Source organism: Pedobacter sp. BG31 (assembly GCF_042464845.1).
Classification (GTDB): Bacteria; Bacteroidota; Bacteroidia; order Sphingobacteriales; family Sphingobacteriaceae; genus Pedobacter; species Pedobacter suwonensis.
This window is the reverse complement of sequence record NZ_JBHNZK010000001.1, coordinates 403,699-519,041: the sequence shown is the minus strand read 5'-3', so window position 1 is coordinate 519,041 and position 115,343 is coordinate 403,699. Positions and strand designations below refer to the sequence as shown.

Annotated in this window: 112 protein-coding genes (2 of these 112 only partly in view); 59 read left to right on the top strand and 53 right to left on the bottom strand. The window is 38.8% G+C overall.

Annotated features, from left to right (window positions below; genetic code table 11):
* On the bottom strand, positions 1-530 hold the 5' portion of the coding sequence (gene nadA / locus ACFE6N_RS02310; protein WP_378933430.1) for a quinolinate synthase NadA. Its footprint begins 469 nt before the window's first position; only the first 530 of its 999 coding nucleotides appear in the window; its start codon is at positions 528-530; its stop codon lies beyond the left edge, outside the window.
* 450 nt (positions 531-980) lie between these two features.
* Between nadA and nadB the strand changes: the two genes are divergently transcribed.
* Together nadB and ACFE6N_RS02300 are read left to right on the top strand one after the other, a co-directional pair.
* A complete protein-coding gene (nadB, locus tag ACFE6N_RS02305; protein WP_145858119.1) occupies positions 981-2,567 on the top strand; it encodes an L-aspartate oxidase in 1,587 nt (528 codons plus the stop codon).
* 117 nt (positions 2,568-2,684) lie between these two features.
* The gene (locus tag ACFE6N_RS02300; protein ID WP_378933427.1) at positions 2,685-3,197 is read left to right on the top strand and encodes a gamma carbonic anhydrase family protein; all 513 of its coding nucleotides are present in this window, start codon (positions 2,685-2,687) and stop codon (positions 3,195-3,197) included.
* A gap of 139 nt (positions 3,198-3,336) precedes the next feature.
* Here ACFE6N_RS02300 and ACFE6N_RS02295 read toward each other — a convergent pair whose 3' ends face one another.
* From ACFE6N_RS02295 to ACFE6N_RS02275, 5 genes are all read right to left on the bottom strand, one after another.
* On the bottom strand, positions 3,337-4,977 hold the full coding sequence (locus ACFE6N_RS02295; protein WP_378933424.1) for an Ig-like domain-containing protein: 1,641 nt from the start codon (positions 4,975-4,977) through the stop codon (positions 3,337-3,339).
* Between the two features lie 121 nt (positions 4,978-5,098).
* Complete coding sequence (gene mnmG / locus ACFE6N_RS02290; RefSeq protein WP_378933421.1) at positions 5,099-6,961, bottom strand: tRNA uridine-5-carboxymethylaminomethyl(34) synthesis enzyme MnmG; 1,863 nt, start codon at positions 6,959-6,961, stop codon at positions 5,099-5,101.
* A 120-nt stretch (positions 6,962-7,081) separates the two neighbouring features.
* Entirely contained in the window at positions 7,082-8,941 is a 1,860-nt protein-coding gene (locus ACFE6N_RS02285; protein WP_378933418.1) for an ABC-F family ATP-binding cassette domain-containing protein, read from the bottom strand.
* A 659-nt stretch (positions 8,942-9,600) separates the two neighbouring features.
* The gene (gene ybeY / locus ACFE6N_RS02280) at positions 9,601-10,038 is read right to left on the bottom strand and encodes an rRNA maturation RNase YbeY (RefSeq protein ID WP_378933415.1); all 438 of its coding nucleotides are present in this window, start codon (positions 10,036-10,038) and stop codon (positions 9,601-9,603) included.
* A gap of 243 nt (positions 10,039-10,281) precedes the next feature.
* Positions 10,282-13,599 (bottom strand): DUF4175 family protein, encoded by a 3,318-nt coding sequence (locus ACFE6N_RS02275; protein WP_378933412.1) that lies wholly within the window; start codon positions 13,597-13,599, stop codon positions 10,282-10,284.
* A gap of 451 nt (positions 13,600-14,050) precedes the next feature.
* Between ACFE6N_RS02275 and ACFE6N_RS02270 the strand changes: the two genes are divergently transcribed.
* Together ACFE6N_RS02270 and ACFE6N_RS02265 are read left to right on the top strand one after the other, a co-directional pair.
* On the top strand, positions 14,051-15,556 hold the full coding sequence (locus ACFE6N_RS02270; RefSeq protein ID WP_378933409.1) for a glycerophosphodiester phosphodiesterase family protein: 1,506 nt from the start codon (positions 14,051-14,053) through the stop codon (positions 15,554-15,556).
* Between the two features lie 132 nt (positions 15,557-15,688).
* Positions 15,689-18,058, top strand: coding sequence for a phosphocholine-specific phospholipase C (locus tag ACFE6N_RS02265; protein ID WP_378933406.1), 2,370 nt, complete (start codon positions 15,689-15,691; stop codon positions 18,056-18,058).
* 152 nt (positions 18,059-18,210) lie between these two features.
* On the opposite strand, the gene ACFE6N_RS02260 is transcribed toward ACFE6N_RS02265, so the two are convergent.
* Both ACFE6N_RS02260 and ACFE6N_RS02255 read right to left on the bottom strand, forming a co-directional pair.
* Positions 18,211-18,780, bottom strand: coding sequence for a DUF2911 domain-containing protein (locus tag ACFE6N_RS02260; protein WP_378933403.1), 570 nt, complete (start codon positions 18,778-18,780; stop codon positions 18,211-18,213).
* 118 nt (positions 18,781-18,898) lie between these two features.
* On the bottom strand, positions 18,899-19,084 hold the full coding sequence (locus ACFE6N_RS02255) for a hypothetical protein (protein WP_090983371.1): 186 nt from the start codon (positions 19,082-19,084) through the stop codon (positions 18,899-18,901).
* 235 nt (positions 19,085-19,319) lie between these two features.
* Here ACFE6N_RS02255 and ACFE6N_RS02250 point away from each other — a divergent pair, with 235 nt between their 5' ends.
* The 5 genes from ACFE6N_RS02250 to ACFE6N_RS02230 all read left to right on the top strand — a co-directional run bounded on the left by ACFE6N_RS02250 (position 19,320) and on the right by ACFE6N_RS02230 (position 26,712).
* A complete protein-coding gene (locus ACFE6N_RS02250; RefSeq protein WP_090983373.1) occupies positions 19,320-19,946 on the top strand; it encodes a TetR/AcrR family transcriptional regulator in 627 nt (208 codons plus the stop codon).
* A complete protein-coding gene (locus tag ACFE6N_RS02245) occupies positions 19,943-21,262 on the top strand; it encodes a TolC family protein (protein ID WP_090983375.1) in 1,320 nt (439 codons plus the stop codon). The genes ACFE6N_RS02250 and ACFE6N_RS02245 overlap by 4 nt, the downstream gene beginning before the upstream one ends.
* A gap of 8 nt (positions 21,263-21,270) precedes the next feature.
* A complete protein-coding gene (locus ACFE6N_RS02240; protein ID WP_090983377.1) occupies positions 21,271-22,308 on the top strand; it encodes an HlyD family secretion protein in 1,038 nt (345 codons plus the stop codon).
* Positions 22,309-22,316: 8 nt separating this feature from the next.
* A complete protein-coding gene (locus ACFE6N_RS02235) occupies positions 22,317-23,864 on the top strand; it encodes a DHA2 family efflux MFS transporter permease subunit (protein ID WP_378933398.1) in 1,548 nt (515 codons plus the stop codon).
* A 262-nt stretch (positions 23,865-24,126) separates the two neighbouring features.
* Positions 24,127-26,712 (top strand): phosphoenolpyruvate carboxylase, encoded by a 2,586-nt coding sequence (locus ACFE6N_RS02230; protein WP_378933395.1) that lies wholly within the window; start codon positions 24,127-24,129, stop codon positions 26,710-26,712.
* Positions 26,713-27,124: 412 nt separating this feature from the next.
* Here the strand turns inward: ACFE6N_RS02230 and ACFE6N_RS02225 are convergent, their stop codons facing one another.
* The 6 genes from ACFE6N_RS02225 to ACFE6N_RS02200 form a co-directional block, all read right to left on the bottom strand.
* Positions 27,125-27,373, bottom strand: a complete 249-nt coding sequence (locus ACFE6N_RS02225; RefSeq protein WP_010599336.1) for a DUF6952 family protein — start codon at positions 27,371-27,373, stop codon at positions 27,125-27,127.
* Complete coding sequence (locus ACFE6N_RS02220; RefSeq protein WP_293744963.1) at positions 27,373-27,681, bottom strand: co-chaperone YbbN; 309 nt, start codon at positions 27,679-27,681, stop codon at positions 27,373-27,375. Before ACFE6N_RS02220 ends, ACFE6N_RS02225 begins: the two co-directional genes overlap by 1 nt.
* Before the next feature lie 14 nt (positions 27,682-27,695).
* A complete protein-coding gene (locus ACFE6N_RS02215; RefSeq protein ID WP_090983385.1) occupies positions 27,696-28,328 on the bottom strand; it encodes a peroxiredoxin in 633 nt (210 codons plus the stop codon).
* Between the two features lie 344 nt (positions 28,329-28,672).
* Positions 28,673-29,278: an alpha/beta hydrolase family protein gene (locus tag ACFE6N_RS02210; protein ID WP_378933390.1), complete on the bottom strand. Its 606-nt coding sequence runs from the start codon at positions 29,276-29,278 to the stop codon at positions 28,673-28,675.
* Positions 29,279-29,317: 39 nt separating this feature from the next.
* On the bottom strand, positions 29,318-31,057 hold the full coding sequence (locus tag ACFE6N_RS02205) for a DPP IV N-terminal domain-containing protein (RefSeq protein WP_378933388.1): 1,740 nt from the start codon (positions 31,055-31,057) through the stop codon (positions 29,318-29,320).
* A 154-nt stretch (positions 31,058-31,211) separates the two neighbouring features.
* Positions 31,212-32,387, bottom strand: a complete 1,176-nt coding sequence (locus tag ACFE6N_RS02200) for a hypothetical protein (protein WP_378933386.1) — start codon at positions 32,385-32,387, stop codon at positions 31,212-31,214.
* 132 nt (positions 32,388-32,519) lie between these two features.
* Between ACFE6N_RS02200 and ACFE6N_RS02195 the strand changes: the two genes are divergently transcribed.
* The 5 genes from ACFE6N_RS02195 to ACFE6N_RS02175 all read left to right on the top strand — a co-directional run bounded on the left by ACFE6N_RS02195 (position 32,520) and on the right by ACFE6N_RS02175 (position 35,785).
* The gene (locus ACFE6N_RS02195; protein WP_378933384.1) at positions 32,520-33,917 is read left to right on the top strand and encodes an aldehyde dehydrogenase family protein; all 1,398 of its coding nucleotides are present in this window, start codon (positions 32,520-32,522) and stop codon (positions 33,915-33,917) included.
* 132 nt (positions 33,918-34,049) lie between these two features.
* Positions 34,050-34,574 (top strand): YfiT family bacillithiol transferase, encoded by a 525-nt coding sequence (locus tag ACFE6N_RS02190; RefSeq protein WP_378933381.1) that lies wholly within the window; start codon positions 34,050-34,052, stop codon positions 34,572-34,574.
* On the top strand, positions 34,571-35,047 hold the full coding sequence (locus tag ACFE6N_RS02185; protein WP_378933378.1) for a DUF6265 family protein: 477 nt from the start codon (positions 34,571-34,573) through the stop codon (positions 35,045-35,047). Before ACFE6N_RS02190 ends, ACFE6N_RS02185 begins: the two co-directional genes overlap by 4 nt.
* 88 nt (positions 35,048-35,135) lie before the next feature.
* Positions 35,136-35,375 carry a DUF6364 family protein gene (locus tag ACFE6N_RS02180; protein ID WP_025141710.1) on the top strand — a complete coding sequence of 80 codons (240 nt, stop codon included), beginning with the start codon at positions 35,136-35,138 and terminating at the stop codon, positions 35,373-35,375.
* On the top strand, positions 35,372-35,785 hold the full coding sequence (locus ACFE6N_RS02175; protein WP_378933375.1) for a type II toxin-antitoxin system VapC family toxin: 414 nt from the start codon (positions 35,372-35,374) through the stop codon (positions 35,783-35,785). The genes ACFE6N_RS02180 and ACFE6N_RS02175 overlap by 4 nt, the downstream gene beginning before the upstream one ends.
* Here the strand turns inward: ACFE6N_RS02175 and ACFE6N_RS02170 are convergent, their stop codons facing one another.
* The 8 genes from ACFE6N_RS02170 to ACFE6N_RS02135 all read right to left on the bottom strand — a co-directional run bounded on the left by ACFE6N_RS02170 (position 35,786) and on the right by ACFE6N_RS02135 (position 41,558).
* Positions 35,786-36,505 (bottom strand): heavy-metal-associated domain-containing protein, encoded by a 720-nt coding sequence (locus ACFE6N_RS02170; RefSeq protein WP_378933372.1) that lies wholly within the window; start codon positions 36,503-36,505, stop codon positions 35,786-35,788. It lies immediately after the preceding gene.
* Positions 36,506-36,819: 314 nt separating this feature from the next.
* Complete coding sequence (ygiD, locus tag ACFE6N_RS02165; RefSeq protein WP_378933369.1) at positions 36,820-37,644, bottom strand: 4,5-DOPA dioxygenase extradiol; 825 nt, start codon at positions 37,642-37,644, stop codon at positions 36,820-36,822.
* A gap of 94 nt (positions 37,645-37,738) precedes the next feature.
* Complete coding sequence (locus ACFE6N_RS02160) at positions 37,739-38,311, bottom strand: YceI family protein (RefSeq protein WP_293744955.1); 573 nt, start codon at positions 38,309-38,311, stop codon at positions 37,739-37,741.
* Positions 38,312-38,535: 224 nt separating this feature from the next.
* Complete coding sequence (locus ACFE6N_RS02155; protein ID WP_378933366.1) at positions 38,536-39,096, bottom strand: helix-turn-helix domain-containing protein; 561 nt, start codon at positions 39,094-39,096, stop codon at positions 38,536-38,538.
* On the bottom strand, positions 39,096-39,599 hold the full coding sequence (locus tag ACFE6N_RS02150; RefSeq protein ID WP_378933363.1) for a DUF3347 domain-containing protein: 504 nt from the start codon (positions 39,597-39,599) through the stop codon (positions 39,096-39,098). The genes ACFE6N_RS02155 and ACFE6N_RS02150 overlap by 1 nt, the downstream gene beginning before the upstream one ends.
* An 86-nt stretch (positions 39,600-39,685) precedes the next feature.
* On the bottom strand, positions 39,686-40,498 hold the full coding sequence (locus ACFE6N_RS02145) for a hypothetical protein (RefSeq protein WP_378933360.1): 813 nt from the start codon (positions 40,496-40,498) through the stop codon (positions 39,686-39,688).
* A 1-nt stretch (position 40,499) separates the two neighbouring features.
* Positions 40,500-41,036 carry a heavy-metal-associated domain-containing protein gene (locus tag ACFE6N_RS02140; protein ID WP_378933358.1) on the bottom strand — a complete coding sequence of 179 codons (537 nt, stop codon included), beginning with the start codon at positions 41,034-41,036 and terminating at the stop codon, positions 40,500-40,502.
* A gap of 120 nt (positions 41,037-41,156) precedes the next feature.
* Positions 41,157-41,558, bottom strand: coding sequence for an HYC_CC_PP family protein (locus tag ACFE6N_RS02135; RefSeq protein WP_145858059.1), 402 nt, complete (start codon positions 41,556-41,558; stop codon positions 41,157-41,159).
* 94 nt (positions 41,559-41,652) lie between these two features.
* On the opposite strand from ACFE6N_RS02135, the gene ACFE6N_RS02130 reads away from it, so the two are divergent.
* Positions 41,653-42,375: a peptidylprolyl isomerase gene (locus tag ACFE6N_RS02130; RefSeq protein ID WP_378933355.1), complete on the top strand. Its 723-nt coding sequence runs from the start codon at positions 41,653-41,655 to the stop codon at positions 42,373-42,375.
* Here ACFE6N_RS02130 and ACFE6N_RS02125 read toward each other — a convergent pair.
* Entirely contained in the window at positions 42,368-42,655 is a 288-nt protein-coding gene (locus ACFE6N_RS02125; protein ID WP_378933352.1) for a type II toxin-antitoxin system RelE/ParE family toxin, read from the bottom strand. The two genes, ACFE6N_RS02130 and ACFE6N_RS02125, sit on opposite strands and share 8 nt — an antisense overlap.
* Positions 42,652-42,879, bottom strand: coding sequence for a hypothetical protein (locus ACFE6N_RS02120; RefSeq protein ID WP_378933349.1), 228 nt, complete (start codon positions 42,877-42,879; stop codon positions 42,652-42,654). Before ACFE6N_RS02120 ends, ACFE6N_RS02125 begins: the two co-directional genes overlap by 4 nt.
* Before the next feature lie 90 nt (positions 42,880-42,969).
* On the opposite strand from ACFE6N_RS02120, the gene ACFE6N_RS02115 reads away from it, so the two are divergent.
* The 3 genes from ACFE6N_RS02115 (at position 42,970) to ACFE6N_RS02105 (ending at position 46,033) form a co-directional block, all read left to right on the top strand.
* Positions 42,970-43,737 (top strand): exodeoxyribonuclease III, encoded by a 768-nt coding sequence (locus ACFE6N_RS02115; RefSeq protein ID WP_378933346.1) that lies wholly within the window; start codon positions 42,970-42,972, stop codon positions 43,735-43,737.
* 96 nt (positions 43,738-43,833) lie between these two features.
* Complete coding sequence (hutI, locus tag ACFE6N_RS02110; protein ID WP_378933343.1) at positions 43,834-45,075, top strand: imidazolonepropionase; 1,242 nt, start codon at positions 43,834-43,836, stop codon at positions 45,073-45,075.
* Positions 45,068-46,033 carry a formimidoylglutamase gene (locus tag ACFE6N_RS02105; RefSeq protein ID WP_378933340.1) on the top strand — a complete coding sequence of 322 codons (966 nt, stop codon included), beginning with the start codon at positions 45,068-45,070 and terminating at the stop codon, positions 46,031-46,033. Before hutI ends, ACFE6N_RS02105 begins: the two co-directional genes overlap by 8 nt.
* Positions 46,034-46,238: 205 nt before the next feature.
* Here the strand turns inward: ACFE6N_RS02105 and ACFE6N_RS02100 are convergent, their stop codons facing one another.
* The 10 genes from ACFE6N_RS02100 to ACFE6N_RS02055 form a co-directional block, all read right to left on the bottom strand.
* Positions 46,239-46,397 (bottom strand): hypothetical protein, encoded by a 159-nt coding sequence (locus tag ACFE6N_RS02100; protein ID WP_167354761.1) that lies wholly within the window; start codon positions 46,395-46,397, stop codon positions 46,239-46,241.
* A gap of 10 nt (positions 46,398-46,407) precedes the next feature.
* Positions 46,408-46,968, bottom strand: a complete 561-nt coding sequence (locus ACFE6N_RS02095; RefSeq protein WP_378933337.1) for a 5-formyltetrahydrofolate cyclo-ligase — start codon at positions 46,966-46,968, stop codon at positions 46,408-46,410.
* Positions 46,969-47,084: 116 nt separating this feature from the next.
* On the bottom strand, positions 47,085-47,645 hold the full coding sequence (efp, locus tag ACFE6N_RS02090; protein ID WP_090983422.1) for an elongation factor P: 561 nt from the start codon (positions 47,643-47,645) through the stop codon (positions 47,085-47,087).
* 130 nt (positions 47,646-47,775) lie between these two features.
* Positions 47,776-48,336 carry an elongation factor P gene (gene efp / locus ACFE6N_RS02085; protein ID WP_378933333.1) on the bottom strand — a complete coding sequence of 187 codons (561 nt, stop codon included), beginning with the start codon at positions 48,334-48,336 and terminating at the stop codon, positions 47,776-47,778.
* 502 nt (positions 48,337-48,838) lie between these two features.
* Positions 48,839-49,456: an ATP-binding cassette domain-containing protein gene (locus tag ACFE6N_RS02080; protein WP_378933330.1), complete on the bottom strand. Its 618-nt coding sequence runs from the start codon at positions 49,454-49,456 to the stop codon at positions 48,839-48,841.
* Between the two features lie 13 nt (positions 49,457-49,469).
* Positions 49,470-49,886, bottom strand: a complete 417-nt coding sequence (locus ACFE6N_RS02075; RefSeq protein ID WP_378933327.1) for a GNAT family N-acetyltransferase — start codon at positions 49,884-49,886, stop codon at positions 49,470-49,472.
* Positions 49,887-50,008: 122 nt separating this feature from the next.
* Positions 50,009-50,794 carry an acyl-ACP--UDP-N-acetylglucosamine O-acyltransferase gene (gene lpxA / locus ACFE6N_RS02070; protein WP_090983430.1) on the bottom strand — a complete coding sequence of 262 codons (786 nt, stop codon included), beginning with the start codon at positions 50,792-50,794 and terminating at the stop codon, positions 50,009-50,011.
* Complete coding sequence (locus tag ACFE6N_RS02065) at positions 50,794-52,206, bottom strand: bifunctional UDP-3-O-[3-hydroxymyristoyl] N-acetylglucosamine deacetylase/3-hydroxyacyl-ACP dehydratase (protein WP_090983432.1); 1,413 nt, start codon at positions 52,204-52,206, stop codon at positions 50,794-50,796. Before ACFE6N_RS02065 ends, lpxA begins: the two co-directional genes overlap by 1 nt.
* Entirely contained in the window at positions 52,196-53,272 is a 1,077-nt protein-coding gene (gene lpxD / locus ACFE6N_RS02060; RefSeq protein WP_378933323.1) for a UDP-3-O-(3-hydroxymyristoyl)glucosamine N-acyltransferase, read from the bottom strand. Before lpxD ends, ACFE6N_RS02065 begins: the two co-directional genes overlap by 11 nt.
* Before the next feature lie 122 nt (positions 53,273-53,394).
* Complete coding sequence (locus ACFE6N_RS02055) at positions 53,395-54,618, bottom strand: HD domain-containing protein (RefSeq protein ID WP_378933321.1); 1,224 nt, start codon at positions 54,616-54,618, stop codon at positions 53,395-53,397.
* Between the two features lie 111 nt (positions 54,619-54,729).
* Here ACFE6N_RS02055 and ACFE6N_RS02050 point away from each other — a divergent pair, with 111 nt between their 5' ends.
* The 5 genes from ACFE6N_RS02050 (at position 54,730) to ACFE6N_RS02030 (ending at position 59,375) form a co-directional block, all read left to right on the top strand.
* On the top strand, positions 54,730-56,283 hold the full coding sequence (locus ACFE6N_RS02050; protein ID WP_090983439.1) for a PglZ domain-containing protein: 1,554 nt from the start codon (positions 54,730-54,732) through the stop codon (positions 56,281-56,283).
* 186 nt (positions 56,284-56,469) lie between these two features.
* The gene (locus ACFE6N_RS02045) at positions 56,470-56,706 is read left to right on the top strand and encodes a hypothetical protein (protein ID WP_378933318.1); all 237 of its coding nucleotides are present in this window, start codon (positions 56,470-56,472) and stop codon (positions 56,704-56,706) included.
* A gap of 194 nt (positions 56,707-56,900) precedes the next feature.
* The gene (gene tsaE, locus ACFE6N_RS02040) at positions 56,901-57,317 is read left to right on the top strand and encodes a tRNA (adenosine(37)-N6)-threonylcarbamoyltransferase complex ATPase subunit type 1 TsaE (protein WP_090983441.1); all 417 of its coding nucleotides are present in this window, start codon (positions 56,901-56,903) and stop codon (positions 57,315-57,317) included.
* 73 nt (positions 57,318-57,390) lie between these two features.
* Positions 57,391-58,617 (top strand): alanine dehydrogenase, encoded by a 1,227-nt coding sequence (locus ACFE6N_RS02035; RefSeq protein ID WP_378933316.1) that lies wholly within the window; start codon positions 57,391-57,393, stop codon positions 58,615-58,617.
* 74 nt (positions 58,618-58,691) lie between these two features.
* On the top strand, positions 58,692-59,375 hold the full coding sequence (locus tag ACFE6N_RS02030; RefSeq protein WP_378933314.1) for a M15 family metallopeptidase: 684 nt from the start codon (positions 58,692-58,694) through the stop codon (positions 59,373-59,375).
* Positions 59,376-59,477: 102 nt separating this feature from the next.
* Here the strand turns inward: ACFE6N_RS02030 and ACFE6N_RS02025 are convergent, their stop codons facing one another.
* Genes ACFE6N_RS02025 through ACFE6N_RS02010 form a run of 4 tightly spaced genes read right to left on the bottom strand, consistent with a single transcriptional unit; the run spans position 59,478 to position 63,446 of the window.
* A complete protein-coding gene (locus ACFE6N_RS02025) occupies positions 59,478-59,978 on the bottom strand; it encodes a histidine phosphatase family protein (protein WP_378933311.1) in 501 nt (166 codons plus the stop codon).
* A 37-nt stretch (positions 59,979-60,015) separates the two neighbouring features.
* On the bottom strand, positions 60,016-61,158 hold the full coding sequence (locus tag ACFE6N_RS02020) for an aminotransferase class I/II-fold pyridoxal phosphate-dependent enzyme (RefSeq protein ID WP_378933308.1): 1,143 nt from the start codon (positions 61,156-61,158) through the stop codon (positions 60,016-60,018).
* Entirely contained in the window at positions 61,064-62,089 is a 1,026-nt protein-coding gene (locus ACFE6N_RS02015; protein ID WP_378933305.1) for a glycosyl hydrolase family 18 protein, read from the bottom strand. Before ACFE6N_RS02015 ends, ACFE6N_RS02020 begins: the two co-directional genes overlap by 95 nt.
* A 28-nt stretch (positions 62,090-62,117) precedes the next feature.
* A complete protein-coding gene (locus ACFE6N_RS02010; protein ID WP_378933302.1) occupies positions 62,118-63,446 on the bottom strand; it encodes a D-alanyl-D-alanine carboxypeptidase/D-alanyl-D-alanine-endopeptidase in 1,329 nt (442 codons plus the stop codon).
* 51 nt (positions 63,447-63,497) lie between these two features.
* On the opposite strand from ACFE6N_RS02010, the gene ACFE6N_RS02005 reads away from it, so the two are divergent.
* The 6 genes from ACFE6N_RS02005 to ACFE6N_RS01980 all read left to right on the top strand — a co-directional run bounded on the left by ACFE6N_RS02005 (position 63,498) and on the right by ACFE6N_RS01980 (position 70,265).
* Entirely contained in the window at positions 63,498-64,745 is a 1,248-nt protein-coding gene (locus tag ACFE6N_RS02005; RefSeq protein WP_378933299.1) for an aspartyl protease family protein, read from the top strand.
* Positions 64,746-64,836: 91 nt separating this feature from the next.
* The gene (locus ACFE6N_RS02000; RefSeq protein WP_378933297.1) at positions 64,837-67,353 is read left to right on the top strand and encodes a zinc-dependent metalloprotease; all 2,517 of its coding nucleotides are present in this window, start codon (positions 64,837-64,839) and stop codon (positions 67,351-67,353) included.
* A 125-nt stretch (positions 67,354-67,478) separates the two neighbouring features.
* Positions 67,479-68,354 carry a phosphodiester glycosidase family protein gene (locus ACFE6N_RS01995; protein WP_378933294.1) on the top strand — a complete coding sequence of 292 codons (876 nt, stop codon included), beginning with the start codon at positions 67,479-67,481 and terminating at the stop codon, positions 68,352-68,354.
* A gap of 70 nt (positions 68,355-68,424) precedes the next feature.
* Entirely contained in the window at positions 68,425-69,342 is a 918-nt protein-coding gene (locus tag ACFE6N_RS01990) for a hypothetical protein (RefSeq protein ID WP_378933291.1), read from the top strand.
* A 116-nt stretch (positions 69,343-69,458) separates the two neighbouring features.
* Positions 69,459-69,650, top strand: coding sequence for a cold-shock protein (locus ACFE6N_RS01985; RefSeq protein WP_010599196.1), 192 nt, complete (start codon positions 69,459-69,461; stop codon positions 69,648-69,650).
* 87 nt (positions 69,651-69,737) lie between these two features.
* On the top strand, positions 69,738-70,265 hold the full coding sequence (locus ACFE6N_RS01980; RefSeq protein ID WP_378933289.1) for an RBBP9/YdeN family alpha/beta hydrolase: 528 nt from the start codon (positions 69,738-69,740) through the stop codon (positions 70,263-70,265).
* Positions 70,266-70,363: 98 nt separating this feature from the next.
* Here ACFE6N_RS01980 and ACFE6N_RS01975 read toward each other — a convergent pair whose 3' ends face one another.
* The 4 genes from ACFE6N_RS01975 to ACFE6N_RS01960 all read right to left on the bottom strand — a co-directional run bounded on the left by ACFE6N_RS01975 (position 70,364) and on the right by ACFE6N_RS01960 (position 72,799).
* Entirely contained in the window at positions 70,364-70,846 is a 483-nt protein-coding gene (locus ACFE6N_RS01975) for an anti-sigma factor family protein (RefSeq protein ID WP_378933286.1), read from the bottom strand.
* On the bottom strand, positions 70,843-71,424 hold the full coding sequence (locus tag ACFE6N_RS01970; protein WP_134204420.1) for a sigma-70 family RNA polymerase sigma factor: 582 nt from the start codon (positions 71,422-71,424) through the stop codon (positions 70,843-70,845). Before ACFE6N_RS01970 ends, ACFE6N_RS01975 begins: the two co-directional genes overlap by 4 nt.
* Before the next feature lie 423 nt (positions 71,425-71,847).
* Positions 71,848-72,168 carry a DMT family transporter gene (locus ACFE6N_RS01965; protein WP_378933283.1) on the bottom strand — a complete coding sequence of 107 codons (321 nt, stop codon included), beginning with the start codon at positions 72,166-72,168 and terminating at the stop codon, positions 71,848-71,850.
* Positions 72,169-72,232: 64 nt separating this feature from the next.
* Positions 72,233-72,799, bottom strand: coding sequence for a Crp/Fnr family transcriptional regulator (locus ACFE6N_RS01960; RefSeq protein WP_378933280.1), 567 nt, complete (start codon positions 72,797-72,799; stop codon positions 72,233-72,235).
* Between the two features lie 189 nt (positions 72,800-72,988).
* Here ACFE6N_RS01960 and ACFE6N_RS01955 point away from each other — a divergent pair, with 189 nt between their 5' ends.
* Both ACFE6N_RS01955 and ACFE6N_RS01950 read left to right on the top strand, forming a co-directional pair.
* Positions 72,989-73,351 carry a DUF6249 domain-containing protein gene (locus ACFE6N_RS01955; RefSeq protein WP_378933277.1) on the top strand — a complete coding sequence of 121 codons (363 nt, stop codon included), beginning with the start codon at positions 72,989-72,991 and terminating at the stop codon, positions 73,349-73,351.
* A gap of 12 nt (positions 73,352-73,363) precedes the next feature.
* Positions 73,364-74,461, top strand: coding sequence for a serine hydrolase domain-containing protein (locus ACFE6N_RS01950; protein ID WP_378933276.1), 1,098 nt, complete (start codon positions 73,364-73,366; stop codon positions 74,459-74,461).
* Between the two features lie 47 nt (positions 74,462-74,508).
* Here the strand turns inward: ACFE6N_RS01950 and ACFE6N_RS01945 are convergent, their stop codons facing one another.
* Genes ACFE6N_RS01945 through ACFE6N_RS01935 form a run of 3 tightly spaced genes read right to left on the bottom strand, consistent with a single transcriptional unit; the run spans position 74,509 to position 76,619 of the window.
* Positions 74,509-74,931: a hotdog fold thioesterase gene (locus tag ACFE6N_RS01945; protein WP_335318767.1), complete on the bottom strand. Its 423-nt coding sequence runs from the start codon at positions 74,929-74,931 to the stop codon at positions 74,509-74,511.
* Positions 74,921-75,430: a DinB family protein gene (locus ACFE6N_RS01940; protein WP_090983480.1), complete on the bottom strand. Its 510-nt coding sequence runs from the start codon at positions 75,428-75,430 to the stop codon at positions 74,921-74,923. Before ACFE6N_RS01940 ends, ACFE6N_RS01945 begins: the two co-directional genes overlap by 11 nt.
* The gene (locus tag ACFE6N_RS01935) at positions 75,411-76,619 is read right to left on the bottom strand and encodes a HAMP domain-containing sensor histidine kinase (protein ID WP_090983482.1); all 1,209 of its coding nucleotides are present in this window, start codon (positions 76,617-76,619) and stop codon (positions 75,411-75,413) included. Before ACFE6N_RS01935 ends, ACFE6N_RS01940 begins: the two co-directional genes overlap by 20 nt.
* A gap of 138 nt (positions 76,620-76,757) precedes the next feature.
* On the opposite strand from ACFE6N_RS01935, the gene gltX reads away from it, so the two are divergent.
* From gltX to ACFE6N_RS01895, 8 genes are all read left to right on the top strand, one after another.
* Positions 76,758-78,266 (top strand): glutamate--tRNA ligase, encoded by a 1,509-nt coding sequence (gene gltX / locus ACFE6N_RS01930; RefSeq protein ID WP_378933273.1) that lies wholly within the window; start codon positions 76,758-76,760, stop codon positions 78,264-78,266.
* Positions 78,267-78,505: 239 nt separating this feature from the next.
* A complete protein-coding gene (locus ACFE6N_RS01925; protein WP_293744919.1) occupies positions 78,506-79,348 on the top strand; it encodes a neutral zinc metallopeptidase in 843 nt (280 codons plus the stop codon).
* Positions 79,349-79,451: 103 nt separating this feature from the next.
* Positions 79,452-80,585: a sensor histidine kinase gene (locus tag ACFE6N_RS01920; RefSeq protein ID WP_378933270.1), complete on the top strand. Its 1,134-nt coding sequence runs from the start codon at positions 79,452-79,454 to the stop codon at positions 80,583-80,585.
* A gap of 19 nt (positions 80,586-80,604) precedes the next feature.
* On the top strand, positions 80,605-84,189 hold the full coding sequence (locus ACFE6N_RS01915; RefSeq protein ID WP_378933267.1) for a response regulator: 3,585 nt from the start codon (positions 80,605-80,607) through the stop codon (positions 84,187-84,189).
* A gap of 12 nt (positions 84,190-84,201) precedes the next feature.
* The gene (locus tag ACFE6N_RS01910) at positions 84,202-84,573 is read left to right on the top strand and encodes a response regulator (protein ID WP_090983492.1); all 372 of its coding nucleotides are present in this window, start codon (positions 84,202-84,204) and stop codon (positions 84,571-84,573) included.
* A 6-nt stretch (positions 84,574-84,579) separates the two neighbouring features.
* Positions 84,580-85,395, top strand: coding sequence for a protein-glutamate O-methyltransferase CheR (locus tag ACFE6N_RS01905; RefSeq protein WP_244278802.1), 816 nt, complete (start codon positions 84,580-84,582; stop codon positions 85,393-85,395).
* On the top strand, positions 85,380-85,964 hold the full coding sequence (locus ACFE6N_RS01900) for a chemotaxis protein CheB (protein WP_378933264.1): 585 nt from the start codon (positions 85,380-85,382) through the stop codon (positions 85,962-85,964). Before ACFE6N_RS01905 ends, ACFE6N_RS01900 begins: the two co-directional genes overlap by 16 nt.
* 18 nt (positions 85,965-85,982) lie before the next feature.
* Complete coding sequence (locus ACFE6N_RS01895; protein WP_186462305.1) at positions 85,983-86,348, top strand: response regulator; 366 nt, start codon at positions 85,983-85,985, stop codon at positions 86,346-86,348.
* Between the two features lie 117 nt (positions 86,349-86,465).
* Here the strand turns inward: ACFE6N_RS01895 and ACFE6N_RS01890 are convergent, their stop codons facing one another.
* The 4 genes from ACFE6N_RS01890 to ACFE6N_RS01875 all read right to left on the bottom strand — a co-directional run bounded on the left by ACFE6N_RS01890 (position 86,466) and on the right by ACFE6N_RS01875 (position 91,698).
* The gene (locus ACFE6N_RS01890; protein WP_378933261.1) at positions 86,466-87,422 is read right to left on the bottom strand and encodes a DUF3137 domain-containing protein; all 957 of its coding nucleotides are present in this window, start codon (positions 87,420-87,422) and stop codon (positions 86,466-86,468) included.
* Positions 87,422-87,979: a LemA family protein gene (locus tag ACFE6N_RS01885; protein WP_378933258.1), complete on the bottom strand. Its 558-nt coding sequence runs from the start codon at positions 87,977-87,979 to the stop codon at positions 87,422-87,424. The genes ACFE6N_RS01890 and ACFE6N_RS01885 overlap by 1 nt, the downstream gene beginning before the upstream one ends.
* A gap of 50 nt (positions 87,980-88,029) precedes the next feature.
* Entirely contained in the window at positions 88,030-89,844 is a 1,815-nt protein-coding gene (locus ACFE6N_RS01880; RefSeq protein WP_378933256.1) for a hypothetical protein, read from the bottom strand.
* A 66-nt stretch (positions 89,845-89,910) separates the two neighbouring features.
* Positions 89,911-91,698, bottom strand: coding sequence for a hypothetical protein (locus ACFE6N_RS01875; protein ID WP_378933253.1), 1,788 nt, complete (start codon positions 91,696-91,698; stop codon positions 89,911-89,913).
* A 302-nt stretch (positions 91,699-92,000) separates the two neighbouring features.
* On the opposite strand from ACFE6N_RS01875, the gene ACFE6N_RS01870 reads away from it, so the two are divergent.
* From ACFE6N_RS01870 to ACFE6N_RS01825, 10 genes are all read left to right on the top strand, one after another.
* Positions 92,001-93,065, top strand: a complete 1,065-nt coding sequence (locus ACFE6N_RS01870) for a hypothetical protein (protein WP_378933251.1) — start codon at positions 92,001-92,003, stop codon at positions 93,063-93,065.
* The gene (locus ACFE6N_RS01865) at positions 93,065-93,562 is read left to right on the top strand and encodes a type II toxin-antitoxin system death-on-curing family toxin (protein WP_378933249.1); all 498 of its coding nucleotides are present in this window, start codon (positions 93,065-93,067) and stop codon (positions 93,560-93,562) included. The genes ACFE6N_RS01870 and ACFE6N_RS01865 overlap by 1 nt, the downstream gene beginning before the upstream one ends.
* Positions 93,563-93,949: 387 nt before the next feature.
* Complete coding sequence (gene miaB, locus ACFE6N_RS01860) at positions 93,950-95,365, top strand: tRNA (N6-isopentenyl adenosine(37)-C2)-methylthiotransferase MiaB (protein ID WP_090983509.1); 1,416 nt, start codon at positions 93,950-93,952, stop codon at positions 95,363-95,365.
* Positions 95,366-95,484: 119 nt separating this feature from the next.
* Positions 95,485-96,732, top strand: a complete 1,248-nt coding sequence (locus tag ACFE6N_RS01855; RefSeq protein ID WP_378933245.1) for a sigma 54-interacting transcriptional regulator — start codon at positions 95,485-95,487, stop codon at positions 96,730-96,732.
* Between the two features lie 63 nt (positions 96,733-96,795).
* Positions 96,796-97,311, top strand: a complete 516-nt coding sequence (locus tag ACFE6N_RS01850; RefSeq protein WP_378933242.1) for an LptE family protein — start codon at positions 96,796-96,798, stop codon at positions 97,309-97,311.
* 74 nt (positions 97,312-97,385) lie between these two features.
* Positions 97,386-98,447, top strand: coding sequence for a hypothetical protein (locus tag ACFE6N_RS01845; RefSeq protein WP_378933239.1), 1,062 nt, complete (start codon positions 97,386-97,388; stop codon positions 98,445-98,447).
* Positions 98,448-98,461: 14 nt separating this feature from the next.
* Entirely contained in the window at positions 98,462-98,824 is a 363-nt protein-coding gene (gene secG, locus ACFE6N_RS01840; protein ID WP_090983516.1) for a preprotein translocase subunit SecG, read from the top strand.
* Positions 98,825-99,192: 368 nt separating this feature from the next.
* Positions 99,193-100,218 carry a cell wall metabolism sensor histidine kinase WalK gene (locus ACFE6N_RS01835; RefSeq protein WP_090983518.1) on the top strand — a complete coding sequence of 342 codons (1,026 nt, stop codon included), beginning with the start codon at positions 99,193-99,195 and terminating at the stop codon, positions 100,216-100,218.
* Between the two features lie 226 nt (positions 100,219-100,444).
* A complete protein-coding gene (locus tag ACFE6N_RS01830) occupies positions 100,445-101,086 on the top strand; it encodes a DUF47 domain-containing protein (protein WP_186462304.1) in 642 nt (213 codons plus the stop codon).
* Between the two features lie 12 nt (positions 101,087-101,098).
* Complete coding sequence (locus ACFE6N_RS01825) at positions 101,099-102,109, top strand: anion permease (protein WP_378933236.1); 1,011 nt, start codon at positions 101,099-101,101, stop codon at positions 102,107-102,109.
* A gap of 415 nt (positions 102,110-102,524) precedes the next feature.
* Here ACFE6N_RS01825 and ACFE6N_RS01820 read toward each other — a convergent pair whose 3' ends face one another.
* A complete protein-coding gene (locus ACFE6N_RS01820) occupies positions 102,525-103,829 on the bottom strand; it encodes a carboxypeptidase-like regulatory domain-containing protein (protein ID WP_378933233.1) in 1,305 nt (434 codons plus the stop codon).
* Positions 103,822-104,400 (bottom strand): RNA polymerase sigma factor, encoded by a 579-nt coding sequence (locus tag ACFE6N_RS01815; protein WP_145857969.1) that lies wholly within the window; start codon positions 104,398-104,400, stop codon positions 103,822-103,824. Before ACFE6N_RS01815 ends, ACFE6N_RS01820 begins: the two co-directional genes overlap by 8 nt.
* A 102-nt stretch (positions 104,401-104,502) precedes the next feature.
* Between ACFE6N_RS01815 and ACFE6N_RS01810 the strand changes: the two genes are divergently transcribed.
* From ACFE6N_RS01810 to ACFE6N_RS01765, 10 genes are all read left to right on the top strand, one after another.
* Positions 104,503-106,404, top strand: coding sequence for a von Willebrand factor type A domain-containing protein (locus tag ACFE6N_RS01810; RefSeq protein WP_378933230.1), 1,902 nt, complete (start codon positions 104,503-104,505; stop codon positions 106,402-106,404).
* Positions 106,391-107,152: a DUF4197 domain-containing protein gene (locus ACFE6N_RS01805; protein ID WP_378933227.1), complete on the top strand. Its 762-nt coding sequence runs from the start codon at positions 106,391-106,393 to the stop codon at positions 107,150-107,152. The genes ACFE6N_RS01810 and ACFE6N_RS01805 overlap by 14 nt, the downstream gene beginning before the upstream one ends.
* Before the next feature lie 405 nt (positions 107,153-107,557).
* Positions 107,558-108,109, top strand: coding sequence for an RNA polymerase sigma factor (locus ACFE6N_RS01800; protein ID WP_090983535.1), 552 nt, complete (start codon positions 107,558-107,560; stop codon positions 108,107-108,109).
* 10 nt (positions 108,110-108,119) lie between these two features.
* Positions 108,120-108,470, top strand: a complete 351-nt coding sequence (locus ACFE6N_RS01795; RefSeq protein WP_378933224.1) for an HMG-box domain-containing protein — start codon at positions 108,120-108,122, stop codon at positions 108,468-108,470.
* Between the two features lie 470 nt (positions 108,471-108,940).
* Positions 108,941-109,207, top strand: coding sequence for a hypothetical protein (locus tag ACFE6N_RS01790; RefSeq protein ID WP_378933222.1), 267 nt, complete (start codon positions 108,941-108,943; stop codon positions 109,205-109,207).
* Between the two features lie 5 nt (positions 109,208-109,212).
* The gene (locus ACFE6N_RS01785; RefSeq protein ID WP_378933220.1) at positions 109,213-109,440 is read left to right on the top strand and encodes a hypothetical protein; all 228 of its coding nucleotides are present in this window, start codon (positions 109,213-109,215) and stop codon (positions 109,438-109,440) included.
* Between the two features lie 8 nt (positions 109,441-109,448).
* Positions 109,449-109,838, top strand: a complete 390-nt coding sequence (locus tag ACFE6N_RS01780) for a hypothetical protein (RefSeq protein WP_378933218.1) — start codon at positions 109,449-109,451, stop codon at positions 109,836-109,838.
* Positions 109,839-109,891: 53 nt separating this feature from the next.
* Complete coding sequence (locus tag ACFE6N_RS01775; protein WP_378933215.1) at positions 109,892-110,344, top strand: Hsp20/alpha crystallin family protein; 453 nt, start codon at positions 109,892-109,894, stop codon at positions 110,342-110,344.
* Positions 110,345-110,528: 184 nt separating this feature from the next.
* Positions 110,529-111,749 carry a DEAD/DEAH box helicase gene (locus tag ACFE6N_RS01770; RefSeq protein WP_145857957.1) on the top strand — a complete coding sequence of 407 codons (1,221 nt, stop codon included), beginning with the start codon at positions 110,529-110,531 and terminating at the stop codon, positions 111,747-111,749.
* A gap of 69 nt (positions 111,750-111,818) precedes the next feature.
* Complete coding sequence (locus tag ACFE6N_RS01765; RefSeq protein WP_378933212.1) at positions 111,819-112,730, top strand: AEC family transporter; 912 nt, start codon at positions 111,819-111,821, stop codon at positions 112,728-112,730.
* A gap of 343 nt (positions 112,731-113,073) precedes the next feature.
* Here ACFE6N_RS01765 and ACFE6N_RS01760 read toward each other — a convergent pair whose 3' ends face one another.
* Both ACFE6N_RS01760 and ACFE6N_RS01755 read right to left on the bottom strand, forming a co-directional pair.
* Positions 113,074-114,267: an aminopeptidase C gene (locus ACFE6N_RS01760; protein ID WP_378933210.1), complete on the bottom strand. Its 1,194-nt coding sequence runs from the start codon at positions 114,265-114,267 to the stop codon at positions 113,074-113,076.
* A gap of 111 nt (positions 114,268-114,378) precedes the next feature.
* Positions 114,379-115,343, bottom strand: partial view of an L-serine ammonia-lyase gene (locus tag ACFE6N_RS01755; protein ID WP_378933208.1) — the 3' portion only. Its footprint extends 463 nt past the window's final position; the window shows 965 of its 1,428 coding nt (coding positions 464-1,428); the start codon falls outside the window, past its right edge; its stop codon occupies positions 114,379-114,381.

Sequence of the window (115,343 nt, the reverse complement as noted above, 5' to 3'; positions counted from 1 at the left end):
GCAACATAAGCGCCTAAGTTCCGATCTGGTCCGAATATTATTTTTTGCTCTTTAGGTAAACTCTCAACAATCTGAACCGCGTTAGTACTCGTGCAAACAATGTCACTTAAAGCTTTTAATTCGGCCGTACAGTTTACATAAGTGATGACCAGGTGATCAGGATATTTTTCCTTAAACTTCTTAAACAGATGTGGTGGACAACTATCTGCCAATGAGCAACCTGCTTTTACATCCGGTAATAAAACAGTTTTTCCAGGAGATAAGATTTTTGCTGTTTCGGCCATAAAGTGTACACCAGCAAACACAATTACGTCAGCATCCGTTTTTGCAGCTTCTTGTGATAAGCCTAAACTATCACCAATATAGTCCGCAATATCCTGTATATCAGGATCTTGATAATAGTGGGCTAGGATTATGGCATTTTTTTCCTTCTTTAATTTCTCAATCTCTGCAAAAAGATCAAGCGTAGGGTCAATTTCTTCTTCTGCGAAACCTTTTTTATTGATTTCTTCTAAGACATCTATGTTCATTTTAAATTTTCCTTTTTTGAATTTTGACGTTGGTCAAAGATAAAGCTTTCCACGTCTCAATAATTAATAAGTTATTTTAAATAAATAAATCTTGTTTGTTTATTAGTGTGTTAATATTGTTGGCAAGTTTAGAAATTTCTTTCGTTTAGATAAGTTATTAATTGTTTACTAACATTTAGATTACATTTATCTAATATTATAAGTTTGATTTTCAGTGCTATCGAAAATTGCGTCAATTTTTATCAATAGTGGAATGTTAATTGTTTATAAGTGGGGAAAAAGTTAATTACTTGTATAAAGCTGCTTAAAAATTGCGCAAAAGATTGTGGCAAATTGTGTTTTTAGAGTAGCTTTAAACATTCAAATTTATTTGTTAGGATAATTTAGACACAAGGCTAACATTTATTAACTAGTTGTTAACATAGTGGATAAAGTAAATGTTTTTTATTAATGAAGAAAGTAGATTTTCTGGTAATTGGTTCAGGTATAGCAGGTTTGAGTTTTGCACTTAAAGCTGCCAGGTTCGGTAAGGTTTTAATTGTTACTAAATCGAATGAGGATGAATCGAATACAAAATACGCTCAGGGCGGTGTTGCAGTTGTGGTAGATAAAGGTGATTCTTTTGAGAAACATATTGAAGATACTTTGATTGCGGGAGATGGATTATGTGATCAAAAAATTGTGGAAATCGTTGTAAAAGAGGGTCCTCAGCGTATTCAGGAAATCATTGATTACGGTATAAACTTCGATAAGGACAATGCTGGTTTTTACGATTTGGCTAAAGAGGGGGGGCATTCTGAACACCGTGTTTTGCACTATAAAGACATCACCGGGTATGAGATTGAGCGCGTGTTGTTAAATGAAATTCATAAGAATAGCAATATAGAGATATTAACACATTACTTCGCACTAGAGTTAATTACCCAACATCACCTGGGTGAGTTTGTGGATAAACGTACTGAAGATATTAACTGTTATGGCATATATGCCTTTAACACAGAGCTTAACGATGTGGAAAAGATTGTGGCAAATGTGACTGTGATGGCTTCTGGTGGTGCCGGACATGTTTATTCGGCCACTACAAACCCGGTTATTGCAACAGGCGATGGAATGGCCATGGTTTACAGGGCAAAAGGTAAAGTAAGAAATATGGAGTTTATCCAGTTCCATCCAACTGCATTATATCATCCCGGAGAGTATCCGTCGTTCCTGATTTCTGAAGCCGTTAGGGGTTTTGGGGGTGTTTTAAGACGCAAGAATGGTGAAGAATTTATGCATGAGTATGATGAACGTAAGTCATTGGCACCACGTGATATTGTTGCGCGTGCCGTGGATAATGAAATGAAGAAATCGGGCGATGACTTTGTTTATCTTGATATTACCATGCGCAGCAAGGCTGATATATTGAAACACTTTCCCAATATTTATGCTAAATGCTTATCTATAGGAATAGATATGACTAAAGATTATATACCAGTTACACCTGCATCTCATTATATGTGTGGCGGTATCCTGGTGGATGAATATGGTCGTTCTTCCATTAAAAATTTATATGCTTGCGGTGAATGTTCTTCAACAGGTTTGCATGGAGCTAACCGATTGGCTTCCAATTCATTATTGGAAGCGACAGTTTTTGCTCACCGGATCTATCAGGATGCTATCGAAAACTTTAAAAATAATGTTATTCCTGATCATATTCCGGAATGGGATTCGCAAGGTGTTACCCAAAGTAATGAGGATGTATTGGTAACGCATAACCTGAGGGAGTTACAGAAGGTTATGGGCGATTATGTGGGTATTGTACGTTCTGATTTCCGTTTGGAACGGGCACATCGACGCTTGTTTTTAATTTACCAGGAGACGGAAGAGTTTTATAAAAAAAATAAAGTTTCAGTTAAACTGTGTGAATTGAGAAACGTAATTCAAACGGCTTATTTAGTAATTAAATCGGCCATGCAACGAAAAGAGAGTAGGGGACTACATTATACTACCGATTATCCTGAACATGCTAATGAACTGGTAGATACTGTTTTTTAATATTTCCGTCATGCTGATCCGATAGATATCGGATTTATTTCAGCATCTGAACACCATCAGATACACAATACATAAAAAGACCCTGAAATAAATTCAGGGTGACGTTAAAATTGATTTATGCCTTTAATACTGCCTGTAAAAGATAAATATCCTGAAATAGGAAAAGATAATTTCATAGCGGAGAACGCCACGATTGTGGGTGATGTAACCATTGGCAATAAATGTTCCGTATGGTTTAATGCCGTGATCAGAGGCGATGTAAATGCCATTACGATCGGAAATGAGTCAAACATCCAGGATGGTGCAGTAATTCATGCTACTTACTTAAAAGCCTCCACACATATTGGCAATAGGGTATCTGTTGGACATAATGCCATTGTGCATGGCTGTACCGTTCAGGATCATGTGTTGATCGGTATGGGTGCCATTGTAATGGATCATGCTATAATAGAAGAGTATTGCATCATAGCAGCCGGATCTGTCGTATTGGAAAATACAATTTGCGAAACGGGTTACTTATATGCAGGTACGCCTGCAAAAAAAATAAAGCCCATTACCGAAGATCAAAGGGCTTTACTTAATAAATTGCCTGATAATTATATCATGTATTCGGGCTGGTTTATGCAATAAAAGGTTGTCCTTTCAACTGAAGTTTTGCTTTATATTCGTTACCGTAATCCGATAACTATCGGATTTATTTCAGGGTCTATCATGCTATAAACATGCTGAAATGAATTCAGCATGACGATTTTTTAGAGATAAAACTACATTACTGCGTTGGCGGTGGTATTACTAATGGATCTTCACGTTCCCAGTTTGGTTTCAAGTCCATCAATGCTTTTAAATACCATACTTTTTCAGGCTGGTATCCTTCCTTAACATTTCCCGTGTCCCAGATGCCATTTTTATTTTCGTCATAAATAACCCTAAGCATATATTTACCTGCAGGATATTTAGAAAAAGTAATTTTTGAGTTTTTGCTAACCGGAAAAGATTTTATGACATCTTTTTTTTCGTTTAGGAACTGAACCACATATCTTTTAGAAGTATCCGGAACGGTTACATTTAATATTAGAGTAGTATAGGCGTCTTGACTTTCAAGCGTAAAACGTTTCGTGATATCTTTGTTTTTGGCATTAAATATCGCGGTAAATGCGCCTGCACCCAATTTTAAATCGTAGTTTCTTTTGCTTTTCCAAGGATACTTAATGTAGTATTTAAGAAAATCTGTACTATCTTTCACCAACTCAAAATTTGTTCTTTTTACAGAGTCTTCCAGAAGGGTGATTTTAGTTGGATCTGCAGCCGTAATCGGGAAAGATGAGGTTAATGTCAGCTGCTGGAAAGGATTTAATTTACCGCCTGTTAAGTTATCAGAAATGGTAATTTCGCGAGTGTAAGTATCTTTTTTACCCCTTGTAAAGTTTAAGGTTTGAAGAAGCTTTCCTTGATCCTCAACAGCCACCTTTACTGAATCAAAACTCATGTCATTCAGCCATATTTTAGCAGTATCGTTATTTTTGGTAAAGTGGACATACTTCCCTATATCTGCTGCCGGCGGATCGGTAATTGTTATTTTAGGGCGTTTCAGCTGCTGATTAAAGATGATTGAGATACTGCCATCATTATTCAGTTTTCGGTCCAGTACGCGGAACTCTGGAGGTAGCTCTTTAAATATCTGCAGGTTAATGTTTTCCAGGTTTTTATCAATTACGATGGGTTCTTTTATAAATCCAACTTCATCAGAAATCTGTTGGTATATTTTATCGCCACCTCCGGTACTTTCTTTAATGGCATAAACTTTATAGGTACCTTTTCTGAGGTTACTCAATTTGTACGTACCGGCACTATCAGTAGTGGTATATATTGATGGACGTTTTTTACCGAAAATCGTATCTCTTTCTAAAGGCAAAATAAATACGGTAACTTCCTTTTCAGGTTCGTCACTTAGTGAATTAATAACTTTACCACTGATTGATAATGAATCAATATCTGGTCCTGTTGAAAAAACATAAGATAGATTTTTAACCACATTTCCTTCATTTACATCTGCAATAGATTTCCCAAAATTCAAGGTATAGGTTGTATTTTTTTCGAGAGAATCCTTAAGAATAATTTCCAATCTCTTCTGCCTCTTTTTTAATTCCGGAACTTTTTCCTGATCAGGTGAAATCGAAAATTCTTTAAACTCATCTTTCAGATTAAAATACTCATCAAACTCTATTACTATTTTTTTTGCATTAAAATTCCTTGTCTGATTTTTCGGCGTCATGCTTAAAACTTTTGGTGGCTTGGTATCTTTTGGTCCACCCTGTGGTGTCTGCATACTGGCACAACCAAAAAGTAGGAGCAAGGTGAAAATAACCGCTAAATTTTTAAGGTTAAAATAGTGATATTTTAAATTTGGCATATTTTAATCGTTCTGACGGATTTTTGTACTTTTTGGAATATTGTGTTTAAAAAATATTTTTTATCGCTTAAATCGCTTTATTTTAAGTCTATTTTATTTTATTTAAGTATCTGATAATCAGTTATTTATTAATATAGACCATTAAAACGGAAATATCTGATGGAGAAACACCTGAAATTCTTGAAGCCTGACCTAAAGTACGGGGTTTTATTTTAAATAATTTTTCGCGTGCTTCTTTGGAGATGGACACAATTCTATTATAGTCAAAATCTGGCTTGATTTCTTTATCTTCCATTTTTAGCATTTTCGCTACAATTTCATTTTCTTTTTCGAAATAGCTTTCGTACTTAATTTTAATTTCAGCTTGCTCGATAGTTTCTTTGTCTAAAGCTTTAGTCGCTTCGGCTAAAGATTTACTAACCTTAATGATATCTTGTAAGCCGACATGAGGTCTGCCGACCAAACTGTGAATTTTTACGTTTTGGTTTAAAGCACTCGAGCCTAAACTTTCAAGCATCGGATTTGCATCGGCCATTTCAATTCCCTGGCTTTTGGTAAATTTTACCAGGGCTTCAGCATTTGCAATTTTCTGATTCACCTTGTTCAATCGCTCATCTGAAATTAATCCCAGTTCATGTCCGATAGGAGAGAGACGTATATCTGCATTATCCTGCCTTAATAACAAACGATGTTCAGCTCTGGAAGTAAACATTCGATAAGGCTCTTCTGTGCCTTTGGTAACGAGATCATCTATTAAAACACCGATGTAACTTTCAGATCTTTTCATAATCAATTCATATTTATCGGTTATTTTTTGGTGTGCATTGATCCCTGCCATGAAACCTTGGCAAGCAGCTTCTTCGTACCCGGTTGTTCCGTTTATTTGCCCGGCTAAAAATAAATTGCTGATTAACTTAGTTTCTAATGTCAAAGATAATTGGGTAGGTGGAAAGAAATCGTACTCGATAGCATAACCAGGTCTGAACATTTTAGCCTTTTCGAAACCTGGAATTAACCTCAACGCTTTAAATTGGACGTCTTCCGGAAGAGAAGTTGAAAAACCATTTACATAAATTTCACAGGTATTCCAGCCCTCAGGTTCAACGAATATTTGGTGTCTGTCACGCTCAGCAAAACGATTGATTTTATCTTCAATAGAAGGACAGTATCTCGGACCTAAACCTTTAATACGACCAGTAAACATTGGTGATTTTTCAAAGCCTTCTTTCAATGTTTCATGTACATCACTATTGGTATAGGTAATCCAGCAACAACGCTGATCGGTGGAAACAACAGTGTCAGTATAAGAGAATTTTCCTGGGTTTTCGTCTCCCCATTGCTCTTCCATTTTGGTGTAATCTAGACTTCTTCCATCAACACGGGGTGGGGTACCGGTTTTCATACGGCCTGCTTCCATACCCAATTTTACTAATTGTTCTGTAATTCCTGTTGATGATTTTTCTCCCGTTCTTCCTCCTCCGAATTTCTTTTCGCCAACGTGTATAGTACCATTTAGAAATGTACCATTAGTTAATACTACGGCAGTACTTTTGATCTCAATACCTAAAGAAGTTTTAACGCCATATACGGTATTATCTTCTACTAGTAACCCCACAACACTATCTTGCCAGATATCGAGATTTGGAGTTCTTTCCAATGCTAAGCGCCACTCTTCTGCAAATCGCATTCTGTCTATTTGCGCCCTCGGGCTCCACATAGCAGGTCCTTTCGATTTATTCAGCATGCGGAATTGTATGGTTGATTTATCAGATATTATACCCGAATAACCGCCCATGGCGTCTACCTCACGAACAATCTGGCCTTTAGCAACACCGCCCATAGCAGGGTTGCAGCTCATTTGGGCGATGGTACCCATGTTCATAGTAATTAATAAAACAGATGATCCTAAATTAGCAGCAGCAGCAGCAGCTTCACATCCTGCATGCCCTGCACCAACAACAATCAAATCGTATTTTGAAAACATCTTATTATATTTTTAATTGTTTCACGTGAAACAATGTTATTTTTTATCGTTAAAATTTAACTTTCTTTTCTGTTGATTATATGTTCCACGTGAAACATATTGTTGATCTTCACATGATTATTATTCTGAAAGCTCCAACCAGCGCAATGTATAATCGTCTAATTTCGTTTGCAGCGTTTCAATCTCAGTTGATATTTGCTGGATTTTAATATAATCAGAAGTACTGATATTATTTAAGGTATTGGTTAATTCGGTTATTTTATTTTCCGTTTCTTCCATTCCTTTCTCAGCTTCTTCTAATTCTTTCTGTTCTTTAAAGCTTAGCTTTTTTGTTGCTTTAGGCTGGACTTGGTCAGTGTTGGGAACAGAAGTTTTTTTTGTTTCTTTAGTCTTGGGCTGTTCTAAACTTAACCGGTATTCCGAATAATTACCATTGTATATTTTAACAACGCCTTCACCCTCCATAATAAAAAGCTGATCGCTCATTTTGTCGAGTAAATACCGATCGTGCGAAACTAACATCAAAATGCCCGGAAAATTTTCTAAAAATTCCTCAAGCACATTTAAGGTATCAATATCAAGGTCATTTGTTGGTTCATCCAAAATCAGAAAATTTGGATTTTGCATCAAGACCTTCATCAGGTTTAAACGTTTTTTTTCGCCGCCACTTAATTTCTCTACCATGCCATGTTGTTTCTTGGGAGGAAAAAGAAAAAGTGTTAATAGGGCAGAAGCGGTAATAACGGAACCATCCGCCATTTTAATATATTCAGCATCTGATTTTACAATATCTATGACGCGCTCTTTAGGATCAAAAGTTAAACCACCCTGTTTGTAATATCCAAATACGGTTGTTTCGCCAATATCAACTTTACCATCATCTGGCTTTAAATTGCTGGTGATGATATTTAAAAGTGTTGATTTACCTGTTCCATTTTTTCCAGCTAAACCAATACGATCACCTTTTTTAAAGGTATAACTGAAATCATTAATGATTGGCCGACCTTCAAAACTTTTTTTTATGTGATCTAACTCGATGATTTTGCCACCCTGCCTAGACATTTTCATTTTAAGGGTAACACTTTGATTTTCAGACTTTTTCTTGGTTTTTTCCTCTAAATCGTAAAAAGCATCAATCCTGGCCTGAGATTTCGTTGCACGCGCTTGTGGCATGCGTCTCATCCACTCTAATTCTTTCTTTAATAGCTGTTGGTTCTTGTGTAAAACAGTTGCGTCCAAAGCCTCCATTTCTGCTTTCTTTTCGAGGAAGTATGCATAATTTCCATTGTAGTTGAAAATTTTTCCTCTATCCAGTTCTACAATGGTATTACAAACATTATCTAAGAAGTATCTGTCATGTGTAACCAACAGAATGGTTTTTTGTCCGGTAGTTAATAACTTCTCTAACCATTCAATCGTGTCGATATCTAAATGGTTGGTAGGTTCATCGAGTACCAGGATTTCAGGATCTTCAATTAATAGTTTTGCTAAAGCCAAACGTTTCTTTTGTCCACCAGAAAGCGTATCAATTTTTTGTTGAAGATGAGTAATTCCCATCCGGTTTAGAATGGTTTTAATCTCATGTTCGTATTCCCAGGCATTATGCTCACTTAATTCTTCATATAAGCGATTGAGTGTGTTTTCATCTGGGTTCGGTTGTTCAATTAACTCTTCATATTCTTTGATGAGCTGTTGTTGCTTATTTTCGAGCGAAAAGATATGGTCGCTAATAGAAAATCCCGCTGTGAACTGAGGTTCCTGATCCAGAAAACCGATTTTAACGGATTTATTTTTTACTATTTTACCCTCAAGCGGAGGAAACCGCTCAGCCAATAATTTCAATAACGTGCTCTTACCCGCGCCATTAATACCAACCAGCGCCACGCGTTGACCGGAATTAATACCGAGGGTTAAATTTTTAAATAACCATTCATCATGATAACCATGTCCTAAGCCTTCTGCCGCAATTAATGTGCTCAATTTTTCTGTATTTCGGATTTATAAAAGAAAATTATTGCAAAGGTAAGTATAAATTATTTGCAACGCTAAACAGATATCTCAAAGCTATTGTGTATCAGCTAAAATGGCAAAAACTTGATGTATTGTGATTGTTTTAAATGTTGATCAATGGTGGTTCTAAAACAAAACAGCGGTTGGACTCGCTCCACCGCTGCTTCAATCATTAACTAAAACTAAACTTTATCTTGAATAATGGCTAAGAATAATGACTTATGTCCCTTATTATCATCGTTGCTTTTAAAATGAGACTTTAAGAATTGAGAAATGTTGCAGAGACGTTCACAGGATTATACCAGTAGTGTATAATTATCGACGAACACCAGTATCGTTTAGACGAACAGAATAATTAGAGAAGGCGTATTTTGTAAAAATGACTTATGGGTAAAGATTTTCCGCTGGGCTATCATTGACAGACCCCAATAGAAAAATCGTCATTGCGAGGAGGAACGACGAAGCAATCTTAATGCGCACGGCTAGTAGCGATCGTTGTAAGATTGCTTCGTCGGCTGAAAAAGCCTTACAGCAATGACGACGGCTCTTGGCCTTTCAATTTGCTATCTATTGCTATTGATTTTTGTACAATAAATTATTCAGCACGATATTAAAAGAGGAGTGGGAAGTTAAACTAATCCAAATTCAGTTCTATATGCCAAATATTCATCTTCCTTTTGTGTCATAAGGGTTTTTGCAGCTTTTCCTTTATCCTTATAACCCAACAGGTGCAGGGTTCCATGGATCATAATGCGGCAAACCTCATCAAATGCTGAAGTTTTATAGGTTTTAGCATTTTCTTTTACACGCTCAATACTGATGAATATATCACTTATGATCAGTTTTTCTTCTTCAGAATTATCGAAGGTAATGATATCCGTATAGGTATCGTGATTTAAATATTGTTGGTTGATGCTTAAAAGATATTCATCACTACAAAAAATGAAATTAAGTTCCTGCAATTGATACCCTTCCTTTTCTATAGTAGCTTTAATCCATTTTTTAATTTTTAATTTTTGAGGAAGGCTATAGCTAATGGATTCGCTAAAAAAAGAAATTGCAGGCATACTGTAGTGTTTAATGGCTGCAAATTTAAGAAAATATTACGGTAGCTTCATCAACCAAAAGTGATTGAACAAATGATTGAATAGAGAATTCGTCATCTCGAATGAAGTGCAACGGAATGGAGAGATCTATGATCGAAAAGATGTATACAAGGCTAAAGATTTCTCGACTTTACTGCGTTCCGCTCGAAATGACGGATCTAATTTAAATTGTTGAAATCAGCATATTGTTAAAAACATTGCTTATTAAGGAATGGTATTCAACGACTTCAAATACTCGGCAATCTTATTTTTATAATAATAATTTAAACCAGGAGGAATTTTCTGAAGCATATCACTGCCATTTTGCTGCTGTTTTTTAAATTGATCCAGCATTTTTTGATAGGATGGAGGAAACTCTTTTGCTGCCTTACTTTCCCGTTTCGAATCTTCTTCCTGATCGCGCTCTGCTTTCTCTGCTTCTAACAATTTGGTCAGGAGATCTTTTTGTCGGTTTAAGGTTTCCTGTTGTAGACGTTTGTTTACCAGATCACTCTCCGTCTGTTTCATTTCTTTAATGGCCTCATTTAGGTTGCCCAACTTACCGGTGCCGTCTTTATTTTCTTCACGGTTAAGTTTTTCTAAAGCCTGACGGATCATTTGTTGTTGCTGGGCCATTTTACCAAATTCCTGGCTCATTTGTCCTTTACCAACCGTACCTTGATTACCGCCTTGTTTTTGCAGCTGTTCACGGGCCTTTTGCATGCTCTTATTTAGTTGTTCCTGCATTTGCGACAGTTGTTTCATACCCTGCTTTTGTTTTTTCCCACTACCACCTTTGCTGTTTTTCTGCATATTTTGCAATTGACTGAGTGCTTCGCTTAACATTAAAGTTAAATTATTGATAGAAGTCATGGTAAATTGCTGGAAACGGTTAGCTTCCGCTGTTCTTCTGTCGCCTAGATTTTCTAAGCTTTTATCAAGGTTGAAATTAATTTTGTTCATTTCCTCGTTAACAGTGGATTCTATTTGCGGAACGCGTTTACTTAAACTATACAAACTGTCAGAAATGGTTTTAAGATTATCTTTAATGCTTCGTTGTTTTTGAACGTTGCTGGTGTAAGATGGGTCAGTTGCAGACATTTTCTTTAAAGCGAGCATTACTTTTTCCTGATCAAAAGAAGTCGTCAGCAGGTTTTCAAGTAGTCGTCTCAGTTCCTTAGCATTCAGGTTATTCTCCATTTCTTCGCCCTGTTGCTGCATTTCACTCATCTTTTTAGCAAGTTTTTCCATCTGCTCACCTGCTTTTTGCTGCTTCTGGCTTCCACTTTTAGCGTCTTTTTTATCCAGGGCATCTTTACTGTCTTGCTGATCTTTTTGTATATCCTGAATGTCCTTTTCCGGGTTTTCGAAAGGATTTGGCCGGTCTAAGGATTTATTTTTTTCTTCCAGTTTTTTCAGGTCATCCTTCAGGTCTTTCATCTCCTTATTTAGTGCATCCTGTTTCTGCTTTAAGGATTCATAATCTTGCTTTTTATCTTTTGTTTGCTGTGAAAGTTCTTTTTGTTGTTTTGCCAACTCATTTAACCGGTCAATGTCATTTTGCAGATTCTGCTCAAATTCCAGCTGTTTATAAAGCTCTAAAATCCTGTCAAGTTCGTTTTTAAGGGTTTTATTGTCCAATTGCATTTTTGACAGTTCATTCTGCGTCTGATCTTTATTTTTCTCATTCATCAGGTCCTGAAGTTTTTGCAAAAGTTCTTTTGTTTTGTCATCCAATACATGGTCAAACAGGTCTTTGATCTGTTTTTGTTTTTCGATAAGTTCTTCTGTCTGTTTTTGATCCTGTTGTTGCTGGATATTTTTATCATTTTGCGCTTTAATCTCCTTCATGGCCTCATCCAGTTGCTTCTGTTTATCCAGAAGGGCTTCAATCTGTTTTTTATCTTCAAAAGATATCTGTTTTTTATCAATAAGGCTTTCGGCTACTTTTTTGCTCTCTTTTTCGATCGTGTTGGCCAGGCGTATGGCCGATTGCACTTTCTGCTTTAACGCCTGATTGCTTGCATTTACCTGTTCGGCAGATTCTTTTTTAGTCGGCTGTTTAAAGGTTTTAATTTCAGATCGTGTAGCCTTTGCACCATTTACGCCATCATTATCGGCTACTTCAAAATAATATTCAATTTCCTGACCAGGTTTGGCGGCAACAGCTTTTAAATCCCAGAAATAAAAAAAATTATTTGAAGTCGCATTACTTTTAATGGCAATGTTTTTGGTAACGGTACCAACAATACGGTTATTTTCTCTGAGGTTGTATTTAAAGCTCAAGCGGCTAAATCCGTAATCATCAGTTACCTGTCCGCTAAAATATAATACTTTGTTGCTAAGAGAATCCTGCTTTTCTTCTACATTAATCTGTGGAGCCTGATCTTTGATTACCGTAACCTGATGTGAAAGAGAATCTCTTATGGTAACATATTGATTTTTTGGGATGATACTATATCTTGAATTGTTTTTGATAGTAGCCTTAAAATGTGCCACATCGTTATTGATTTTAAGCAGGTTTTCGGCTCCATTAAGCATAAACAGGACCTGGTCGCTTTTTTCAGTCTTTAAGCTCCAGGTCACTTTGGTACCTTCGGGAAGGAGCAGGTCTCCGACATTGTCAACCGATTCTGTATTTTTGCCCAAATAAGCAGGATAATTTAAGGTAGCTGTGGAATTGAGCAATTCCGGGCGGGGTTTAACGGTAACGGTAAACACGGCAGAACTAAAACCACCGCCTTTGAAAATCAATTTTTTATCATTCTGGATATTTTTGATGCTATAATTAAACTTGTTAATGCTTTCTTTTTCCAATTTGTAGGTGTTCTTGCCATCTTCTACATAAATCTCTGCCGGAAGTTCATCACCTATCAGTTTTAGGTTCAGTGTTAAATCATCACCTTGTGTAGGGGTTAAGCTTTTATTTAGAATGGTAAAGCTAAATGGCGCTTTTGTAGCAATATATTCATCGTACCGAAAGAAACTGTTTGTACCTTCACGTAAAATTGTGGGCGCTATAATGGCAATGAGCAGGATGATGGATAGGGGAACAAAAAGATATTTTAAATATTTCCGGTTATCGTTAATCTTAACTGCCGTGTAAAATGGAACGGGCCTGAGTTCAATAATCTTTTGATCAATGCTGGCCATAATGAGGCGGTTATTTTCAGGATTTTTCTCCGCTAAGTGATGAAGCTGCAGCGTATTCAATAATTTATCCTTAATATCGGAAAAGTGATTTCCGATGATAACCGATGCTTCATCCAAAGTAAGGTGTTTGCCTAATTTTAGCATGGCAAGCAGTGGCTTAACAATTAAAAAGCCGACCAGCAATACACCTGTAAGCAGATAAGCAAAAAATACAAAGGTTTTAAAGCCAGCTGTCGGGTTCAGGTAATAAAGGCTTAAAAAAACAATTAGATACAGGGCCAGAAGTATGGCCGCAGCATAAATACTGCCCCGCAAAATTTTATTCAGGTAAAACTTGCGGATAAACTCATCTATCTTCCGCAACAAATCGTTGTAATTATTGCTCACCATATCTCCGTAAATGTAAAAATTGTTCCAGTCAATTAAAAGGAAAGTATTTAAGGTAACGCGTTTATTTCAAATTGTTTATTATCCAGGTTGGCTTTAAATAAAAAAGGATATTGAATTCAGGCCTGGGTGTGAAATAGTAAATGTAAGAATGGGGTTCTTTCTTGAAGATCAAGAGTTTTAGCCCCGGACGTAGCGGCATCCCTGTAGCACCGTGAAAGGATAAGGTGTAGTACGGCAAAACCTTTAATAGCCGTACCAGCTTAGCGCTTCAAAAATACCGTTTTTATAAAGGGAAACATGCAAGTAAGGTTTCTGCAACAAATTATGATCACATTAACCACGCGTTAATTTGAAAATCTTTATCTTGTTATATTAATACAAAGGTTACATAGATTTTAAACGAGTATTCTGATAAAAATCTACTTTTGGCTTTTTGTATAATCATGCCCATATGAAACGAATTCTTATTTCTACACTAATGTTATTCTTTTTCACTGCTTCTTTCGGCCAGAAATTTAACTGGAATAAAAATCAGGTAATTGCTCACCGTGGTGCGTGGAAGAAAAACAATTTTCCTCAAAATTCCATTGCTTCATTAAATGAAGCCGTAAAACTGGGTTGTTATGGTTCGGAATTCGACGTATGGATGACGGCAGATAATATTCTGGTGGTTAACCACGATCCCGAGTTTCAGGGTTTAACCATCGAGAAGGTAAATTATGCAGATCTGTTGACCAAAACCATGAGCAATGGTGAAAAAATTCCAACATTGGAAGCTTATTTATTAGCAGGTAAAAAACAGAAAACCACCAAACTGATTTTGGAAATAAAACCCTCATTGATCAGCAAAGAACGTGGTATAGAGGTAACTAATAAATGCATAGAAATGGTTAAGAAACTAAAAGTAACTGATTGGGTTGAATACATCAGCTTTGATTACGATTACTGCAAACGCATTTTAACTTTATTGCCAAATGCAAAAGTTGCTTATTTAAAAGGTGAAATTAGTGCTGAGCAGATGAAGGCAGATAAATTAACGGGTGTTGATTACCATTATAGTGTTTACCAAAAAGATAATTGGATTGAAAATGCGCAAAAATTAGGTTTAACGGTAAATGCATGGACGGTAAATACGGTGCCTGAAATGCAGTGGTTATTGGCCCACAATGTAGAATACATTACCACCAACGAGCCTGAATTGCTTTTTGACGAAATTAAAAAAACACCGGTTGCCCAGGGATGGAAGTTAAAATGGGCAGATGAATTTGACGATGCCGGATTGCCGTTAACTAAAAACTGGGGCTACGATGTAGGTGGCAGAGGTTGGGGGAATAACGAGCTGCAATATTATACCGATGCCGATACTGCAAATGCAGTTGTTAAAAAAGGAAACCTGAATATTATAGCGCTAAAAGCTGATAAGGAAAACAGGAACTACACTTCAGCCAGGTTGGTAACCAAAAATAAATTCGATTTTAAATACGGTAGGGTTGAAGTCCGTGCAATGTTACCTAAAGGCAGAGGCTTGTGGCCTGCCATATGGGCGCTTCCAACGGATTCGAAATATGGTAGCTGGCCCAAGAGTGGCGAAATCGATATTATGGAACATGTAGGTTACGATCCTGATAGCGTTCATGGAACCGTACACACTGAAAAATTCAACCATGTAATTCATACACAGGTAGGTAAGGCCCTAAAGGTTAATAATCGGTATACCGCATACCACGTTTATGCGATAGAATGGTTTACCGATCATATCGACTTCTTTATCGACGATCAAAAATACCTCACTTTTAAAAATACCAAAAAGGGATCTGGCGACTGGCCATTTGATCAGAACTTCCATTTGATCTTAAACGTTGCGGTAGGTGGCGATTGGGGTGGAAAAAAAGGGGTGGATGATGCTGCTTTCCCTGCGACTATGAAAGTGGATTATGTAAGGGTATTTCAGAAGTAATTCGAGCATTCATTGTCTATTATTCGGTTAAATGGTTAATTGTTTAAATCGGTTAACTGATGACGAACTGTCAACTGTAAGATAGTAACTGAAAACTTCAAAAACAGTATCTAAGCTAAATCGTATCATTTTATGGATTCACGCAGAGAATTTCTAAAAAAAGCAGCTTTGTTTGCCGGAGCTACCGGCATAGCCAATACTTTGCCCAGTTCAGTATTGAAAGCGATGGCCATCAACCCTGAACCAGGCAGTACATTTTATGATGCAGAGCACATTGTTTTCCTGATGCAGGAGAACCGGTCTTTTGACCACATGTTCGGTAAAATGAAAGGTGTACGCGGATTTAACGATCCACACCCGCATATTCAGCCTGATGGCAACAAAGTTTGGTTGCAAAAAGATGGACAGGGCTATACGTATGCTCCCTTTCATGTTGATATCAACAAAACAAAAATTACCTGGCAGGGGGGCTTGCCCCATTCGTGGAACGATCAGGTAGCGGCGCGCAACGGTGGCCGTTACGATAAATGGCTGCCTGTTAAAACACCAATGACCCTGGCATATTATGACCGGAATGATATTCCTTTTTATTATGCCATGGCCGATGCTTTTACCATTTGTGATCAGCATTTTTGCTCATCATTGACCGGAACAACGCCTAACAGACTATTCTTTTTTACAGGTACTATTCGCGGGGAAAAAAGTGCCAATCGGATTGCAGTGGTGAATAACGACCAGGCGGAATCTCAGAATAATGTATTCGTAGATTGGCCAACTTTTCAGGAAACGTTAGAGGATAATGGCATCGATTGGCGCATTTACCAAAATGAACTTTGGACATCAAAACTTCCGGAGGGTGAAATAGATGATTGGTTGGGGAATTATGGTGATAATCCTGTAGAATATGTGAGCCGGCACAATGTTAAGTTATCGGCTTATTTTAGAAAAAATGGCGATAATACGGTTAAACCGGCGTTAACTGCAAAAGAGGTACAGGCTAAATACGATAAACTATCGCAAAGAGAAAAGAATTTGATTGATAAAGCCTTTACCACCAATATTTCTCAAAAAGATTATTTAGAACTCGAACCCTTCACATTCAAAAACGATCAGGGAGAATCGGAAACCATAAATATTCCAAAAGGAGATATTTTTCACCAGTTCAGAAAGGATGTGGATAGTGGAAAATTACCAACTGTTTCATGGTTGGTAGCCCCTCAACGTTTTTCTGACCACACCAGTTCGCCATTATATGGAACCTGGTATGTAAGTGAAGCACTGGATATCTTAACCAAAAACCCTGAAGTTTGGAAGAAGACAATTTTTGTTTTAACCTACGATGAAAATGACGGCTATTTTGATCACCAGCCACCTTTTGTAGTTCCGAATCCTGATGATCCAGGAAGTGGAAAAACATCCGAAGGTATAAATTATGCTACTGATTTTGAAGCGAGAAAAGGAAGTCCGATAGGCTTGGGTTATCGTGTGCCATTGATCATTGCCTCCCCATGGAGCAAAGGTGGTTTTGTAAACTCGCAGGTTTTTGATCATACGTCATCAATCATGTTTATGGAGAAATGGCTTGCGAAGAAGACAGGCAAAACCATAAAAAGCAATAACATTAGCGATTGGAGAAGAAATATCTGTGGCGATCTAACCTCCGTTTTCAGGCCGTATCACGGAGAAGAAATTAAATCTCCGGAGTCCTTAAAACGCGATGTTGTGGTGGCCAATATTGGTAACGCAAGAAACAAGCCTGCCCAGGTTGGTCCCACTGCATTGAATAAAACGGAGGTAGATAAAATCAATAAATTTGAGTCTTTTTCACCTGAAACTTCCAGTCATGCCCCCAGGCAGGAAAATGGCACCAAACATGCCTGTGCATTGCCCTATCACTTAACGGTTGATGCAAATTTAATCAATCATGAAATTGTACTTACTTTTCAATCGGTAAAAACTTTATTTGGCAGCGAATTTGAAACGGTTGGTGCACCTTTTAATATGAATACCATTGCCAGGTTTAAAGGTGTTAAGGGTAAATCATGGGCCTATGCGGTAAAAGCCGGTGATGTACTAAAAGATACTATTAATCTGGATGATTTCGATGATGAAATTTATGATCTTACCATAAATGGTCCGAATGGTTTTTACAGGAATTTTGTAGGTAGCAAAAAAAATCCTTCCATTATTGTTAAGGTATACCCGGAGCACGCTGGTTTGATAAGCAAAAAGCTTACAGGTAAATTGGTTTTGGCTGTTGAAAATACAGGTACCAGCCTGGTTACACTTCAAATTTTAGACAAAAAATATAAATCGGGAAGTCAAACAGTAAACATCAAGCCAAAATCCAATGCAAATATTTCGTTTAACCTGGCCAAAAATGCGAATTGGTACGATTTCAGTATGGTACAGAAAGGAAATCCGACATTTAAACACCGTTATGCAGGTAAAATAGAAACCGGAGAAATAACACAAACCGATCCGTACATGGGCAACGTTTAAATAAATATCGCTCAAAAGAAGGGTATTCTTTGGTAGAACTTATGTTTATTGGCCTTTACATGCTATTGGTAATCGTATGAAGATAAAAAACCGATTTAAACAAAAAGTCCCGGCTGCTATTGTCGGGACTTATATTTTTATTGCGTTTTTACTTAAAAAGTAATTGGTAATTCTACCTGGGTTCTGTCCCAGCCCATAATCAGGTTGGCTCCCCCATTAATTTCTGTAAAGGTTAAAGAAAAGTATTCAATCGGCTTAGACAAGGTTTTCACAGGAACACTTACGCGAACAATATCTTTAGCCTGGTTGTAGGTGAAAGCACCCCATTTGTCTGTTTCGCTATTCACAATAATTGTCCACGAATCTTTGTTCGGAATGGCAAACAGGCTATAGGTTCCCGGTTTAATTTTTTTGCCACCAATGTTTACTTTTTTAAAGAAACGTACTTCAGTACTTTCATTGGCTCCAAAACGCCATACCTTACCATATTGCTCCAGAACACCAAAAATATCACGGCCTTTTTTCTGTGGACGCGAGTAAACAATTTTTATCATTGGTTTTGTCGGATCTCCAGCCTTTGCTTTAGGGGCATTGAGCGGAAAATAGACAATATCTGCCGGACTTGGATCTGCAGCAGGAAATTTTACTTCAGCAGAAGCACTTTGTTGTGCCTTAGCATTAAAGCAAAAAAGAGCGAAAACAATAATGAAGATATTTCTCATTTGTAGGCTTTTGTTTTCATTCGCGATGAGTAGTTATGATTTTACTTTTGTTGTAAAATACTAAAGCTATATCGCTTAATTATTCTGGATCCCTAAGATCTGGTTAAAAGGGCTAAAACTAGTATTTTCTTCCTTTTACAATAGCGTTTAAAAATAAGCCTGCTGTTAACAAACCTAAAACACCACCTAATAAAGCAAAAATATAGTTTTGCGTAATAATTGCTCCGGTTAGCACCCCGAAGAATAAACCTAAAGCATAATATAACCAGTTGAAATTATTGCTGCTGTTCTGTTGTACACTCATGTTTTCTGTTATTTGGAGGCAAAGTTAATATTTATTTTAAATTTTAATCAATCTGGCCAAATCTAATTAATGATCAAATCCGGTAAAATTTGCTTTTATAATTACTGTTCTAATAATCCCGCTCAATAAGCATTCTTCCTAATAAATCAGGGTTTTATCAAGATAATGTAAAAGAAGTGAATAAACATTTGGAAGTTAATCAATCGTTTGATTAATTTTGTGCCGTTAAAAAGAAATGAAAACAGAAAAAGTAGATAAAAGACAGGCCATTCTGGAAGCAGCTGAAAAGCTGTTTTGCGAAACCGGGTATGAAGGTACCTCCACCCGGCAGATTGCGAAGGAATCTGGAGCAAATATGGCGATGATAAATTATTATTTCGGTTCTAAAGAAGGAGTTTTTGTTGAGATTATGAACGAGCGTATTGCTGGTTTTGCTTCTCAGCTGAAAATCATCAATGAAGATAAGATTTCGGCATTGGAAAAACTGCACAGGGTTATAGAAGGCTATGTTAACCGGATATTGAATAACACGGCATTTCATAAAATGATGCACCGTGAGCTTTCTTTAACCCAGAGACCAGCAATGTATGATAAAATTAAGGATGCCATGAGCCACAACATGCAGCTTATTGACCGCATTATTACTGGCGGAATTGAAGATGGTACCTTTAATAAAGTAGATGTAAGGATGGTAATTGCAACCATTATGGGTACGATAACCAATATTGTTATTGCGCCCCAAAAGGTGATCTCATGCTCCAACTTCGACCTGAATGACCCAAAAGATAAAAAAATGATTAAGGAGCGTGCAATCGCTCACTTACAAGATCTAACAACAGTTTATTTAACAACAAAAAAATGATACCCAGATCAATAAAATTAATGCTTGCGGCATCATTAATTCCAGCTGCTTTGTTTGCACAGAATAGCAAGGAATTAAATATCAACCAGGCAATAGAACTTGGCATAGCCAATAGTAAAAACCTAAAACTCTCCCAAAACAAAATCGACCAGGCAGCAGCCCAACTGGAGGTGGTTAAAGACAATGCCTTGCCAACGGCAAATGCGAGTTTTATGTACAATCATGCCGAAATACCAACCACAACTTTTGCTTTACCAGGTAGCGAATCAGCTTTTCGCCTGCCTAAAAGGGCCGATGCTTTTGTAGGTACGGCAGCGGTGCAGGAACTCGTTTATGGTGGTGGTAAATTAAAATACGCAAAAGAATCAACTAAGCTATTGGCCGAAGTTGCACGTCTGGACGCCGATAAGAGTAAAGAAGAAATTACCTATGCGGTGATCAATACTTACTATTCTTTATACAAGGTTTTACAAAGTAGAAAAGTAGTTGAGCAGAATTTAGAATCGATTGCCGCGCAAATTAAACAGGCGCAGCGTTTCTTTGAACAAGGCATTGTAACCAAAAATGATGTGTTGCGCTTTCAATTGCAACAGGCAAATGTTACGCTTACACAAATGGATATTGAAAGCAACCGTAAAGTAATTAACTATAACTTGGATATCCTTTTGGGTTTACCGGAAGATACTGAAGTTAAAATTGTTGACCCAACTGCCGGCATAAAAACATCAGGTTCATTAAACGAATACATCGGCTTGGCAATGGCTAACCGCCAGGAGCTAAAGCAACTTGATGTACAGAACAAAGTTGCTGATTTTAATATCAAAACCGTTAAGGCAAATACTTTACCTACTGTTGGTGTTGGCGCCAACTTATATTACATTAATCCAAGCGGTAATTTTATTCCGCCGGTAAACCAGTACCTCATGCCTATTACAGTAGGCGCAACGGTTTCGTGGAATTTTGGAAACCTATGGACAAATAAAAACAAAGTAAGCCAAGCCAAAATTGAGCAAAAGGAAATTACCATTCAGAAGGATATTTTATCAGATCAGGTAAAAACCGACATCAATAAAAACTTTCAAAATTACCAGGTGGCCATGAACAAAATACAGGTTTTGGAAACCTCAATTGCACAGGCTACTGAAAACGATAAATTATTGGCATCGAAATACAAAAACAATGTGGCTTCGGTTACCGACCGTATCGATGCTGAAACGCTATTATATCAAGCAAAAATAAACTTGGAGATAGCAAAGGCAGACGCAGGTTTGGCTTACTATACTTTATTAAAATCAACAGGAAAAATAACGCAATAAATACGGCAATGACAACTGAAAAGAAAAAAAAGAACATAGTAGTACCCATCATTTTAGGTGTTTTACTAGTAATAGGTATAATCTTCGGGATTGTAGAATGGAATTATTATAGCAAACACGTGGATACAGACGATGCACAGATTGATGGTGATATTAGTCCTGTTGTTGCGCGTGTTGGCGGTTATGTAAAAGACATTAATTTTGAAGAAAATACGCATGTAACCGAGGGGCAGGTTTTGGTTAAACTTGATGATAACGATTACAAAGTAAAATTAGAGCAGGCTCAATCCGGGCAAAAAGGTGCTACTGCAGGGGTGGGTGTGGCGCAATCTCAAATTGCTGCAACAGAAGCCAATACCAGTACTGCAAAAGCAAACGTAGCAGCAGCAAAAGTTAAATTAAATCTTGCACAAAAAGATTATGACCGTTACGCCAATCTGATTAAAGACGGATCGATCACCCAACAGGCTTTCGACCAGGCAAAAGCAGCTAAAGAATCGGCACAAGCGGCTTACCAGGCAGCGGTAGATCAGTATAATGCAGCGGTTAAACAAGTGGGTACCACCCAATCTCAACTGGCGGTTAGCAGCAATGTAATCAGCCAGCGCCAAAGTGATATCGATTTTGCAAAGCTTCAGTTATCTTATACGGATATTAAAGCCCCTGCAACCGGTATTGTTTCTAAAAAGAATGTACAAAAAGGACAATTGGTTCAGGCAGGTCAGTCTTTATTCTCTATCGTAAACGATGGAAGTATTTATGTAACGGCAAACTTTAAAGAAACCCAATTGGAAAAAATTAAAGAGGGTTCTAAAGTAGAAATTGAAGTAGATGCTTATCCTGATGAAAAAATTGAGGGTGAAGTGTATAATTTTTCACCAATTACTGGTGCAAAAGGATCTTTATTGCCACCCGATAATGCTACCGGTAACTTTGTTAAAGTTGTACAGCGTGTTCCGGTAAAAATCAAAATCCATCCATCAAAAGAGCTGTTGGCTAAATTACGTCCAGGAATGAGCGTTAAAGCTTCAGTATCTACTAAATAATATTAAAAATGGCCGAAGTAGGTTTAAAAAAGTGGATTATTACATTTACGGTAATCACAGCTTCATTGCTGGAGTTGATTGATACGACTATCGTGAATGTGGCAATTCCACAGATACAGGGAAACCTGGGCGCCACCCTTGAGGATGTGGCCTGGCTTTCCACCGGCTATGCGGTAGCAAACGTTATTGTATTGCCAATGTCGGGCTGGCTGGGTAACCGGTTCGGCAGGAAAAATTATTTTCTTACCTCCATTATCGTCTTTACACTCGTTTCCTTTTTATGCGGAAATGCCACCTCATTGAACGAGCTTATTTTATTCAGGGTTATTCAGGGATTAGCCGGCGGTGGTTTAATATCAACAGCACAAGCTATTCTTATTGAGACCTGGCCACGTGAAGATGTGGGTATCGCAACAGCTTTGTTTGGTTTGGGAGCGGTAGTTGGACCAACTGTTGGACCAACCATTGGAGGATATATTTTGGATGTCAGTTCATGGCCGTGGATTTTTTATGTGAATATTCCCGTCGGAATACTCGCGGCATACTGCACCTATTCCTTTGTACGGGCCACCCCGAAAGAAGGGCAGGGTCAACCTGTCGATTGGTGGGGTATCGCTTTACTGGCTATAGCAGTAGGTAGTTTACAAACATTGCTTGAAAAAGGAGAGAGCGAGGATTGGTTTGCTACGCCTTACATTACAGCTTTGGCGGCAACATCGGTATTTGGCTTATTGCTTTTCATCTGGAGGGAAATGAGTACCGACCACCCAATTGTGAACTTTAAGATTATGCGCCACAGAAGTTTTGCTGTGGGTATGTTTACCTCTTTTATTCTAGGCTTTGGCTTATATGGCTCTGTGTTTATCTTTCCCGTATTCTGTCAAAATTTACTGGGCTTTTCAGCACTGCAAACAGGAGAATTATTATTCCCGGGTGGTTTGTGTACCATTATCATGATGCCTTTTATTGGTATTATGCTTAAAAAAGGTATTCCTGCACAGTTCATGGCTACCTTTGGTATGCTGGCTTTCTTTATTTTTTGCTGGATGCTGAGTAAATCAACACTTCAGTCAGGTACTGGTGATTTCTTTTTACCATTGGTAATTAGGGGGATAGGTATGGCCTTATTGTTTGTTCCACTAACCACGCTGGCTATCCAGGATTTGAAAGGACCGGAAATCGGTCAGGGTTCGGGTTTAAACAATATGATGCGCCAGTTGGGTGGTTCGTTTGGTATCGCAGCTTTAACTACCCTGATCCATATCCGTTCGGGTTTCCACAGAAGTAACCTGCTAACCAATCTTAATGAATATAACCAACCATTCGTTGATCGTTTTAATGGTTTGATTAAAGGTTTTATGGCTAAAGGCCAGACTTTATTCGATGCGAAAATTATGGCAGCAAAAGCGATGGAAGGAATCGTAACCAGGCAAACCATGTTACTTACTTATGATGATGCCTATTGGATTGCAGGATTGATTATGTTATTCTCCATACCTTTACTATATCTTCAAAAGTTTAAGAAAAATGCAAACATTCCTGCGGATGTGCACTAAAGTTTGCAACAAAAAGCCAAAAATAATGGCAAAAAACAAAAACAGCCGGTGTATTTTATTACATCGGCTGTTTTAACCCAAAAAATTAACAATCAATGCAATGCCCTTAAACATTGCAAATGTTCTTACTTAACCACATAGTGGCCAAATAAGATTTTAAAAATAAAATTTATTCTACAATTTTCCAAATTGTAAGCCTTAGAATTTTAATACCTTATGCATTTTTTGTAGTATTACGGTACACAAAACTATTGCGTAAACTATGCCGAAACTTCGTTTAACTACACAACGGGAATCTATTTTCAATAATGAGGTGATCTCAAAATTTGAACTGTTCAACAGTTTATTTCTAACCTTGCCTTTTTACAAAATTAAGGATACCGGGACGTTACTTCCTTTGTTTTTTAAAAGCTGTGAAGAAGGCATTGCCAACGGGGCAAAACCTGCACAAATTATTGAAGAATTTTTCGCCAAGTATACCAGTTATACCGATCGTAAAGATATTATAGACCTTCTGTTTCGGTTTATTCAGTATATCGAAAGACAGGTGGTGCTTTTTGATGCCGTAGAAGATGCCTCGTTTACGAAGTTAAATACCACTGACGAGCAGAGTACATTGTCGTTTATTCTAAATAAGAATGCTGATAACAGACCAATGTTATCAAAAATTGAAAAATTGATTGATGAACTTTCGCTCCGCCTGGTGTTAACCGCACATCCGACGCAGTTTTACCCTGGTAGTGTTTTAGCAATTATTACCGATTTAACCAAAGCCATCAGGGATAATGATCTTACCCTGATGAACTCGTTGCTGCAGCAGCTGGGTAAAACACCATTTTTCAATAAAAAATCGCCTACGCCTGTCGATGAGGCCCTAAATCTGGCCTGGTTCTTGGAAAATACTTTTTATTTTGCTGCGGCCAATATCCAGCAGGAAATAGACCAGAACCTCGACGAATATAATCTGGAAACCAAGAAAATTTTAGAACTGGGTTTCTGGCCTGGGGGAGATCGAGATGGAAATCCAAATATCCACGCTGATACGACCTTAGAAGTTTCTAAAATGTTGCGTCAAATCCTGTTCCGCTGTTATTACCGCGATTTCAGGGTGATTAAACGCCGCATCACTTTTAGAGGTGTTGAAGAAAATATTGCCAAACTGCATGACGTGCTTTATCAGAACGCTTTCGATCAAACCTGTGAGCTTCATGATATTTCTGATGAATTAAGGGATAACCTGAATAAAATCAAAGAAACCTTATTGGCAGAACATGGAGGTCTGTTTGTTGATCTGGTTAATAATCTGATCCGCAAAATAGACTTATACGGCAATTATTTTGCATCGTTGGATATCCGTCAGGATAGCCGTATACTCAGGAAGGTACATGCTTATTGTCGTGAAAACAAACCAATTTCTTCATTGTATCCTGCCAATTATGATCAGCTTTCAGAAGCAGAAAAACTAGCTTTAATTTCATTTAAAGAAGCAACCGTTGTTTACGCCAGTGAAGCTGATGCATTAACAAATGATACAATTGAGGTAATTAAAGAAATTAAAGGTATACAAAAGCGCAATGGAGAAAAGGCTTGTCACCGTTTTATTATCAGCAATTGTCAGCAGGCGAGCGATATCCTTCAGTTGATCGAACTTTTCCTCTGGAACGGTTGGAGCAAAGATTCATTAACTATTGATTTCGTGCCACTTTTTGAAACGGTAAACGATTTAAAGGGTGCTGCGGCCATTATGGAAACGCTGTATAGCAATCCGTTTTATAAAGCACATCTGGCTAAACGCGGCAATAAACAGCACATCATGTTGGGTTATTCTGATAGTACCAAAGATGGTGGTTATTTAATGGCTAACTGGTCTATCTTTAATGGTAAAACATCCTTATCAGCGGTTGCGGCAAAGCATAACATTCAGCTGTCCTTTTTTGATGGTCGTGGTGGCCCACCTGCACGTGGTGGAGGTAAAACACACCGTTTTTATGCTTCCATGGGGAAGGAAATCGCGAACAAGAATATGCAGCTGACCGTACAGGGTCAAACCATCAGTTCTCAGTATGGCTCGGTTGAAAGTGCTGAATTCAATATTGAGCAATTAATCAATGCCGGACTAACATCCGGATTGAAAGAGAAACACAATATTCTTATTGATCCTGACAATAAAGCCCTGCTTGATGAAATGGCCGAAGATAGTTATAAAGCTTTTGTGGATCTTCGCGAACACCCGTTATTTGTAAGTTATTTAGAGAAATTATCTCCTTTAAAACTATTATCTCAGGCAAATATCAGCAGTCGGCCGGTTAAAAGAAACGGGGGCGGTGAGATGAAACTTGAAGATTTAAGGGCCATTAGTTTTGTTACCGCCTGGAGCATGCTAAAACAGAACGTACCTGGCTTTTATGGAATGGGAACAGCTTTGAAGAATCAGGAAAATGCCGGAAACTGGGATAAAGTAGCAAAGGTATATGCGGATTCTGATTACCTCAAAACCATAGTGGATAACTGTATGATGAGTATGAGTAAATCAGACTTTGTGATTACGGCTCATTTAGCCAATGATAAAGAGTTTGGTGCCTTTTGGACTCAATTACACGAGGAGTTCAAATTAACTAAAGAGATGCTCTTAAAACTATCCGGACAGCCAACTTTAATGGCAAATTATCCGGTAGATAAAAAATCAATAGCTACACGCGAAAAAATTATTTTGCCATTGGTATTGATCCAGCATTTTGCTTTAGAGAAACTGCAGCACGATCAGAACGAGAAAGACCAGCATGCTTTAGAAAAGCTTGCGGTAAGAACAGTATTTGGTATTGTGAATGCTGGAAGGAATTTAGCTTAGTTAAGCCAAACCTTACAGGTTTTATAACATATTTCCAAGGTCTGTGTCCTCACAGGCCTTTTTTTGTCCAATTTTGTTGTCTTTGTCATTCTTAGGGGTAATTAATTGTATAAAATCAATATGAATGATAGATGTTTTTGACGGAATGTGCCAGGAATCGTAATGCAAGCGCTTTAAGATTCCCGCCTGCGCGAGAATGACGCCGTACTGATAGATTCTGCCTATAATAGGCACTAAGAATCTCTGACAAAAGCTGCATAGTTGCGCGTTACCATGTGATATATAACTTTATGGTTGCTCGGTAGCAGATCTTGATTGCGTTCAGAATGAAGTCATTTATAAAAAAAAATCCTTGTAGATCAGTCTACAAGGATTTTATATTTCGAAAAAGCCAGCTTAAAGCTTAAGACGATTATCTGTCAATCGAACCCATCACTTTTTGGCCAAAAGCATTTAATGCATCTTTTTCGGCAGCACCTTCACTTACCATCTGGTGTACTTCTAATGCTCCGCAGATATTGGTAATCATTTCACCCGCCACATCAACTTCATGCTCGCTAACGCCTCTAAATTCGCAAAAAGCCTCCAAAACCTCCAAAGTGGTCTCCAGCTGAGCGGGAGTAGTGTTTTGAAATAATTGTCTTATAACCGGAATCTTCATTACTTTATCTTGTTAAATAGTTCAATCAAGCCTTCTGCTTTGTTGGTTTGTACCTGATCTACCAAAGCGCCCCCTTCAAAAGCTGCAAAAGTTGGTAAATTATCAACGTTTGCAAATTTGCGTGAGTTTGGAAGTTTTTCGGCATCAACAATCAGGAAAGCTACATCTTCATTCTCCGAAGCCAGTTTTTTAAACTTAGGTTTCATGATTCTACAGTTTCCGCACCACGATGCAGCATACTGAACCATTACCTTTGAGTGATCGGCCAGGTATTGTTGAAGATTATCTTCTGTTAATTCTAAAAACATAACGTTTTGTTTAATTAGTTAGCGGCTAAATATTCAGCTACGCCAGTTCTGTTTGCGCTCATCGCTTCTTTTCCTTCTTCCCAGTTTGCAGGACAAACTTCTCCGTGTTTCTGAACGTGAGCGTAAGCATCAATTAAACGTAAATATTCTTTAACGTTTCTACCTAGTGGCATATCATTAACACTTTCGTGGAAAACTTTACCGGTTTCGTCGATTAAGTAAGTCGCTCTGAAAGTTACGTTAGAACCAGAGAATGATTCATTTCCTTCTTCGTCGTAGTTAACTTCCTGATCTAAAATATCTAAAATGCCTGATAGTTGCCTGTGGGTATCTGCTAAGATTGGATAAGTAACACCTTCAATACCACCATTATCTTTTGGTGTATTTAACCAGGCGAAGTGAACTTCGTTGGTATCGCAAGATGCACCAATAACGATTGTATTTCTTTTTTCAAACTCAGGTAAAGCAGCTTGGAATGCGTGTAATTCTGTAGGGCAAACGAAAGTAAAATCTTTTGGATACCAGAATAATAACACTTTGCTATTTTTGTTTACAGCTTCTTCAAATACGTTGATTTTCAAGTCATCACCCATGTCTGACATTGCATCAATACTAACACTTGGGAATTTTTTACCTACTATTGCCATAATTTTTTGTCTTTAATTTTTGTTGGCACAAAGGTAAGGCTAAAACAGTTGCCTATCAACACCGTTAGGTTAATAGTTAATTGTATTTATTGATAAGGATATAGACGAAAACTATAATGTTGTTTTGAAGTATAGTATAGTTCTATTTCAAAGATTACGTCATTATAAGCGGAGTACCAGGAAGTTGGGAAATCTCTTAAGGATACTTTTATGCTTACCATTAATAAGCTCCAATAAAAAACTCGTCATAGCGACGCACGAAGCAATTTTAAAGCGCACGCTGGTAGCTATAGTAAGATTACTTCGTCGTTCCTCCTCACAATGACGACCAAAAAAATGAAAATCTACTTCTTCAACGTATTCTCATACAGTTTAAATATCCTTTTATATTCATCTGTCCAGCTGCTTGGCTCAACAAAACCATGGTCTTCTACCGGATAAACTGCAAGTTCCCAGTTATTTTTACCCAATTCGATAAAACGTTGCGTTAAGCGTACAATGTCCTGAAAGTGTACATTTACATCAACCATACCATGCGCCATTAATAAATTGCCTTTTAATTTATCGGCGAAGTAAATCGGAGAACTTCTTTTGTAGGCGATCGGGTCGTTAAATGGTTCGTTTAAAATATTCGATGTATAGCCGTGATTATAATGTGCCCAATCAGTAACTGAACGTAAAGCCGCGCCGCTGGCAAAAACATCTGGTTCGTTAAACATGGCCATCAACGTGATAAAACCGCCGTACGATCCCCCATATAAGCCTACATGCTTTGGATTAACACCGTATTTTTCGACCAAAAATTTAACTCCGTCTGCCTGATCGGTTAAATCTTTTCCACCCATATGGCGGTAAATACCGGTACGGTGATCGCGACCATAGCCCGAACTTCCGGTATAATCGATATCGATTACGGTGTAACCATTATCGGCCAGCAAATTATTGAACATAAACTCACGGAAGTAGGTACTCCAGCCAAAGTGTACATTTTATAAATAACCGGCACCGTGAACAAAAACCACAGCAGGGTGGTTAGGATGTGGATTTTCTGATTTATAGACCCTTGCATATACATCAGCGCCGTAACGGTTTTTAAAAGAAACCATATCTGGCTGGCGCCACTTGTAGGAATTAAATTCGGCAGAAGTAGACAGGGTAATTTTTACGGCTTTAGCACCAACTTTATTGGGCTGAAGGTATAATTCTCCGGGTTTATCGATAAAAGAATAATTAATGGCGAGGTACTTTTCATCAGGAGAAAGGGTAATGTCGTTTAAGCCCTTCATCGTGGTAATCTGTACAAGTTCACCGCCATTTACGCCGATTTTAAAGAAATTGGTAATACCAGGGTGCTCTTTATTCGCCTTAATATAAAACGTATTTCTATCTTTTGATAACTGTACCGATTGTACTTCCCATTTGCCAGAAGTAAGCTGTTTTTTATCTCCGGTATTTACATTGGCTACATAAAGATGTGAATATCCTGTTGCTTCGCTCTGATAATAAAAACGGTTGTTATCTATCCATCCGGTATTGCCCTGGTAAAAGCCACTAATGCCTGGTCCACCAATCCAGGCTTCGTCACGTTGACGGTCTATTAAGGAAAAAACCCCGGTTAGGGCATCCAGTTTTAAAATCCAGCGGTCTTTGTTGTCGGTTGAAGTGGCCACTACCATCGCCGTAGTTCCGTTGTCGTTCCAAAACGGCCCAAAGAAATTTACAGGACGATCAGCATTTTTCTTTTTTAAGGTATCCAGTTCTTTCGGATAATCTTTCAGGTAATCAGGTAAATCTTTTATTCCCGGAATGGTTGAAGTTTGGATGGCATATACCGTATCCCTCTGCGTATCATAAATAAACCCCTGTGAGATATTTTCGTTTTCTCCAACTTTGGTTCTTCCCGGAATATCTTCAGTATAGCCTGAGGAAGTGATATAATTTGGAACAACGGTATTGTGGTTGTTCTGTGCAGGTGTGGTTAATTTATAAGTGATAAAATGTCCATCCGGACTAATCACCACACCATTTAAAAACTTATCTTCGGTATAAAGTTCCTTTAACGGTTTTGTATCTGAAGCAGTACCTCCAAAGCGGCCTCTTCCTCCACGGGAAACATTTTTGGTTTCGGCATTTCGTTTTTTTATAATATCAAAAAGTTCTGTCTGTTGTGCTTTTAGCCACTTATCCTGTTCGGTAGTTGCTTTGCTTTCTGCTCTTCCGGCTTTTTTGCCTTTAACAAAATTAGTGAGCTGTTTAGTCTCTGCTGATTTTAAATCTAGCAGGAATAGATTATCACCCAGTTGATAAACGATGTTGCCGTTGGTTAAAAAAACCGGACTGCTTTCCCTTTCCTGCGTGCTTGTTAATCGGGTTTCCTTATTCGTCTTAAAGTTTTGTAAATAAATGTCCCCGCTTTTTTCGACCAAACCAAGAGAACGATTGGTATTATAAGTGTAATTTAAACTCAATAATTTTTCATCTTCTTTTTCTACGGCTTTAACGGGTTTGGCAGCTGTTGCTGACACCTTAAATAATTCTTCTTTGGCTTTATTTTCAGGGTTCCAGTTAAAATAAAGGGTTTTGCTGTCTGCAGACCAGCGAAAATTAGTTGGCGAAATACCCATCCATTTGGGGTCGCGCATAATTTTTTCGACAGTTAAGGGTGCCAGTTGTTGCGCAAAAGCATATTCTCCTGTGCAAAGCAAAAGGAAAAGTAAATATTTCTTCATGAATTTTAGGTTTGGATGCAATTTAGGTAAAGCACAAACTAATTTTAGAAGGAAATTGAAATGTTACAACGCCTCAGTCTTATCAGTTAACCAAAGATAAAAAAGACAAGCACAGATGAAATCTGAAATTAAATCCTTAATCTGTTGATAATCATTAACGGATTACCCTACCGGTTTTATCTATATTCACAACATCGAAAGGCTTTAAGTATTCGTTTATGATTACTGCAAATTCCCGTCTGGTTAACACCTTTTTTAGGTCGTATTTAGAACTAAACTTATAATTTTTATTCCACCTTTTTTGTAATTCCGCTTTGGTAGCTTCAACTGATTTATTGCCCACATAACAAACCAGTGAAATGGTATTTTCTAAATTGATGGGGATATGTTGATGATCGTCGAACCAGATCTGAGCTTTATAATAATAATCTTTGATCGGTTGCTTAATCTCATCATACGTCACCTGTTCTTCAGGATTAAAATAGGCTTTTTTCTGTTTTATTTCGGCTTTAATGATGCCTGTTACACCAACTTTTTGAATGGCCAACCAATTAGAGTCTACTGGTTTTATGTCTTCAAAGGGCATTAATGCATGTTTGTATGCCAATAATTCACCCTGTATGCTTTTTAAGTTTGAAAGGCTGGTTTTGGTGCTAAAAAATGCGGCATAAGCAGCAGTCGCCCCGGCTGCTCGTCCAATTTCAAACTGATCTTTATCAATGTAAAGCAAATTTTCCTGATCTGGGATCAATAAACTGTACAATGATAGGAAGCTTGCTCCTGCTGAGGCGACGCTTGTTACCGTCGTGCGGTAAATATTTTCGGTATAATTTAAAGCACTTGAAGAAGCCGGATTTAACGAAGCAATTTTCAATGCGGCCATCAACTTGTCCGGATTGTCTGCCAATACCAGGATCCTGGCTTTAATAGTTTTATCTTTGGCCAGTTTTATCTCCCAGCCATTTCCTGAACGTTTAATTTCGGTATAAGGGGTATTATTGATCACATTCAATAGCAGTGTGCTATCAACCGTTACTTTTAATGGCTTTTTTCTATCTGGTTTTGGTTTGGCAATGTTTAAGCTGTTTGCATTTTCGGTTTCGCGCTTTAAAAAGTCCTGATAAAAAGCTTTGTTGGTAAAGGTTATTTTATCTACATCCAGCTGTTCTTTTTGGCTGAGCAGGATGGTTTTTACGCCAGATTTAAAGGATTGAAAAGATGCGGTATAAGCAGCATCACCGCTGCCGATCACCAGCACATCTGTTTTTAAGGTTTGGGCATGGATAACCAGGGGAATGATGAATGCGAAAACAAAAAACAATCTTTTCATCTTTTATTATTAAAATTTGCTGCAATATGCTTTAAATGAATGAAATTTTAATGAAATGGAAGCATTTTAACTAAATTTAAATGGAAGTTTCTGTAAACCGATTTGAGGTAAAAGACAGCAACTGTCAGAATTATGGAACAAGAGATCAAATCAGTTTTCGATTTACAGCAAAAGCATAAATTCAGTTTACGTAAAACAGACGCAAGAACCCGGATCGGCAAGTTGAAATTATTAAAACAAGCTTTAGTTAACGCTGAAGAGGCCATATTTAACGCATTGGAAAAGGACCTGCGTAAAAACCGTTTCGAAACTGCAGTAACTGAACTTTATTTTACCTATGCAGAAATAGATCATGCCATCAAACAAATAAAGGCTTGGATGAGGCCTAAATCTGCTGGCAGAACCATGAGTAACCTGTTTGCCGGCAATAAAATATATTACGAACCCCGAGGTGTTTGTTTGATTATTGCCCCATGGAATTATCCTTTGCAGTTAATCATGAGTCCGTTGGTTTCGGCAATAGCAGCGGGAAATTGTGCCGTACTGAAACCGTCTGAATTAAGCGAGGCAACGGCAGGTGTAATCAGTAAATTAATTGCAGCAATCTTTGAACCAAGAGAAATCGCCTGTTTTGAAGGCGATGCTGATGTTTCTACCGCGCTGTTGAAACTCCCGTTTGACCACATCTTTTTTACCGGAAGTACGGCCATTGGCAAAGTAGTGATGGAAGCTGCAGCGAAAAACCTGACTTCGGTTACCTTGGAACTTGGGGGAAAATCGCCAGCTATTGTAGACGGAACCGCTGATATTAAAAAGGCTGCAGAAAAAATCGCCTGGGGCAAACTGGTCAATGCCGGGCAGACGTGTATTGCTCCGGATTATGTGATGATTGAAGAAAACAGGTTAAATGACTTTGTAGAACATTATAAAAATGCCGTTCAGAAATTGTTTTTTGACGACGGGAGAATCAATAAAAAAGATTATGCCAAAATCATCAATGGCAAGCAGTTTAGCCGGTTGAATAATTTAAAAGAACAGGCAATTGCTGATGGAGCACGGTTGGCTTTTGGTGGCGAAATAGACGAAAAGAGCCAGACTATGTTGCCCACGCTGTTAACTTCGGTAAACAAAAAAAGTATCATTATGCAGGAAGAGATATTCGGACCTGTTTTGCCTGTGATCACTTTTAAAAATTTGCAGGAGGCTATTGATTTAGTAAACAGCAAAAACAAACCACTGGCGCTTTATATCTTTTCGCATAAAAAACAAAATCAGGATAAGATTATTATGGAGACCAGTGCCGGCGGAACCTGTGTAAATGATGTGTTGGTGCATATCAGCAATCCGAATTTGCCTTTTGGAGGTGTTAATAGCAGTGGGATGGGAAGTTGCCATGGTATTTTCGGGTTTAAAACCTTTTCGCACGAAAGGGCAGTGGTTTTTCAATCAAAATTAGGCGTAACCAAGATGGTTTATCCTCCTTATGGCAAAAAAATGGGTTTGTTGAAATGGCTGAAGAAATTGATGTAGATTTTATATCCCGGATCTGAGAAGATGGATTTGGATTTATTGTTTAATATGCTCCCAGCTTCGTGTCTTTTGTGCCTTCGTTTCTGTGATATTTGCGGTTAAAAATTCGAAAATTCTCCTTATTTTGGTTCTATGGATTTAGAACAGCTTAAATACCCTATCCGTCAGTTTGTTATGCCTGATATCTTTGATGAAAAACAGATTGGTGCGTGGATTTCTGATATAGAGGCATTACCAGGCCAAATTAAAAAGGCTACAGAGAATCTAACTGATGAAGAACTGGATCAGACCTATCGTCCCGGAGGCTGGACATTGAGGCAGGTTGTTCATCATGTTCCGGATAGCCATATTAACGCCTATATCCGTTTTAAACAGGCCATTACGGAGGATGTGCCGGTAATCAGGCCATATTTTGAGGAACGCTGGGCAGAAACCGTGGAGGCCAGAAGTGGTGATATTAAATTGTCTATTGAGCTGTTAACGGGTTTACACCAGCGTTGGGTTGCTTTTTTAAAAACATTGAAAATTGAGGATTACCAAAGGAAATATATTCATCCTGCTCAAAATAAAGAGCTTACTTTGGCCAATATGCTGGGCATGTACGCCTGGCACGGAAAACATCACCTTGCACACCTCACCAATACCATAAACAAATGAAAAGAATCTATTTATACGCTTTTATTTTAATTCTTGCCGGTTTTTATAGCAATGTTAAAGCACAAAAAAATCCATCAAAAACCTTTTCATTTGTATTGGGCTCGTGGGAAATGCAAACGTCCAAAGGTAAAGTTGTGGAACAATGGGAGCACGGTGCCGGTAAAATACTGAAAGGAAAGAGTTACCGTGTCAAGGCAAACGGAGATAGCATACTTACTGAAACATTGCAGATCAGAAAAGTAGGAAAAGACGTTTTCTATTGTTCAACTGTTGTTAACCAGAACGAAGGTAAAGAAGTTTGTTTTAAGCTTATTTCCGCAAAGGATCAGATTTATATTTTCGAAAATGCGGCGCACGATTTTCCGCAGAGAATAGTTTACCAAAACTTAGGCAGAAATGAAATGCTCGCCTGGATTGAAGGCGAGTTGAATGGCAAAAGCCGAAAATCAGAGTTTAGGTATAAGCGGCAATAATCTAAATTTTATTAAATAGGGTTTATAACAAAGCTGCTATTTGTTCGTTTAACCAGTTATACGTATTTTTGAATAAATCACACGTGTTATGACAACTAAGTTAACATTGACTGTACAGAAATCGACCATTGAAAAAGCAAAATCTTATGCAAAGCAAACTGGGCGTAGCTTATCTGAATTGGTTGAAAAGTATTTAGAAACCATTACGCTTAACGAGGTAACTACTGTTTCGTCAAAGTTAAGAAGTATTGTGGGAGCGGTGAAACTCCCAGATGATTTTGATGATGCTGCTGAACTTCATGATTATTTTGAAAATAAGCATCTATGAAAAGGATTTTTGTTGATACGAATATCATTGTTGATTTAATCGCAGATAGAAGACCCTTCAGCAAATTTGCAATAGAACTTTTCGAAAAAGCGGAACGTAAAGAAGTTCAATTGTATACCTCTTCGCATTCAATAGCGACAACGCATTATTTATTAAGAAAATATCTTGAGGAACGGACTTTAAGGGAGGTTATTTATAATGTACTTGAATATATTCAAGTTATTGCAATAGACCAGGATATTATTAAAAAAGGATTAAAATCTAAACATAAAGACTTCGAAGATGCCTTGCAGATACTTTGTGCTTATAAGCTAGAAAAGCTGGATTACATTGTTACCAGAAATATTAAAGATTTCAAAGATTCAGAAATCCCAGCTTTTCCACCTGATGAGCTTTTGACTAAAATTTAACTACATCAAAATCAACATGGCTGCGCTCATGGCAATCATAATCGCATCTTCAACGATGGTTACTGTACTCATGGGTAGGTTAAACACTGCCCCTAGACAAGCACATTGAATTTTCTTTTTATTTAAAACGCTTTCCAGAACCCCAAGAATACTTACCGTCATGACGATCAGCGTAACCCAATTAACCACAACTGGTGAAAGGTTTAAAGCAAAGGATAAACCCAAACCTAATTCGATAAAAGCATAGATATAACCCCATACGCTGAATTTTTTAGCTATAATATCGTACATGGCATAGCTTTCGGCAAATGCTTTTAAATTGAGCATTTTAAAGAAAGAAAAGGTCAGGAAGAAACCCGCCATAAAAATGCGCATAAATACCATAAAATTGATCGCATTGTCCTGCCACGAAACCGCTAATGAAATCGCGGTAACATATCCAAAAATTAATAAAATGGGCTTGTAGGTTTCGGCCCATGATCTGGCTTCCTCAACCATTTCGTTATGTGAAACTGGCGAGATCTGGTATTTACTGTCGTTACCACCTAAAGCCTGTTGGAGCGTATCTAAGCCGATATGCTTATCCATGCTAATGGTAGCAGAATGGTTATCTTTTGAAACTTCTACAGCAGTTATTTCTGGTAAAACAAGCAGATTACTTTTAACTTTATTTTCGCAACTGCTACAGGTCATCCCTGTGAGTTGATAGGTATGTGTCATGATGAAATTCTTTATGCAAATTTACCGCTTCTTAAGGCCAAAAGCGTTACAGAATAATCATAAAGTTTTATAAAATTTTAAGTAACTGTTATGCTGGCAGAGACCGTCCTTCAAGCGCAGTCGAGAAATCTCAAAGTATCTTTAGTCCCTATAATGAACTGAATGCTGAGAATAGATTATCATAATTTATTTTAACCATTAAGGAGATAAAAAATTAAGGCTTAAACTCCATTAAAAACAGCTAAACAAAGTTCTTTGATGATCAGTTTCACCCTAAACCCTAAACCCTAAACCCTAAACCCTAAACCCTAAAATTATCCTACGACAACCGAAGTCATGGTTAAAGAACCTCCCACTGCTTTATCATTAAAGAAAGAAACATCTTCTTTCTCGTTTTTCAAGCCAAGGGTGTAAATAAGTGGCAGATAGTGTTCTGGGGTAGGAATGGCCAACATCGCATCTGTGCCGAGGTTACGGTAATTGATTAAAGGTTGATGATCGCCGTTCGCAATTAGATTTTTAAACTTATCGTTCATTTCTATTGCCCAATCGTAACCGCCGCCGTTAATCATTTCCCAACTGAGCATGCGTAGGTTATGGACCATGTTACCACTGCCGATAACCAGTATGCCTTTTTTGCGGAGGGCATAAATTTCTCTGGCAATTTCATAATGTTGCTCTGGCGATTTGGTATAATCAATACTCAATTGCAAAACAGGAATATCGGCATTTGGATACATATGCCTAACTACGGTCCAGGTACCATGATCCAAACCCCAATCGTGGTCAAGACCAACAGGTGTGGAATGAATTAATTTTGGGATTTCTGCCGCCAGTTTCGGATCTCCCGGAGCGGGATATTGCACGTCGAACAGTTTTTGCGGAAAACCGCCAAAATCGTGAATGGTACCAGGAAAATCCATTGCAGTTACAAAAGTGCCATGCGTGTACCAGTGTGCCGATACTACCAAAACTGCTTTTGGGACAGGGATATTCCTGGCCAGATTTGCCCAGTTCTCACTAAACTCATTATTTTCGATGCCGTTCATTGGTGAGCCATGGCCAATAAAAAGCGTTGGCATTAAATCCGTTTGGGGCAAGAGCTGAGTAAAGTTTCTGAATTGGGATAGTGCAGACATGTTATTTTATTTAAGTAACCGTCATCCTGAATTTGTTTCAGGATCTATTTAAAACCAAAGATTCCGGGACAAGCCCGGAATGACGATTTATCAATTATTTTCCCTGAACAAACTCCAGGTTTAATTTAATTGCAACATCTTTTGCAACACCTGCACCAGTTGGGTCATATTTAATATTATAATCTAAACGGTTAATGGTTGTAGTAGCGCCAAATCCAGCTTTGGTATTGCCTTGTTGATCTTTAGCTGTACCACCATAAACAACCGCAAATTTTACATCTTTGGTTACATCGCGAATGGTTAATTTACCACTCAACTCATAATTGTTGCCGCTTAATTTTTTGAAAGAAGTGCTTTCGAATTTCATTGTTGGAAATTTCTCAGCATTAAAAAAATCATCCGTTTTTAAGTGGCCATCTCTCATTTCTACACCAGTAGTGATGCTATTTACGTCGACCGTAAAACTGATTTTGGCGTCGGTTAAATCTGGTTTAGAAGCCGTAACCGTTCCATCGAATTTTTTAAATGAACCATCAACAAAAGAAATACCCATATGTTTAACTGAAAAGTTAACAAATGAGTGCATTGGATCGATTTTCCAACTTGTTTGCGCAAATGATGCCACGCTGATTGAGGTAGCGATCAGAAATAAGAATAATTTTTTCATATTTAGTGATTTTATTTAGACGTAAATGTAGTTGATAACTGAGCCAACAGTATTGACTTATGGTAAGAAATTGCCTGGCGGGGGTTAATCGGTTAACTGTTTGAATGGATTAATTCTTTTTGGTTCATAGACAACTGCTTTAGGGCCATTAACCATGATCTATCTAACCATTGAACATAAGCTTTATGCCCATCCTCCATCTCACCTTTTCCATTTTGCATCCTTCAAACCTCATCCAGCGTTTTCCGGCTATCTGTTGACCCGGATTTATAAACCGAAGGTGTAATTCCGGTAACTTTTTTAAACTGTGCTGACAGGTGCGCCACGCTACTATAGTTAAGCTGTGCGGCAATTTCGCTCAAAGTAAGCTCGCCATAGGTAAGCATTTCTTTTGCTTTTTCTATTTTTTGAGCAATGAAATACTTTTCAATCGTTTGGTTCTCGACCTCAGAAAAAATGCTGCTTAGGCTTGTATATTCCTGTTTCAACTGCTCGCTGAGGTAAGCGGAAAGATTGATTTTCAGTGGTTCTACGGTGTAATGAACCAGGTTAATGATGGCAGTTTTAATCTGTTCTGCAATTTGGGTCTTTTTATCTTCTAGCAGCCCGAAACCAAAATGGCTTAGTTGCTCCGCAATTTTAATTTTATCATCAGCTGTTATGTTTTCGGAAAGGGTAACCTCGCCAAGCTCAACCAATAGGGGTTTAAAGCCAAGCTTTTCCAGCTCGGCCTTAACCACCATTTTACAACGGTTGCATACCATATTTTTGATATGCAATCGCATTATTTCGATTTTATGGTCTCAGAAATATCACCGCAATCAAACATCATGCTTCCGTAATATGGGTTTTCGATGTTTTCTTTTTCATTTAACCAGCTCGCTTTTGCCATTGGGCAGTGTTGAACATACACGGTTTGGCTGTTAAATTTCAAGCTTTTCAATGTTTTGATCATGGCATAAGAAATTCCTTCAAAAGCCTTTCTTTGGGTTTTGATGTCGTTTGAGCCAGCAAGTTGAGCAGATTTACTTTTGATAACTGCAGCCTGTTCCATAAATATTTTATGCTGCTCTGCCGGCATTTCTTTATGATTAACTGCATTTACCTTCGCTGATAAAACTTTTGCTTTTTCTATGGCAACATCTTTTTTATCTTCGGCCAATGCATTTTTTACATCGTAGTATGCCGTTAATACCTGGTTTAATGCTACGTCTGTTTTGCTTTGCGCGTAAGTGAATGCTGTTGTCGCGATCGTCATGATGGCAACCAATCCTAATATTTTTTTCATCTTTTTTATATTGTTTTTAATGGTGATGAAGCAATCATGGTTTGATGTTTAGTTTAAATATGGAAACCATGATGTTTCATCTTTTTTTATTTTAAAACGTTAAAGAAATTAAATTCTGCACGAAGCAGGTACATGTTTTTGGTGTATCGGTTATCCATATTTCCAGCTGCCTGGAAACGGTAACCAAAATCGATACGGGTAGTACTGTTTAAAATTACTTGTATAGCGGGGGCAATGTCTAAATAAGACTGGCCGCTGCCTGGATCAGTTTTACCCAATAGCTCTAGATATACATTAAAGTTAGGCTGCTTATAATCTTTGTAAACAACAGGCAGAACCAAATAACCTGAGGATAAACTATAGGACAACATATTCTTTGGCTGCGGCATTCCGGTAATTTGCTTTTCACTGTTTTCGAAAGCATGGGCATAACCCAGTGTTGATGATAAGGCCAGTTTGTGCAGCAGCTGGGTAAAAACCAATCCGCCCTGTATGCCGCTATTGTCGCCCTCCAGGTTAATATCTCTTGTATATGTTGGTCGTTTGCTGGTACTCACCCGACCAAAAGCCGCTGCCCTAAAATGGCTTTGTGCCTCATCCAGAGATAAAAACCGGTATTTGGCATATAAACTACCACCCTCTAAGCGGTATTTACCATCCATATCCGACATAAAACCCTGCATATGCATCATCAGGTTTTTATTAAAACCAATCATTACCTCAGGAATGGTCCTGCTTACAAAACCCGGATTATTAAACATGCCCTCGTTGGTAAGTCTCACGCCGATCGATTTGGTTGGCATGTTACTGGCCGGCTCGGTAAATACATATAATTCTTGTGTAAAACCATTTGTATAGGCGCCAATCACCATTAGCGCCAATACGAATATTCGCCTCATCTTAAGAAAGAATTAAATGATAGATGCGTGTTTTTTTCCCATTAACCACACCAGTTCCGCTGGCATAAGCATCAGAGTTAGCGTTTGTGGCTTGCTTTTTAAATGCATTGCCTGAAATGAAATCTTTATCTACAATACTGGCTTTTACAGTTCCGTTAAGTGTTTTGCTTTTTGCGTTTACAAAACGGTATACATTTCCATCAATAATGGCCTGGCCTTTATCATCAATCTTTACATCGTTAAAATTGAAGCTTGCTGTTAAGCCACCAACTGAAAAACCAGCATCCTGAACTTTTTTGCGTACCAGATCAAGGTTGACGTTTGCGTCTTTCTTAAAGGTAAGCACAAAGATGTTTTTATTTAAATCAGGTTTTATACTGCTAATAAAGTTTAAGGTTTCTAATGACTTTTGTGTAGCATTTGAACACATAGAACAGGTTAAACCGGTTACCTGTAAATCTGCTGAGGATATTTTTTGGGCCGAAACATTAACGGCAAAGAATAGCATAATGATGCTGAATATTTTTACTGCTTTCATGATTTTTAAATTAGAATAAATGAAGCTATTGTCAGGCCGCATTATCAGCGCTTACATAGCAAATAGATGCTAAACGAATCCGATAAGCCATCGGATCAGCATAACGGGAATAATAGAATCCTAATTCCTAAAAATACAATTGAAAATATGCAGCGCAATCCGCGAGGAAAGTGGTGGCGCTTTATTTGAAATTTTACTGAAAAATTTCGGGGTAATATCTGTTAAAAATGCTAAAACTGGCGGGTGAAGAAAAAGCTGGATAGAAAATAGCTTAGGCATTTTTACTTGTGCCTCTGCCTGGTGACTATCTTTAACCTTAACTGTTACCCGGGTGTTTTTGCAGCAATCATCATCTTTCTTTTCTGCAGGGATATCCTTACAGAACTTACAGGAAACCTCATTGCTGAAAAGTTTAACATTTTCAAGTTTGCCTCCACAGAAATGGAGACTTAAAGCCAAACCCATAACACTAACTGCATAGAATACAGCCAAAGAAAGTGCTATTTTTTGTTTTAACTTCATCAATACAAAGGTAAGGGAAAAAAAATCGAATAAAGCCAATAATTATTTACTCAATTTCATTTTTTAGCTTAATTTAGCCTTAAACACCATTCAAATGAAGAAAATATTATTATTCCTCTGTACCTTTTCTATACTTTCAGCCTTTGCTGCAAAGCCAAAAAATCAATATGTTAGGATTAAAACTGAATTTGGAGAATGCATTATTAAACTATATAATCAAACCCCTTTGCATCGTGATAATTTTCTAAAACTAGTCAAATCCGGATATTATAACGGGGTGTTGTTTCACAGGGTAATTAATAATTTCATGATTCAGGGTGGCGATCCGGATTCTAAAAATGCAAAGCCAGATTCGCTTTTGGGCGAAGGTGGGCCAAAATATACCATCCCGGCAGAGTTTAATGATAGCTTATTCCACAAAAAAGGCGTTTTAGGCGCGGCCAGGGAGGGTGATGACGTTAATCCGGCCAAGGCATCGAGTGGTAGTCAGTTTTACCTTGTTCAAGGTAAGGTTTTTACCGACCAGCAATTGGATAATTTAGAAGAAAAACGGCTGAAGTTCAAAATTCCTGAATGGCAGCGGGAAATATATAAAACGATCGGCGGTACGCCACATTTAGACCGTAATTATACTGTTTACGGCGAAATTGTGATGGGTTTGGATATGGTGGATAAAATTGCCGCTTTGCCAACGAATAAAAACGACCGGCCAAAGCAAGACGTGAAAATGGAAGTAACCGTTTTGAAAAAAAGAGAAGTAAAAAAATTGGAGAAGCAGTTGCTTCAGGGAGGGTTGAAAGATAAAATGGTTATGTAATTAAAGGATCCTGTCTGTTGTCGAAAAAAAATAGAAGCCGAATTTGATCATTTTGAATTTCATAGAACACGGATGTATGATTCGTAATTCTTCCTTTCCTACATTGATTGAAAATTGATGCCTCAAAAATTTCAGGTTGTACTTTTATTATTTGAAGGATTTTATTTGCTTGTTTTAAAAACCTTTTTGCTGATTGCTCACTAAATTTCTCCAGAATGAAGAAAAAAATTGCATCAAAAGTTTCTTTTGCTTCATCGGTCCATAATATCTGTAAACTCATAAATATTTCGCATACCGTTTCATTACTTCATCATGAGGAGTTAATTTACCTTCTTCAGCCTGTTTAAGCCCTCTTTTAATTCCATCTTGGACGTGTTGAGGAAGTTCTTCTAAAACAACTGGTTCACTATGGCTTAAAAGCATGTCCAGCTCCGACAAAAGATTCTCGTCATCTGTTTCGAAAACCTTTTTTGCAATCTCTATTTTTAATTCTTCGATGCTCATAAACAAATTTAACGAAAGCAAATCTGAATTACTAAGCATTTATTCAATTAATCTCTAAATTTACCGCTCACAACAATTGAAATTCGCTGAATGAAGATTATCTCTTATAACGTTAATGGGATTAGGGCCGCGAGTACCAAAAACTTTTTTGGCTGGTTACAGGCAACCAATGCTGATATGGTCTGTTTGCAGGAAGTAAAGGCGTTACCTTCGCAAATCCCCGAAATTATTGCACTGGTTGAACAGTTGGGTTACCACCATTATTGGTTCCCGGCAGAGAAAAAAGGGTATAGCGGCGTAGCTATTTTATCTAAAATTAAGCCTAAACATGTAGAATTTGGCTGCGGTGAAGAGTGGATTGATAAAGAAGGACGCATTTTACGAGCTGATTTTGATGATTTTTCTTTAATGAGCCTTTATATGCCCTCGGGCTCTAGTGGAGATGACCGGCAGGTAAAGAAATATGAATTTATGCGGTTTTTTGATGCTTACATTGGAGAATTACGTAAAGAGATTCCAAATTTAATTGTGAGCGGCGATTATAATATCTGCCATACCGCTATTGATATCCATAACCCAAAATCCAATGCCAATTCGTCTGGTTTTTTGCCAGAAGAAAGGGAATGGATGCAGTTATTCTTAGATAACGGTTTCATTGATACCTTCCGCCATTTTAATAAAGACCCACATCATTATACCTGGTGGAGTTACCGTGCAGGATCAAGAGGGAAGAACCTGGGCTGGCGGATCGATTATCATCTTGCAACAAGGCCCATGGAAAGCCGCCTGAAAAATGTAAGGATTTTACCTGATGCCATACATTCTGATCATTGTCCGGTGCTTTTAGAGATCGAATAGGTTTTTGGGTTAATCGGTTAATTGTTTAAATCAGTTAACTGAGTCCAATTTTTGATTAACCAGTTTATACAGTTTCAACAATTAACCAGCCCATATATGCTGATCACAAACATAAAAGGCCTTGTTGGCCTGCATCCTAAAGATAGGTTGGTGCTTCGCGGTAACGAACTAAGTGATTTACCTGTTCTCGAAAATGCATGGCTTTTAATAGAGGATGGCCTTATTAAAGATTTCGGCGAAATGAGTTCAATTCCTTCTCAAATCTCAAATCTCCCATCTCAAGTCTCGGCTAAAGGCCGTTACGTTTTCCCATCCTGGTGCGATAGCCACACGCATATTGTTTTCGCAGCCTCACGTGAGGAAGAGTTTGCCATGAAAATACAGGGTAAAAGCTACGAAGAAATTGCGGCTGCGGGTGGGGGGATTTTAAACTCGGCCAATAAACTTCAAAAGGCAACAGAAGAGGAATTGTTTCAAAGTGCTGCGCTTAGGTTAAAACAGATGCTTCTTCAGGGAACAGGGGCGGTTGAAATCAAAAGCGGATATGGATTGACGACTGAAAGTGAAATCAAGATGTTGCGGGTAATCCGCAGGCTGAAAGATCAATTCCCGGTTCCGGTCAAAGCCACTTTTTTGGCCGCGCATGCTTTTCCTGCCCGGTTTAAAAACAATCATCAGGGTTACATTGATTTGATTACTAATGAAATGCTACCTCAGATCGCGGAAGAAAAACTAGCTGATTATATTGATGTTTTCTGTGAAAAAGGTTTTTTCTCTGTTGAAGAAACCGACCAGATACTCAAAGCAGGGGCAAAATATGGTTTAAAACCGAAAATACATGCCAACCAACTCTCAGTTTCAGGAGCAATAGAGGTTGCTGTTAAAAATGGGGCCATTTCAGTCGATCATTTAGAGGAAAGTAACGAAGAAACCATTGAAACATTAAAAAATGCCGACACTATTGTAACGTTGCTGCCTTCCTGTTCGTTTTACTTAGGTATTCCATTCGCCGATGCTAAGGGCTTTATTAAAGCTGGTTTGCCGTTAGCTTTGGCTACCGATTACAATCCGGGTTCGACACCTTCGGGAAATATGAATTTTGTAGTGTCATTAGCCTGCATTAAAATGAAAATGTTTCCGGAGCAGGCTATCAATGCTGCAACATTAAACGGTGCTGCGGCAATGGAGTTGAGCGGGGATTATGGAAGTATTACAGTTGGAAAAAAGGCAAACTTAATGATTACTAAACCGATGCCATCAATTGCTTATCTGCCGTATAGTTTTGGCGAAAGCCTGGTAGATCAGGTGATTTTAAATGGTAAAATTTATAATGGATAACCTTAAAATCTATGCACGGCACGACATTGATCGGTTAATTATCCGCCGTGATGGTGAAACTAAATTGGGCGAGAAAGTTGTTGTTTGGTCATCATGGGAAGAATTGCAAAACATCAATGCAAAATATGTTTTGCTGGGCATTCCTGAAGATATTGGTGTACGTGCAAACGCCGGAATTGCAGGAGCGGCATCGGCATGGCACCCGGCTTTGACGGCTTTTTTAAATATCCAAAGTAACCGGTTTTTGGATGGTAAGGAAATCATGGTTTTGGGCCATTTCGAGATTGACGAGCCGGGTGACTCTTCCATAAAAGGCCTGCGGTATAAAGTGGCTGAAATTGACGAATTGGTTTATCCTGTCATTGAAAAAATTGTAGCGGCAGGAAAAATCCCGATTGTAATTGGTGGCGGGCATAACAATGCTTATGGCATGATTAAAGGTGTTTCCTTAGCCTTTAGAGGACCAATTGATGTGCTAAATATTGACGCACATGCTGATTTAAGGGAACTAGAAGGTCGGCATAGCGGAAATGGTTTTTCTTACGCTTTAAATGAAAATTATCTCGGTAATTATTTGATGTATGGGCTGCATCAGAATTATAACAATGAGGCTATTTTAAGCCAGATCGATAACAATCCTAAATTAAAGGCCGTATTTTTTGAGGATATTTTAACCGGAGCGGATTATAACCGTTTAATTGGAGAATTAGGGCCAACAGCAGGTTTGGAAATTGACTTGGATTGTATTCAGAACGTGCTTTCGAGTGCGGAAACACCGTCTGGATTTGCGGTTAATGATATCAGAAAGCTAATCTTGAGTAAAGCCAATAAGTTTTCTTATCTACATATTTGTGAAGGAGCTACGCGGATGCTGGATGGTAGGGTAAACCGGTTAACCGCTAAGCTGATCGCGTATCTGGTGAGCGATTTTGTAAAAGTGCATCGTTCTTGGGTTTAAGCACATATGCATTGAGAACACGGATTGTTCCCGAATTGATTTATCCCGCAAAATCCATAATATCAAACGGGATGAAACGCAAATAAGAAATTTAACTCCAGGTAGATCTCTCCATTCCACTGCGTTCCAGTCGAGATGACGCGAGATACAGACTGTTTATTAAGCACCCGGACCAATAAACCAATGGTCATTGACTAATGGACCCTTACAGATGCTCTGCTTCGTATTTCTCCCCAGCCTTTAACATTAATTCTATTTGTTTCAGGTCTTCGGCCGTTAAATCTTCCTTTTCCTGAAGTTCAAATACGGCAATCATATTGTCTTCGTACTGTTTTTCGGTTTTGATAACAATTTCCTGTGGCATGCCGGTGAGCTTAAAACTTTATAATTTCTGTTGGTGTAATGCAAAAATCGAGTTTGATATCATGTTCATGTACGTCGTCGATTTTTTTGATTGCAGGAAACAAAGATAAACCTATTTTTTGAGCATTTAAACCTTTAAGAAAACGATCATAAAAACCTTTGCCGTAACCTACCCGATAACCCTGTTTATCGAAAGCTAAAAGCGGAATAATTACAAAATCTACTTCGCCCTCATGCAGGCTTCCTTTTTGAGGTTCAAGGATGTTATAAACGTTCTGTTTTAAATCGCCTACCCCTAAGTATTCGTGACTGGTCATTAATGCCGTTTCAAAATCTGCCCTGGGTACAATAATTTTAATATCCGGCAGGGTTTTGTTGAGCCATCCGATTAGCATGAAAGTATCAGGTTCTTTTCGTTCCTTAATCGGCAAAAAGATATGGATCGTTTTAATTGAGCTAAAATCCAGCGTTCTAAACTGTTTTAAGAGCGCTGTGTTTAACTCATTATATGTGGAGTCGGATAGTGATGATCGATCCTTCAGTGCTTGCTTTCTGATTTGAGATTTCAACATAATGACGAAATGAAATATTTTACAGACCCCGGAGGTTTTTGGAGCTTTCGGGGGCCTAATAAACTAAAAAGCCTCTGAAGCATTAACTTCAGAGGCTTCTATATGTGCTGATTTAATTATTTCACACGCTCAACGTACTCGCCGGTACGGGTATCAATTTTAATTTTATCGCCTTGGTTCACAAACATAGGAACTTTAACTTCAACACCATTTTCTAATGTTGCTGCTTTTAGCGCATTTGTTGAAGTATCGCCTTTTACCGCAGGCTCTGAGTAAGTAATTTCAAATTCGGCGAAGTTTGGTAATTGGGCCATAATGGCTTCATCGCTTTCCATTGATACAATGATGCTCATGCCTTCTTTTAAAAATTTTATTGCCGAACCGAACAAGGATTTTTCAACATTGAACTGTTCGTAGGTGTTGTTATCCATTACGATCAAAGAATCACCTTCCTCATATAAGTATTGGTAATCGTTGGTTTCTACGCGGCAGATTTCTACTGCCTCATCGGTATTCATGCGGGCTTCAACAATTCTGCCTGTTTTAATGTTGCGGAATTTACCGGTATAAAATGCGCCACCTTTTCCTGGTGTGCGGTGATTCCATTCGTCAACAGTAACCAGCTCATTGTTTACACGAAGAATGTTACCTGTTTTAATTTCTGATGCTTTTGCCATATTGTATGATCCTAAAATGGATTTGTATTTCAGTTTTTCGTGACGGCAAAGGTAAAATTATTTTAATAAAAAACGATAAAGGTTTAAGGCATAAGGCTTATGGTTTAAGAAAATTTAAACCATCGTTAAACTATTTTACCCGCTCCATGTATTCGCCTGTTTTGGTATCAATCTTCACCTTTTCTCCCTGATTGATAAATAGAGGAACCCTGATTTCAGCGCCGGTTTCTAAAGTGGCATATTTTAGCGCACTGGTGGAGGTGTCACCTTTAACGGCAGGTTCAGAATAGGTGATTTCCAGTTCTACACTATTAGGCAGTTGGGCAACAATCGGCTCATCACTTTCAAAAGCAATGGTAACATTCATGCCTTCTTTTAAGAATTTAATCGAGCTGCCAAAAAGTAATTTGGGGATGTTGTACTGCTCATAAGTGTTATTATCCATCACCACCAGGTAATCGCCATCCTCATAGAGGTATTGATAATCGCTGGTTTCTACCCGGCAAATGGTCACTTCTTCATCTGTACGGAAGCGGTATTCTACAATTTTACCGGTTTTTACATTGCGCATACGCGCCTGATAAAAAGCCCTTAAATTCCCTGGAGTACGGTGGATGTACTCTTCTACACTTACCAACTCTCCGCTAAAACGAAGTACATTTCCGCTTTTTACTTCTGATGCCTTTGCCATTTTGTAATCGTGAATATTGTTTTGTTAAGAATTAAAAATCAAAGTTAAAAAATGCAGACAGATTTGAAAAGCAAAACCTTCATTAATCGTAACCAAAAAGGCATACTTTCGTTTTAATCTTCTTCCAGTTTCTAAGTTGTAAAACGGGGATGGCATGAATCCAAAGTATTTTATTGCGATCTGGTTTATAAAAGGTGAGCCGTGTGATGGAAAAAAGTCCTTATAAAAGAAATGCCTTTGGGAACCACTCCAAAGGCATAATCAACCTAAACCTCAAACTAAACTATGAAAAATTCTTTGCCTTTAGGGGCTATATAATTGATTCCAAAAATGGAAAAATATAATCTTTACTTAGAGAGATAAATTAAATAATTGTTTCTCTTTTTGGTGGTGCAAAGGTAAGTATAATCTATGAATTTCAAAATATTTTTTCGAAAAAATATTTATAATACAAATGTATGACAAATCAGACTTTGCTATAATCGCTATATTGTATATTAACCTACTTGTAATCAGCTATTTGTATATGCTTAGAGCAGAAATCGTATTCTTGTATCTGATTTGAACCGATTATGGTAAGCCGCTCTTTACCAAAATTTTCAATGAGTTCGCGGTACCAACTTATACCCTGAACGTCTAAATTACTTGTTGGCTCATCTAAAAATAAAATGGGTGTATCTGCACAACAGGCCAAAGCCAGTTTGGTTCTTTGCTTCATTCCCGAAGAAAAATACTTGATTTGTTTATTTGCTGCTCTCTCTAATCCTAAAATACTGATCAGCTTTTTTGCGTCTAAATCAGTAGCAAAATCTTTAAACTTAAAATGAAAATCAATGATCTCTTTTAGCGTAAAAGTTTCAACCAGTTCCAGATAGGGGGCAGCAAGGCTGGTGTATTTATAAATATTTTCGACAGGAATCTCGGTCTTATCTATAAAAAAGGAAATTTTGCCCTCAGAAGGGGATAAGCTTCCGTTTAAAACGCTAAGCAGTGTTGATTTACCAGAACCATTAGGTCCAAGTATTGCATAACTGTTTCCTGAGGTAAATTCTGCGCTTAAATTTCTGAAAATCCACTCTTTGTTAAACCTTCTGCCAACATTTTGTAAAGTAATATTCATTTGTACCAAGCGTTTAGGGTTTAGCGATGAGCGGTTTATTCAAGCAAACGCTATTATCAATGCCGATATATTGTTGATAATTGTCCGTGATGCGATAACCTGCCTTTTGATAAAGTGCAATGGCTTCTGGCTGTTTTTTGCCTGTTTCTAAAACGCATAAGGAAAAACCGAACTCAATAGCCCAGTTTTCTAATCCGCTTAAAACTTTAGCAGCTAGGCTTTGCTTCTTATAATCTGGGCGTACAAACATCCTTTTTACTTCGGCTGCTGTGGCGGTGAAAGGTTTTATCACACCGCATGCAACCGGCAGCCTCCTCTGATAGGCGATAACAAGCTCCTTAATGCTCTCAATCTGATTAAATTGTGCATAAAAGGCATGATCATCACCATCTCGAATAACCAGATCCAGATCTAATAAAGCAGCTAACATCCTAAAATCCACATGTTCTGAATCTGTCCGGATCATCTTAAATCACTCGTGAACATTTATTTGAATTTGGTTAAGGTAATGGGGTTTGCCATCCACCTTAAAGCCTTCAGCCTTCTATTTTATTAGCTTCCCATGCCAAAGCCCTTCATTACCCCACGGTTAGAATTGCGGATAAAATCTACGATTTCATCACGTATTTCAGTAGGTTTAAATTCGGCTTCGATCATGTCTAAAGCTTTCGTTACGTTATTGTGCTTTACAAAAAGTACACGGTAGATTTCCTGAATTTCATCAATCTGCTCGTTCGTAAACCCTCTTCTACGCAACCCCACAGAGTTGATGCCGGCATAAGAAAGTGGCTCGCGAGCTGCTTTGACATATGGTGGCACGTCTTTACGTACCAGTGAACCGCCGGTTACAAAAGCATAAGAACCAACTTTAACAAATTGATGTATGGCAACCAAACCAGCTAAAACCACATTGTTTCCAATGGTGATGTGGCCCGCCAAGGTGGTACTATTGGAAAATATGCAGTTATTTCCAACCTCACAATCGTGTGCGATGTGCGAATAGGCCTGGATTAAACAGTTGCTGCCTATAGTGGTTTTCCATTTATCTTTTGTGCCACGGTTAACGGTAACACACTCCCGTATCGTGGTATTATCGCCAATTTCTGCGGTGGTAATTTCGCCGGCAAATTTTAAGTCCTGCGGCTCTCCTGAAATAACCGCACCAGGAAAGATTCTGCAGTTTTTACCGATCCGGGCGCCATCCATAATGGTTACATTTGATCCGATCCAGGTTCCCTCGCCAATTACAACGTCTTTATGTATCACTACAAAAGGTTCAATTACCACGTTTTCTGCGATTTTTGCCTGAGGGTGTATATATGCTAAAGGTTGTATCATTATTGAGCGGGTTCTGCTTGTTTAACTTTTGAAATTTGAGCCATCATTTCGGCTTCTACCACGATTTTTTCACCTACCATACCCACACCTTTCATCTGGGCAATGCCTCTTCTGATGGGTTCAAGTAAATCGCAGCGGAAAACTATGGTATCGCCCGGAAGTACCTGTGCCCTAAAGCGCACATTATCTATTTTCAGGAAATAGGTAAGGTAATTCTCAGGGTCTGGTACAGTACAAAGTACAAGAATTCCGCCAACCTGTGCCATAGCTTCTATTTGCAGTACACCCGGAAATACCGGAGCACCTGGAAAATGACCTTTGAAAAACTCTTCGTTCATGGTTACGTTTTTAACCCCAACCACGTGGTTTTTAGAAAGTTCTAATATTTTATCAACGAAGAGAAATGGCTGGCGGTGTGGCAAAATTTCCATGATCTTCACTACATCGAACAATGGTTTTGCACTCGGATCGTATACCTTCTGTACTTTTTTGTTTTTCTCTTTTTTAATCGCTGCTTTAATCTTTTTGGCAAAAGCAACGTTTGCGGCGTGGCCTGGACGGGCGGCCATGATATGGCCTTTTAAATGCATGCCAACCAGGGCCAAATCGCCGATCATATCCAAAAGTTTATGTCGTGCCGGCTCATTCTGGTAACGCAGTTCCATGTTGTTCAAAATCCCTTGTGGGGCAACATCGATATCTTTACGGTTAAATAATTTAGCCAGGTGACTTAGTTCATCCTTGGTAACTTCTTTATCTACAATCACAATGGCGTTATTTAAATCGCCGCCTTTAATTAAATTGTGCGATAGCTGGTATTCCAGTTCATGTAGAAAGCAGAAAGTACGGCATGAAGCAATTTCTTTCTTAAACTCTGCAATGGTGTTAATACCAGCGTGCTGGCTGCCCAAAACAGGAGAGTTATAGTCAATCATGCAGGTAAAACGGTAATCGTCTAACGGCATGGCCACAATTTCTACTTTTCTATCTTCCTCTGTATAGGTAATATTATGTGGAATGGTAAAGTACTCGCGATCTGCATTTTGCTCAACTGTACCCACCTCTTCCAGTAAATCAATAAACTGGATAGAACTCCCGTCCATAATCGGTGTTTCCGGACCATCTAATTTAATCAGTATGTTATCAAGATCCATACCCACCAGCGATGCCATAACATGCTCTACGGTGCTTACGCTAGCACCATTTTGGGTTATCGTAGTACCTCGCGAGGTATCCGTAACATTATCTGCATCAGCGTCGATAATAGGCTGGCCTTCTAAATCAATACGCTGAAATTTGAAGCCATGATTTTCGGGGGCGGGGCAAAATGTTAAAGTAACATTAGCACCAGTGTGTAAACCAACACCAGATGCTGATATTTCCTGTTTAATCGTTTTTTGTCTAACGTTCATTGTGTATTGTATTCTTTTCCAGTTCGGCGGTGAGCTTTTTCAACTCCTCTTCGAGCTTATTTATTCTTTTTTCCACATCGGGAAGATGTTTGAAAATGACTGAAGCCCGCATCCAGTTACGGAGTGGTTGCGCCGGACTACCATGCCATTGTTTGTTTTCTTCTGTAATATTAAAATTTATGCCGGCCTGTGCACCAATTTGCGTTCCCTTAGCTAACGTTAAATGTCCTGCTATACCTACCTGTCCGCCAATAACGCTATTTGGGCCAATTTTTGTGCTTCCGGATATGCCAGACTGTGCCGCTAAAACGGTATTTTCGCCAATTTCCACATTGTGGGCAATCTGGATCAGGTTATCGATTTTCGCACCTTTTTTCACAATTGTAGATCCCATTGTTGCGCGATCTACAGTGGTATTTGCGCCAATTTCCACGTCATCTTCAATAATAACGTTTCCGATTTGCGGAATTTTATTATAGGTGCCGTCTTTTTGTGGTGCAAAACCAAAGCCATCACTTCCGATAACGGTATTGGCATGGATAACCACACTGCTGCCGATTATAGAATTGTGGTATATTTTTACACCAGGAAAAAAGGTGCTGTTTTTGCCAATTTTTGAATTAGCACCAATAAAGGTTTGTGCATTTATTTTACAACCATCAGCAATCTCTACATTCTCGGCAACGTAAGCAAATGCATCAATAAATACGTTATTGCCGATTTTCGCGGTAGGATGAACGAATGCCAGTTGATCAATCCCGGATTTTATGGTTTGTGCATTGATCGCTTCATTATATTTATCCAGTAAAATCGTAAACGCACTATACGGATTTTCAACACGGATTAGTGTGCTGGTATAAGACTGGGTAGGCGCAAAATCTTTAGATACGATAACAACTGAAGCCTTCGTAGAATACAAAAAGTTTTCATACTTAGGGTTAGAAAGAAAAGATAGGGAGCCTTCCTTCCCGTCTTCTATTTTAGAAAGTTCGGTAACGGCTACATCGGGGTTACCATCAATGGAACCGTTTAGAAACTGACTTATCTGCGTGGCAGTAAATTGCATCGTACAAAGGTATATGTTAAATTGATATGAACAAAAAAACCTGCATGGGTTAAACGGTGTATTATTTGCACAATAATAAGAGTTAAAACGGCACCAAAAGTCAAATATTTTGTTAAAAAAACTTAAATACCTCTTGGGTAACAGAGGATATATTTCTCTACAGTTTTTTGTAGCGACTCTAAATTGGACAAATCAGAAGCCTTGGCAATATCAACAATGTCGTTATTTTTCATTAAAATCTTAATATTTCCGAGGCCTGCGTGATAGGCACGGTTTTGGATAGAATCGGTAAAAACAAAATAACGGGCCTCTTCTCGTTTAATTCCCAGTAAATTAATTGCTGCATCCTGCAAAAAGTTTACGCGATCTGTATCGGCCCTCTCGTTACCCATTTCAACTTTATAGAGGTTCCGGGTAGTAAGCATTTTACATAACGTAGACAAAATTTTATCATCATGTTTGGTCCAAACCTTTACTGCGGCATAAATATCCTGATCATCAAGGTTGGTAAAATGCTCAAGATTTTCATGCTGTTCAAAAAAATTAGCCTCGTTGATATCGTTTTTTAAAAAATAATTTAAGGATGGTGAAGCAAACAAATTCTCGCCGGCAGCAGCTAACTCCTTAGCACGTTCCAGTAATTTTACCAGGATCATCTCGCCCGATATTACTGTTTTGTGCAGATAAACCTGCCAATACATCAGCCTGCGGGCGATTAGAAATTTTTCTATAGAATAGATGCCTTTTTCTTCAATCACCAGATTATCATCGTAGACATTAAACATTTTAATGATCCGATCGAAACTGATTACGCCTTCACTCACGCCCGTAAAAAAGCTGTCGCGGTTTAAATAATCCATTCTGTCAAGATCTAACTGCCCGGAAATCAATTGATGGAGAAATTTTTTAGGGTAAGTACCATTAAAAATTTCAATGGCATGGGTTAAACGTCCGTCGAAATGTGTATTCAGGTCCTGCATCAGTTTGGCTGATATATCTTCATGCCTGATTCCGGTTACCAAAGAATGTTCAAGTGCATGCGAGAAAGGGCCATGGCCGATATCGTGTAATAAAATGGCCAAAATGGCGGCTTCCTCTTCGCCATCGGTTATGGTGTGTCCTTTACTTTTTAAAAGGTTGATGGCCAAACTCATTAAGTGCATGGCGCCTAAGGCATGGTGAAAACGCGTGTGTAAAGCCCCTGGATAAACCAAATGGGTCATCCCGAGCTGTTTAATGTAGCGTAAACGCTGGAAATAGGGATGGGAGATGACGTCGTAAACGAATTCGGACGGGATACTGATGAACCCGTAAACAGGATCATTTATTATTTTCTTCTTGTTCAATCGTTAAAAATAGTTAAATAGGTAGATACGGTACAAAAATTGCTATTTTTATTTATAGTTTGAATGACCTGCCGTAATTAAACGGCAATACTGTTCTATTTTTACAAAAACATGCAAGAAACTAAAATATTATGGGCCGATGATGAAATCGACCTGTTAAAACCACATATATTATTATTAAATGATAAGGGTTACCACGTAACTACTTTTACCAATGGAAATGATGCTTTAGAGGCATTTGGAAAATCCCATTTTGACCTGGTTTTTCTGGATGAGAATATGCCTGGAATGAGTGGTATCGAAACCTTATCGGCCATTAAGAATTTAAACCCGGATGTTCCGGTAGTGCTGATCACAAAAAGTGAAGAAGAAAACCTGATGGAAGATGCGATAGGCAGCAAAATTGATGATTATCTGATTAAACCTGTAAATCCTAAGCAGGTTTTGCTGACGATTAAAAAGTTGATCGACAACAAACGTTTGGTGAGTGAAAAAACCTCTATGGCTTATCAACAGGATTTCCGCCGTTTGGGAATGACATTAGGCGACAGGCTTAATTATGAAGAGTGGATTGATGTTTACAAAAAAATCGTTTTTTGGGAGCTCGAGTTGGAAAAACTGGACGATCCGCAGATGCATGAAATTTTGACCATGCAAAAACAGGAGGCCAATACACAGTTTACAAAATTTATTGAGGAAAATTACCTGGATTGGATAAAGAACAGGGATAAAGCGCCTTTACTTTCGAACGAATTATTAAAGAAAAAGGCCTTTCCGCTTATTAATGATAACACACCGGTATTTTTTATCCTGATAGATAATTTGAGATATGATCAATGGAAAATTATCAATCCATTAATATCAGAATATTTTAGGATAGATGAGGAAGATATGTATACAAGCATTTTGCCAACGGCAACACAATATGCCCGTAATGCAATTTTCTCTGGTTTGATGCCTTTGGATATGGAAAAACGTTTTCCTCAGCTTTGGCAAAACGATGATGATGAAGGAGGGAAGAACATGCATGAAGAAGCTTTCCTGGCGGATAATATAAAGCGTAACTTAAGAAAGGACTGTAAATTCAGTTATCATAAAATCCTGACTTTTGAGCAGGGGAAAGACCTGGTTGAGCAAACAAATAATTTATTGCATAACGATTTTAATGCCATTGTGTTCAATTTTGTTGATATGTTGAGCCACGCGCGTACCGATATGCAGATGATACGGGAGCTGGCCAATGATGATGCGGCGTACCGTTCATTAACCTTATCGTGGTTTGAGCATTCTCCGCTTTGGGATTTATTGAAGAAAATTTCGCAGAAAAAAGTTAAGGTAATCATCACTACCGACCACGGGACCATACGAGTTAAAAAACCGGTTAAAGTAATCGGTGATAGAAGCACAAACACCAATTTGAGGTATAAGCAGGGAAGAAACCTTAATTTTAATGCAAAAGAAGTGTTTTTGATCAAAAACCCTCACGATGCGTTGTTGCCGAAGATCAACATCAGCAGCAGTTATATTTTTGCGAGAGAAGATAGTTATTTCGTTTATCCGAACAATTACAACCAGTTTGTAAATTATTATAACGAAACTTTCCAGCATGGCGGTATTTCGCTTGAGGAAATGATCATTCCGATAGTCACGTATTCGCCGAGGTAGTTTGAGAGATTTGAGATGTTAGATTTGAGACATAAGATCGGTCATTTTTCAAAGAATGTCCTCTTGAATTTGTTTCAGGATTTGTTCGTTTGAATAGTAAGGCCAAAGCAATCATTGCAAGAAGAAATATGCCTATATTTTGTTAAACTGAAGCATTATTCTTAATTTTAATTAGATTTTAGACATATGAATATTTCGATAACTCAACTATATGCTCTTTTAAGCGAAAAACTTGATAAGGATACTGCAGAGCAGTTAACCAGTTATATTGAGGCGAAAGTTGATAAAGCCATAATTGATAAAACCAGCCATTTGGCTTCTAAAGAAGATTTGGCGAATGCTAAAACTGATATGATTAAATGGTTTGTTGGCTTGTTTATAGCGTTGGCTTTAATGATTATCGGCCTCTACTTTAAAGGTTAATTGTAAATTGCTCTGATGATGACTTATTCATCTACCTAAAGTTATAAGTTACATATTTAGTCGGTTGTCATCTTGAGACTGTCTCATTCAATAGAATCGTCATCCTGAACTTGTTTCAGGATCTGTTTCATTCAAATTTAATAGTAAGGCAAAAGCAATGCAATTATGTATTACTTTTGCCTTTATTTTACAAAATGGATATCGAAGTAAATAGTTTAGCCGATTTACCTGCTGTTGCTCAGCAACTTTCAGATTTTGCAGGCAGTGAGAAAGTCTTCATATTTGAAGGCGATATGGGCGCTGGAAAAACAACTTTCATCAAAACTTTTTGTGCAGCTTTAGGCATAGCCGATGTAGTTTCGAGTCCAACTTACTCTATCGTTAATGAATATGATAGCCCTAACGGACCGGTATTCCATTTCGATTTTTACCGGATAAAAGATATCCGTGAAGCCTACGATTTGGGGTATGAGGAGTATTTTTATGGTGGCGGTATTTGTTTAATTGAGTGGCCGGAGCGGGTAGAAGAATTATTGCCCGAAAATCTTATTAAGGTTGTGATCAATGTGCTGGATGAAAACCGCAGGCTATTCCGCTTTTCGAAGGTATAACAATTCGTTATCAATAAATTAACAGATTTTGCGTACCTTGAACAACCTAAAACTATCATAATTTTAATTCAACATGGCTACAGGATTACGCGAAGGAATGGCCGATATAGCTCGTCAGGGTTTATTACAAACGCAAGAAGCAACGTTAGAAACCAGAAATAAAAAAAACAATCTATACATAGGAATACCCAAAGAAATTTCTTTTCAGGAAAATAGAATTGCATTAACACCTTTATCTGTGGCCTTGCTGGTAAATAACGGGCATCAGGTTGTTTTAGAAAGCGGAGCAGGCATTGCCGCTAATTTTTCTGATACGGAATATGCAGAGCAGGGCGCAAAAATTGCCTATAACAAAAAGGAAGTTTTTGATGCTGATATCCTGGTGAAGATTGCACCCCCAATGCTGGAAGAGATCGAAATGATGCATAAGGGGCAAACGCTTATCTCCTCCTTGCAGACCGGAACGCTTAAGCAAGATTACCTGAAAGCCTTGATGCATAAAAAAATTAATGCGTTATGTTTTGAGAATCTTCGCGACGAGGGCAATACACTGAGTGTAGTGCGCGCGATGAGCGAAATTGTAGGTTCGACCTCTATTTTAATTGCCGCAGAATATCTGAGTAATGTAACCGGAGGAAAGGGCTTGATGTTGGGTGGCTTCACAGGGGTTCCTCCAACAGAAATTGTGATTTTAGGCGCCGGAACGGTGGGTGAATATGCTGCCAGAACTGCCTTGTCATTGGGTGCAGAAGTAAAAGTTTTTGACAGTTCTATTTACCGCTTACGCCGTTTGCAAAATAATCTGGGCAGCAGGGTATTTACCTCGGTTATGCAGCCTATCGTCTTAAATAAGGCTATCACAACCTGCGATGTGGTAATTGGAGCCATTAGGGCAACTCATGGGCGTAGTCCGTGTATAGTGATGGAAGAAACGGTTGCCCGGATGAAACCACATTCGGTGGTGATTGATGTTAGTATTGACCAGGGTGGTTGTTTCGAAACTTCTGAAGTAACCAACCATGCCAACCCGGTTTTCAGAAAGTATGATGTAATTCACTATTGTGTGCCTAATATAGCCTCGCGCGTTCCAAGAACGGCGTCTTATGCGCTGACCAATATCTTTGCACCGATTTTATTGGATATCGGCGAACTGGGAGGTCTGATGAATATGGTTTGGAATAACCCGGGAATCCGCGAAGCACTTTACATTTATCAAGGTAACTGCACCAACAAGGATCTGGCTGATATGTTTAATTTGCCATTTAAGGATCTTGAATTATTGGTGGTTTCGAATCAATAAAAAGTTGGATATAAAATGTATGATGTAAGACGGATGTATCCTGAAGCCACAGTCAAACATCTTGATGTTAAAGCATGAAAATCAAACTCTTTACATTATTTCTTTTCCTCTCAGTTAGCGTTTGCGCGCAAAATAAACCGTCCACCACAAACAAGCTTGTAGTGGTCAGTTCCTATAATCAGTACCTGGCATCCATAAAAACAGACCCGAATAACGAATTGGTTGAAATTAACAAAGCCATTCCCAATATCAAACTGGATATCCGCTACGCCACTAAAAATAATTTTATGCGGCAGATCATGTATAAGCAGGCGAGGGCTTTTGCGCGAAAGCCAGTGGTAGAATCTTTAAAAAAGATCCAAAGGGAGTTAAATAAAAATGGTTACGGCTTAAAAATATTTGATGGCTACCGTCCGTATGCCATTACCGTTGAGTTTTATAAAAAAGCAAGTGATAAAAATTTTGTAGCCAATCCGGCAAAGGGATCGAAACACAATAGGGGCTGTGCAGTAGATTTGACGTTGATTAATTTAAAGACGGGCAAAGAACTACCGATGCCAACACCTTACGATAGTTTTTCGGCTGCTGCTGCAGCCAAGTACGAGAATGTAACTCCGGAAGCAAAGAAAAACCGTGATTTTCTTATCGCCATCATGGCTAAATACCGCATGAATGTGCTGGAAAATGAATGGTGGCATTATGATTTCTCGGAATGGAGAAACTATGATTTAATGGATATTCCATTCGGGAAACTGTAATGTCGGTGGTGTAAGATGTTACCATCTTACACTAAATTACTTGATATTTAATTTTCAACTGTCTGGTGGTAACACCTGACAACACAATACCTGAATTAAAAACTACAAATGGTGTGGCCTGCCGTATTGGTCCATTTTTACCCGCGCTTTATCTCCTTTAACCGATAATTCAAAAATATAGTCATAATCATCGTCTGTTAATTCTTCTTTAGGTTTTTTACCGCCAAAGGCTTCAATAATCTCCAGCACGGTATTAGAGTGGCCGGCAATAATCACGTTTTTGCCAACATAATTGGTTTTAATGCTATCCACAAGCGATTTGATGTCTTTATAATCAACCACTTTCGGAATCATCAGTGAATCTAATGTTTGGTGTGTTCTTTTCGTGGGAGTGGCAAAAGCAACATCAAACTTCACCTTTTTAAGGTATATAGCTAAATCTCCCGCCCGGATTCTTCCTTCATCAGAGAGGCTTGGGTTATTATCCTGTGGATTGGATTTGTCTTTCTCGGCGTGCCTGACAACCCAAACCGTAGTCGTTTGCGCAGAAACGATATTAATGAATAGCAGTGTTAAGGCCAGTAATACGAAAAGTTTTTTCATACCATAAATATTGAAAAATTAATTGGATCAGGAAAGGCTAAAAATTTATGGCTGCCACCAGTTTTCCGATATCTTCTTTCTCATGCCAGGAAGAAAGCACTATGCGATCTAAAGGAGCATCGCAAGGGTTTGGATAAGGAAAAGATGAAATTAAGATCTGCTTTTGCAGGAGGCGTTCGGAGAAATTAATAGTCCTGGGCAAATACACCGGAAAGCCGGATGCGTGTTTCCAGGTATGGTTTAATGCTGTTTCAAACATCTGCATATTGTTTTTAAGTTTGTTTAATGCCTTGCTGTATATTTCACTTGCGTGAACAAATGCATAAAGTCCGGCCTGACCAGGCGGCGAAGCGCCTATAAATGTATTTGAATGTTTAAGTTGATCAATTATTTTATTGGAAGCTAAAACAATGCCCGCATCTATCCCCAACGCTTTGGCCATTGAGGCAACTACTACATTTTCGATGTTGCCTTGTTTGGGAAGATTTACAATAGTGCCCATACCGTCGTTGTTTACACCAATTCCGTGCGAATCGTCAACAATTAGCATGATGTTTCTATCATTACGGATTTCTTTAACAAAGTCGAAATCGTAAATTTCGGGCATCAGGTTGTTCATCGAATTGCTGATCAAAACCCAACTTTTTTCTTCAGATGCATTTATTTTGTCGATGGTTTCCTGTTTCCATACTTCAAAAGGCATTAAATTTCTGGGTTGATTTTCTGCTAACCAAAGTGCAGGGTGTGTGGATGGGGCATAAATTACCTTTCCGAGTTTCGATAAAGCCTTAATGGTAAGCTGCGCTGCTAAATATCCGCTTGAAGTAATCAAAGCGGCTTCAGCTCCAAAGCGTGCCGCAGCTACTTTCTCCGCCTTGTTGTAAATACCCAATTGAATGTTGTTGGTGCGACTTGTTCCGTTATTTAAACCAAATTTTTTAATCCCTTCAATATATAAGTCGATGAAATCCTGATTCTGTGGAATGCCCAGATAAGCCGTTCCGCCAAAGTATAAATAGGAGGTATTTCCGATGTTGATGGTGTTTGAAAAAGGTTGTTTTATCGATTTAAAGTCAAGCATCATATCAATTGTAGTTTCTGCCAAGCTCGTCATTTGCAGCACGGATAATGGACTGATCACCATTGTCATCATGGTAGAACTCCCAGAACATGATTCCATTTGCAATATCTTTGGCAAGTTTAGCTTTTTTTCTGGTGGTTATCGTTCCATTAAAATAAAATTGAATGCCATCAATTAAAGCATTATCTAAACTTATATCAGCACCAGCGGCTACAAAATCACGATAGGCCTTAGCTGAATTATTGGCATTTTTACCATAAGCAGGGATGCCTAAAACGGCTTTTTCCCTTGGCATACCACGCGTATTTAACCAATAATTTAAACTGGCAACAGCCATATTATAGGATGCATGTTGAATAGGCTCATTTTTATCCCAGCCAATTCCGTCATAAACCATAATATTAAAGAAATCTACAACAGGGAAAACCTCAGATTTTAATCCGTCACGAATACTGCCGGCGTATACGCCGGGGGTTATGGCTGCGCTTAAAAATTTATGATATTTATGAAGTGAATCTGAAAGTTCTTTCATTAGCAGCACATAATTGTCTGCCGACCCATCGCTGGTACTAGGATACTCCCAGTCCATATCTATGCCATCCAGGTTATTTGTTTTGGAAAAAGTGAGCACATTTTTTACAAACAAATTTCTGGTAGCTGCAGATGCAGCCATGGTTACAAAAATACTTTTTGTGCCAGAAATCGAAATGCCTGTTTTCACACCATTTGACTTTGCTTTTTGGATTACGGCTGTAAATCGGCCAGGTTGTGCTAATGCCGCTAAACTTCCGTCCGGATTGGGATTCAGAAAGGCATAAAAGAGGTGTGTAATCATTTTAAATTTCGAATCCGCAATACCAGCCGGATCCCGGTAACTTGGGAAATAACTTATAACCTTAAAGTTATTGTCTGGTACGTATGGCGTGCCAGGAAGAGGTGGTTCAAAAGGCGCTGTTATGGAATCATTCTTTTTGCAGGATGATACGATAAGCAGTACACAAATGCTAGTTAGCAGGTATATTTTTTTCATAGGTTAGGTGTTTTGATGTTGCGTATGCTTAAAAATGATCGTGTATATAGGTCATGATTCTCACCATTTCCGCACGTACCTCGGCAGTTGGTTTTACAAAGTTGTTGTTCATGAAAGAAAAAATATAGGTTTTTCCCTTTTTGGTGAGTACATATCCGCTTTGGTTATGAACACCCCCGAGTGAACCCGTTTTACCAAAAACAAAAGGTTCATTGGTTTTAGGATAAGCACTCTTTAAAGTGCCGCTTTTACCTCCTGCAGGAAATAGATCAAAAAGCTTTTCGTGATTATTTACCAGCCTGTAAATGGAATCAAGAAGGTATACATTGTCTCGGGGTGTAAATAAATTTTGGCGGGACAATCCAGATCCGTCAACCCATTTTACTTGATCAGGCAGAAAAGAAAGGTAATTTTTTGTAATGTATTCAATGGCTTTCGCGGTACTTAATGTATCGCCAATCTGGTTGGCACAAACCAATAAAAGGTGTTCTGCAATAAAATTATCGCTGGGTAACATCATGTACTTTAGAACCGAATCCCGCTTAGCACCAGGCAAGGTTTTAGCATCCTTAGGTATTTTTTGCTTTACGATGCCAATGGGTTTGTGTAAGGTATCTGCCAGGATCTCAACGGTTAATTGCGTTGTCGTTTTATAGGGGTTTTGTTGATTATAACCAGGCTTTACCCCAACTGCAGGGTAGTGAAAGCGGTTGCTTAAGAAGTCTCTTCTAACCTGAAAGTTGCCTGTTTTCTGGGTAGAATCTATTTCAAAACAAGGGACAAAAACCTTTGGTTTAATATTAATCTTATTGGGTGAGGCATAGGTAGAAGTAACCATGTTGTCCATGATGGGCATTTCCGTAATTTCCGGCTGGTAATAATAGTCGTAATCATCCCAGGCCCAGCCTTCGCCAAAGAAATTACCGGAATATCGACCGGGAGAAAAGAATAGCTTTTTATCTGATGCCAGGAGAAAATTGTATGCGGATTTGTCTTTTATTGCAAATTGTAAAAAAGCAGGGTCTCCGGTTCCCCAAAAAATCAACGAATCATTCTGCTCGGTATATTTTAAAGCCGGCATTAAATCGGGCAACATTTTTAGGCTTGCAAAAAAAGTATACAGTTTGGTGTTGGATGCAGGGGTAAAATACCGGTCTGCATCTTTCTGAAAAACCATTTTTTTATCTGTTGGATTATAAAGTGCGAAGCCAACCTGATATTGTTTTATCACCTGCGAATTTTTAAATTCTCTGGCTACTTTTTTAGAAATGATCTTATCGGTTGAGCATCCTGTTGACAAACAAAGCAATAGAATAAGGGCAATAAAAATAAAATTATAATTTTTTAAAGGAAACATATGCTAAATTTAGGATACATAAAGATTAACTAATTTATTAAATTTAGTTTAATGTTAGCCAAATATAACCCTGGTGTAATAATCTGTTTACGTAAACTGACCATTTGCACGCTGCTTGTATTGCTCACATTTTCCGGGCATGGCCAGGAGTTCCTCTTTAATAGAAAAAGGCAAAAACAGTCAATTTCTTTTAAGTGCATTAAGAACCTGATGGTTATTCCGGTGTTTGTAAACGGAAACGGGCCCTACGATTTTGTGCTTGATACTGGCGTTGGTCCCATGATTATTACCGATCCATCTATTATCGATTCGTTGAATTTTGGTAAACTCCGTAAAATTAAAGTTCTTGGCCTTGGTATTGAAAGCGTGGATGCTTATGTTTCTCAAAGTCTTAATGTTAAAGTAGGTAGCGCCAGCATCAAGTATATACCAGCGGCGGTGTTAAAAGAAGATTTGTTTAACCTGTCAGGACATTTAGGACTGAAAATTTATGGCTTGCTGGGGTATAGCTTTTTTAACAGTTTTATTGTTGATATCAGATACAGTGAAAACAGGCTGATCATTTACGATCGGGACACCAGGATTAAATACCGTGGAAAAAAAATCCCGATCGAAATTGAGAACCAGAAGCCTTACATATTTGCTACAATTGATTTGCCTAATGGTAAAACGGTTGAGGCGAGGTTTTTGATAGATACCGGGGCCAGCCACGCTTTATCGCTTGAAATGCTGAATGGAACAGGATTCCCTCAGCCTGAGAAGAAAATCAAAGCTAATTTAGGAATGAGTTTAAGCGGGCTGATTAAGGGATATGTTGGCCGTGTAAAGAGATTCAATATTGGAGGATATGTTTTCAAAGACGTCGTTTCGGGATTTCCTGATTTTGCGAGCATTGCAGATAAAATTGATCTATCGAAACGGAATGGCAATTTAGGCGCCGATTTACTTCGGAAATTTAACATTCAGTTTAATTATCAGGATGGTTTTATTTATGTTAAACCCAATGGATTCAGAAAAGTGCCGTTCGAACATGATATGGTGGGTATGGTGTTATATCTCGACCAGAAGACATATAAAAGAGTATTGATTGGCGAAATAGACGAAAATAGCCCGGCAGAAAAGGCTGGTTTACGGCCTAACGATGAAATTATCGGCGTAAACTTTAAAAGCATGGATGCCTATTCTTTAAATGATCTTACTGAAATGTTTAAATCGAAAGCAGACAGAGCCATTATTCTCGAAATTTTCAGGGATAATCAGACCTATTTTAAAGTAGTTAAACTCGAAAAGCGGATTTGATGAGCGTAATTTTACAGTTACAAATGGTTTGTCGTGTAACAAGGCTTTAACTTTAACCTCTTATTGCCAAGCAAACTAACTTTATATACACATGAATAAAAATCTTAAGGTATTTGCCCTTGCAGGTATCGTAGCACTTGGCATAGCCGGAACCAGTCCGGTATATGCCCAGAAAAAATCCAAAACAACTAAAGGAAGCACTCCAACAACCCCAACGGCAGCTCCGGCGGCAGCACAAAAAAAAGAAGGCATTAAGCCATTTGCTGAAGTAATTACTGCAAAGGCGAGAACAACAAACGGTTTATTTAAAACACATAAAGTTGATGATAAATGGTATTTTGAGATACCAGATTCAATGATTAACCGCGAAATGCTCGTAGTTACCCGTTTGGCAAAAGCGCCTGCAGGAGTAAAAGTGGGTAACCAGCAATATGGTGGGGAAGAATTAAACGAGCAGGTATGGAAATGGGAGCGTAGAGGTAAACAGGTTTACATTCGGGTACCTAGCTATTCAACCAAAGCTGATCAGAACAGTGATATGTACGAATCAGTGCAAAACTCTAATCTTGCGCAGATTTTAGCAAGCTTTGAAATTAAAGCCTATAACAAAGACACAACAGGCGTTGTGATTGATGTTACCGATTTTTATAACGGTGATATTATGGCCATTGGTGCTACGGATCAAATCCGCAAAGCATACAAAGTTACGATGTATGATGGATCGCGTTCTTATATTGATACGATAAAAACTTTTCCTATTAATGTGGAAGTAAAAACAGCTAAAACTTACCGTGCTGCGGAATCTCCTACTGATAGCAGTAATGGAGCTGTTACTTTCGAGTTTAATACATCGATGTTATTATTGCCGAAAACGCCTGTGAAAGCCAGGATAATGGATAGCAGGGTTGGTTATTTTGGTCAATCTCAAATCGATTACGGAAGCAATGCACAAAAAGCAGAACGTACAGCCTACATTCACCGCTGGAATTTAGTTCCAAAGGATACAAATGCCTATAAACGGGGCGAATTGGTAGAACCGGTAAAACCGATCATCATTTATATCGACCCTGCAACGCCAAAAAAATGGGTGCCGTTTTTGATCCAGGGAATTAACGATTGGCAGGTAGCGTTCGAAGCTGCTGGTTTCAAAAATGCCATTATCGGTAAAGAAGCGCCAACACCGCAACAAGACCCTCAGTTTAGTGTAGAAGACTCCAGGTACTCGGTAGTCCGTTATTTTGCCTCAGATATTGCAAATGCTTATGGTCCGCACATTAGCGATCCCCGTACCGGACAAATTTTAGAAACGCATATTGGTTGGTACCATAACGTAATGAACCTGTTGCGTAACTGGTATTTTGTACAAACAGCAGCCATTAATCCTGAAGTGCGTAAAGCACAATTTACCGATGCACAGATGGGCGAGCTGATCCGTTTTGTATCATCACACGAAATTGGCCATACTTTAGGCTTGCCACATAATTTTGGCTCAAGTTATGCTTATCCTGTTGATTCCTTACGTTCAAAAACATTTACCGATAAGCATGGTACCGCGCCATCAATCATGGATTATGCACGTTTTAACTACATCGCTCAGCCTGGTGATGGTGTAACCAAACTTCACCCTCAAATAGGGGAATACGATAAATGGTCTATAAAATGGGGTTATTCCTGGATTCCCGGCAGCAAAACCGCAGAGCAGGAAAAGGAAGTTTTAGACCAGTGGACATTGAAAAATGCAGGTAATCCTTTATATTTCTACGGCCGCCAGGGCACCTCATTAGATCCACGTTTGCAAAGCGAGGATTTGGGCGACAACGCCATGAAAGCCAGTACTTATGGCATTGCCAATCTAAAACGCATTCTTCCAAATGTTGAAAAGTGGACCTACCAAAAAGGAAAAGATTACAGCGATTTAAAAGAAATATATACCGAAATTGTTGGCCAGTTTAACCGTTACATGGGGCATGTAGCAACCAATGTTGGTGGCTTAAGCGAAAACTTTAAAACTTACGACCAAAAAGGACCGGTTTATGCCTATTTACCTAAGTCAAAACAAAAAGAAGCTATTGCTTTTTTTAACCAGCAGTTATTTAATACACCGCTTTGGTTAATCAGCAATGATCAGTTAAGTAAATTTGATAATGGTGTGTTGTTAAACCGCATTAAAGGCGTTCAAACAAATACTTTAGGTAATTTACTATCAGCATCCCGTATTGCCCGTTTGTTAGATAATGAGACTAAAAATGGCAAAGCTAAAGCATATACCTTGCCTGAATTATTTACAGACCTAAGGTCATCCGTTTTTGTAGCTGGAAGAGCAGATGCATTTAAACGTAATTTACAACGTGCCTACGTAGACCGTTTGCAGGATCTGATGACTAAAGAGAATGAACTTCCGGTTGGCTTCCCTGTAGATTATGCTGCAAGTTATGGTTTAACGCCAATCAATGTTGGCTTGTCTGATATCAGGCCATTGGTTCGTGCGGAGTTGAAAACCCTATTGGCCACCACAAAGGCCAGGGCTGCTGCCGGTGATGCCATTACCAAAGCACATTATGAAGATTTAAATATCAGAATTAAAGATATTTTAGATCCGAAGAAATAAATAAGTGCATGGTTGAATGTAGCCATGCATTCAATGATTATTTTGCGTTAGCTAAACCTCGCAGGTTGCAAAAACCTGCGAGGTTTTTTAATGACAAGTTTTTAATTTTATCCTAAAACAAGGTTATGTTTAAAAAGATATTTTTTTCCGTTGCATTATTTACTTTAAGTTTCCCATCCTTTGGCCAAAATGCCGATTCCATTACCGTTGTTAAAACCAAATGGCATAAAAGCAGAATCGCCCGGCAGGTGGTTTTATTCAGGCATCACTTTGATCATAAAAATCTTTTCGCGGCAAACCAGAATATTTCATTTTTAGAAATTAAAAATACAGGTCGCAGGGCCGTTTTTGCTATCGGGGCAGAAGAAAGAGAGTTGCTTACTACCAGCAATTTTGGGTTAAGGGATAAGGCAATAGCAGCTATAAACGGCAATTTTTTCGATGTAAAAAACGGAGGTGCTGTAGATTTTGTCCGTGTTAACGGAAAAACCATCAACATAAACCACTTAGATAAGAATGGTAATAGGGCCAGGCATCAGGAAGCAGCAGTTGTAATTGAAAATGGAAAAATTTCGATTAAAAAGTGGGATAGGACAACAGATTGGGAAACAAAACTGACCGCCAAGGATATGATGTTGAACGGACCTTTACTAACTTTAAACGATATTGATGAAACCCTGGATACGACCAGTTTCAGTCGTTTGCGTCATCCGCGTAGCTGTCTTGGGATAAAGCCAAACGGGCGGGTGGTTTTGTTGACCGTTGATGGAAGAAATGATAATGCTGCAGGCATGAATTTGTTCGAACTAACCAAACTGATGCGTTGGCTAGGCTGTACAAGTGCCCTAAATTTTGATGGTGGTGGTTCAACTACCTTGTGGGTTAATGGAATGCCTGATCATGGAGTGATTAATTATCCAACCGATAATAAAAAATGGGATCATGAAGGGCAACGTAAGGTTGCCAATGTCATCCTGGTGAAAAAACAGGGCAATAGATAACGTTGCCTTTCTGATAATGCTGTTCGCCTCTGGTTAAAAAAACCTATTTTAGCTCAATATTTTCGTCGACATGTTTAAAAATACCATATACCTTATCTTTTTTGTACTGATGCTTTCTGCCTGTAATTATGGCGCTAAAACCAGCAATCCAACCTTAAGGGATTTTACTTTCGAACCTGTAAAGGGCATTCGTTATGTTGAAGTAAAGCGGCGTTTTAAAGATGGATATTCTTTCAATCGGGAAGGTTTTATGCAAAAGCCATCATGGATTATTGAAGTGGTAAAAGAAGATACTATGGCTGCATGGAGCCCACAGAAAAAAAGGATGCAGAATTTTTACCTGCAGTACGACCACGCCAATGTATATAATTTCGCAGCAGAATTTTTTAAAGTGAAGCACATCAGTAAAGACAGTTTGGTTTTTCAAAGAATACAGGTAGACGGAAAGGTGATTGCCACGGATGTCCGTTCTGATGTAAACATGACTTTTTACGCTCGGGACTATATAAAAAATAAATTAAAAACGAAAGCCGAAGAACTGCAAAACCCGACCAAAGCCGACACCGCTTTTATAGAGAAACGTTCGGCCGAAGTTAATGCCAGTAGTGACAGGGCTTTTGCCGCTACAAATCCGGTTCAGTTTATCCCTAAAAGCAAAATTGCAAGGGTTGAAAAAATAAGTACGGTAGACCGGACGAATAACAGAACCGAGGCTTACGATTACATGTTTCCACAATATATTATCAGGATAGATCGCGCTTATAAGGATTTTGCTTACCAGGTTTCGGCTATTGTTGATTTTCAGGGAGGCATACATGTAAAAACGGTTTATAACGTGCTTCCTGAAAATGCTGAAGCTAAAAAAAAGGTAGCGCAGGGAATAGCCGATATCTATGTCAGAAATCTTTTTAATGTTGCTCCGGGAACAACATTGGAGATTCCGCATAATAGCGAAATTACTTTGACCATGATTGGGAAAGCAAAATAAAAGGCCTTAGTAATCTGTTGTTTACAAAAAAATTAATGTTAAAAAATGTTAAGATTTTATTTTGATTTTAAAAATTAAAACTTACCTTGCATACTTAATTTTTAATATTTAATACAATGCAAGAAGGCACAGTAAAATTCTTCAATGTAACTAAAGGTTTTGGCTTTATCATCCCTGCGAATGGCGATAGCGAAATTTTTGTTCATTCAACAGGTCTTATCGACGAAATCCGTGAAAACGACAAAGTACAATACGAAGTTGCCAACGGTAAAAAAGGCTTAAATGCCGTTAATGTGAAAGTAATTTAATTTATTTATCATATTTACACATGAGGCTGCTTTCTTGCGATGGCGGCCTTTTTTATTTCATTTTTACGCGGATTCATAGTGTACCCAATGAACCATTACTTTATTATTCCTGGCCTGGGTAATTCAGGCCACGATCATTGGCAGACGCATTTTGAAAAATCCGGAGATCATTTTATCCGTATTAATCAATTGGAATGGGATAAACCGGCCAGTAGAGAGTGGATTGAAACGATTGAACAGGCACTTGTTGGCTATGATTTGTCCAATGTAATTTTAATTGGTCATAGTTTAGGTTGCACGGCAATTGCAAATTGGGCAAAGGAATACCAAAAGAAGATAAAAGGTGCCTTATTGGTTGCGCCCAGCGATTTGGAAGCGCCGCGTTATACTTTTGATACAGTCGGTTTTGATCATGTACCTTTAGCTAAAATCAATTTTAAAAGTATTGTTGTAGCCAGTTCAAATGATGAGTGGGTAACATTAGAAAGAGCTGGGTTTTTTGCCGAAAATTGGGGCAGTGAATTTATCAATATTGGTAATGCCGGACATATTAATGCTGCCTCGGGATTTGGAGAATGGCCAACGGGATTGGAGATTTTGAAAACTTTGGGTTAACATTTAACTTGATGAGTTCCCTCATATTCCGCGAAAGGTGCAGATGAACATAAGGCTGCGTAAATCATTCTGATCTGCGGGAACGCTGTAAAGCTATCTCACTTCTGAGCAACTTTTTTCCTCAAAAACTGATCAAGGAATACCAGTCCTACCACCAGATCAAAAAATAGAAAGCTATACAGTACGGTTGGCGTAATATATTGATCTACCCTAAAGTTTAAATGAGTGTTAAGTCCAAATTTGGGCATACTTAGCGTAGAGTTGTAAATTACATAACCCAATAGGGATAGCAATGATAGGACGAAAAAGCCGCCAATACCGTAAATTATCTTTTTATCCACCTTAGTTTTCATGGCCACGGGTGCCGGCGCCAGGGCAATACTTTCCATCACATTCCTGGTAAAAGACATGGAAGGCTCATCAAGATCGAGTGCATTAAAAGCCGAATTAAGTTTTAGCAGCTCCTCATACTGCGCCTTAATCCCGGCGTTGGATTCAATTTTCTCTTCAATGGCTTTTTTTGAAGATCCGTTAAGATTCCCATCAATATAATCCCAAAGCTGTTGTTCTATCGTATTCATAGTAACTCCTTTACTTCATCTTTTAACAAATATTGTAATTTTTCTTTAAGTCGCTGCCTGGCCCTATGCAATTTTACCTTTATGGTATTAGGTTCCATGTGTAACGTTTCGCCAATTTCTTCTAAACTCTGTTCGCCCTTATAAAATAGGGTAATAATGGCGGCATCATCCGGTAAGAGCTGTGTAATAGCCATATTTAAAAAAGCATGGCTGTCTTGCTTCTCGTACCCATTTGCACTAAAGGCAGAGGTCTGATTTTCGAGTTGCAAAACGGCGCTTTCATCATCTATTGAAGTGGTATCTAACCTGTTTTTCCTTAAGAAAGTCATGGCCGTGGTGTAAGTAATGGTATACAGCCAAGTGCTAAATTTAGCCGTTTGTTTAAAAGTACCCAAAGCTTTATAGGCTTTTACAAAGCAATCCTGTGCAACCTCTTCAGCATCTTCCCTGTTTTTTAAAAACCTTAAAGCAAGCGTAAACACAAACCGCTGATGGCGTTTCACCAATAAAGCATATTGATCGGTTTCACCGTTCAATACTTTTTGGATCAGCGCTAAATCTGTAGTGTTTTGCTCCATGTTTAGTAGTGAGACTACACAAAGGATGATCAGGTTACACGTGAAACATGATTAAAGAGATTTATATCTTTGGGTTGAGACAAATAATCTTTTTTTATGGAAACGAAAGGGCAGTATTTTATTGGGGATTGCAGCCCTGCTGTTCGCTGTAGCCCTCATTCTTCGGGGCTGCCGCTGCCATCAGGTTTAGGAACGGCGTTTCTGTACCTCGAAACCTCAAAAATGAATTCCTGTCTTTGCCAATTAGCCCTGGGTGCAGCGGTACCCTGCGGGCTGAGGTACGAAGCCGAAGCGTACAAGCGGAACACGGGAATTACGTTATTTATTGCACAATCATTGCGCTCCAAAAAGATAATTATCCGGTGAAACTTGGGAAATTTGTTTGTGCGCTTGCCTGATAAACTCCGGAAGTTGAGCTGTCTGCTAATGCGAGGCGAAAAATTTTAACCCGGCAATGGATCCAATAAGGGTGCAGATAAAAAATATCCGCCAAAAGGTTGCCGGTTCATTGAAGTATAGAATCCCGATGATGACCGTTCCTACAGCACCAATACCGGTCCAAACGGCATAGGCTGTTCCCATGGGTAGAGTTTGGCTTGCTTTATTGAGCAATAAAAAACTTAAGGTTATAAAGACAAAAAAAGCTGCGCTCCATTTTATACTTGAAAAATTGTTCGATAATTTAAGGCAGGTAGTAAAGCCAACTTCAAAAAGGCCGGCAATAATGAGAATTATCCAGTTCATGATAAATTTGTTTCTGCAAATTTAAGTCGCGTTGAGCAGGCAACATTTTACAAATGTTAAAAAATCATTGATGTGTCGCCCTTATTCGGCTCAATGTCACCTGCGTTACACCCAGATAGGAAGCAATATGTTTTAAGGCCACTCTTTTAATCAGTTCGGGAGATTGTGCTGCAAATTCATGGTAACGTACTGCAGCACCTTTAAAAGCCCGGTCTATGAGTCTTCTTTCCGTAGCAATGAGTTCCTGTTCGGCAATTTTTCGGCCCCAATTGGCTATCTCGATGTTTTGCCTGTAGAGCATAAAGAGATCGGCAAGTTTAATCCTGATTAATGTGCTGTTGGTTAAAAGTTCGATATTCTCATAACCGGGACTATTGTTGATATAACTGTTGAACGAAAAAAGAACCGAACCGCTTTCGCCAAACCAAAAGGTAATCTGCTGGTTTTCGCCATCACTATAAGCCCGGGCAATGCCACTTTGAAGTATATAAAAATATGGTTCTACTTTATCAGCATAAATGATTGTGGTACCTTTAGGATATTGGACGCCTGCCATGTGATGGCTGAGCTCGAGCCACGCACCATTACTTAAAGTGCTAAAAAGTGGTATATCTCTGAGTTGTTCAATCAAAATAAAAAGATTTATTACAAAAATAGAAATGTTTCTAAGTTTGCTGCCTTAGGTTTGGTAATAATAAAGATCTGCTGATTGACTATTTTTTAACCTATAGTGTAACCTGATTAAAAATCATGTAGTCATAATACACAGAACACGGTTCGGTTTAAATAATATCCTATTAACACATTAAAAATTATCATTATGAGCGGTATATTAGTTCCCATCTCACTTTTTTTAGGCGGATTTGCCATGGTATTTGGAATCCGTTATTTATCAAACAAAGAGAAAATGGCCATGATTGAGCGAGGGATCAATCCAGGTGTTGGTAAGTCGGCCCCAAAACCTTATTTGAGTTTAAAATTTGGTTTATTACTTGTAGGCTTAGGTATTGGTCTTCTTGTTGCCCTTTCTATAGTAAGAAGTATGTTTGGCGGCGAAATAACGCATGCGGAAACTTCTCAGGCTGTAGCGGTTTATTTTGGCTGCCTGGGCGTTTTTGGTGGCTTAGGTTTGATTATTTCTTTCCTGGTGGAGAAGAAAGCGATTGAGAAAGATAAGTTTTAATCGATTCTAAGCGTGAAACGAAAAAAGACCAGGATCCTATTTGGCTTTTTATCCATACTAAGCTGCTGCCTTCTCTTATCGGCAGCAGCAGAGGCCCAAAAGCTGAATGGTCAGATTGATAGTTTGATTAAGACAGTAATAACCGATCAGCAAGGCCCCGGAGGTGTATTTATGGTTGCCAGAAAAGGGAAAGTGCTTTATCAAAAAGCTTTTGGGAAAGCCAATATTGAGCTTGGGGTAGACCTAACGGCTGAAAATGTTTTTCAACTGGGTTCTATGACTAAACAGTTTACGGCTGTAGCGGTGTTGCTTTTGGAGCAACAAGGCAAATTAATGGTCAGCGACCCCATTTCAAAGTACCTTCCAGACTATCCGGCTGGAAATAAAATTACCATACACCACTTACTTACCCATACTTCGGGTATTAGAGATTTCACCAAAATGAAATCACTTGCCAGTATTGCTCAAAAAGAAATGACACCTAAAATGATGGTTGATTTTTTTAAGGATGAACCAGTTGACTTTGCTCCGGGTGAGCGTTTTGAATATAATAATTCGGGCTATGTATTGCTCGGTTACCTGATTGAACTGGTTTCTGGTGAGCGATATGCTGATTTCATTCAACATCACATTTTTGATCAGCTGGCTATGAGCCATTCCTATTACGCCAGCGATAGGCAGATGATCAAAAACCGTGCTTATGGATACCAGAAGAAAGAAAATACTTATGTAAATAAAACCGTAATTAATTTTAGTGTTCCCTTTGCTTCGGGTTCTTTAATGTCTACTTTGGCTGATTTGTTGATATGGCAAAATGCACTAAGCCAACATAAACTGCTAAATGTAGCAGAAACAGATAAGGCATTTTCAAGCTATAAATTAAATAATGGTACATTATTTAATTATGGTTATGGCTGGCACCTGAAGGAGTTGGAAGGTTTGCCGGTAGCCGCACATGGCGGAAGTATATTTGGGTTCAAAAGCATGGGTGTTTATGTGCCTGATGAAGATATTTATGTGGTTGGGCTTACCAACTGTGATTGTAATTCGCCTACCTTACTTACCGAAAATATAGCGCGTCTGGCGATCATGCATTTAATTAAAAAGTAACCAAATCCATATCAAAGGGAACAACTGCCGGCAGTTTAGCTGCTTTCCTATTGCGGTTTATTAATAATCGCTACGGTTAGCCTGCTAATGCAGTTCATTTTACCACGCTCATCATAAATTTTTATCTCCCAAACGTGGGTTTTGGCTCCGATATGCAGGGGTTTGCAAATGCCTTTAACCAACCCACTTTTTACCGGCCGTAAATGGTTGGCATTTACTTCCAAGCCAACAGCAACGTATTTATCAGGGTTAATGCACATATACGACGCAATACTGCCCAGCGTTTCTGCCAAAACCACTGAGGCACCACCATGTAAAATGCCGGCAGGCTGATGTGTACGTTCATCAACGGGCATGGTTCCGGTAATAAAGTCTTCGCCGATTTCGGTAAAGCGGATATCGAGCAGTCCGCCTAAATGATTTTTAGGACGGCTGTTCAGCTCATCAACTGTAAAGTTTTTAAACCACATGGTAACGTTCTTTTAAAATAGAAATATGGTGGATAATGTGGCCACCGGCAATAAACAAAATCGATTTTACATTAATTTCCCTGCCTGAGGCAATACCTTTTCTGTTCAGTTCTTCTTCGTTCAAAGATTTAAAAAGATATAAGTTAGCGTTACGCAGTGTGATAAACTCTTCGATCAGGTCTTCCAGATCACGTTGGGCAAAGCGGGCATTCAGCACATAGTCATCTTCTTCGAAACCTGGTAAAGGCTGCTGTTCTTTCCGGGCAAAACAGGTAATGCGGTAAGCAAAAACGCGTTCAGTATCGATAATATGGCCTAACATTTCTTTGAGCGTCCACTTACCTTCGGCGTAAGCATAATCAGCTTTATCGGCGTTTGCCCTGAACAAAGCCGGAAGGCTTTTGGTCTGATCGCTTAAAATCTCGAAAATATCACCATTAACTTTACTGATGTAGGTTTCGCCCCAGGCGGGATATTCATTAGGCTGTGGTCGGTTCATATCTTAAGCTGCTTTTTAATATTATTCTAAAAGTGGTGCCTTTGCCCAGTTCAGATTCTTTTACAAAAATTTCGCCACTGTGGTAATTTTCCACAATCCGTTTGGTGAGCGATAAACCCAGGCCCCAGCCACGTTTTCGGGTGGTATAACCGGGTTGAAAAACCGCATCGAACTTAGACCTTGGTATACCTTTTCCGGTATCGCTTACATCGATAAAAACCTGTTCTTTGGCTAAATTTTCTACAATGTTGATGGAAATTGAGCCTTCATTCTCAATGGCGTTCGCTGCGTTTTTAAGCAGATTCTCAATTACCCAATCAAACAATGGAACGTTCAACATGGCCCGTACCTGTTCATCGCCGGTAATGCTAAATTTAACCTTATCTGATGTACGCACTTTGAAATAACGGATAAAATCACTTACTACGATGTAAACGGTATGGTCTTCAAGTATAGGTTTTGAGCCGATTTTGGAGAAACGATCGGTTATGATTTCCAATCGCTTAATGTCGTTTTCCATTTCAGCAATCAGCGGATCATCTTCTGCATCAAATTTAGATTTCATCAGTTCTGTCCAGGCCATAAGTGATGATATCGGTGTACCCAACTGATGTGCCGTTTCCTTGGCCAAACCTACCCAAACATGATCCTGTTCGTCTTTCCGTGCAGAACTGAATGCGGCATAAGCAGTTAAAAGAAAAAGGAAGATAACACCCATCTGGATGTATGGGAAATACCTCAGCTGAGTTAGAATGAAAGAGTCGCGGTAGTAAGCCTTGAATTTCCGGCCAAAAATATTCATTTCGTCAGGCGGGTGCTGGGCTTTCATTTGCCTTAACTGGCGCACAAAATATAAACTATCGTAAGTAAGTTTGGTATCTGCAACAGGGTAATTGGTTTTAGTACTGTCTAAACCAAAAAAAGAAGTAATCATTCCGGCAGAATCAATCATGATTACAGGGGTTTTTGTGTTTTTTCTAACGGTTTCTACCACATCGCGGTAATCATCATTGTCATAAAGAAACATGGCCCGTTCCTGGATCCTTACCCAAAGATGAAACTGGTTTGCCTCTTCACGTTCCATTTTTTTTACAAAAGAATCAGTGTAAAATACTGAAGCAATGCCAATTAAGATGGCAAAAATGAGAAGAAAAAACTTCCAGCGGCGTTTCTTTTGATAAGGATTCATGCTTTAGCTAGCCAAATTACAATAACAAAACGAAAAAAACAGAAAAAACATATCTTTGTGCTGAGCATAGTGCGTTGCGCTTTGAGCATGGATTGCACCATGGCTCTAAGCTAATAACTCCCTGCTCTTTGCTTAATCATGGATAAGAAAGTTAGAGTAAGATTTGCCCCAAGCCCAACCGGAGGTTTGCATTTAGGCGGTGTGCGCACTGCCCTGTTCAATTATTTGTTTGCCAAAAAAAATAATGGAACTTTTGTACTGCGAGTAGAAGATACCGATCAAAGCCGCTTTGTGGAAGGCGCAGAACAATATATTGTAAACTGTTTGAATTGGTGCGGCATTACACCAGACGAAAGCCCAGATCATCCAGGGGTTTATGGACCGTACCGCCAAAGCGAACGCAAAGCCAGCTACCGCAAATTTGCAGAACAGTTGATTAGTGATGGTTATGCCTACTACGCTTTTGATACCCCTGAAGATTTGGATGCCAAACGCAAAGAGATTCCAAATTTCCAGTATGGGCAGGCCACACGTATGCAAATGCGTAATTCTTTAACCCTTACTGTTAGTGAGGTTGAAGAATTATTGGCTGCTAAAACACCGCATGTTATCCGAATTAAGGTGCCAGGTGATGAAATAGTACATTTTAATGATTTGATCCGTGGCGATGTAAGTTTTGAAACTGCGCTGGTTGATGATAAAGTATTATTAAAGGCAGACGGAATGCCAACCTATCACCTGGCCGTTGTGGTTGATGATAAGGCAATGGAAATCAGTCATGCTTTTAGGGGAGAAGAATGGTTACCTTCTGCACCGGTACATATCCTACTTTGGAAATATTTAGGTTGGGAAACCGATATGCCGCAATGGGCACACTTGCCTTTGATCTTAAAGCCAGATGGACATGGAAAATTAAGCAAACGCGATGGGGACCGCTTGGGTTTCCCGGTTTATGCCATGAACTGGACCGATCCTAAAACCGGTGATGTAACCAGGGGATTTAAAGAAATGGGTTTTATGCCCGAAGCTTTCATTAATATGCTGGCCCTTTTAGGCTGGAATGATGGTACGGATCAGGAACTATTTTCATTAAAAGAACTGGAAGAAAAATTCTCGATAGAAAGAATTAGTAAAGCAGGCGCTAAATTCGATTTTGAAAAAGCCAAATGGTATAACCATGAGTGGATTAAAGCGGAGAACGCTGAACGCTTAGCGCCAAGCGTAAAAACGGAGCTCAAAAAGGCAGGTATTGAAATTAAAGATGATGCTTTTTTACATACTATTATCGACCTGATTAAAGATCGCTGTACTTTATTGCCTGATTTTTTAGCGCAGAGCGGTTACTTCTTTGTTTCACCTGCAGAATATGATGTGAATTCAGTTAAACCTAAATGGACAGCTGAAAAGGCTGAGTTCTTTAATAGTTTCGCTGCCGGTTTAACCTTAACCGATGCCGGCTCTGCAGAAGCTGCCTTTAAAGCCCTTGCTGAAGAAAAAGGCTTTAAACCGGGAGAATTGATGCTTCCATTCCGTATTATGTTGGTGGGTGGTAAATTTGGTCCGGGCGTTTTTGATATAGCAGTATTGTTGGGCGTGGCCGAAACTCAGGCGAGAATAGCTAAAGCGATAGCTGTTTTTAACGCATAGCACATAATATTGTTAGGTATATCCAGAGAAGTCGAGTTTTTTGAAACTTGACTTCTTTTTTTATATTCTACAGCAACCTGGCGATGTCTATTAGATAAAACCAGTTACTTTGTCCCAATCCAGAAAGCGGACTTCTGTTATCGCCACAACCCCAAAGAATAAATCAAAAAAATAATTTATACTTTAGCATAACAATTCGCCCACAATTAAGGTTTATTCAGAAAACTAAAAGATAGACTATGCAATGGTTTGGTAAAGGCAGTAATAATGTAGAAGACGGCAGGAGTGGCGGTGGAGGAAAAACCATCCTCGGCGGTGGTGTAGGTATCATAATTGTGGTACTAGGCCTGATTTTTGGTAAAGATCTAACCGGCTTGGTGGGCCAGATTCCCGCTACCACAGGTACTGAAGAAGTTAAGCAGGGTGTGCCTGCAAACGATCCACAGGCACAGTTTGTAGCAGGTGTGTTAGAATCAACAGAGCAGGTATGGGATAAAGAATTTCAGGCAATGGGCAGGCAATATGAATATCCTAAGCTTAGGTTGTTTAGAGATGCAGTGCAAACAGCCTGCGGAAATGCCAGCGCTAATGTTGGACCATTTTATTGCCCGGGCGACCATAAAGTGTATATCGATTTATCATTTTACGATGATTTAAAGAACCGATTCGGCGCTGCCGGAGATTTTGCACAAGCTTATGTAATTGCGCATGAGGTTGGCCATCATGTTCAGAATTTATTGGGAATTTCGGAGAAACTAGACCAGGCGCGTGGCCAGGTTAGTGAAAAGGAGTATAACCGCTTATCAGTAAAATTAGAATTGCAGGCCGATTTCTTTGCCGGACTTTGGGCACATCATGCTCAAAACCTTAAAGATTTTAAATTGGAAGAGGGCGATATAGAAGAAGCATTAACGGCCGCCAATGCCATTGGCGATGATAAGTTGCAAAAACAGGCTACCGGCGAAGTGAAGCCTGATTCTTTTACCCACGGTACCTCTGCCCAGCGGATGTATTGGTTTAAAAAGGGTTTCGAAACAGGAGATATAAAACAGGGCGATACCTTTAATTCAAATAATCTATAAAAAAATAAAACTTTTTTAAAACCTGGCTGTTTGTTTACAGTTATACAGATTTTATCTTTAAACCAAACATAATTATCCCGGCTTCTTATTTTTTTTAATCAAGATGATCCTTATAGTTGATGACAGGCCAGAAAACCTGATCTCCTTACAGAAAGTACTCCAGGCACACAATTTTGAGGTTGATACCGCATCATCTGGTGAAGAGGCGCTTAAAAAAGTTTTAAAGAACAACTATGTCCTGATTATTTTAGATGTGCAAATGCCAGATATGGACGGCTTCGAGGTAGCTGAAGCTATTTCGGGTTTTAGCAAGGCAAAAGATACGGCCATCATATTTCTCTCGGCCGTAAATACAGAGTTGAAATTTATTACAAAGGGATATCTAAGCGGCGGATTGGATTATATTACCAAGCCGGTTGATATCAATGTCCTGCTCCTGAAAATAAAAACGTTTTACCGTATTTACGAACAGAATAGAAAGCTTAATGAGGTGCAGGAAAAGCTGCTTGAAGAAATTGAATTCAGAAAGCAGGCCGAACATAAAAAAGACGAATTCATTAGCATTGCCAGCCACGAGCTAAAAACACCTTTAACCAGTGTAAAGGGCTATATTCAGCTACTGCAGAGGAGCCTTAAGAGGGATGATAAAGCTGTTGCGCAAAACCATCTCGAAAAAGCCAGTATCCAGCTCGAAAAGTTGAACGAATTAATTGTTGATCTGCTCGATATCTCGAAAATCGAAAGCGGAAAGATGAAGTTTAATATGAAACCTTTTTGTGCAGATAATATGATAAATAATGCCATTGAGATGTTGCAGCAGTCTAATCCCGACTTTAAAATCAGCAAATTGGGCCAAACCGATGAAATGATTTTTGGTGATGAAATGCGGCTGGAACAGGTGGTGATCAATTTTATTACCAACGCCATTAAATATGCTCCCGGAACCGACCAGGTTAATGTAACCGTGAACATTAAAGATGAGAAACTTTACGTGGCTGTAAAAGATTTTGGTATCGGTATTTCAAAAGAACAGCAGCACAAGATTTTTGATAAATTTTATCGGGTAGAAGAAAACAGCAACCGATTTAACGGGCTGGGGATTGGCTTATACATCTGTTCAGAAATCATAAACCGCCATGGCGGTACCATAGGTGTAAACAGTGTGCCGGATGAAGGTTCTGAATTTTATTTCATCATTCCGACTACAGAAGAAGAAATCCTCAAAAATCAAATCTAATTATCCTTAATCCACATTAATGAAAACAACTCTTAAAAGTAATTTGCGTTTAGGTCTCGGCTTATCGCTCATTATTCTATTTATCAGTTCTCTGGCTTCTTACATAAGCATTGGCAACCTGATTAAAAGCACTGAACTGGTTAAACGCAGTGATGAGGTAATTTTGAATGCTGAAAGTATTATATCCTATCTAAAAGACGCCGAAACTGGCCAGCGAGGCTTTTTATTAACAGGAAATAAGGTTTTTTTAACGCCATATTATGGCGCAAGTGATTCGGCTGCATCACTATTAAAAAAAGTTGAATTCATCACCAGAGACAATCGAATTCAGCAAAAGAATATAGCCAAATTAAAGAATATCCTTTTCAAGCGAATGGGGATCATTAAATCCACTATAGAAATTAAAACTTTAGGCGGTGCTATTGATCCGACGGTTTTGTTTCAGGGCAAATTTTATATGGATGATGCCAGGGCCACTGTAAGTAAAATGGTTGCCGAAGAAAAAAGATTACTGGAAGAAAGAACCAACGAACTGAATAAACTTACCGCATATACGCCCATCCTGATTTTAATTGCTGCGCTTCTTGCCATTTTGATCACCTTATTTTTTTACAGGAGGGTATCAATCGACTTTGATGAACGTGTTAAACTTCAACAGGAAATTGAAGATAAAAAATACGAGATGGAGAAACGCATAGCCGCCATTAAGGAAATTGCGGCTCAGATTTCTAACGGTAATTACGGCGTAAAGCTCGATAGTCAGAGCCAGGATGATATTGGCGAACTTTCCGAATCGTTGAATACCATGTCATTGTCGTTAAAAAAATCTTTTGACGCTTTAGAAGAGAATGAGTGGTTGCAAACGGGGGTAGCTAATCTAAACGTGAAAATGGTTGGCGAAAAAGACGTTTTTCATCTGGCAGAAGACATTGTAGAATTTCTGGCCAATTATACCAATAGCCAGATTGGCGCCATTTATTTATTTAAAGATGACGGATACCTGCATTTAAAAGGACAATACGCGCTGCAGGGGCAGAATTTAGCCAGAACTTTAGAGTTAGGCCAGGGTTTAATTGGCCAGGCTGTTAAATCTGGCAAGCCCATATTGCTGAATGATGTTCCTCAGAACGAACTAACCATTACGCATGCTACCGGAAAGATTAAACCTGCGCAGTTAATCGTATTGCCTATCATTAGAAATGAAATTTCGATAGGTGGGTTAGAACTAGGTACCATTGCTCAATACAGTGAGCTGCAATTGCATTTCCTGAATCTGATTTTATCTGATATCGGTGCCGCTTTACTGGGTGCACAGAACAGGTTTAAGTTGCAGCAATTGTTGGAGGAAACGCAGGCACAATCAGAAGAGTTGCAGGTGCAGCATAACGAACTGGAAGGTTTAAATGCAGAACTTGAAGCGCAGGCACAGAAACTTCAGGCCAGCGAGGAAGAATTACGTGTACAGCAGGAAGAGCTGTTGCAGAGTAACCAGGAGCTCGAAGAGAGAAGTAGCTTACTAGAGGAGAAAAATGAACTGATTGAAGAACGGAATATTGAGATCCAGCAAAAAGCAGAAGCTTTAGAGCTAAGTACAAGGTATAAATCAGAGTTCCTGGCCAACATGTCGCACGAGTTAAGAACACCGCTCAACTCAATATTGTTGTTATCAAGACTAATGGCCGAAAATGAGGCTATGGATCCTGAACATCAGGAATATGCATCGGTAATTCAAAGCTCTGGTCAAGGGCTGTTGAGTTTAATAGACGAAATTTTAGACCTTTCTAAAATTGAGGCAGGCAAAATGGAACTCGATCGTACCAATGTTAAGGTTGATGATATCGTTTCCGGTATGCGTTCATTGTTTAATCCCATGGCTAAGGATAAAAACCTGAAGTTCATTATTGAAAAATCGGCCGCGGTTCCTGAATTTTTCCATACCGATAGAATGCGCTTAGAGCAGATCATTAAAAACCTGCTTTCAAATGCCATCAAATTCACTACAGCAGGTTCGGTAACCTTAAATATTAATACGAATGAAAAATTAGGTGCACTGGTATTTAAAGTTACTGATACCGGTGTAGGCATTGCACCCGAAAAGCAGGGTATGATATTCGAAGCTTTTCAACAGGCCGATGGCTCTACGCGCCGTAAGTTTGGTGGTACAGGCCTTGGGCTTTCTATCAGCAGAGAGCTGGCTAAGCTGTTGGGCGGATACATCGATTTAAAGAGTGCAGAAGGCGAAGGAAGTGTTTTTACGCTTACGCTGCCAATTGATAAAAATAAAGGCTTTGAAGGAGTAGTACCCCAAACCGAGAAACCGGTAACCGCTTTCGAAACTCCGGTAAAAAAAATAACCCATTTAACGGTTGGAAATATTCCGCAAGAGATTGAGGATGACCGTAATGATATAGGACCGGATGATAAAGTGATTTTAATTGTGGAAGACGACACTCCTTTTGCCAAAACACTTTTAGATTTCACCAGGAAACGAAACTATAAGGGGCTGGTTGCCGTTCGTGGCGACCAGGGCATTGAAATGGCAAAAACATTTAAACCGCTGGCCATTTTGCTTGATATCCAACTGCCTGTTAAAGATGGCTGGCAGGTAATGGAGGAGCTTAAATCGGATCCTGATACACGCCCGATTCCGGTGCATATCATGTCTTCTTTGCAGGTAAAGAAAGAAAGTTTGTTAAAAGGTGCGGTAGATTTTATCAATAAGCCTTTTGCGTTTGAACACATGCAAGAGATATTTTCAAAACTTGAGCACGCTTTAACCCGTTATCCTAAAAAAGTACTTATTGTAGAAGAAAATGAACAGCATGCCAAGGCACTGAGTTATTTTCTAAGCAATTTCAATATCCAAACGGAGATCGTTAACCAGGTAAACGAAGGCGTTTCTGCTTTGCATAAGCCAGAGGTCAACTGTGTGATTCTGGATATGGGCATTCCAGATAAACATGCTTACGAAACACTTGAAGTGGTGAAGCAAACCCCTGGCCTGGAAAATTTGCCTATTATCATTTTTACCGGCAAAAACCTGTCAAAAGGGGAGGAAAACCGGATCAAACAATATGCTGATTCAATCGTGGTAAAAACGGCACATTCCTATCAGCGTATTTTGGATGAGGCTGGCCTATTTCTTCATTTGGTAGAAGAAAAAAGTAAAGACAAAAATAAAGCCCCTAAAAAGTTTTCTGAACTGCAGGATGTACTGGTTGGTAAAACCGTTCTGATCGCGGATGATGATGTGCGTAATATATTTTCCTTAACCAAAATGTTAGAGCAGCACCAGATGAAAGTGGTAGCGGCCATTGATGGGAAGGAAGCCCTTAAACTTTTAAATGAAAATCCCGAAATTGATGTGGTTCTAATGGATATGATGATGCCGGAAATGGATGGTTACGAAACTACGACAGCCATCAGGCAGAATATCAAATACCGCAACCTGCCAATTTTGGCCGTTACCGCAAAAGCGATGATGGGTGATCGTGAGAAATGCATTGCTGCCGGTGCATCCGATTACATCAGCAAACCGGTAGATATGGATCAGTTGATATCGTTATTAAGGGTTTGGCTATACGAAAATCATCATACATCATAAACCATTGTAAATATGCCTCAAAAATTAATTCTCATCATTGATGATGATAACCGAAACATTTTTGCTTTAAAAGCTGTTTTAAAGGCCAAAGGTTTTGAATGTTTATCTGCAATAAGTGCACAGGATGGCTTTTCTGTTTTAGAGAAGCATGATCATGTGGACATTGTGCTAATGGATATGATGATGCCGGATATGGATGGTTATCAGGCAATTGCAGTCATGAAAAAATCAGCTAAAATGAAGGATATACCTGTATTGGCAGTAACTGCTCAGGCCATGGTTGGCGATAAAGAACGCTGCCTGAGTGCAGGTGCATCAGGTTATGTTTCCAAACCGATAAACGTTGACGAATTATTAAAGCAAATAGAAAATTTTACGAAATAGCAGGTGATAAGTGATGTGATAGATAACGAACAGGTAGAAATCCTGTTGAATGATGTTTTGGAAAATCATGGTTACGATTTTCTGGAATACTCTCCTGCATCAATAAAAAGAAGGATTATACGCCTTTACGGTCTGGATAATTTTGTAAGTTTCGCCGAATTTCGTTATACAGTTAAAACGGATAAACAATACTTTAAGCGTTTTTTGGAAGAAATCACGGTTAATGTTACCGAAATGTTCCGCGATCCATCTTTTTACAAATCATTACGCAACGATGTATTGCCGGTGCTGGGCACCTATCCGTTTATCCGGATCTGGGTTGCTGGTTGTTCTACCGGTGAGGAAGCTTATTCGCTGGCTATTGTTCTAAAAGAACTTAATTTACTGCATAAATCGCTTATTTACGCTACAGATATCAATCCATCTGTTTTAGAAAAGGCTAAAAAAGGTATGTTTCCTTTAAGTTATCTGAAACAGTATTCTGAAAACTACCTGCAGTCTGGAGGCTTAAAAGATTTCTCAGCTTATTATACGGCTAACTACTCGTTGGCAAAATTTGATGAAAGTTTAAGCAGTAAGATGATCTTTTCTACACATAACCTGGTATCAGATCATTCTTTTAATGAGTTTCAACTCATTTTATGTAGAAATGTATTAATCTATTTTGATAAGGGGTTACAACATAAAGTTTTTAACCTATTTGACAGCAGTATCGAGAAATTGGGCTATCTTGCTCTTGGAAGTAAAGAAAGTTTAGAGTTTTGGCCAAAAGCAAGAGAATATAAAAGGGTTAAAATGGAGAAAATATGGCGCAAACTATAGGCTCTGCATCTTGTGAGGCATTGATTATTGGTGGCTCAGCCGGTAGTTTAGATGTTTTGCTCGAAATCTTTCCGGCGTTACGGAGCGATATCAGTTTTCCTATTGTATTGGTGGTTCACCGTAAGCCAAGTAATGAATCTCTTTTAACCGATTTATTGAAATCGCGTACTACTTTGGCCGTTGGCGAAGCGGAAGAAAAGGAGTTTTTAACACCTGGTAAGGTTTTTATCGCGCCGGCGGATTATCATATGCTGATAGAGGAGGATCAGAGTATATCTTTGGATTATTCTGAAAAGATTAATTATTCCAGACCATCCATCGATGTCACCTTTCAGTCTGCGGCTGAAGTTTTTAAAGAAAAATTAGCCTGTATATTGCTTTCAGGATCTAATTCAGATGGGGTAGAGGGATTAAAATGCGTAAACAGCTTTGGAGGTAAAGTGGTTATACAGAATCCTGATACGGCCATCATGCCATATATGCCACAGCAGGCGGCGCTGAATGTGGTTCCAAATGTAATATTGGATAGCCATGATATGGCTGATTATATAAATAAATTAAATGATTAATAACTTTCGGAGGTTAAAATGATAGTTGCAAAAAAAGTATTTGTTTTTGATGATAATAGGGACATCCTTGATCTCTGTACATTTATTTTGGAAGATGCCGGGTATGAAATAAAAACATCCGAAAGTGCCAATAATATAGAGGAACAGGTAGCGGCCTATATGCCCGATTTAATTTTCATGGATAACTGGTTACCTGATCTGGGAGGAATACAGGCTACCAGGGCTTTAAAAAGTCATCCAGATTTAAAACATATTCCGGTAATTTATTTTTCGGCCAATAATGATATATCTTCCTTAGCCGATGAAGCTGGTGCAGATAGTTACCTTTCAAAACCATTTGATATTGCTGCCCTTGAAGAAATTGTAAAAAAACATTTGAGTTAAGCCTTTTTAACCGTAAAGGCTGCAAAAGAAAATCGCAAAGGACGCTAAGTAATCTGTTTTTATAATGCTTAGCGTTCTCTGTGTAAAAACTACGCGTTCTTTGAGGTTAAAACATATTTAAGCCTTCCCCCAAATCCTGGTATTCAGATCCAGTTCCTTAACAATATCATACATAAATTTTATGGTGGTAATATCATTGTTTAAGGCTTCGGCATTAATTAAAGATTTAAAAACCGGGGCTTCAAAATAATTACGGTTCAAAGGGAAAGCGATATACATCCTCGATTCGATGAATGATAAACTAATATCATATTTGGTTTGATGATTGAGGTTTAAGATACGTTCCATCAGTGCCGGTGTTAATATATAACGCGCCTCTACCTGGTCAGAACCATACGTGATAAAAGTTTTGTCAAAATCAGAATTTTCCAGCTTTACCACATCGTTTCCACCGAAAGAGAACAAATTTTTTGAAAACCAGGCCCCTAGTGCATTGGCAAAGCCCTTGGGACGTACTATGGTTATGCCGTTGAAATTTTTGTTAAAATCAGCAGCAAATATAATTCCTCTAAAAATGTCGTGCCACTCCGTTCGCGTTCCGTTTTTGGTTTGGGTAACCGTTTTATATTCAGCATGTACCTCCGCAAAATAAAACCGGGTTCTATCCGCACATCCGGTTACGAGATCCTCTGTTTTATAACGATCAGGTTCTTGGCTAAACAATTGAGTGTACGTAAACTCCGAAGCCGCAATTCCCTGGTAAGGACTAATTGACAAGCTTTCGTCTAAAAATTTAAGTGCAGCACCAATTACATTGGTTTTATATTCATTTCGGTAAGCTGTTAAAGAATCGTTGATTTTAAACAACAAAACGCTGCCATATATTAAAGGGATTAAACCAATAATTACACCAGGAACAGGAAAGCCCAGCACAAAACCTAAAAAACAAATTAAAATACCTGCTGCGATAAAAATATAGCCTCTGGTTTGGGTAGCAGCAATTCTTTTGCGTGTTACCTCCATAGTAGCCAACACTTGTTGTAAAGCTACGTTATTTGCTATATCGAACAACATTAATGATTAAAGAGTTCTTTTGCACTAATGTTTTTGCGCTCTTCAGCTGCGGTTTCCAAAACTGGAATCGGATGAAAGTTTAACATCCCGGCAAACAAATTGCCCGGAAACATCATAATCGAATTATTGTAATCGGTTACTGAAGCATTATAGGTTCTTCTGGCAGCGGCGATCTGTTCTTCGCTCTCGGTCCAGGTGGTTTGCAAGTTAATAAAATTGGTGTTGGCCTTTAAATCAGGGTAATTTTCAACGTTTACCATTAAGCCTCTTACATTGCTGCTTAATTGCGCATCTAAATCTGCTTTTTCGGCGTTGCTGATATTCGCAGCTCCTGCCTTCGCTCTCAGTTCGACTATTCTGGTTAAAGTTTCCTGCTCATAAGTTGTGTACTGTTTTACCACTTCAACCAGGTTTGGAATAAGGTCGAAACGTTTTTTTAGCATGACATCAATGGCCGAGAAAGCATTTGTTACCTGGTTTCTCTTCCCGATAAGTGAATTGTAAGAAAAAATTCCAGTAAGAAAGATAAATCCGATAATAACGAGGGCAATAATCATAATTTTAGTTTAAGGTTTAGAGTATAAAGATAAAAAAAGGTTACAACATGTTATCGCTTTTCATTCTGCTCGCGTTCCCGTTTTATCCTTCGCTCTAACCGTTTTTGTTTCCTTTTTAAATGATTGGCTCGCATGGCCTTGAAATTTGCAATATGTTCACGTACTTCATTTTGCTTTTCTTCGGTAATTCCTATACTGTATTTTATCCCAGTAAAAAGGCCCTTCCAGATCATGTGGAAGAAAGAAGCATTGGATGGCCGGCTGTAATTTACGTTTACAGGTACCAGCTTGCCGTCTGCACCGGGGTTTTCAGATTTGATAATTAAGGCATTGGCTAAAAAAGAAAGAAAACCGCGCGTTACCAGGTGATCCTTTTCGGGATCGTTTTTCATCAGGGCAACAGAAAGGTCGTAATAAGAGAACGCTACCGTTCCTTTTGTACCCGAATCGTTTGCTTTAAAATTGAATTTCAACTGATCTACACTGCCGCGGTTAATGCGTACCAGGCCGAGGGGTTTAGTAATCTGGTTTAAAATCCTTGCATTAAAATTGTGTAAAACGCCGCGGTAGGAAAATGCACCATCTTTGGCAGTAAGGTTGAACATAAAATTTACGTCAAGTTTTCCCTGTCCAAATAAATATGTATGTAAGTTAACTTCCATAATTGGGTTTATGGCCTTAATATTATCCAGGTTGGTGGCATTTTTTATAATTCCTGAGGTATTTTCAAAACTGATGCGTCCTCTTTGGTTGCTTTCACTGTTAAAAACTGAATAATTGATATTTACATCTTTCAACTGGATTTTCTGTACCAGTATGGGTGCCCTTAAAAGCTGCAAAAGCTGATGTGGAAATTTACCGATTTTATTTTCCTGCGGCTTTGATGGGAGTCCATTTTGGTTAAAAACAGATACAGAACCATTAGCTATGGCCATTTCTTTTGCCCAAAGCTCCTGCTTACTAATGTAAAGCGGCAGGTCTATGCCGTTGAGCATAATATCGCGCATGGCAATGTCGAAACGTTCCCTGGCATAACCTGCAATTTTGCCGAATTTCATTTCATCATAAAGCGGGACCAATGCAAAGCTATTTATCCTTAATTTACCCGTTGTAGCCCTAAAATCAAGCTGATCAAGCTTAATGTCATACATTTTATCAGGCGTATGATAAACATAGTTATTTAAGTTGATCACAATATCTTTCAACAGGTAAAATCGGCTGGGGTCGTCAGCAGAGGTAGAGTCAACCAGTAAATCCGTTAGCGTAATGTTAAGGTCGTCAATATTAAAAGGGACTGAATTTGGTATATTTTTATTTACATATTTAAAGCTTATGTCTTTAAAACGAATGGTTTTGATGCTAAATTCCTTCAGGTTTTTGGAAATGATATCATAAGGCGATTTAATGGGTCTTGGTGCCCGCCCCTCGTTAAAATCAAATTGCCGATTAACCATGACTACTTCAGGCTTATCAAATATAATTTCTTCCAGCTGCAGTTTTTTTTCGCGGTACAAGGTTAAGGGGTGGAAGCGTTTTACCACCAGCTTTTTTAAAGAAACCGTATATAAATTGTTTGGCGCTCTTTTTAAGGCGATAAGTTGCCTGAACCGATTGGTGTCAGGCGTTATTTTTACGTTTTGTAAAGTAGCATTCCCCGTAAAAACGTTCGTAGATACTTTGGTAAAGGTGATGGTATATAAACTATCAGTTGATTTATAAAGCAATGTTTTAATCCTGTCTGTTAAAATAGGACGGGACTTTACATTTAGCAACCAGGCTATACCAGCAAGTACGATAAAAATACCGAGCAGTGTACACGTAACCCATTTAAAAACTTTGTAACGGTATCTTTTGGTATCAGGCATTAAAAAAAGAGAGATAGTGTTTTATCAGCAATATACGGTATAAACATATATTTGAAAAACGTAAGATCAATTTTTTTCCCTGCGGGCTTTTCTTGCAGCTTTTCTGTCGGCCCTTTTTTGCTCCCTTATTTTTTTAGCTATTACTTTTTGCTGTTTTACAGGGTTCTTTTCAGGCACAATGCCGACACCTACAATATCCTTTATGCCTACAAACACGGTTTTCCACATCAGGTTAAAAAAGGAGGCAGAGTTGATCCTGGTATTCGTCATGCTGGCTGTTCTCGGTGCTTCGCCTTTTTGTGGATTTTCATCTTTAACCAAAATGGTATTGGCCAGGAAAGACAAAAAGCCTTTTTCCTTAGTTCCCTCACCATCAATATTGTCTGACAGGAGCTTTACTTTCAGATTGGTGTACAGCATGTTCATGGTACCTGTTGCCGATCTTAAATTTCCCTGGGCCTTAAAATCAACATGCTGTATGTTACCGCTTTCTATTTCTACCAAACCCAGTGCTTTGGATAATGGATTTAAATTTTTCATGTCAAATTTACCCAAGCTGCCACTATAGGTAAAAGCGCCATTGTTATCGGTTAAGTTGAAATCGATGTTTACGTCCAGCCTGCCTGTGCCCATTAAAAGTGTATTCAAATCGGCCAGCGCATGGTTATTTTTGCTCAATTGCAAACTATCATTGGTCACATTTAAAATATTTCCATTTAGCGCTTTAAAGGTTACTGCTCCGGTTTTTTTACTCGCGGGATTAAACTCGGCGTATTTAACATCAATTTTTTTCAGCCTTACCGTATCGATCAGTACAGGCATGTTTAGTCTCTTCAGCGCCATGTGTGGATAGTTGCGGCCTTTATCAAAACCTGGTGGCGGCGGCGATTCGCGACTCATAAACACTTCAACGTTGGCAGGTCCAATCCTTAGCGATTTGGCATATAATTTTTGGTCGGTATTCAGGCCAATAAAGTCTACACCATTAAATTCTACCTGATCAAAGCTTAAATTGTATCGGTCTTTCTGGATCTTGTATTTTCTTGCAAAAGTTAGTTCGTTATATAATGGTATAAGTTTTAATCCTTTAACCATTATCTTTTTCGATGAGGTAGAGCCTTTAACGGTATCTACTTTCATGGTGTACATTTTATCTTTCGTTACCGATTTATAACCTGCAATCTGGAATGATACATCTTTTGTATAGTAAAACCGTGTGGTATCATTTCCTGAGAGCGAATCCAGTAAAAAATCATTGATATTAATATCCAGGTGTTTGATCGAATTTTTGGTTTTTGTAGAAGGGGTTTTGTTGATGTAATCGAAATCTGCATCTACAATTTTGATGCTTTTTACGTCTACGGATCTAAAGTTTTTAGAAAGCTGTTCATAAAGTGATTTTTCGTCTTTTATACTGTCGGTTTTTTTGGTTACCTTATTAAAAGACATATTGATAGACGGTTTTTGTAAAAGGATTTCATTTACCTCGATACGCTTTTTAAAGTAAGCGGTTAGTATGCCAACACGGCTAATCTGTAGTTTCTTTAATCTGAGTTCGAAAACATGCGCAGGGGCCAGGTGTTTTTTCTTCAGGCTGTCAAAAACCGATTCATCTGGTATTAGTGTAACATCGCGCAGTGCCATGCTGCCCGTAATCACGTTTAAGTTAATGCTTTTGAAATCTATCCGATATAAGTGATGGGAACCATTATAAACACCAGCTTTAATTTTTTCAGTCAATATCGGCTTCCATCGGGCGCTTAGGAACATGGCACCAAATGCAACTATCAAAATCAATATGCCGAATATGCTTCCTATCCAGGCCCAAATTTTACTTTTATGCTGCGCTGTCATTTATTGTGGCTTATCGATACGTAACAGCTGGGAGCGCGAAAGGTTTTTTTCGTGTTAAGCTAAATACTAAAGGATAAAGGCCAAAAAAAGTGGGTATAGCTAAATGTTTATAGTTAAGTTATTAATGAGCGCAAGCTTAGCGCTATTAAACTTGGGCACAACACGCCCTCTCGGGAAAGATCACACGAAATAACAATGAGGTAAAAATTGATTAACTTTACATTCTAGCACATAGAAAAAAACACGAATATTTATGACGTTATCTCCATTAGTTATGCATCTTTAAAAAATCAAAAAGCAAGATGACAGATTTAACAAATTCAATTCTTCACAGAAAAAATATTCTTAATAATAATATGGCTGTCCAAGCTATCTACCAGCAAATAGGTTTTTTGGGAGTTAAATTTGAGGGAAAATATCGATTTACTAAACAGCAGCTTGCTTCATTCTTTGAAGTTGATATCAGAACAATCGAACGGTTATTAGAAGATAATAAGATTGAACTAAGTCAGACAGGCTATGAGGTTTTCACCGGTGTAAGATTACGTTTGCTCAAAGATTTGTATTCAAATATAATAGCTCAAGGCTATGAGGGCGACACAAATGTCGGGCTGTCAACATATTTATCTGATAATGAAGTGATAGGCCCAAGAGCTAATAGCGTTGGGATATTTACATTCAAGGGATTTCTTAACGTTGGCATGTTATTGAATTCTGACAAAGCTAGGACTTTGCGATCTGCAATTTTAGATATCGTAATTGATGTTTTGAATACTAAAATTGGTGGAAATACAAAATATATAAACCAAAGAGAAGAAGAATTCTTACCAAGTGCCATTCGTGAACACAACTACAGACAGGAATTCACTAATGCACTAGATTATTACATTTCTGATAACAAGTTTAAATATAGTCAGCTTACAGATAAAATCTATAAGAGCATTTTCAAAGAAGCAGCCAAGGAATATCGGCAAATCTTAAAATTAACTGATGGAGAAAGCGTTAGAAGTACTATGTACTCTGAGGTGTTAGATCTAATTTCAAGTTATGAAAATGGTTTTGCAGATTATCTAAAGAGGAAATCGGATTCCCTATCCAGGAAATTGAGTCTATCTGAAGCACACTTACTTTTCACCGAATTCGAATATTTTACAGAGGCAATTTATCAGCCATCTAAAGAAAAGTCGAGGTCTATTATGGCTAGCAGAGATATGGTCTTTAGGGATGCGTTGCATGAGAAGCTTAAAGAATATGTCCGCGAGGTTAGTTCGGAAGATTTTGATAAGTTTCTTGGAGAAAAAAGCAGAACGCTTGAAGAAAGATTGCTAGAAAATAAAGATGTTTTTGTTCGTTTAAAGGATAGGTAATGGCGTTAATTTATTTTGATTTTCAGCATGCCATTATGGTTCACGATAAAATTTTAGCGATATCTGGCGGAATCGGGGGAATTAAAGATGAAAATCTAATTATAAGCCCCTTGGCACATATCGAAAACGATGACTATTATACTACTTTTGAGGAAAAACTTACCCATTTAGTCTATACTTTCAATAAATCACATGGGTTCTCAGACGGTAATAAACGGACGTCTATAGCTTTAGGTGCATTCTTTCTAGTTCTCAATGGGCTAGATGTATTCGTCGACAAATTTATTATCGAAATGGAAAATATTGCTGTCGCTGTTGCAGACAATCTTATTAATAAACCAATGCTAGAAAGAATCATTTTCTCGCTTATCAATGAAGAGGAGTTTTCTGAAGTCCTAAAGGTGGAGATTTTGGATGCGTTGACAAAAGTTATTCCAGACCCTATAGGAGATCCCTACATTCCTCAAGGGCCACAATTCTTTCTCGACCTATTTTAGACAGCAAGGTCAATAAAATTGTCCATGCTTGGCCAATAACGGCCAGTAATATTTCCCAAAGCTTTAATGATGCAGCATATAGAAAAGTACTCAAAATTCAATTTTTGCGCTTTTTTATAACAAGCTTTAGGAGCATACAAACATGTAAATGGAGCATCGAATTGTCAACTGGGTTATTTTAGAATAACACTAAATCAGCGCAATTTCAGGGTTTTGTCAATTATCTTTCGGATAAAAAAGTTAGGATAAGTAACACGATCAATTATGAAGTATGTATACTTATCATATTTAACATAATCGTACTGTAAGAATTTAAACTAAATATGTCAAATTGTCACTTTTAATTTTATTTATGTATTTTTGCAATCCCCAAAATGTTTTGAAATAATGATTGATTTACAAGTACAGGATAAAACGCACGATGAAGCCAGACAAGGTGAAGCTTTAATTTTAGATACACCGGTTAAAGCTGATGCCCGTAAATTATATATCGAAAGTTACGGTTGTGCCATGAATTTTGCTGATAGCGAAATTGTGGCCTCTATTTTATCGGAAACTGGATTTGAAACCACAGGGGATTATCACCAGGCTGATGTAATTTTTATCAATACTTGCTCTATTCGCGAAAATGCAGAAACCAGGGTCAGAAACCGGCTATCTCAGTTTGGTGTTGAGAAACGCCGTAACCCAAAATTAATTGTTGGGGTTTTGGGCTGCATGGCCGAGCGTTTAAAATCTAAGTTTCTGGAAGAGGAACGTTTGGTTGATGTAGTGGTTGGGCCAGATGCTTACCGCGATCTGCCTAACTTAATTGAGCAAGTAGAAAGCGGACATAAAGCTGTAAACGTTTTATTATCGCGTGAAGAAACTTATGCTGATATCAGTCCGGTTCGGTTAAACAGCAACGGAATAACTGCTTTTATTTCCATTACCCGTGGTTGTAATAATATGTGTTCTTTCTGCGTGGTGCCTTTTACCCGTGGCCGCGAACGTAGCCGTGATGCACATTCTATTGTAGAAGAAGCAAAGGCCTTATTTGAGGCAGGTTACCGGGAGGTTACGCTTTTAGGCCAAAATGTAGATTCTTATACCTGGACGTCGGAAGATGGCACTGAAACGGTTAATTTTGCACAGCTTTTAGAGCAAACCGCATTGGTTAGTCCGGATTTAAGGGTGCGTTTCTCTACTTCACATCCAAAAGATATTACCGATGAGGTTTTATATACCATTGCCAAATACGATAATATCTGTAACTATATCCACTTGCCTGTTCAATCGGGAAATACCCGCATATTGGAACTCATGAACAGAACTTACACCCGCGAATGGTATATCAATCGTATTGATGCCATCCGCAACATTATTCCGGGTTGTGCAATTTCTACTGATATCATTGCCGGTTTTTGTACAGAGACGGAAGAAGAGCACCAGGAAACCCTGAGCATGATGGATTATGTGCAATATGATTTTGCTTATAATTTCACCTACTCTGAAAGACCCGGGACTTTAGCTGCCCGTAAACTGGAAGACGATATTCCCGAAGAAGTGAAAAAACGCCGTCTGGCCGAAATTTTAGCCAAACAACAGGCACATTCATTAATGCGTTTGCAAGAATGGGTAGGGAAAACCATTCGGGTTTTGATTGAAGGAACTTCAAAAAAATCTGATCTGGATTATTGCGGAAGGGGCGATAGCGGAGCAATGGCCATTTTCCCTGCCATTGAAGGCGTTAAACCAGGTGATTATGCAAATGTATATATCGAAAAATGTACATCTGCTACGTTAATCGGTAAAATTGTTTAAAAAAGGTGAAGGGTGGAAGGTTTAAGGCATAAGTTCTTAAAACCGATATTAAACTTGGACGATCCTAAGTTTTGGGATTTAAAACTGCCAACTGAGAACAGCCAACTGAAAATTGAAGAATGGATACACAAAATATTAAGCAGCGTTTCGGTATTATTGGTAACTCGCCATTATTAAACCGTGCCATAGATATAGCAAGCCAGGTAGCACCAACTGATATGTCGGTGTTAATCACCGGCGAAAGTGGTAGCGGTAAAGAGGTGTTCTCGCAGATTATCCATCAAATGAGTGCGCGTAAGCATGGTACTTTTATCGCGGTAAACTGCGGTGCCATCCCCGAGGGCACAATAGATTCTGAACTTTTTGGTCATGAAAAAGGATCATTTACCGGTGCGCATGAAGCCCGCAAAGGATATTTTGAGGTGGCCAATGGCGGAACCATCTTTTTAGACGAGGTTGCGGAGCTGCCTTTAGGCACACAGGCCCGTTTATTGCGTATTTTAGAAAGCGGCGAATACTTACGGGTAGGTTCTTCTAAAGTGCAGAAAACAGATGTTCGCATCATTGCTGCCACTAATGTGGATGTATATAACCGCGTTAAAAATGGAAAGTTCCGTGAGGATTTATATTACAGGTTAAATACAGTTCCATTGCGCATACCGGCTTTGCAGGAACGTAAGGAAGATATTTACTTATTATTCAGAAAATTTGCAGCTGATTTTAGCGATAAATACCGTAGCCCGGCATTACATCTGGAGCCGGATGCCATTCAGGTCTTAACCAATTACAGCTGGCCGGGTAATGTCCGTCAGTTAAAGAACATTGCTGAGCAGATCTGTGTGTTAGAAAAAGATCGGAATGTAAGTGGCCAGGCCATTTTGAACTATATCCCGAACGAAGCCGGCAGTAATTTGCCAATGGCAATCAATTCGCAATCCAAAGAAGATTTTACAGAAAGAGATATTCTGTATAAGGTTCTTTTTGATATGAAAAAGGATATGGTTGAGCTTAAAAAACTGGTTGCCGAAATTATTCAGCATGGTGGAAACACTGCATCGGTTTTGGCAGATAATCCGCAGTATATTAATCAGCTGTATCGTGATGTAGAATTGCCTGTCGGACAAGAGCATGCCTTTACCATTCAGCATCCTGCACCAGGCAATAATAACGTAAACAACAATAATAACGCTGATTATTTTGCACACGACGCCGAAGAGGTAGAAGAGTCTTTGTCACTGGTGGATAAAGAATCAGACCTGATTAAAAAAGCGTTAAAAAAACATAAGGGTAAACGTAAGTTTGCTGCACAGGAATTGGGTATTTCAGAACGGACCTTGTATAGGAAGATCAAGGAATTAAACCTGTAATTAATCGCTTGTGTAAGTTTCCTCTAAAGCACGTTTCTCAAAAAACAGACAACTTTTTCGGTAATGATGAAAATTAAAATATTTGCTTTAATCCTGATTACGTCGGTTTTTAGCGCCTGCTCTTATAAATTCAGCGGAGCATCTACAACAGGATTAAAAACGGTGGTTGTTCGGGTATTTGAAAATAACGCGCCTTTGGTGGTGCCAACTTTAAGTAACCAGATTACGGAATCGTTAAAAAGCCGGATTCGTAACCAGACCAAACTGATTATTTCTCCGACAGGTGAGGGAGACGCATCCTTTGAAGGCAGGATAACAGGTTATGATATTAAACCGGTTGCACTTCAAAATAGTGCCACGCCTACTGCAGGTGCGAACAGATTAACTATTACCGTTTCTGTAAAATATAAGAATAATATAAAAGAGCACGAAAAAGAGAGTTTTGAAGAGAGCTTTACCAAATATTTTGATTTTCCGGTTAACGGGGCACCCATCCAAACCTTATTGCCAGGAGCTATCGAAAATATCAACAAACAATTATCAGAAGATATTTTTAACCGTGCATTTGCACAGTGGTAAATAAAGCAGCACTCGAAAAGACAAATTTTTCAAAACCCGTTTACATTTTTTTAACTTAGCGGCAAACCCCGATAATGGATAACAAAAGGCTACTGGCAGATTTAATTGCGCAACCTGGAAAGGTTAGGCCAGAGCATGCATCCATGTTACAGGAGATGGTTCGGCAATTTCCATATGCACAACCCATTCATTTACTTTTAGCCAAGGCCAATGCCTCATTTATTCCAAAGGCCGCATTATATGGTCAGGGACATGTATTGTTTCATGTACTTAATATGGTTCCGGTTGAAGAGGCAGGACTGGAAGAGAAAGCCGATATTGATGTTCCGGTTACCGAACCTAAGCAAGATGAGCAGGAAGTTTTAACGCAGGCAACTGAATTTACTGATAGCATATTAGTTGCAAATCAGGAGGTAAATATAGAAACACCGGACAACCTGCCAGGTACGGACAGGCATTTGATGGATTTGCCATCAGATAACGATTCTTTTATCGAAAGTGTGGCGGCTACTGATTTTTTCGCCTTTGAGCAGAAATTAAGTACCGATGTAGTGGGGGCTGCGCCGGAAATTGAAACGGTGGTACCAGATGAGCCGGAAAGGAATTTTGTTTCGCAGTATAATGATGATAAGCTTCCATATACTTTTCTATGGTGGTTGGCTAAAACCCGTAAAGAGCATGAGCAGATTTTTCAGCCTTATGCACACGCTAATGCTACTCATAATCATAACAAACCGCAGCCGCAAAATAAGCCAACTCAGGGAGGTGCTGAGTTCCAGCAACAGTATGTAGAGCACATTTTTCATATTCAAACCCCTTTTGAGGTAGCCGATCATTTGGCTGAATATCCTGTTGCTGAAATTAAAGATGCAAAGGGCGCCAAAATTATCGAGAAATTCTTAAAAGAAGATCCAACCATCAAGCCGCCTAAGCCCGAACAGATTGATAATGAAAATAAGGCCAAGAAAAGTGCAGAGGACAATTATGACCTTGTTTCAGAGACTTTAGCTAAAATTTATATCGAGCAAATGCTTTATCACAAAGCCATAGATACTTATAAAAAATTAAGTTTGAAATATCCGGAAAAAAGCCGTTACTTTGCCGACCTTATCCAATCTATAGAAAAGAAATTTTAAAATATAATATTACCATGGTAACCTTTTTAATCATTTTATTAATTATTGCGTGTGTAGCCTTAGGCTTATTTGTTTTGGTACAAAATCCTAAAGGTGGCGGTTTAGCTACAGGCGGTGGCACCAGTAACATGTTTGGTGTACAACGTACTGGCGATGTTTTGGAAAAAGGATCGTGGGTACTGTTAACCCTGATTGTGGTGTTAACCCTGGCCGTTACTACAATTGCCAAAACCAGCGGTGGCAGTGCTGCCGTAGGAAACTCAGCTATTCAGGAGCGTTTAGATAAAACACCATCACCTTCTCCAATCGGTGGCAATTTAAACAGCACTCAACCGGCAACTTCAACTCCGGCTAAAACCGACTCGACTAAGAAATAGGTAATACTTATCCATATTTTACAAAGCTTTCCTCAAAAGGGAAAGCTTTTTGCATTTTAATGATGCTGTGTCATAGATATAGATTTTCGTCCAGAGGAATAAGTTATTGTATAAAAATATAAATGACATTAGCATAATGGGGGTAAACCTATCCGCAATGACGACTTTTTTAGGAAGTCTGTCCATGATAGCCTGTCGAAGGTACTGTTTAAATGTCTTGCAAAAGCGTTTCGGCAAGCTCGAAGTAACAAGTTCTAATGGAGTTACAACATATGGTACAGCCTATTGTGTTTTTAGAATTCCGTAAAATGAATGAATAGCCTCTGCCTCTTAACACACATTTAACATAAAAAGCTTTAAATTGCCGCATGAAATTAAGTGTGCTGGTTTTATTTACTGCGCTTGCTGTAGGCCTTTCTATAGGAATGGTTAATTTTTACTTTCAGCATAGCCTGTATTATATGGCCATTTCTTTTGGCGTATCGTTTTTGTGTAGTTTTTTGGTTTTTTATTATCTGCTGGAGAAATACATCTACACCAAAATTAAACTCATCTACAAACTGATCCATAACCTTAAACTGGGCAAAGATTTAAAAGATGCACTTGGTGAGTATGTGAGCTCCGATCCGATTAATGATGTAGAGCAGGAAGTAAAGGAATGGGCAGGCGCAAAGAAAAAAGAAATCGATTTATTAAAAAAACAGGAGCAGTTTAGAAGAGAGTTTCTTTCAAATGTTTCGCATGAGTTTAAAACCCCGCTTTTTGCTATTCAAGGTTATATCGAAACTTTACAGGATTGCCTTGTAGATGATCCCGATCAGGCCGTTCTATTTCTGAAGAAAGCAGAGAACAATGTAGAAAGATTGAGTTATCTGATTAATGATCTGGATGTTATTTCAAAGCTGGAAACGGGAGAGTCGCCAATTAACTTCCAAAAATTCGATTTTGTACAACTGGCGAAAGAGGTAATGGAAAACCTTGAAGACCGCGCCAAAGCAAAAAAAATTAAACTGTTTTTTAAAGAAAAGTATACTGCCATCACACCGGTTTCTGCTGATCGCGAGAAGATCAGGCAGGTATTGATTAACTTAATGGTCAATAGCATTAAATATGGTATTGATGGAGGTGAAACCGCCATTAAAATTTTCGAGCTGCATGACCAGGTTTTGATCGAAGTAACCGATAATGGTATTGGTATAGAAGAAAAACACCTCTCGCGCCTGTTTGAACGTTTTTACCGCATTGATACCCACCGGGCGAGAGAAGTTGGCGGTACCGGTTTAGGGCTGGCTATCGTAAAACATATTTTAGAAGCGCACCAGCAAACCATTTCGGTGAGAAGTACACCAGGTATTGGAACTACCTTTGCTTTTACATTACAAAAAGGCGGGTAGATTTAACATCCTTTTTATTTCGACAAACTCATGATATAGGGGCAAAATGCGCATGTAATAGCCCGCTGATGGCTTAAATGTTGTTTAATTATTCATGATCAGCGAGTTAAAAGCTACACAAACAAGCTACCTCGGCAGAAACAATGTTGTAATTCGTTAATATAATTAATAAATTAACATTAACTTAACATTGAGCTTGTAGCTTTGCAACATATTAAAAATTAACATGAACAATATTTTTAAGTTCTTTACACCTCAAGACAAAAAGTTTCATCCGCTTTTCGAACAAGCTGGTAGCAATGCATTAAAAATTGCTGAAACCCTTTTAGAAATGGTTAGCACGGGTGATGCGGAAAGCAGAAAAACAATTTTTAAAGAAATTGAACGCTTAGAGCATGTAGGTGATGATATTACCCATTCCATTTTTCTTGAACTGAGCAGGAACTTTATTACACCATTTGATAGAGAAGATATTCATGCATTGGCTACTGCCGTAGATGATGTTGCCGACTATATTTATGGTACTGCAAACCGCATGCAGATGTATAACATGATTGCCATTAATGAGCCGATTGTTAAAATTGCCGAGCTTTTGGTAGAAATGTGTACCGATATTGATAAAGCCATTAAAGAGTTGCGCAGTTTTAAAAACATTCGTGTAATTGCTGATGCCTGTATCCGCATTAACAGTGGCGAAAACCAGGCCGATTATGTTTTTACATTAGCCGTGGCACGTTTATTCGAATACGAAACCAATGCGATTGAATTAATTAAACAAAAAGAGGTTTTACAAACGATCGAAAAAGCGACAGATAAGTGTGAGGATGTGGCGAATGTGCTTGAAACGATCTTGGTTAAAAACGCTTAATAAAAAACAAACATGGTAACTACCTTATTGGTTGTTGTTGTAATTCTGGCTATTGCTTTCGATTATATTAACGGTTTTCACGATGCCGCCAACTCGATTGCAACCATTGTTTCTACAAAAGTACTTACGCCTTTCCAGGCTGTTTTATGGGCTGCGTTATTCAATTTCGCTGCTTATTTTTATTTTACCGACCACAAAGTGGCCAATACAGTTGCTAAAACTGTTATTGAAAACTACATTACACTACATGTAATCTTTGCAGGTTTACTGGCGGCAATTATGTGGAACCTATTAACCTGGTGGTACGGTATCCCTTCCAGCTCATCGCATACCCTAATTGGTGGTTTTGCGGGCGCCGGAATGACACATGCTTTACTTACAGGTGCAAGCCCGCTTGATGCGGTAAATATGCAATATGTGATTAAAATTGTATCATTTATTGTTTTGGCACCAATCATCGGTATGATAATTTCTGTGATATTAACACTGATCATTATCAACATCTGTCGTTATGCAAAGCCGGCAACGGCCGAGAAATGGTTTAAACGCCTGCAATTGTTATCTTCTGCTGCACTAAGTTTTTTCCATGGCGGTAACGATGCGCAAAAAGTTATGGGTATTATTGCCACCGCTTTAATTGCTTCTAAAGTAATTCCTGATTTCGAATCGATGCCTGGATGGGTTCCTGTAGCCTGTTATTCGGCAATATCGTTAGGTACCATGAGCGGTGGGTGGAAAATCGTGAAGACGATGGGATCGAAAATTACCAAGGTAACAGCACTGGAAGGTGTAGCTGCTGAAGCAGCCGGTGCAGTTACGTTAGGTATAACCGAACATTTTGCAATTCCAGTCTCTACTACACATACCATTACCGGGTCAATTGTAGGAGTAGGTGTGGTAAAAAGTGTTTCTGCAGTACGTTGGGGGGTAACCATCAACTTAATCTGGGCCTGGATTTTGACCATTCCGGTTTCGGCTACATTGGCAGCCATTATCTATGCCGTTATTTATTACTTAAAATAAAAACAAAATTATCAATATCATAAGAGACCAGGGCATTAGCTTTGGTCTTTTTTTGTTTAACCGCAAAGTGCGCGAAGTTTTTCGCAAAGAGTTTAAGGCGTAAGGTAATAGGAGAATAAGAGCAGCGTTTCTCCTTATTTAGCTGCGATAGAATTAATGAACAATTTCGAATGTCACCCTGAGTGCAGCAAAGGGTCTTTTAACCATGCTTTTATCATTCATTAAAAGATTTGCTTCGCAGAGTCATGTTGTTAACCTCCTTCCAAATGATAGTTAGGATGTATTCTTCAGGATAAAGTCAATGGATTAAATGAGAACATCTTATATTCAATTTTAATCGTAACAATAAGTTCTATATGGGGATTATTTAAAATAACCCAGGCACGATGCTGATTGCAATGGGTAATTGAGCAATCTAAAATTTAACGCTGATCTCTACCGAATCCGTGCCTTTTTTAGGCAATACCCAATCCGGACCTTCCTGAATCAACCGTTTAGCTTCTGCATCAGCTTTTTTATTCAGCGATTTTATGACCGTGATGTTGGTTGGCCTTCCGTTGCTTTTAACTTTGAAACTCAAAATCACAAATTGCTCCGGTCCTTTAGGATTATAAAGTTTATTGTTGTGCACTAAGTACTGGTTGTAGTTAACGGTAGAAACCGGAATGGGCTTCGTAATCTCGTCGGCCGATTTTCCATCCAGGTTTTGTTCTGCACGCAACGTAATTTTTGGCGCGGCAATGTTTTCTTTTTTACGTCCGTTCGAACCTGTAATCAACGCAATCTCATTCAATGATTTATCACCACTCAATGCATTTCGGACCGCATTAGGATCTTGCAGACCAGCTACAGGTAATTCCTTAAAGCCGATAGCATTAATCAGTAAGTCTTTATCTTTAGCATTGCTGTCAGCAGGTAAATAAAAATAGCCTTTGGCATCAGTAGCCGTTACATTTTTAGAGCCGGCTAACTTTACCACTGCTCCCTGAACAGGCTGTCCGTCACTTTGGTTAACCACATTACCACTAAATGCAATTTTGTTCGAGCCTATTGCCGGTTCTGCTGCCAACGCGACCTCATTTAACATCACTCCGCCCGATTTGTAATCGTTAAGGCCTACACGGCTCATTGCTTTTGTGCGACTATTATCAGATGCGATTTTGGCCGCTTTTACTTCGGTAATTGGTGCTGCTGCAGTCTTCGAAACAATATTAGTTTTGGTGTTTTTTGCCAGATCGCCTGTTTTTGAAGCTGTAATTGCTTTATCAATCAAAGCGCTTTGAGTAGCCGTCCGGGTAACGGTATCTGCTTTAGCTTTTGTTTGGTTAGCAGCAATACTTGTCGCACTATCTAAGTGAACCAATACCCCTTCTTTTTTATGTGCAGCGAGTTCTGCATTCCTGCGGTTGGTTTCGCGCATAAAGAATAAAATACTTACTACAATAAAAGCTACAGTTGCGGTTGCTGCGATACTTAATCTTTGGGTGGTGATGCCCCAAAGCTTGCGCTTTACAGGTTTTTCTGATACACGATCATACAGTTGTTTTTGTAAAATAGAAAGCGTTTGCTTGCGTTTTGGCGATTGCTTTAGGCCTTCCAACGCCTCTGCAACAAAAGGATCGTCCAGTGCCTGTTTTTCTACAAAATGCATAGCCTTGGCATCAAGTTTACCATCCAGGTAATCTTCCAGTACATCAATATCTAACCAATCGTTATTCACTACTGTTTTTCTCTATACAAATCTTTAAATTCCGCTTGCCATTTTGGATGTAACTCTTCACTTTAAGCATATCGTAACCCGTAATATCGGCTACTTCTTTATAGCATTTCTCTTGTAAATAAAATAAATCTACACTTTTTCGCTGTTCTTCAGGCAAAGTTTCCATACACTTTTCCATAATGGTAAGCTGCGTTTCTTTTGTGTTGTCAATATCAAGATGCACAAAATCAGTATTTTCCACAAAAGTATCGTCTATGGAAACATTATTTTGCTTTGCCGATTTTCGTAAAGCCATTAAACAATGGTTGCGCGTTAACACATGAAGCCAGCTCTTAAAGTTCTGTACTTCATGTACTTTTAACTTTGTTACCAGTTCTTCAAAAATCTGCATCACCGCATCCTTGCTTTGCTCTTCATCTTTAAAGTAGTTTAGGCAAACCCCGAACACCAAATGCATATACTTATTGTAAAGCGTACCCAACGCGTCCAAATTGCCCGTATTTTTATAATCGGCAATTAATTTGGCATCGTCGTGCTGGGCATTTCCAGCTGTGTTTTTTATAAACCTCAAAAATGGTCGCTATTTCGAATTATCTTCCAAGTATAAAAAATATTTCTGAGTATCGATATGGAAAACCCTGAAGAACTACATCATCCTTAAAAAATTAAGACTATGAAAAAGCTTCTATTCTCTCTTATTGCAATTTTTTTGCTGATGAGTTTCAAACAGTTTGATAGCCGAACGATTACCGGTGTAGTTACTGATGCAACATCTGTTTTACCAGGGGCATCAATTACTTCAAATTATAGTAAACGGGTGGTTACCGCCGATCTGAAAGGCAGATACAGCATCCAGGTAACCGAGAAAGATACGGAGCTAAAGATTTTATATATTGGTTATAAGCCCCAAACCATAAAAATTGGAAAACGCAAAACGATAAACATCATAATGGTTGCAGATACTACTACTTTAAATGAGGTAGCGATTGTTGGTTATGGAATGCAACCAAAAAGTATGATGACGTCATCTGTTGCTGTGCTTTCCAATCGGTCTTTAGCCGGAAGAGTTGCGGGAATAATGGTTTCGAATGGGCAAAAAGGTATGGCGTACAGAAGCGAAGAAAGTTATAAAGGTATTGCTGAAAATACCTTTCATAAAGCAAAAAACGACCCATTGTCTACCTTTTCAATTGATGTTGACGCGGCATCGTATAGCAATGTAAGGCGGTTCATCAACGGAGGTAGCCTTCCCGAAACGGATGCGGTTAGGATTGAGGAAATGATCAACTATTTTGATTACGACTATGAGCAACCAAAAGGCAAAGATCCTGTTCATATCATCACCGAAATGGCCCCTGCGCCCTGGAACAACACACATAAACTGGTGCAAATTGGTTTACAGGCTAAAACTGTTGCGACTGAAAAGTTACCGGCATCCAATTTAGTTTTTCTGATTGATGTTTCCGGTTCGATGAATGCGGCTAATAAACTGCCCTTATTGGTTTCCTCATTCAAATTACTAACAGATCAGCTTAGAGAAAAAGATAAAGTTGCAGTTGTGGTTTATGCCGGAAATTCTGGCGTGGTTTTACCTGCAACACATGGAAATGAAAAAATCAGGATTAAAGATGCCCTTGATAAATTAAGCGCTGGCGGTTCTACTGCCGGTGGACAAGGCATTGAACTTGCCTATAAAATTGCTTCAGAAAACTTTATTAAAGGGGGAAACAACCGGGTAATTTTAGCTACCGATGGTGACTTTAATGTTGGGGCAAGTAGTGATTCGGACATGGAAAAACTGATTGAAAGCAAGAGAAAAAGTGGTGTGTTTTTAACCGTTTTGGGTTACGGTATGGGTAACTATAAGGATAGTAAAATGGAAATACTTGCCGATAAAGGAAACGGTAATTACGCCTACATTGATAATTTAACTGAAGCACGAAAAGTATTGGTAAATGAGTTTGGCGGAACCTTATTTACAGTTGCCAAAGATGTTAAATTGCAAATTGAATTTAATCCGGCTGAGGTTCAGGCTTACCGTTTAATTGGATATGAAAACAGGCTCCTTGCTAAAGAAGATTTTAATAACGATGAAAAGGACGCCGGCGAAATAGGCTCGGGCCATAGTGTTACTGCACTCTACGAAATTATTCCGAAAGGAGTTAAAGACAGCTTTACAACAAGTGTAGACGATTTGAAATATCAAAAAATAACGCCGTCAAAAACCCGCAACTCAAATGAACTGCTTACCATTAAACTTCGTTATAAAGAACCTTCTGGGGGTAGAAGTAAGTTATTGATGAAAGCAGTAACCACCAATACATCAGGCATTGATTCAACAAGCGATAATTTCAGGTTTGCTGCTGCAGTTGCCGAATTTGGTATGATTTTAAAAGGTTCAGCATTCAAACAAAAGGCTAGTTTTGAGCAGGTAATCGCTTTGGCAGAAACAGCAAAAGGTAAAGACAAAGAGGGGTATCGCTCAGAATTTTTAAGCATAGTAAAATCTGCGAAATTAATGGCCAAAGATTTGCTAAGCATAAAAGATAAACTCATCATGAATGAAAAAAATTAATGTTGTATCTGCAGCCCTGGTATTAATATTATTAACAAGCCTAAATGCTGGCGCACAGATTAAACTGAGCGATATATTTAAAAAGGTTACCGGGAAGCAAGGTACCACAACAGCTGCTACCGGAACTCCATCCAATTTCGAAATCGGACAGGGAATTAAAGAAGCGCTACAGATCGGTGTTTCTGCCGGTGCAGACAGACTTTCGGTTAAAGATGGCTTTTTAGGCAATCTGGCCGTTAAAATACTGATGCCCCCTGAAGCGCAAAAGGTTGAAAGAACATTGCGTAGCATAGGTTTGAACAAACTGTGTGATAATGTGATTGTAAGTTTAAACCGTGCTGCTGAAGATGCCGCTACCGAAGCAAAACCTGTTTTTATATCGGCCATTAAACAGATGACCTTAACCGATGCAACCAATATTCTTTTGGGTAGCAAAGATGCAGCCACCGAATATTTTAAAAGGGTAACCACTACTCAATTAATGCAGAAGTTTAGCCCGATTGTAGCGGCAAGCTTAAATAAAGTAAATGCCACTAAATATTATAGTGATTTAACAACGCAATACAATCGCTTGCCCTTAGTAAAGCCGGTTAATACTAATTTAACCGAATATGTTACGCAAAAAGCGATTGATGGCTTGTTTATTGAAATAGCCAAGGAAGAGTTGAAAATCAGAGGTAACCTGAGTTCAAGAAGCACCACACTGCTGCAAAAGGTATTTGGATACGCAGACAGGAAAAAGAATTAGTTTATTTATAGGCCTTAACCTAATGTGGAGACCAATCAAGGGGGACTGTGGTCCGTGGGGACACGGACCATGGCGAGAAATTAGTTTGGTTTTTCGTACGGATACGGACCACGGCAGGTGGTTTTTTGGATTTTAATAGTTCTAGCGCGTACCTACTTTGTGCCTAAACCCGATTGGCGGGGAAAGTTCCCGATTTTTCATCGGGACTTGTACCAAAAGCGGGGCTGCAGTCCGCCAAGAACATCATCCTTTCATTTCCAAAAAAACAATAAATCTAATCCTTGTGCGTATGTACATCTTAATCTTTTCAAGTATAAGCAGCTCCGATACCACGCTTGAAAAAATAAAGAAAATTTAAAGTAATATTGAGTCTCATCCGTTTACTGGATTATCAAGCGAAATTTAGTGCCAACAAACGAACCTCAAAATATCATTTCAACGGTTGCCAATTATGGTAAGCGTTTGTTTAGTTTCATCCGCGGCCGGGTGAATACGGATGAGGATGCAGAAGATATTTTACAGGATGTTTGGTTTCAACTCAGCAATCAGCCAGAAGCTGGAGCCATTGAGCAGATTAGCGGTTGGCTGTATCGGGTAGCGAGAAATAAGATTACCGATAAATACCGCAAGCAAAAGGAAGAATCGTTAGAAGACTTTAGCTTTGAAGGCGAAGACGGCGAAATTAATTTTAAAGAAATTTTACTGGCGGAGGCTTACTCGCCGGAGGAAGAAAGTTTAAAGAAGCTGTTCTGGGACCAATTGTTTTTGGCTCTGCAAGAATTGCCTGAAAATCAGCGCTATGTATTTGTTCAGAATGAATTGGAGGAACGTACTTTTCAGGAACTGGCCGATGAAAGCGGCGAAAACATCAAAACATTAATATCAAGAAAAGGTTATGCGGTAAAACACCTGCGTAACCGTTTACAAAATTTATATCAGGAGTTTATTAACTATTAAATTTACAGACATGATGAATAGAAATTTTAATCGTGGTAAGAAATTCATGTTCTTTTTCCCTGTAGTGGTGCTTATTGCAGCTATTCTGGGCTATGTAGTTATGTATTTGTGGAACTCGGTTTTGCCGGAAGTTGCCCACACGGGGCGATTGAATTATTGGCAGGCCCTCGGTTTGCTTGTGCTTTGCAGAATACTGTTCGGAAATTTTAATAAAGGGGGACACCGGGGTGGCGGCTTCCGTGAGCGTGCGCAAAAGATGCGTGCTAAATGGGATTCGATGAACGAAGAGGAACGGGCAAAATTTAAAGATGAGTATAAGCGGAGATGTGGCGGATGGGGCCACCATCGCAATAAAGAATAGTTTGAAAGCCTCGAAAAATAAATTCGGGGCTTTTTGTTTTATTATCGTTATGGAAGGTATTAACAGATCTCATAAGAATGGTCGTCATTGCGAGGAGGAACGACGAAGCAATCCTAAAACCATCGGTATTTGCCAGTGCATTAAGATTGCTTCGTGCCTCGCAATGACGGCTTTTTTCTATTTGTTGGTGTCTTTCCGACCAACGAGTTAATCTGCTAAAAAGATCCTTCATCGCATTCCATATGACAAACTACCTAATAAAAAAATCAAAATAATTTAAAGTAAAAACAAAGCTGCTCCGTCTTCCTAAATAATTAACCAAAACAACAGTATTTGTATGTCAAATCGCTTAACGCGAATTGGTTATAATGTTTGATAATTATAATAAAATGAAACCATCATGATTTTTAAAAAACAAAATAACCAGAAAAATCATGATAGCTTCACACAAATAAAAACATATACAACAGATGAAAAAAATATTAAAAACGATAGGATTCGGGATAGTAATTGGAGCAGTTGCTTTCTTCACGCCATTTGTGTTTAAATTTATATTGGCCATTATGCTGATCGGTTTAATGTTCAGGACATTTACCAGTAGAAGACATCATTATTTCCACAGCCGATATAACGGTTTCAAGAATCATTACAGTCCGATTGTGCCAATCGATAACCAGTGGTACAGGCCAAATGTACAAGGTAACGGAATAGTTAACCACATTAACATAAATGATTAACCGCCATGAGAACATTTAGAATATTACTGGCATTGGCTGTTGCCGCAGGAACTTTTTACAGCTTAAATGCACTGGCTGTTCAATATGGATACCGAGATCGGTTAGATTTTAAAAACAGGCATTACCATGGGGATTGTAATCACGGGCAACACAGCAAGCGTAGCTTCAGCTATCATCGCATGCCAATGGCCGATACCATCGTCCCGACAGATAGTATAAACAATTTAGATTAGATAAGCTGATGTCAAAAATACTTTTTTTAAGCGATCCGTCTCAAGCCGATGTTAGTCCGATTTTGGGTATGGCAAATGAAATGATTACTAAGGGAGAGCAAGTCACTTTCTTCAGTTCAGATGAATTTAAGGAACCTATAGAACAAATCGGCGCAGACTTTAAGGCTTATAATCAGGAGTTGAATATTTTTCGGGCAGGCAGGGCTCTTAATGAAGAAAAACCTAAATCAGGATTGATCAGTGCATTGCTGGAACCGATGAAATTTATTGATGACATTTTGGTTCAGTTAAGGGGCTTGAAATTTGATTATGCCGTTTTCTCACCCTCTTATCCCTATGCAAATATCATTACACAGTTGTTGGATATCCCGAAAACAGAACAGATAGCCTACCATTAATATTGGCTCAGGCCAACGAATTAACAGAATAATAAACAATTAAAATAAATAAAATGTACAACGAACATAGATGCCATTCAGGCAAGATGCATGGCCGTTTTGGCCGGGGAGCTGGCAGGTTTAGCGGACACTTTGGTGGTCCATTTGGTCATCACAAACATAGCATGTTTGATCAGGGCTTTAGAAAGGTGCCTGCCAATATAGAAGAAACCGAAAGTAGCTTTATTATTGAGCTTTTTGCGCCTGCTTTGGTAAAAGAAAACTTAAAGGTAGTAACCAAGGATGACATATTGACCATTTCTTACCAACCTAAAGAAGATGCTGATTCCAGTAAAAAGTATAGTCGTAGAGAATATAGCAACGGCACTTTCGAAAGGGCTTTCAGCTTAAACGGAAAAGTTTTGGTCGAAAATATCTCGGCCAGTTACACTGATGGAATTTTAAAGGTTACCCTACCTAAAAACCCCGAAACGAATACACCAGAGAAAGATATTCTGGTAGACTAAGTTTCGTCTATTATAATTTCAGGCCCCGATTGTTTACCGCAGTTGGGGCTATTTTGTTTGCTGAAACAGAGATAAGAAATTACCAGATCTTGCCTGGTTGTAATTAAGAAAGCAGAAATTAAATGTAGGTTTGTTATTGGCGGTATTTTAAGGTACTTTTGCTAAAAGACATAAACACAATAGATTGAATTTTAACGACTTTAATTTCAACCCCGATTTATACGAAGGCTTAATGGCCATGGGGTATAAAAGCGCTACTCCAATACAAGAACAGGCCATTCCGGTGATTTTAGATCACCATGATCTGATTGCCTGCGCGCAAACGGGTACAGGAAAAACGGCCAGCTACCTCTTGCCCGTAATGGATAAAATCAGTAAAGCTGCTGTTAGACACAACAATACCTTAATTTTGGCGCCAACCAGAGAACTTGCGCAACAAATTGATTTACAGGTAGAAGCCTTGGCCTATTTTACCAATATCAGTTCATTGGCAGTTTACGGTGGGGGAGATGGTATTGCTTACGAACAGCAAAAACGCTCGATGCGCGAAGGTGTAGATATTATTATTGCCACCCCGGGTAGGTTAATGGCACATCTATCTTCAGGTGTATTAAAACTGGAACATTTACAGCATTTGATTTTGGATGAAGCAGATAGGATGTTGGATATGGGCTTTTACGATGATATTATCCGCATCATTAGCTATCTGCCCAAGAAAAGGCAAACGCTTTTGTTCTCCGCTACAATGGCACCGAAGATAAGGACCATGGCAGGCAAGATATTGCACGAACCGAAACAGATTACCATTTCAATTGCTAAACCTGCTGAAGGGATTGACCAACAAGCCTATAACATTCATGATCAGCAAAAACAGGCTTTATTAACGGAAATTTTCAAAAGCGACCAATACAAGAGCAGTATTATTTTCGCCTCCACAAAAGAAAAGGTAAAGGCATTGTATAAGGCTTTTAAGGGTTTAGGCATTAAGGCTGAAGCTTTTCACTCCGATTTGGGGCAAAAAGAGCGCGAAGATATTCTCCTGGCCTTTAAAAACCGTAGATTGCCTATTTTGATCGGAACGGATGTATTGTCGCGCGGTATTGATGTAGAGGGAATCGATCTGGTGATCAATTATGATGTTCCTGGAGATCCTGCAGATTACGTACACCGTATAGGTCGTACCGCAAGAGCGGCAACAAAAGGTACAGCCATTACGTTGGTTAACGGACGGGATAAGCGCAAGTTTGATAATATCGAAAAATTAATTGAGAAAGCGGTTCCGCGTATGCCGCTGCCGGAAAGTATAGCTGCTATGGAAATTACACATGTAGAGGAAAAAAAGGCGCCGCATAAAGGAAAGAAAAAGGTTTGGCACAAAAAGAAAAAGCCGAAACCCTCAGTTTAAAGTATCTAAAACGCCATAAGACTGTTCTTATTGGCGTTTTTCTTTTATAGATTATCTTTGCGCTATTAAATGGCAAATTTTATTCTTATCGGTTTATGCATTTTGGCGGGCATTCTTTTCAGAAAAAGTAAATCGTTGCCCAAGGATGCACACAAAGGCATCAATGCCTGGATTATTTACGTTGCGCTGCCAGCAGTTTCATTCAAATACCTGCCACACATTGCCTGGACTAAGGACCTTCTTTTTCCAGCTTTGGCTCCGGTTTGTATCTGGCTATTCGGGTGGTTATTCATCACCGTTTACAGCCACATCCGGAACATCCGCAAAGCAAGCTCCGGAGGTTTAAAATTAACCAGTTCTTTAAGCAATACTTCATTTGTGGGTTTCCCTTTAATTGTGGCCTATTTTAGTGAAAAGGAATTGGGTATCGCCATTATCTGCGATCAGGTTACTTTTACGCTGCTATCTACCATCGGCATTATTGTAGCCATCCGGTCGTCACAAAATCAAGAATTAAGTGCAAAAATGGTATTGAAAAAGGTATTAACCTTTCCGCCGCTTATTGGCTGTTTGCTGGCGCTAACGCTGCCGGGTTTCATAGATATTACTTCATTAGATCCATTATTCGAAAAACTAGCAGCTACAGTTGGCCCGCTGGCTTTATTTTCAATAGGTTTACAGTTAAAGTTTGGAGGTTGGTTTAGTGAATGGAAGCATATTAGTTTTGCTTTATTATATAAACTGATTTTAGCCCCTTTGGTGGTGATGCTGGTTGCGATAATTTTAGGAATGAGCGGCACCATTACCAGAATAACTATTTTCGAGATGGCCATGCCAACATTGTTAACCGCAGGGGTGGTCGCCGATCAGTATAACCTAAATCCAAAACTTTCCAATTTAGTAGTGGGGATCGGCATATTGCTTTCCTTTATTACCACGGGTTTATGGTGGATGGTACTCACTTATTCGGGGCTGGTATAAATTTATCTGGTTTTTAACCGCAAAGTTTGCAAAGAAATACGCTGAGAACGCGAAGTTAATTTGGTTTATCTGGTAAGTTGAAGATTTGCGACGGAAACACAGATTAACACCGAATATTGGAGGTGCCGATGCAACAGAAAAATCGTCTCGACAGAACCGCAGAGGAGTGGAGAGCTCTACCCGGTGGTAGATTGCTTTGCTCCAAACGACCTTGCGGAAGACGCCAAGTGCCCAATGCTTAGTCAGTTGCGCCCTTTGCGAAAAACATCGCGCCCTTTGCGGTTTAACTAAATAAAAAAGCCGCAAGATTTCTCCAGCGGCTTCTCCAATAGTTTAAGTTTAACTACAAAGCTAATTTCTTGGCAATTGCAGATGGCATACCTGCTTTGTTTAATAAAATTGCTGTTGTTTTATATTTCACATAGTTTTTAGTTACGTATAAATATCCTTTGTAATCGTTGCTGGCGCCCCAGGAGTTTTTAACGATATAATATTCTTTTCCGGTCTGATCTTTAGCTAAACCAACAATGTGCATACCATGATCATCAGTTGTTTGATAGTCATCGAAAGCAAGCTGACGGTTTTCCTGCGTAATTTCCATCTCCGGTTGCGGACCATTAAACATTTCTGCTTTTTGTTTTGCAGTCATTTCAGCGAAAGGCGTTTGCGGTACAAAGGCTACACCATTTTTCCAGCTGAAGTTTTTTTCGCTAACATCTGTAGCCCAGGCTACTGTATAACCACCTTTCAAAGCGTTATCAATAATGTCTGTTAGCTCATCCACTTTTACATTATAAACCTGATCGAAAGACCAGTTATCAGGAACCAATAGGGTAAATTTGCTATAAAAAGGATGGTCATTGAACGATGAAAGTTCAACATAGTTATCTGGATTTAAGCCCACCACTTCCTGAGCGAAAGTTTTTGGGGTGTACTTTTTGCCATTATAAGTAAAGTTTTCTGGTACAGCGCCTAAATAAGCATCAATTACCCCTGTATAAGCTTTTAACCAGTTTGGTGTCAATTCGCCGTTTGCATTTTTTACAACAGCTTCTAAAACACCTTTTTCAATATCGCCAAGTTCTGCAGTTTTATTGATTTTAGTGCCATAGTTTAACCCGGTGTATACCTCTTGTGGAACTGCACCATATTTTCTGTACATGTTGATTACATCGTGCAAAGCACCACCATCTCCTAATGAAACCGCACCATGCATGCGCACGTAATTTTTACCTTTTTCTACATAAGCATTACGGGCCGAAAAAAGCGGAGATAGGGTTACAGGCTGCTTGCCGGCTTTGATCATTTCTGATTCTAAAAAAGAGTTGGTAGAATAGCTCCAGCAAGTACCTGACGACCCCTGATTTTGAACCGGGGTATTGGCCAGGTTAATTACTTCTATAAATTTAAAAGAAGCTGCACTGTTTTCACTTTGGTTGTTTTTTAACGAATTAACGAGATTGTCTTGCGCATAAGTCGCCGATATAGATAACGACAAAGCCAAACCAATCACACTGATTTTGGTGTAGTTGATCATTTTTTATGAATAATTAATAATTGAGCGAATGTAAAAATACTTGTCGATTTAGTACCAAGAGTTTTTGTAATAAATCAATAACATCGGTCATTTTATTGCAACAATGTTGAATTAACATTCTGGTAAACTGATTGGGATGTTCGTTGCTAACCCGCCATCAGAGGTTTCTTTGTATTTCGCATTCATATCTAAGGCCGTTTCCCACATGGTGTTTACTACGGCATCTAAACTTACCTTTGCCTTGTCAGGATTACTTTGTAGTGCCAATTGGCTGGCGGTAATTGCTTTAATGGCTCCCATGGTATTTCTTTCGATGCAAGGAATCTGTACCAGACCTCCAATCGGATCGCAGGTTAAGCCCAGGTGATGTTCCATAGCAATTTCTGCAGCCATTAAGACCTGACGTTGCGAACCGCCTAAACACTCAGTTAGGGCTGCCGCAGCCATGGCGGAAGAAACGCCGATTTCGGCCTGACATCCACCCATAGCGGCTGAAATTGTTGCCCCTTTTTTGAAAATACTACCAATTTCTGAAGCACAGGCAACAAACTGGATGATTTTTTCTTCGCTATAACCATCGCAAAAGGTGATGAAATATTGTAATACCGCAGGGATTACACCCGCGGCACCATTGGTAGGAGCGGTTACTACACGGCCAAACGAAGCATTTTCTTCATTAACGGCTAATGCAAAACAGCTTACCCAATCTAAAATATAATTAAAGCCGTTTCCGCCTTTTCTGATGGCTGTTACCCAGCCTGTATAATCTGAATATTCATTTTTGCCAATTAATCGCTTATTTAGTGGATATGCCCGTCTGGCTACGTTTAAGCCTCCCGGTAAAAATCCTGTGGTATGGCATCCACGATAAATACAGTCGCGCATTACGGCAAAGTGCTGTAAAATGCCTTTTTTTGTCTCCGTTTCGGTACGCCAGGCCAGTTCATTTTCCATCACAATTTCGCTCACTTTTAAACCGGTAGATAAACACCAATGTAAAAGATCTTTTGCTTTATCTACAGGAAAGGGAAGGTCTACCTGAACTTTTTTGCTATTGTCTTCGCCTTCTTTTACCA

Coding starts and splice junctions, on each gene's coding strand:
- nadB (WP_145858119.1), top strand. CDS start 981: ATGAAGAAAGTAGATTTTCTGGTAATTGGTTCAGGTATAGCAGGTTTG.
- ACFE6N_RS02300 (WP_378933427.1), top strand. CDS start 2,685: ATGCCTTTAATACTGCCTGTAAAAGATAAATATCCTGAAATAGGAAAA.
- ACFE6N_RS02295 (WP_378933424.1), bottom strand. CDS start 4,977: ATGCCAAATTTAAAATATCACTATTTTAACCTTAAAAATTTAGCGGTT.
- mnmG (WP_378933421.1), bottom strand. CDS start 6,961: ATGTTTTCAAAATACGATTTGATTGTTGTTGGTGCAGGGCATGCAGGA.
- ybeY (WP_378933415.1), bottom strand. CDS start 10,038: ATGCCTGCAATTTCTTTTTTTAGCGAATCCATTAGCTATAGCCTTCCT.
- ACFE6N_RS02275 (WP_378933412.1), bottom strand. CDS start 13,599: ATGGTGAGCAATAATTACAACGATTTGTTGCGGAAGATAGATGAGTTT.
- ACFE6N_RS02270 (WP_378933409.1), top strand. CDS start 14,051: ATGAAACGAATTCTTATTTCTACACTAATGTTATTCTTTTTCACTGCT.
- ACFE6N_RS02265 (WP_378933406.1), top strand. CDS start 15,689: ATGGATTCACGCAGAGAATTTCTAAAAAAAGCAGCTTTGTTTGCCGGA.
- ACFE6N_RS02260 (WP_378933403.1), bottom strand. CDS start 18,780: ATGAGAAATATCTTCATTATTGTTTTCGCTCTTTTTTGCTTTAATGCT.
- ACFE6N_RS02255 (WP_090983371.1), bottom strand. CDS start 19,084: ATGAGTGTACAACAGAACAGCAGCAATAATTTCAACTGGTTATATTAT.
- ACFE6N_RS02250 (WP_090983373.1), top strand. CDS start 19,320: ATGAAAACAGAAAAAGTAGATAAAAGACAGGCCATTCTGGAAGCAGCT.
- ACFE6N_RS02245 (WP_090983375.1), top strand. CDS start 19,943: ATGATACCCAGATCAATAAAATTAATGCTTGCGGCATCATTAATTCCA.
- ACFE6N_RS02240 (WP_090983377.1), top strand. CDS start 21,271: ATGACAACTGAAAAGAAAAAAAAGAACATAGTAGTACCCATCATTTTA.
- ACFE6N_RS02235 (WP_378933398.1), top strand. CDS start 22,317: ATGGCCGAAGTAGGTTTAAAAAAGTGGATTATTACATTTACGGTAATC.
- ACFE6N_RS02230 (WP_378933395.1), top strand. CDS start 24,127: ATGCCGAAACTTCGTTTAACTACACAACGGGAATCTATTTTCAATAAT.
- ACFE6N_RS02225 (WP_010599336.1), bottom strand. CDS start 27,373: ATGAAGATTCCGGTTATAAGACAATTATTTCAAAACACTACTCCCGCT.
- ACFE6N_RS02220 (WP_293744963.1), bottom strand. CDS start 27,681: ATGTTTTTAGAATTAACAGAAGATAATCTTCAACAATACCTGGCCGAT.
- ACFE6N_RS02215 (WP_090983385.1), bottom strand. CDS start 28,328: ATGGCAATAGTAGGTAAAAAATTCCCAAGTGTTAGTATTGATGCAATG.
- ACFE6N_RS02210 (WP_378933390.1), bottom strand. CDS start 29,278: ATGTTCAATAATTTGCTGGCCGATAATGGTTACACCGTAATCGATATC.
- ACFE6N_RS02205 (WP_378933388.1), bottom strand. CDS start 31,057: ATGAAGAAATATTTACTTTTCCTTTTGCTTTGCACAGGAGAATATGCT.
- ACFE6N_RS02200 (WP_378933386.1), bottom strand. CDS start 32,387: ATGAAAAGATTGTTTTTTGTTTTCGCATTCATCATTCCCCTGGTTATC.
- ACFE6N_RS02195 (WP_378933384.1), top strand. CDS start 32,520: ATGGAACAAGAGATCAAATCAGTTTTCGATTTACAGCAAAAGCATAAA.
- ACFE6N_RS02190 (WP_378933381.1), top strand. CDS start 34,050: ATGGATTTAGAACAGCTTAAATACCCTATCCGTCAGTTTGTTATGCCT.
- ACFE6N_RS02185 (WP_378933378.1), top strand. CDS start 34,571: ATGAAAAGAATCTATTTATACGCTTTTATTTTAATTCTTGCCGGTTTT.
- ACFE6N_RS02180 (WP_025141710.1), top strand. CDS start 35,136: ATGACAACTAAGTTAACATTGACTGTACAGAAATCGACCATTGAAAAA.
- ACFE6N_RS02175 (WP_378933375.1), top strand. CDS start 35,372: ATGAAAAGGATTTTTGTTGATACGAATATCATTGTTGATTTAATCGCA.
- ACFE6N_RS02170 (WP_378933372.1), bottom strand. CDS start 36,505: ATGACACATACCTATCAACTCACAGGGATGACCTGTAGCAGTTGCGAA.
- ygiD (WP_378933369.1), bottom strand. CDS start 37,644: ATGTCTGCACTATCCCAATTCAGAAACTTTACTCAGCTCTTGCCCCAA.
- ACFE6N_RS02160 (WP_293744955.1), bottom strand. CDS start 38,311: ATGAAAAAATTATTCTTATTTCTGATCGCTACCTCAATCAGCGTGGCA.
- ACFE6N_RS02155 (WP_378933366.1), bottom strand. CDS start 39,096: ATGCGATTGCATATCAAAAATATGGTATGCAACCGTTGTAAAATGGTG.
- ACFE6N_RS02150 (WP_378933363.1), bottom strand. CDS start 39,599: ATGAAAAAAATATTAGGATTGGTTGCCATCATGACGATCGCGACAACA.
- ACFE6N_RS02145 (WP_378933360.1), bottom strand. CDS start 40,498: ATGAGGCGAATATTCGTATTGGCGCTAATGGTGATTGGCGCCTATACA.
- ACFE6N_RS02140 (WP_378933358.1), bottom strand. CDS start 41,036: ATGAAAGCAGTAAAAATATTCAGCATCATTATGCTATTCTTTGCCGTT.
- ACFE6N_RS02135 (WP_145858059.1), bottom strand. CDS start 41,558: ATGAAGTTAAAACAAAAAATAGCACTTTCTTTGGCTGTATTCTATGCA.
- ACFE6N_RS02130 (WP_378933355.1), top strand. CDS start 41,653: ATGAAGAAAATATTATTATTCCTCTGTACCTTTTCTATACTTTCAGCC.
- ACFE6N_RS02125 (WP_378933352.1), bottom strand. CDS start 42,655: ATGAGTTTACAGATATTATGGACCGATGAAGCAAAAGAAACTTTTGAT.
- ACFE6N_RS02120 (WP_378933349.1), bottom strand. CDS start 42,879: ATGAGCATCGAAGAATTAAAAATAGAGATTGCAAAAAAGGTTTTCGAA.
- ACFE6N_RS02115 (WP_378933346.1), top strand. CDS start 42,970: ATGAAGATTATCTCTTATAACGTTAATGGGATTAGGGCCGCGAGTACC.
- hutI (WP_378933343.1), top strand. CDS start 43,834: ATGCTGATCACAAACATAAAAGGCCTTGTTGGCCTGCATCCTAAAGAT.
- ACFE6N_RS02105 (WP_378933340.1), top strand. CDS start 45,068: ATGGATAACCTTAAAATCTATGCACGGCACGACATTGATCGGTTAATT.
- ACFE6N_RS02100 (WP_167354761.1), bottom strand. CDS start 46,397: ATGCCACAGGAAATTGTTATCAAAACCGAAAAACAGTACGAAGACAAT.
- ACFE6N_RS02095 (WP_378933337.1), bottom strand. CDS start 46,968: ATGTTGAAATCTCAAATCAGAAAGCAAGCACTGAAGGATCGATCATCA.
- efp (WP_090983422.1), bottom strand. CDS start 47,645: ATGGCAAAAGCATCAGAAATTAAAACAGGTAACATTCTTCGTGTAAAC.
- efp (WP_378933333.1), bottom strand. CDS start 48,336: ATGGCAAAGGCATCAGAAGTAAAAAGCGGAAATGTACTTCGTTTTAGC.
- ACFE6N_RS02080 (WP_378933330.1), bottom strand. CDS start 49,456: ATGAATATTACTTTACAAAATGTTGGCAGAAGGTTTAACAAAGAGTGG.
- ACFE6N_RS02075 (WP_378933327.1), bottom strand. CDS start 49,886: ATGTTAGCTGCTTTATTAGATCTGGATCTGGTTATTCGAGATGGTGAT.
- lpxA (WP_090983430.1), bottom strand. CDS start 50,794: ATGATACAACCTTTAGCATATATACACCCTCAGGCAAAAATCGCAGAA.
- ACFE6N_RS02065 (WP_090983432.1), bottom strand. CDS start 52,206: ATGAACGTTAGACAAAAAACGATTAAACAGGAAATATCAGCATCTGGT.
- lpxD (WP_378933323.1), bottom strand. CDS start 53,272: ATGCAATTTACTGCCACGCAGATAAGTCAGTTTCTAAACGGTTCCATT.
- ACFE6N_RS02050 (WP_090983439.1), top strand. CDS start 54,730: ATGCAAGAAACTAAAATATTATGGGCCGATGATGAAATCGACCTGTTA.
- ACFE6N_RS02045 (WP_378933318.1), top strand. CDS start 56,470: ATGAATATTTCGATAACTCAACTATATGCTCTTTTAAGCGAAAAACTT.
- tsaE (WP_090983441.1), top strand. CDS start 56,901: ATGGATATCGAAGTAAATAGTTTAGCCGATTTACCTGCTGTTGCTCAG.
- ACFE6N_RS02035 (WP_378933316.1), top strand. CDS start 57,391: ATGGCTACAGGATTACGCGAAGGAATGGCCGATATAGCTCGTCAGGGT.
- ACFE6N_RS02030 (WP_378933314.1), top strand. CDS start 58,692: ATGAAAATCAAACTCTTTACATTATTTCTTTTCCTCTCAGTTAGCGTT.
- ACFE6N_RS02025 (WP_378933311.1), bottom strand. CDS start 59,978: ATGAAAAAACTTTTCGTATTACTGGCCTTAACACTGCTATTCATTAAT.
- ACFE6N_RS02020 (WP_378933308.1), bottom strand. CDS start 61,158: ATGGAATCATGTTCTGGGAGTTCTACCATGATGACAATGGTGATCAGT.
- ACFE6N_RS02015 (WP_378933305.1), bottom strand. CDS start 62,089: ATGAAAAAAATATACCTGCTAACTAGCATTTGTGTACTGCTTATCGTA.
- ACFE6N_RS02010 (WP_378933302.1), bottom strand. CDS start 63,446: ATGTTTCCTTTAAAAAATTATAATTTTATTTTTATTGCCCTTATTCTA.
- ACFE6N_RS02005 (WP_378933299.1), top strand. CDS start 63,498: ATGTTAGCCAAATATAACCCTGGTGTAATAATCTGTTTACGTAAACTG.
- ACFE6N_RS02000 (WP_378933297.1), top strand. CDS start 64,837: ATGAATAAAAATCTTAAGGTATTTGCCCTTGCAGGTATCGTAGCACTT.
- ACFE6N_RS01995 (WP_378933294.1), top strand. CDS start 67,479: ATGTTTAAAAAGATATTTTTTTCCGTTGCATTATTTACTTTAAGTTTC.
- ACFE6N_RS01990 (WP_378933291.1), top strand. CDS start 68,425: ATGTTTAAAAATACCATATACCTTATCTTTTTTGTACTGATGCTTTCT.
- ACFE6N_RS01985 (WP_010599196.1), top strand. CDS start 69,459: ATGCAAGAAGGCACAGTAAAATTCTTCAATGTAACTAAAGGTTTTGGC.
- ACFE6N_RS01980 (WP_378933289.1), top strand. CDS start 69,738: ATGAACCATTACTTTATTATTCCTGGCCTGGGTAATTCAGGCCACGAT.
- ACFE6N_RS01975 (WP_378933286.1), bottom strand. CDS start 70,846: ATGAATACGATAGAACAACAGCTTTGGGATTATATTGATGGGAATCTT.
- ACFE6N_RS01970 (WP_134204420.1), bottom strand. CDS start 71,424: ATGGAGCAAAACACTACAGATTTAGCGCTGATCCAAAAAGTATTGAAC.
- ACFE6N_RS01965 (WP_378933283.1), bottom strand. CDS start 72,168: ATGAACTGGATAATTCTCATTATTGCCGGCCTTTTTGAAGTTGGCTTT.
- ACFE6N_RS01955 (WP_378933277.1), top strand. CDS start 72,989: ATGAGCGGTATATTAGTTCCCATCTCACTTTTTTTAGGCGGATTTGCC.
- ACFE6N_RS01945 (WP_335318767.1), bottom strand. CDS start 74,931: ATGTGGTTTAAAAACTTTACAGTTGATGAGCTGAACAGCCGTCCTAAA.
- ACFE6N_RS01940 (WP_090983480.1), bottom strand. CDS start 75,430: ATGAACCGACCACAGCCTAATGAATATCCCGCCTGGGGCGAAACCTAC.
- ACFE6N_RS01935 (WP_090983482.1), bottom strand. CDS start 76,619: ATGAATCCTTATCAAAAGAAACGCCGCTGGAAGTTTTTTCTTCTCATT.
- gltX (WP_378933273.1), top strand. CDS start 76,758: ATGGATAAGAAAGTTAGAGTAAGATTTGCCCCAAGCCCAACCGGAGGT.
- ACFE6N_RS01925 (WP_293744919.1), top strand. CDS start 78,506: ATGCAATGGTTTGGTAAAGGCAGTAATAATGTAGAAGACGGCAGGAGT.
- ACFE6N_RS01920 (WP_378933270.1), top strand. CDS start 79,452: ATGATCCTTATAGTTGATGACAGGCCAGAAAACCTGATCTCCTTACAG.
- ACFE6N_RS01915 (WP_378933267.1), top strand. CDS start 80,605: ATGAAAACAACTCTTAAAAGTAATTTGCGTTTAGGTCTCGGCTTATCG.
- ACFE6N_RS01910 (WP_090983492.1), top strand. CDS start 84,202: ATGCCTCAAAAATTAATTCTCATCATTGATGATGATAACCGAAACATT.
- ACFE6N_RS01900 (WP_378933264.1), top strand. CDS start 85,380: ATGGCGCAAACTATAGGCTCTGCATCTTGTGAGGCATTGATTATTGGT.
- ACFE6N_RS01895 (WP_186462305.1), top strand. CDS start 85,983: ATGATAGTTGCAAAAAAAGTATTTGTTTTTGATGATAATAGGGACATC.
- ACFE6N_RS01890 (WP_378933261.1), bottom strand. CDS start 87,422: ATGTTGTTCGATATAGCAAATAACGTAGCTTTACAACAAGTGTTGGCT.
- ACFE6N_RS01885 (WP_378933258.1), bottom strand. CDS start 87,979: ATGATTATTGCCCTCGTTATTATCGGATTTATCTTTCTTACTGGAATT.
- ACFE6N_RS01880 (WP_378933256.1), bottom strand. CDS start 89,844: ATGCCTGATACCAAAAGATACCGTTACAAAGTTTTTAAATGGGTTACG.
- ACFE6N_RS01875 (WP_378933253.1), bottom strand. CDS start 91,698: ATGACAGCGCAGCATAAAAGTAAAATTTGGGCCTGGATAGGAAGCATA.
- ACFE6N_RS01870 (WP_378933251.1), top strand. CDS start 92,001: ATGACAGATTTAACAAATTCAATTCTTCACAGAAAAAATATTCTTAAT.
- ACFE6N_RS01865 (WP_378933249.1), top strand. CDS start 93,065: ATGGCGTTAATTTATTTTGATTTTCAGCATGCCATTATGGTTCACGAT.
- miaB (WP_090983509.1), top strand. CDS start 93,950: ATGATTGATTTACAAGTACAGGATAAAACGCACGATGAAGCCAGACAA.
- ACFE6N_RS01855 (WP_378933245.1), top strand. CDS start 95,485: ATGGATACACAAAATATTAAGCAGCGTTTCGGTATTATTGGTAACTCG.
- ACFE6N_RS01850 (WP_378933242.1), top strand. CDS start 96,796: ATGATGAAAATTAAAATATTTGCTTTAATCCTGATTACGTCGGTTTTT.
- ACFE6N_RS01845 (WP_378933239.1), top strand. CDS start 97,386: ATGGATAACAAAAGGCTACTGGCAGATTTAATTGCGCAACCTGGAAAG.
- secG (WP_090983516.1), top strand. CDS start 98,462: ATGGTAACCTTTTTAATCATTTTATTAATTATTGCGTGTGTAGCCTTA.
- ACFE6N_RS01835 (WP_090983518.1), top strand. CDS start 99,193: ATGAAATTAAGTGTGCTGGTTTTATTTACTGCGCTTGCTGTAGGCCTT.
- ACFE6N_RS01830 (WP_186462304.1), top strand. CDS start 100,445: ATGAACAATATTTTTAAGTTCTTTACACCTCAAGACAAAAAGTTTCAT.
- ACFE6N_RS01825 (WP_378933236.1), top strand. CDS start 101,099: ATGGTAACTACCTTATTGGTTGTTGTTGTAATTCTGGCTATTGCTTTC.
- ACFE6N_RS01810 (WP_378933230.1), top strand. CDS start 104,503: ATGAAAAAGCTTCTATTCTCTCTTATTGCAATTTTTTTGCTGATGAGT.
- ACFE6N_RS01805 (WP_378933227.1), top strand. CDS start 106,391: ATGAAAAAAATTAATGTTGTATCTGCAGCCCTGGTATTAATATTATTA.
- ACFE6N_RS01795 (WP_378933224.1), top strand. CDS start 108,120: ATGATGAATAGAAATTTTAATCGTGGTAAGAAATTCATGTTCTTTTTC.
- ACFE6N_RS01790 (WP_378933222.1), top strand. CDS start 108,941: ATGAAAAAAATATTAAAAACGATAGGATTCGGGATAGTAATTGGAGCA.
- ACFE6N_RS01785 (WP_378933220.1), top strand. CDS start 109,213: ATGAGAACATTTAGAATATTACTGGCATTGGCTGTTGCCGCAGGAACT.
- ACFE6N_RS01780 (WP_378933218.1), top strand. CDS start 109,449: ATGTCAAAAATACTTTTTTTAAGCGATCCGTCTCAAGCCGATGTTAGT.
- ACFE6N_RS01775 (WP_378933215.1), top strand. CDS start 109,892: ATGTACAACGAACATAGATGCCATTCAGGCAAGATGCATGGCCGTTTT.
- ACFE6N_RS01765 (WP_378933212.1), top strand. CDS start 111,819: ATGGCAAATTTTATTCTTATCGGTTTATGCATTTTGGCGGGCATTCTT.
- ACFE6N_RS01760 (WP_378933210.1), bottom strand. CDS start 114,267: ATGATCAACTACACCAAAATCAGTGTGATTGGTTTGGCTTTGTCGTTA.